We start from the raw sequence: 115,343 nt of genomic DNA on the forward strand, positions 1-115,343 counted from the left end.
CTCGGAGTCCCAGGAGCGGATGCGCTGGTACGACGATGTGCTGGAGTCCACGGCCCGCCACCACCTCATGGTGAACTTCCACGGCTCGACGATCCCCAAGGGCATCCAGCGCACCTGGCCGCAGGTCATGACGATGGAGGGGGTCGGCGGCGAGGAGAAGCGCAACAACACGGCGGAGCAGCTGGCCTCGCTCCCCTTCACCCGCAATGCCATCGGCTCCATGGACTTCACTCCGGGCGCCTTCCACCGCCCGTACCGCCCGAACGTCGCCTCGGACGCGGGTGAGCTCGGCCTGAGCGTCCTGTACGAGTCCGGGATCCAGAACCTCTCCGGCACCCCGGAGTCGTACGACGCGCGGCCCGAGGCCCGCCGCTATCTGGAGCAGCTTCCCGCGCGCTGGGAGGAGACCCGGCTGCTGACCGGCGATCCGGGCCGCTCGGCGGTCCTGGCCCGGCGCGCCGCCGACGGCAGGTGGTTCATCGGCGGCACGTTCACGGGCGCGGCCCGCACGGTCGACGTACCGATGCGGCTGGGCGCGGGCCGCTGGCTGGTGGAGACCCTGACGGACGGACCGTCGGGCCTGGCGCGCGAGACGCACGTCGTCCGGGGCGGCGGCACGCTGGCCGTACCGGTCGTGGCGGACGGCGGCTTCGCGGCGCTCGCCTGCCGCGCGCGCGAAGGCCGTACGACCTGCGAGAACTGACCCATCGAAGCGACACACCCCTCCCCTGACCCCGAGCGGGGTCAGGGGAGCCGCTCACGCACGACGACCGCCGACGGCTCAGAAGCGGATCGCCCACACGACTGATCCTCCGCGCGGCATGGGACATCGGGCTCCGGCAGGGGGAACGGTGACGTCATGAGCGACACGACCAAAGCACTGCTCGAGGGCGGCCCGGACGATCTGCCCGAGCGGATCGTCCCGATCCCGCCCCCTGGAACGGACGTGAAGATCGAGTTGCGCGGTGGATACGAACACTTCAGGGCGACCCCACGGCACACGGACACGCCGGAGGGCAGGCTGCCCGTGTACGAGTGGTGGGAGCGGACGGAGTTCGCCGGGTGACGCCATGTCCGCCGCGGCGAGGGACGGCGGATCACCGCAACGCCGCCGTCACCGCCTCCCGGAATCCCCTCGGGTCCTCGACCCACGGCAGGTGCCCGGCCTCCGGCAGGATCACCCGGCGTACCCGGGGCAGCGCCCTCTCCAGTGAGTCGACCGCCGAGCGCGGCCGGATGTCGAGCGCCCCGTCGACGACGACCACGGGCAGGTCGAGCTTCTCGCAGGCGGCGTACAGCTCCGGGGTGCCCCAGGTCCTTCTCCGCTCGGCGTTGAAGGCCTTGTTGCACTCGGTGCTGATGTCGAACCAGGGCTCGGTCATCCGCCGGGCATGCTCCAGGTCCCGCTCGCGGTCCACGAACTCGGCGGACCACTGCAGCACCGCACACTCCCGTTCCTCCGCCTCGGAGCGAACCGGACGGTCCGTCAACTCCCTCCAGAGGGCCAGGCGTTCGGGGCGCTCGCCCAGCCGGGCGAGGAGGTTCGCCTTGAAGCCGTCGAACCAGTCGGAGTCGGGTCCGATCCCCGTACCGCTCACATAGACCAGCGCGTTCACCCGCTCGGGATGGGCCAGCGCATGGCTCAGCACCAGCTGCGCGCCCCACGAGTGGCCGAGCAGCGTCATCCGCTCCAGCCCGAAGTGCCGGCGTACGGCCTCCAGGTCGGCGACGAACCGCTCGCTCGTCCAGGGCCCGGCGCTCCGCTCCGAGCGCCCGCAGCCTCGCTGGTCCCAGCGGACGACCGGGGTCACGTCGGCCAGTAGTTCCGTCACGTCGGTGAACATGTCCCACAGGCCGGGTCCGCCGTGGCACAGCACGAGCGGGGGGCCTTCGCCCGACCGCTCCGCCCACAGACGCACTCCGTCGTCGGTCTCGACCGTCTCACTTCGCGTCCGGGCCATGGGGAGATTCTGCCCGGAGACGTCCGAAGACACCCCGCCATGGAGACGGGCCGGGAAGCCTGCTCGGGGGTCAGGCTTCCCGGCCCGGGTTCGAAAGGGCTGATCAGCCCATGTGCGGGTACGCGTAGTCGGTCGGCGGGACCAGCGTCTCCTTGATGGCGCGGGTCAGCGTCCAGCGCATCAGGTTCTGCGGGGCGCCCGCCTTGTCGTTGGTGCCGGAGGCACGGCCGCCGCCGAAGGGCTGCTGGCCGACGACGGCGCCGGTCGACTTGTCGTTGATGTAGAAGTTGCCCGCGGCGTAGCGGAGCTTGTCCATCGTGTACGCCGCCGCCGCACGGTCGCCCGAGACGACCGAGCCGGTCAGCGCGTAGTCGGACGCCGACTCCATCTGCGTCAACATCTCGTCGTAGCTCTCGGCCGAGCTGTCGTCGTACACGTGCACGGCGAGGAACGGGCCGAAGTACTCCGTCTTGAAGACCTCGTTCTCCGGGTCCGAGCACTCCACGACGGTCGGGCGCACGAAGTAGCCGACCGAGTCGTCGTACGAGCCGCCCGCGACGATCGTGCAGGTCGGGTCGGCCTTCGCCCGGTCGATCGCCGCCTTGTTCTTGGCGAACGCGCGCTCGTCGATGACCGCGCCGACGAAGTTCGCGAGGTCGGTGACGTCACCCATGGTCAGGTAGTCGACCTCGGCCGCGAACTCCTCCTTGAAGCCGGAGTTCCAGATGGACGCCGGGATGTACGCGCGGGAGGTGGCGGAGCACTTCTGGCCCTGGTACTCGAAGGCACCACGGGTCAGTGCGGTCTTCAGGACCGCGCGGTCGGCGCTGGGGTGCGCGACCAGGAAGTCCTTGCCGCCGGTCTCGCCGACCAGGCGCGGGTACGAGCGGTACTTCTCGATGTTGTTGCCGACCGTCTTCCACAGGTACTGGAAGGTCTTGGTCGATCCGGTGAAGTGGATGCCCGCGAGATCGCGGTGCTCCAGGGCGACCTTGGAGACCTCGATGCCGTCGCCGGTGACGAGGTTGATGACGCCCTTGGGAAGTCCGGCCTCCTCAAGGAGCCGCATCAGGAGGACGGCCGCGTGGGTCTGCGTCGGGGACGGCTTCCAGACCACGACATTGCCCATCAGCGCGGGCGCGGTCGGCAGGTTGCCCGCGATCGCCGAGAAGTTGAACGGCGTGATCGCGTAGACGAAGCCCTCGAGCGGGCGGTGGTCGAGGCGGTTCCAGACGCCCGGCGAGTTGGCCGGGGGCTGCTCGGCGAGGATCTGGCGGGCGTAGGCGACGTTGAAGCGCCAGAAGTCGACCAGCTCGCAGGGGCAGTCGATCTCCGCCTGCTGGGCGGTCTTCGACTGGCCGAGCATGGTGGAGGCGGCCAGCGTCTCACGCCAGGGACCGGCCAGCAGCTCGGCGGCGCGCAGGATGATCGCGGCGCGGTCGTCGAAGGACATCGCACGCCAGGCGGGCGCGGCGGCGAGAGCCGCGTCGATCGCGTCCTGCGTGTCCTGCTGGGTGGCGTGCGCGCCGGTGCCGATGACGGCCTTGTGGTTGTGCGGCTGCACGACCTCGAAGCGCTCACCGCCGCCGAGCCGCTTCTCGCCGCCGATGGTCATCGGCAGCTCGATCGGGTTCTCCGCCAGTTCCTTGAGCTTGGCCTCCAGGCGGGCGCGCTCGGGCGAACCGGGAGCGTAGCCGTGCACCGGCTCGTTGACGGGGGTGGGGACCTGGGTCACAGCGTCCATGGTGTCCGTAACTCCTTTATGAGCGGGTGGTTCGGGCTCGGCCCGTGGTTCAGCCCTTGGTCAGAATGCTGCGGGCGAAAAAGAGGAGGTTGGCCGGCTTCTCGGCCAGGCGGCGCATGAAATAGCCGTACCAGTCGGTGCCGTACGCGGTGTACACCCGCATGCGGTGGCCCTCGGCGGCGAGCCGCAGGTGCTCCTCGCCGCGGATGCCGTACAGCATCTGGAACTCGTACTCGTCCAGCTTGCGCCCGGCCTTGCGCGCCAGCTCCTGCGCGATGGAGATGAGGCGCGGGTCGTGGGACCCGATCATCGGGTACCCCTCGCCCTCCATCAGGACGCGCAGGACACGGACGTACGCCTTGTCGGTCTCGGCCTTGTCCTGGTACGCGACCTCGGCGGGCTCCTTGTAGGCGCCCTTCACCAGGCGGACGCGGCTGCCGCTCGCGGCGAGGCGGCGGGCGTCGGCCTCCGTGCGGTACAGGTAGGCCTGGATGACGCAGCCGGTCTGGGGGAAGTCCTTCCGCAGCTCCTCGTGGATGGCGAACATCGAGTCGAGGGTGGTGTGGTCCTCGGCGTCCAGGGTGACGGTGGTGCCGATGGCGGCGGCGGCCTCGACGACGGGGCGCACGTTGGCGAGGGCCAGCTCGTGGCCGCCCTCCAGCGCCTGCCCGAACATCGACAGCTTGATCGACATCTCGGCCTTGGTGCCGAGGTCCAGCTCCTTCAGGTGCTCGATGAGCTCCAGGTACGCGTCCCGGGCGGCGAAGGCCTGCTCGCGGGTGGTGATGTCCTCGCCGACGACGTCGAGGGTGACTTCCAGACCCTTGGCGACGGCGTCCTGGACGACCGGAACGACCTGGTCGACGCTCTCACCGGCGATGAAGCGGGCGACCACCTGCTTGGTGCCGGGGGCCGCCGACACGAAGCGGCGCATCCGGTCGCTGCGCGACGCGGCGAGAATCACGGGACCCAGCACGGGGCACCTCCACAACAAGGCGAGCAGAAGGCCGTATCCCGACCATTCGGGTACGGCACGGAGAACCACCGTGAAACCTAAGGATCCCTCCGATCCTGAGCCATCGACAGCTGTCACGCATCCGTGCCCTGGATCTCAGACAGATGTATGAAGGGCTGCGGAATTGCGGGAGAATGCCCGGGTGAGCGACGAACACAGGGATCGCAGAGAGCCCCGGGATCACCGGGAGCACCGAGATCACCGTGGCGACCACGGCGGCTATCAGGAGCTGGTCGACGAGATCTCGGCGCTCCTCGGCGTGCCCGCGACGCTGGAGAACCGGGACTTCGAGCTGATCGCCTTCGGCGCGTACGACAGCGAGGGCGAGCTCGACCCGTCGGCCCTGGACCCCGTACGGACTCGCTCGATCCTCACGCGCCGCTCCACGACGGCGGTCCGTACCTGGTTCGAGGGCTTCGGCATCACGCGCGCGACGGCCCCCGTGCACATCCCGCCCACCCCGGAGGCGGGCGTGTACCGGGGCCGGATCTGCCTACCGGTACGCCATCGGGGTGTCGTCCTCGGCTACGTCTGGCTGCTGGAGGACGACCCCGGACCGTCCGAGGCGCAGCTCTCCGCGGCGATGGAGGTCGCCGCCCGCATCGGCGACCTGCTCGCGGACGAGGCGCAGGCGGGCGCGGACCTCACCCGCGAGCTGCGCGCGGTCCTCACCGCCGAGCGCGGCTGGCAGCGGGACATGGCGGTGGCCGAGCTGCGCACCGCCCTCGGCCCGCGCGGCGACGGCCTGCACGCGGTGGTGTGCGTCGCCCCCTGGCCCTCCGCCGACCCGGACGACGCCCCTTCGGTCCGTACGGTGCCGGGCGCGACCGCGCTGTGCACGGTGCCGTGGGGGGCCACCGGCCAGAGCCTGGCCCTCCTCGTACGGCTGCGCTCGGCGGACGTACTGACTCCGGCACTCACGGCGGCGACACGCTTCGTACGGGAGGCGGACGGGGAGCGCGGGGGCGGCGGGCAGGGGGCGGGGGCCGGAACAGCCAAGGCTGCCGGGACCGCCGGGACGACCGTGGCCGCCGGAATCGCCGGGGCCCGGGTGGGCCTCGCCGAGCTGGGGGCCGCCTGGCAGGAGGCGTCCGCCGCCGCCCGCGCCGCCCGCGCGGAGCCCCGCCTCGGCCCGGTCGCCGAGTGGGCCTCCATCGGCCCGTACCGCCTCCTCACGGCACTCCCCCCGGAGGCGGCCCACGACCCCGCCGTCCGCACCCTCCTCTCCCCCGCGCACCGTGAACTCGCCCGCACCGCCGAGGTGTTCCTCGACTGCGCGGGCCAGGCGGGGCGCACGGCGGCGGAGTTGGGCATCCACCGGCAGACCCTCTACTACCGCCTGTCCCGCGTCGAGCAGCTGACCGGCCTCGACCTGGACGACGGCGAGGACCGTCTGCTGCTGCACATGGCGTTGAAGGGGGCGCGACTGTAATCCCCGCGCGGCGATCGGCCGTAGGGTGTGCCGTCGAACCGCTCGCCGCGGGCACGGGCGACGGTGCGCTGCGCAGGGAGTAGGGGGACCCGGTATGCCCACATCTCAGCAGAAGTTGAGCATCAGTCAGGTGGAGGCGCGTCGGCTCGCGCTGTCGCGGCAGTGGCTCGGCGGGGTGCGTCCGTCGGGTGACGGGGAGGGGCTGCGGGCCGTTCTGCGGTCGTTGCGCTATCTGCAGTTGGACCCCATCAGTGTCGTGGCGCCGAGTCATGAGCTCGTGGTGTGGAGCCGGCTCGGGGCGGGCGCCGGTTCGCATCTCGGCGCGTTGTGGTGGGAGGAGCGGTGGCTGTTCGAGTACTGGGCGCACGCCGCGGCCCTGGTGCTCACCGAGGACTATCCGATCCACCGGGTGTCGATGAACGGCTATCCCCCGAAGAACCTGTCGTTGACCAAGGTCTGGATGGAGGCCAACGAAGGGCTCCTGGAGCACATCCTCACCCGGCTCGCCGAAGGCATCCCGTTGCCCACCGACGCCTTCGAGGACCGCTCGGTCATGGAGTGGCCCTCCAGCGGCTGGACCGCGGGCCGCAACGTCGAGCGGATGCTGACCTTCCTGTGGCTTCAGGGCCGGATCATGGTCGCGGGGCGCGAGGCGGGCCGGCGGTTGTGGGGCCTCCCCGACGCCTGTCTGCCGCCCGGCGCCGACCGGGTCGCGGTGTCGGCGCGGGAGATGGTGACCACGGCCGCGGAGCACACCCTGCGCGCCCTCGGCGTCGCCCGTCCCCTGGACATCAGGCAGTACTTCCTGCGAGGCAAGTACGACGGCCTGGCCGAGGTGCTGCGCACCCTCACGCAGGAGGGTCGCGTCATACCCGTACGGGTGGAGGGGGCCACCTCGGCCACCGAGACGTGGTACGTGCACGTCGACGCCATGGCCGAGCTGGAGGCGATCCGCGCCGGTGACTGGCACGGGCGCACCGCGCTGCTCTCCCCCTTCGACAACCTCGTGGGCGACCGGCGCCTGACCGAACGCCTGTGGGGCTTCGCCTTCCGCAACGAGATGTACGTGCCCAAGGCCAAACGGGAGTACGGCTACTACCTGCTGCCGATCCTGCACGAGGACCGCCTGGTCGGCCGTGTCTCGCCCCGTCGTGACCGTAACCGGGGCACCCTGCTGGTCGAGGGCCTCTACCTGGAGCCCGCCGTCAGACCGACGGTGGCCCTGCGCAAGGCCGTCACCGGACAACTCGCCGATCTGGCAACCCTCGTGGGAGCCACCGACGTCGAGTACGGCGAGACGGTACCCGAACCCTGGCGCGCGGCCCTGCGCCGGTCCTAGCCCGCCACGACCCGTCAGGGCCGTCAGGGCCGTCAGGGCCGTCAGGGCCGGACGAGCAGGTCGCCGATCGTCGCGATGCCCTCCGTGATCGCGCGTTCCCCCACGTCACCGAAGCCCAGGACGAGTCGGGGCGGCGCCGTCGCCCGGTTCGAGCGGCAGGCGCTCATCCCGTACAGGCCGACGGACCGTGCGCGCGCCCCGTCGATGACGGCCCGTTCGGCGGCCGCGTCCGTTCCGGGCAGGTGCACGACGGCGTGGAACCCGGCCGCGAGACCCGTCAGCCGGACCTCCGGGGCGTGTGCGGCGAGGGCCGTGACCAGGGCCGCACGCCGGGCCGCGTACGTCGTGCGCATGCGCCGCAGATGGCGGTCGTAGCGGCCGGACTCGACGAGGCGGGCGAGGGCGAGCTGGTCGAGGGTCGGCGAACCGCGGTCGGTGCGCAGCTTGGCCGCCGCGATCGGGGCGGCGAGCACGGGCGGGCAGAGCAACCAGCCGATGCGCAGCGCCGGAGCGAGGGACTTGCTGACGGTGCCGATGGAGACGACCCGGTCGGCGGCCAGACCATGCAGGGCCCCGACGGGCTCACGGTCATAGCGGAACTCCGCGTCGTAGTCGTCCTCGACGACGTACGCGTCCTGCCGCGTCGCCCACTCGATCAGCGCGAGCCGGCGTTCGGGCGCGAGGACGACGCCGGTGGGCCACTGGTGCGCGGGGGTGACGACGACGGCCCGTGCCCCGGTCGCCTCCAGCGCCCGTACGTCGATGCCCTGCTCGTCGACCGGGACGGGCACCGCCGTCAGACCCGCCGCGGCCGCGGCCGCCGTCACCGTGGCGGGGGCGCCCGGGTCCTCGTACGCCACGACGCGCACCCCCGCCCCGGCCAGGCTCTCCAGCGTGAGGCCGAGGCCCTGCGCGTAACCGGAGCAGACGACGATCCGCTCGGGGTCGGCCGCGGCGGCACGCACCCGGCGCAGATATCCGGCGACGACCTCGCGCAGCACGCGGCTCCCGCGCGGATCCCCGTAGTCGAGGTCCGCGGTCGGCAGGGCGCGGCCCGCCTCGCGCAGCGCCCAGAGCCAGTCGGAGAGCGGGAAGCCGGTGAGGTCCGGCACGCCGTGCCGGAAGTCGGCGATCAGCCGCTCCGGCGCGCTCCGGTTCGGCGCGGGCGCGGGCGGTACGTGGGCGCACGCCGCGACCCGGGTGGCCGAGCCGACGCGGGTCACGAGGTAGCCCTCGGACTGGAGTTGGGCGTAGCAGTCCTGGACGAGGCCCCTCGACAACCCCATTTCGCGGGCGAGTTCACGCGAGGAGGGCAGACGCTCGCCGACGCCGAGGCGTCCCGTGCGGATCGCGTCCCGCAGCTGCCGTTCGAGCTGGGCGCGCAACTGCTCACCGCTCTCCCGGTCGACGGACAGGAGCAGTTCGGGTGACAGACCGGCCCACTGCGGCGGCATGGAATTGGAGCTTACCGGGGGTCCGCCCGCTGCCTAGCGTCGTTCCCATGAAAACGACCACGCCCCGCGTCCCCGCGACGGCTTCGAGGCCCCCTCTGCTCACCCGCCCCCTGCTGCTCCGTTTCGTGAGCATGGTCGGCGCCTCGGTGAGCTTCTTCCTGCTCCTGTCGGTGGTGCCCCGTTACGCGACGGCGTCGGGTGCGGGCCTCGCCACGGGCGCCCTGATGCTCTCCACGGTCCTGGGTGAACTAGCCGCTCCCCGCCTCGTCGCCCGCTACGGCTACCGGGTCGCGCTGATCGCCGGGCTCACCCTGCTCGGCGCTCCCGCGCTGGTCCTGACCGCCTCCGACGGCATGGCGTGGATCGTGACGGTCTGTCTCGTCCGCGGTCTCGGCTTCGCGCTCACGCTCGTCGCGGGCGGCGCGCTCACCGCGTCGCTCATTCCGGCCGAGCGGCGCGGGGAGGGTCTCGCGCTGGTGGGCCTGGTCTCCGGAGTGCCGTCGCTGATCGCGCTGCCCCTCGGCGTGTGGCTCGCCGGGCACGCGGGGTACGGGCCGGTCGCCGTGGCCGCGGGCGTGGCGGCGCTGGCCGCGATCGTCGCCGTACCGGGCCTGCCGGACCGGGAGCCGACGTCCGGGAAACCGGTGGGGGTGCTGGCCGGGCTGCGCACCGGTGGTCTGATGCGGCCCGGGGCCGTCTTCGCGACCACCGCCCTCGCCGCCGGGATCGTCGTCACGTTCCTGCCGCTGGCGGTCCCGGCCGCGTACGGCACGGTCGTCGCCGTGGCCCTCTTCGTGCAGCCGGCCGCGTCGACCGCGGCCCGCCTGGCGGCGGGCCGGTACGGCGACCGGCACGGGCCCGCGCGGCTCGTCGTGCCCGGCCTTGTCCTCTCGGCCGGGGGCCTGTTGATCACGGCGGTGACCGGCAGTCCCGTCGCGGTCCTCACCGGGGTCGCGGTCTTCGGCACCGGTTTCGGCATCGCCCAGAACGCCACGCTGGCCCTGATGTACGCGCGGGTCCCGGCCTCCGGATACGGTACCGTCACCGCGCTGTGGAACATCGCGTACGACGGTGGCATGGGCGTCGGCGCGGCGGGTTTCGGCGTGCTGGCCGGGGTGACGGGGTATCCGTCGGCCTTCGCCGTCACCGCCGCACTGATGCTGGTGGCGCTGATCCCGGCGTACCGCGATGCCCGAGCCGATCGCGGGTCCGGCACCACGCCGACCGGAGTCGTGGCCGGGTGACGCCTCAGTCCCGCGAGCCGGCCGCCCCCTCGATCACCCGTCTCAGCCCCTCCGTGAGGTCGTCCGCCGTGGAGGCGCTCGACGGGTCGAAGAGCCACTGCACCATCAGACCGTTGAGCAGCGCCTGGTAGAAGCCGCCGACGGCCTTGACGGTCCGCTCGTCGAGCGTCTCCTCGTCCAGGCCCGTGAACATCGAGACGAGCCCGGACCGGCCCTCGATCTGCGCCTTCGCCATGAGGTCCCGCAGCTGCGGCACCCGCTCCCCCTGCGTCACGATCTCCATGCTGGCCGCCCACACGGGCTTGAAGTCCTCGAAGGACTCCAGCATCCGCGCCCACACGTCGTGGAACCGCTCCACGGAACCCCCGGGCGCCTCCTCGTGCTCCCGGTGGAGGGCGAACTTCTCGCCCCACTCCTGCACCAGCTCCACGAAGGCCTGCGTCAGCAGCGCGTCCTTCGACCCGTAGTGGTAGCCGATGGACGCCAGGTTCGTCCCGGACTCCTTCACGATGTCGCGCGCCGTGGTGCGCACGAACCCCTTCTCCAGCAGGCAGCGCTTGGCGCCTTCGAGCAGATCCTCACGGTGTCCCATGCCGATCAGCGTACCTCCGATACAGACAACCGTCCCAGACGCTCGTTTTAAACAAGCGTACTAGACAAGCGTTTAAGACGTCCGTACAGTCCCTGTCATGACGAACTCGAAGCACTCGACGAGCACCACCCCCGCACCCGGCGGAGGCCTCGCCGGCCGCCGCGAATGGACTGCCCTCGGCGTCCTGATGCTTCCGCTGCTCCTGGTCTCGATGGACGTCTCGGTCCTCTACTTCGCGATCCCCGCGATCAGCGCGGACCTGGAGCCGAGCGGCACCCAGCAGCTGTGGATCTTCGACATCTACGCGTTCGTGCTCGCCGGACTGCTGATGACGATGGGCTCGCTCGGCGATCGCATAGGCCGCCGCAAGCTCCTCCTCTTCGGCGCCGCCGCCTTCGGCACGGCCTCGGTCATGGCCGCCTACGCCGACAGCGCCGAGATGCTGATCGTGGCCCGCGCGGTCCTCGGCATCGGTGGCGCCACCCTCATGCCGTCGACGATGGCGATCATCCGCACGATGTTCACCGACCCCGGGCAGCGCGCGAAGGCGATCGGTCTGTGGTCCGGTGTCATGACCGGCGGCATCGCGCTCGGTTCGGTGATGAGCGGTGTCCTCGTCGAGTACTTCTGGTGGGGCTCGGTCTTCCTCGTCAACCTGCCCGCGATGGTGCTGCTGCTCGTCCTCGGCCCGGTCCTGCTCCCCGAGTCCAGGAACCCGGAACCGGGCCGTTTCGACCTGCTCAGCGTGCCGCTGTCGATGGCCGCCGTGCTGCCCGTCATCTACGGCGTGAAGGAAATCCCGTCCGAGGGCTGGAAGTTCGAGTACGGCGCCTCGATCGTCGTCGGTCTCACCTTCGCCGCGCTCTTCGTCCAGCGGCAGCGCACCGCCAAGTCTCCGCTGATCTCCCCCGAGTTGTTCCGGGGCCGGGGCTTCGCGCCCGCCGTCGTGCTCAACCTGGTCTCCGCGTTCGGGATGATGGGTTCGGCGTACTTCACCACCCAGTACCTGCAGTCGGTCCTCGGCAAGAGCTCCATGGAGGCCGCCCTGTGGTCGCTGCTGCCGACGGTCCTGGTCGGGGTCGCCGCGCCGCTCGCCGCGCAGCTGGTGCAGAAGGGCGTCCACCGCGCCCACGTCGTCTCCGGCGGCTTCGTCCTCGCCGCGTGCGGCTACGGTCTGCTGGCCCTCACCGGGACCGACTCTCTGTGGCTGGTCCTCGCCGGTGCCGGTGTCCTCGCCTCGGGGATCGTCACCGTGATGTCGCAGATGATGGATCTCGCGCTGGGCACCGTCCCCGTCGCCAACGCGGGCGCCGCGTCCTCGCTGCTGGAGACGGGTGCCGAGTTCGGCGGGGCGCTCGGTATGGCGGTCCTCGGCTCCATCGGTACGGCCGTCTACCGCCACGAGATTCCGTCCGGCGCCCCGGCGCCGGCCCAGGAGACCCTCGGCGGCGCGCTGGCGGTCGCCCACCAGTTGCCGGGTGACGCGGGGGACGCGCTGGCGCGGGTCGCGCGGGAGGCGTTCACCAGTGGGATGCAGGCGGCGGCGATCGCGGGGGCGGTGCTGTTGTTGGGAGCGGCGGTGTTGGCGTCTGCGACGTTGCGGCGAGTGCCGGTGCGGGAGGTCGGGACCGAGGCCCCCCACCCCGAACAGGCCGCCGCCTGACACCCCTTCACCAGGGCTACGCCCTTGGAACCCCGGCTGTGCGCTCCGACTACGGGGGGGCAGGGTCCGATCGCGCAGTTCCCCGCGCCCCTCGGGCCGGGCTGCGCCCCGGACCCCCGCCCTCCCGAAGTGCTTCACCTGCGGGCTGGTGGGGGCTGATCGCGCAGTTCCCCGCGCCCCTCGGACGGGGCTACGCCCCGCATTCCCGACCTCCCGAAGTGCTTCGTCTGCGGGCGGTGGGGGTCAGTCGCGCAGTTCCTCGCGCCCCTCGGGCGGGGCTACGCCCCGAGACCCCACCCACCCGAAGTGCTTCACCTGCAGGCCGGTGGGGGCCGATCGCGCAGTTCCCCGCGCCCCTAAAAGCCCCGGCCCACGCCATCCAGCAGGTCCGGCGCCAGAGGGCCAGGCCGAAGGCCGATGCCCCACCCACCCCACGTCCACTCACCCACCCCACGTCCACCCACCCAGCCCCGGCCCGCACCATCCAGCCCGTCCGGCGTTTGAGGACGAGGCCGTTCAGGCCGATGCGGGGGTCCGGGGGTGCCCCGGTGGGGTCGAAGGGGCGGAGCCCCTGGGGACGGGACGGGTAGGGGCGGCGGGGGCGAGGAAAAGGGGCGGGGCCGTGTCGGTGCGGCGTGTCAGGATGGGCGGCGTGGCACAGACATTCGGTACGCCGTTCATCGGCCGGGACGACGAACTCGCCCGGCTCACCGGCGTGCTGGACCGCGCCCACGCCGGCACCCCCCGAGCCGTCGTCCTCTCCGGAGACGCCGGCGTCGGCAAGACCCGCGTCCTGACGGAGGCCGCCGCACACGCCACGCGCACCGGAATGACGGTACTCACCGGCCACTGCGTGGACCTCGGCGACGTGGGCCTGCCCTATCTGCCGTTCACGGAGATCCTCGGCATGCTCGGCGGGGACGAGCGGTTCGCCGCCGCCCTCGCGGCGCACCCGGCGGTCGACCGCCTGCTCGGCGCCGGCAGCGGGACGGACACGGACACCGGCAGCCGGCTGCGGCTCTTCGAGGGCGTGGCCGGCCTGCTGGCGGACGCCGCCGACATCACCCCCCTCCTCCTGGTCCTCGAAGACCTCCACTGGGCGGACCAGTCATCGAGGGACCTCCTGCGCTTCCTCCTCAGCCGGGGCGTCCTGCAGAACCCGACCCCCGGGTCCCCCACCCACCGCCTCGCCCTCTTCGCCTCGTACCGCGCGGACGACCTGCACCGCCGCCACCCCCTGCGCCCCCTGCTCGCCGAGCTGGCCCGTCTGCCCTCCGTGGACCGACTCGAACTGCGCCCGATGGCCGACGCCGAAGTGGCCCGCCTGGTGCGCGCCCTGCGGACGGACGCCCTCTCCGACACCACCGTCCGCCGCATCGTCGACCGCGCCGAGGGCAACGCCTTCTACGCGGAGGAGCTGCTCGCCGCGCTGCCGGGCGACCTCGACCCGGCGGCGCCCGCCATGCCGAGCGGCCTCGCCGACCTCCTCCTCATCCGGATCGAGCAACTCTCCGACACCGCCCAGCAGGTGCTGCGCACGGCCGCGGTCGCCGGGCGGCGCGTCGAGCACGACCTGCTGCGTGACGCCGTACAACTGCCCGAGGACGAGCTGGAGTCGGCGCTGCGGGAGGCCGTAGGACGGCAGCTGCTGGTCCCCGGCGACGACGCCACGTACTCCTTCCGGCACGCCCTCGCCCGTGAGGCCGTCTACGCCGATCTGCTGCCCGGCGAGCGGGTCCGGCTGCACGGCTCGTTCGCCAAACTCCTCGCCGGGCGCGGTCACACGGCACAGAGCGCGGCCGAGCGCGCCCACCACTCGCGGGAGAGCCACGATCTCGCGGACGCGCTGACCGCCTCACTGGAAGCCGCCGACCACGCCCAGCGCGTCGGCGCGCCCGCCGAGGAGCTGCGGCACGTGGAGGCCGCGCTCGAACTGTGGCCCGCGGTGGACCCCGGCGCCCGCCCCCGGGACGGCGACCCGGTCACGCTCACCCTGCGTGCCTCCGCTGCCGCCGCGCACGCCGGGGAGACCCACCGGGCGGTCTCCCTCACCCGCGCCGCACTCGCCAGAGCGGGGTCGGACGCGGACTCGGAGCTCGCCGCCCGCGTCCGCTACACCCTCGCGGGCAATCTGATGCGCGTCGACAGTCTGCAGGCCGCCTTCACCTACAGCAGCGAGGCACTGGCCATGATCCCGGCCGAGCCCCCGTCGCACACCTGGGTGTGGGCGGCGGCCACCCATGTCATGGCCGCGCGGTACATGGGTCACGACGAGGACGCCGAGCGCGTCGCCCGGCAGGCACTGCGCACCGCCGAGGAGCTCCGGCTCACCGACGCCCAGGCCGACTTGATCATCTCCCTGGTCGGTCTTGAAGACCACAACCGGCGTACGGCCGAGGGCCGGGAGCGGCTTCGGCAGGCCCGTGACCTGGCCCGGCGCGCCGGCAATGTCTCCGTCGAGATGCGCGCCCTCTTCAACCTCGCCATCGGGGCCTACGAGTCCGGGGCCCTGGACGAGTGCCTGGCCTGGCTCGCCGAGGGACTCGAGCGGGCGAACCGCTCCGGGCTCGTCTCCTCCCCGTACGCGCTGGAGCTGCGCTACCTCCAGTCCCTGATCCTCTACACCCTGGGCCGCTGGGACGAGTGCGCGCGGGCGGCCGCCGTCGACGCCGAACGGCTGCCACCGGCGGGCGGCTTCGCCGTCGGGCCCGCGTTGTACGTCGCCCTGGCGCGCGGCCAGGAGGGGCCCGCCGAGCGGGCCCGCGCGCTGCTCGACGGGCCGTTCGACTGGATGGCCACGCTCGTCGCGGGCATCGTGCTGACCGACGCCGCGGCCCTGCGCGGCGACCCCGAGGGCGCCGTCGCCTCCGTGCGTTCGACGCTCGGGGCACTCAGCGACGGCTCCGGCAGCGAGCGGCCCGACATCGGTGTGCGGCTCGCGGCGCTGGCTCTGGCGTCGGTCGCGGACGCCGCCGTCGAACTGCGTCTGACCGGCGACGAAGCGGGCGCCCGACGCTGGACGGACATCGCGACCGAGCTGGTGGAGGTGGCCCGGAGTACGGCCGCCAAAGGGGAGGACGGGTCGCGCCAGGGACCGGAGGGGCTTGCCTGGCTCGCCCGCGCCGAGGCGGAGTGGCTGCGCGCGCACTCGGGTCCCGATGTGGCCGCCTGGGCGAAGGCGGTCGCCGCGTTCGACTACGGCGATCCCTATGAACTGGCTCGCTGCGAACGGCGGCTGGCCGAGGCGCTGCTCGTGGCGGACCGTCGGGAGGAGGCAGCCGAGCGGGCCCGCGCGGCACGCGACACCGCCGTCCGGCTCGGCGCGGTACCGCTGCGCGAGGAGCTGGACACCCTGATCCGGCGCGGTCGTCTCGCCGACTCACCGTCCGCCGCGGACCGTGTCCCGGCGCTGACCGCCCGCGAGAGCGACGTCCTGAGGCTGCTGGCGCGTGGCCGCACCAACCGTCAGATCGGCGAGGAGCTGTTCATCACGGGGAAGACGGCGAGCGTGCACGTCTCCAACATCCTCGCCAAGCTGGGCGCCGCGGGCCGCACCGAGGCCGTGGCCATCGCCTACCGGGAGGGCCTGGTCGAGCCACCCCGGAACCCTCGCGCATGACCGACCCCCGCGCATGACCGGGGCCCGGTCACCCCAGGTGACCGGGCCCCGGCCCGCGTACTGCGAAGGTCAGACGAGGTTCACCGAGCGCGCCGAGGTGGCGCCGATCTCCTCGGCCACCTCGCTCAGCACGTTCTGCGGGACCGTGTCGTCGACGGTGAGGACCGCGAGGGCCTCGCCGCCCGCGGCGGCACGCGCGACCTGCATGCCCGCGATGTTGATGCCCGCCTCGCCGAAGATGCGGCCGACGGTGCCGACGACGCCGGGACGGTCCTCGTAGCTCAGCACGACCATGTGCTCGGCGAGCGCGAGGTCCACGTCGTAGTCGCCGACGGCGACGATCTTCTGCAGGTGCTTGGGGCCGGCCAGCGTGCCGGAGACCGCGACCTCCTGGCCGTCGCCGAGCGTGCCGCGCACGGTGACCACGTTGCGGTGGTCGGGGGACTCCGAGCTCGTGGTCAGACGGACCTCGACGCCGCGCTCCTGCGCGAACAGCGGGGCGTTGACGTACGACACCGTCTCGTCGACGACGTCCTCGAACACGCCCTTGAGCGCGGAGAGTTCGAGCACCTTGACGTCGTGCTGGGTGATCTCGCCGTACACCTCGACGTCGAGGCGGACCGCGACCTCGCCCGCGAGGGCGGTGAAGATGCGGCCGAGCTTCTCGGCGAGCGGCAGACCGGGCTTGACGTCCTCGGCGATGACACCGCCCTGCACGTTCACCGCGTCCGGGACGAGCTCACCGGCGAGGGCGAGGCGCACCGAGCGGGCGACGGAGACACCGGCCTTCTCCTGCGCCTCGTCCGTGGAGGCGCCGAGGTGCGGGGTGCAGACGACCTGGTCGAGCTCGAAGAGCGGGGAGTCCGTGCAGGGCTCCTTCGCGTACACGTCGAGGCCGGCGCCGGCGACGCGGCCCTCCTTGAGCGCCGAGAACAGCGCCTCCTCGTCGACGATCCCGCCGCGCGCGGCGTTGACGATCCGCACCGACGGCTTGACCTTGTGCAGCGCCTCGTCGCCGATGAGACCGACCGTCTCGGGGGTCTTGGGCAGGTGCACGGTGATGAAGTCCGAGACCTCGAGCAGCTCGTCGAGGGAGAGGACCTTGACGCCCATCTGCGCGGCCCGGGCAGGCTGGACGTAGGGGTCGTAGGCGACGACCTTCATGCCGAACGCGGACATGCGCTGGGCGACCAGCGCGCCGATGCGGCCGAGGCCGACGACACCGAGGGTCTTCTCGGCGAGCTCGACGCCGGTGTACTTCGAGCGCTTCCACTCGCCGTTCTTCAGCGCGGAGTTGGCCTGCGGAATGTGACGCGCGGTGGCGAGCAGGAGGCCACAGGCCAGCTCGGCCGCGGTCACGATGTTCGAGGTGGGGGCGTTGACGACCATCACGCCGGCCTTGGTGGCGGCGGAGACGTCGACGTTGTCCAGGCCGACGCCGGCTCGTGCGACGACCTTGAGCTTCTTCGCGGCGGCAACGGCCTCCGCGTCGACTTTGGTGGCCGAACGGATCAGGATCGCGTCGACGTCGGCGATCGCGGGCAGCAGCTCGGCGCGGTCCGCGCCGTTCGCGTGCCGGATCTCGAAGTCCGGGCCCAGGGCGTCGACGGTCGCGGGCGACAGCTCTTCAGCGATGAGTACGACAGGTTTCGAGCTCACGTGAGTCCTCACAAGTCCAATGCGGACGGCCGTCCCGACGGCCGCATGCGGTGGAGGGTTGTAGCGGCCCCGGGGAAGTCTAGGTGCGTTCCCGCGTCGTTCGGTGCGTGCTGTCGGCGTGCCGGACGAAGGTCCTCGTAGCGGAGCTACTTGGGCCTTTGGCCGGTGCGGCGAGAGTGCGTGCCGGGCGGCGTGGGGGCGTGCCTTCACTTCTTCGGGGTCGCTTGAGCCGCGTGGAAGACGCACGACGCTGTGGGCCTGACGCGTATGTTGTGCAGCAGTGTAGTGCCGCTACGGGGGCCTTCTTGCGCCTCCGTGGAAGGATCACCCGTCCGTGGCTGGACGAGGTGGACAACGTCGCGCTCACGGGCGTTACCCAGGGTTGGCCGAAGGGACCGGAGCGGATGCTCCGGCCCCTTCGGCCGTACGGCTTACGCCTCGTCGTTGACCCACGACATGAGCTTGCGGAGCTCCTTGCCGGTGGTCTCCAGGAGGCTGTTCTCGTCCTGCGTCTTGTACTCGTTGTACTTCTTCAGGCCGGAGTGGTACTCCTCCATCCAGTTCCTGGCGAAGGTGCCGTCCTGGATCTCCGCGAGGACCTTCTTCATCTCGGCCTTGGTGGCGTCCGTGATGATCCGCGGGCCGGTGACGTAGTCACCCCACTCGGCGGTCTCGGAGACCGACCAGCGCATCTTCTCCAGGCCGCCCTCGTACATGAGGTCGACGATGAGCTTCAGCTCGTGGAGGCACTCGAAGTACGCGATCTCCGGCTGGTAGCCGGCCTCGGTCAGCGTCTCGAAGCCCGCCTTGACCAGCGCCGCGGTGCCACCGCAGAGAACGGCCTGCTCACCGAACAGGTCGGTCTCGGTCTCCTCCGTGAAGGTCGTCTTGATGACGCCCGCGCGGGTGCCGCCGATGCCCTTGGCGTAGGAGAGGGCGAGCGGGAAGGCGCTGCCCGTGGAGTCCTGCTCGACGGCCGCGATGCAGGGAACGCCGCGACCCTCCTCGTACTGGCGGCGCACCAGGTGGCCCGGGCCCTTGGGCGCGACCATGCACACGTCGATGCCGGCCGGGGGCTTGATGAAGCCGAAGCGGATGTTCAGACCGTGGCCGAAGAACAGCGCGTCGCCGTCCTTCAGGTTGTCCTTGATGGACTCCTCGTAGACCTGGGCCTGGATCGGGTCCGGCACCAGGATCATGATGACGTCGGCCTCGGCCGCGGCCTCCGACGGCGTCACCACGCGCAGGCCCTGCTCCTCGGCCTTGGCCTTGGACTTGGAGCCCTCGTGCAGACCGACGCGGACGTCCACACCCGAGTCGCGCAGCGACAGCGCGTGGGCGTGGCCCTGGCTGCCGTAGCCGATGACCGCGACCTTGCGGCCCTGGATGATGGACAGGTCGGCGTCGTCGTCGTAGAACAGCTCGGCCACTGGGGTTCTCCTTGGTGTGCGGTGTTGCGTCCCACCGTACGGCGGGCGGGGGAAGGGAAGTTTTCGGGTCTCGGTATACGGGCGGTCGGTGATCACCGACCGCCCCTACCAAGGATCAGGCTGATCGGTCGAGCGCGCGCAGCGAGCGGTCCGTGATCGAACGCGCCCCGCGTCCGATCGCGATCGTGCCGGACTGGACGAGCTCCTTGATGCCGAACGGCTCCAGCATCTTGAGCATGGCCTCCAGCTTGTCGCTGCCGCCGGTGGCCTCGATGGTGACGGCCTCCGGAGAGACGTCCACGGTCTTGGCGCGGAACAGCTGGACGATCTCGACGATCTGGGAGCGCGTCTCGTTGTCCGCACGCACCTTCACCAGAACGAGTTCGCGCTGCACCGCCGAGCCGGGTTCCAGCTCGACGATCTTCAGCACGTTGACGAGCTTGTTGAGCTGCTTGGTGACCTGTTCGAGCGGCAGCGCCTCGATCACGTTCACCACGATGGTGATGCGCGAGATGTCGGGGTGCTCGGTGACGCCCACGGCGAGTGAGTCGATGTTGAAGCCGCGGCGGGAGAACAGGGCGGTGATCCGGGCGAGGACACCCGGCTTGTTCTCGACGAGGACGGAGAGGGTGTGCTTGGTGCTCATGGTGGTGGACTCGGCTCTCTCTCGGTCTCAGTCGTCTTCGTTGTCGCCGAAGTCGGGGCGGACGTCCCGGGCGGCCATGATCTCGTCGTTCGAGGTGCCGGCGGCGACCATCGGCCACACCATGGCGTCCTCGTGCACGATGAAGTCGACCACGACGGGGCGGTCGTTGATCGAGTTCGCCTCCGCGATGACCTTGTCGAGGTCATCGGGGGACTCGCAGCGGATCGCGTAGCAGCCCATGGCCTCCGACAGCTTGACGAAGTCGGGGATGCGGGTGCCGGCGCTCGGCTGCTTGCCGTCCGCGTCCGGGCCGGAGTGCAGCACGGTGTTGGAGTAGCGCTGGTTGTAGAAGAGGGTCTGCCACTGGCGGACCATCCCGAGGGCGCCGTTGTTGATGATGGCGACCTTGATCGGGATGTTGTTCAGGGCGCAGGTGGCGAGCTCCTGATTGGTCATCTGGAAGCAGCCGTCACCGTCGATCGCCCAGACCGTCCTGCCCGGCTGACCGGCCTTGGCGCCCATCGCGGCCGGAACCGCGTAGCCCATCGTTCCGGCGCCGCCGGAGTTCAGCCAGGTCGCGGGCTGCTCGTACTGGACGTAGTGCGCGGCCCACATCTGGTGCTGGCCGACACCCGCCGCGAAGATGGTGCCCTCGGGTGCGAGCTGTCCGATGCGCTCGATGACCTGCTGCGGCGACAGGGAGCCGTTGTCCGGCTGCTCGTAGCCCAGCGGGTACGTCTCGCGCCAGCGGTTGAGGTCCTTCCACCAGGCGGTGTAGTCGCCTGCGTGGCCCTCGCTGTGCTCCTTCTGCACGGCCTGGACCAGGTCGGCGATGACCTCGCGGGCGTCACCGACGATCGGCACGTCCGCGGCGCGGTTCTTGCCGATCTCGGCCGGGTCGATGTCGGCGTGGACGATCTTGGCGTACGGGGCGAAGCTGTCCAGCTTGCCGGTGACACGGTCGTCGAAGCGGGCTCCGAGGGCGACGATCAGGTCGGCCTTCTGCAGCGCGGTGACGGCGGTGACCGCACCGTGCATGCCCGGCATTCCCACGTGCAGCGGGTGGCTGTCGGGGAATGCGCCGAGCGCCATCAGGGTGGTGGTGACGGGCGCTCCGGTGAGTTCTGCGAGGACCTTCAGCTCGGCGGTGGCCTTGGCCTTGAGGACGCCGCCGCCGACGTAGAGGACGGGCCGCTTGGCCTGGGTGATCAGCTTGGCGGCCTCGCGGATCTGCTTGGCGTGCGGCTTGGTCACCGGGCGGTAGCCGGGCAGGTCCTGGGTGGGCGGCCACTGGAAGGTGGTCTGCGCCTGGAGGGCGTCCTTGGCGATGTCGACGAGGACGGGGCCCGGGCGGCCGGTGGAGGCGATGTGGAAGGCCTCCGCGATCGTCCTCGGGATGTCCTCGGCCTTGGTCACCAGGAAGTTGTGCTTGGTGATCGGCATGGTGATGCCGACGATGTCCGCCTCCTGGAAGGCGTCCGTGCCGATCGCCTTGGACGCGACCTGCCCGGTGATCGCCACGAGCGGCACCGAGTCCATGTGCGCGTCCGCGATCGGCGTCACCAGGTTGGTGGCACCCGGGCCGCTGGTCGCCATGCAGACGCCGACCTTGCCGGTGGCCTGCGCGTAACCGGTGGCCGCGTGTCCCGCGCCCTGCTCGTGCCGCACGAGCACGTGCCGCACACGCCTGGAGTCCATCAGCGGGTCGTACGCCGGAAGGATCGCGCCGCCGGGAATGCCGAATACCGTCTCGGCCCCGACCTCCTCAAGCGAGCGGATGAGGGACTGCGCTCCCGTGACGTGCTCGGGGGCGGACTGCTGTCCTCCGGAACGGGGCCGCGGCTGCGGGTGATGGGCCCCGGTGGCCTGCTCGGTCATCGGCATTCTCTTCTCGATGCTGAGGGTTTTTGCGAGTTTTGTGCGGTGTACGACTGGCGCCTGTGCAACAAAAAACCCCTCGTGCCGTGAGGCAAGCGAGGGGAGCGCGCCGGGTGCGGTCGCTGGGTGTTCCGGGTCCGTCCGGTGGTCACCAGCTTCAGCCGACGCGCTTTCCAAGTACGAGAATTCGGGTGCGCATGGCATTGACCCTCCCCCCGGCACGCACCGACTGTCAAGTGGGTGGGACGGGAGTCTCATTATGTGAGCGGAGGGCCGTACCACCCCCGAGAACCGCGGGCACACCACTCGTATACACCCCCGTGCCACCGCCCGCGAACGCGGGCTCGGCCGGGCCGTACGGCACCGGGTAGTGGCCACAGGACAGCGCTCTGCGCAGCCGGTACTCGTCGAGCGGCCCGGAGAAGGCCATGCCCTGTCCGTGCGTGCAGCCCATCGCGCGCAGGGCGACGACCTGCTCGGGCAGGTCCACACCGTCGGCCACGGACTGCAGCCCCAGGTCGGTGGCGATCCTCAGCAGCCCGCTGGTGATCTTGTGCAGCCGGGCGGACTCGACGACACCCTCGACGAGACCCCGGTCGAGCTTCAGCACGTCGACGGGCAGCCTCCTGAGCGTCGTGATGGCCGCGTAGCCACTGCCGAATCCGTCCAGGGCGACCCGGACGCCGAGCCGCCGCAGCGCGTTCAGCCGCCGCTCCAGCTCGTCCAGGGAGACCCGGGGGTCGGTGTCGGCCAGCTCGACGATCAGGGAGCCGGAGGCGAGCCCGTGCCGGGTCAGCAGAGCCTCCACGGAGCCGAGAGGCATCGAGCGGTCCAGCAGACGCCGGGCGCTCATCCGCACGGCGACGGGCACCGTGACACCCGCGGCGGCCCGCTCGGCGGCCTGCTCGACCGCCTCCTCAAGCATCCAGCGGCCCAGCTCGGCGGTCTTGTCGCTGTCCTCGGCGACGCGCAGGAACTCCGCCGGCGTGAAAAGCACCCCTTGGGAGGAGCGCCAGCGGGCCTGGGCGGTGACCGTCGCGATCCGGCCGTTCCCGAGGCAGACCACTGGCTGGTGGAGCAGCGCGAACTCGCCGTCCTGGAGGGCGGAGCGCAGCCGGGTGGCCAGCTCCGCCTTCCGTACGACGTCCTGCTGCATCTGGGGCGCGTACAGCTCGACGCGTCCCTTTCCGGCCGCCTTGGCCCGGTACATGGCGAGGTCGGCGTTGCGCAGCAACTCGCCCGCCCCCAGTCCGGGCTCTGCGAAGCCGACGCCGATGGAGGCGGCGACCCGGACATCGTTGCCGTCGATGGCGTACGGCTGGGAGAGCTTGATCCGCAGCCGGTCGGCGAGCTCCAGGATCTGCTGCTCGCGCGCGCTCCGGTCGCGGCTGCCGTCGCCGACGATGAGCGCCGCGAACTCGTCGCCGCCGAGGCGGGCGGCGGTGTCGCCCTGCCGCACCGAGTCCTGGAGTCTGCGGGCGGCCTGGACGAGGAGCTCGTCGCCGGCCTGGTGCCCGATCGTGTCGTTGACGGCCTTGAAGCCGTCGAGGTCGATGAAGAGGACGGCCGTGCCGCGCAGTGCGGCGCCGCGGTCGGTGGAGCGGCGGCCGGACAGCGCCTGCTGGACGCGCCGGGTGAACAGCGCGCGGTTGGGCAGGTCGGTGAGCGGATCGTGTTCGGCGTTGTGCTGGAGCTGCGCCTGGAGCCGGACCCGCTCGGTCACGTCACGGCTGTTGAAGATGAGGCCGCCGTGGTGTCGGTTGACGGTGGACTCCACATTGAGCCAGCCGCCGTCGCCGGACTTGAAGCGGCACTCGATGCGGGTGGTGGGCTCCTCCAGGTGGCTGGCGGCCAGGAAGCGGCGCACCTCGTGCACCACACAGCCGAGGTCCTCGGGGTGGATGAGGGAGGCGAGCTCGGAGCCGACGAGCTCCTCCGCGTTGCGGCCGTAGACCCCGGCGGCGGCGGGGCTGACGTACCGCAGGATGCCGTTCGGTGCGGCGATCATGATGACGTCGCTGGAGCCCTGCACCAGGGAGCGGAAGTGGTTCTCCTGCTGGGCCAGCTCCTGGGTGAGGGTGATGTTGTCGAGCAGCATGATGCCCTGCCGCACCACGAGGGCGAGTACGACGAGCCCGGCGGTGATGAGCACGACACGGTCGACGCTGCGGCCGTTCAGGACGTTGTAGAGAATGCCCAGCGTGCACACGGCGGCGGCCAGGTAGGGCGTGAGCGCGGCCAGTGATCCGGCGATCGGGCGGGTGGTCGGGTACCGGTTGTGGCCTGCGTCCTGAGACCCCTGAGGCTCTTGAGACCCCTGAGACTCTTGAGATCCCTCAGGCCCCTGAGATCCCTGAGGCTCCTGAGATCGCTGAGTTCCCCGGGTGATCCCGGGTCCGCCCTGGCGGGGCCCGGGGGTGTGCTCGTGCACCACGCGTGCGTGCCCGTCCCTACGGGGCTCGTCCGCGCTGTGACTTTCGGCGGTCGGCTGCCCGAGCCGGGGACCGACCCACGGGGCGTACGCGAGGAGCAGTGACCCGGCGAACCAGCCCGCGTCGAGGAGCTGCCCGGAGTGGTAGCTGTTGTGCAGGAGGGGCGAGGTGAACAGGGCGTCGCACATCACGGTCAGGGCGAGCGCGCCGATCGCGGTGTTCACCGCCGAGCGGTTCACCGACGAGCGCCTGAAGTGCAGCGCGAGCACCATGCTGACCAGGGCGATGTCCAGCAGCGGGTACGCCAGCGAGAGCGCGGTGTGCGCGACGCTCGGCCCGTCGAACTTCGCCGCCTGGGCGAGCGCGAGGCTCCAGGACAGCGTGAGCAGGGAACCGCCGATCAGCCAGGAGTCGAGCGCCAGGCAGACCCAACCCGCCTTGGTCACAGGCCTCTTGGCTAGCACGAGCAGTCCTACGATGGCGGGCGGAGCGAAACAGAGGAAGAAGAGATCGGCGTAGCTGGGACTCGGGACCTGGCGGTCGAGGACGACCTCGTACCAACCCCAGACTCCGTTGCCCAGCGCGGCCATGGTGGAGGAGAGCGAGAACAGCAGCCACGCGGGTCGAAAGCGGCTGCGGCGGCTGCGGGCGTAGAGGAAGCAGGAGACCGCGGCGGTACCCGCGGCAGCGCTCAGCCCGAAGTCGCCCATGAACAGCGCGAGGGTCGCGGAGCCCCAGCCGAGCGCGGAACCGAAGGCGTATCCCGCGCACACCAGAGCCAGCACGAGTTGCGGAATCAGGCCCGTCCCACCGCCGCACAACGGCCGCCGGGACTGCAGCGCCCCGGGGGAGCTCACCGGGCCCACCCGGTCCGCGCGGGGTCCCGTCGGCCCGTGTGCGCTGGGTGCGCATGCCTTCTGCGGCCGCTGTGCCCGCCGTGGTGATGGCCACCGTGACCACCATGGCCGCCGTGGCCGCGTCTGCGCGTGGCCGCGCGCCAGGGTCGTCGGCGGCCCCGCCGCGTCGGATCGTTGGTCCATAGGCCGTGCATCGCCCGTCGCCCCCCTCGCAGTCCGAATGTCCATCCCCGGCGCCGAACGGTGCGCGGCGCAGCCCCTGTCGGGACGATACACCAGTCTCGTCACTCAGGGACATAGTTCCTCTACGCTCCGTGACGATCAGGGGTCGCACGGACACCGCCCGCATTCGCAGGACTGCGGAGGGTGCCCGAAGTCGGCTACGCGCCCGTCGTAAGGACCACGTTGCCCAGGGGTTCCTGGTTCACGAAACGATTCAACTGCGCGGTCAGAAGCCGCTTGGCGCGCGGCAGGAACGCGGAGGTGGGGCCGCCGACATGGGGGCTGATGAGCACGCCGGGCGTCTGCCACAAGGGATGTCCCTGGGGCAGCGGCTCCGGATCGGTGACGTCGAGGGCCGCGGTGAGGCGTCCGCTGTCCAGCTCGGCGAGCAGCGCCTTGGTGTCGACGACCGGCCCGCGGGCGACGTTCACCAGCAGCGCGCCGTCCTTCATCCGGGCCAGGAACTCGGCGTTCACCAGGCCCCGTGTGCTGTCGGTGAGGGGCGTGGAGAGCACCACGACGTCGGCCTCGGGGAGCAGTACGGGCAGTTCCGTGAGTGGGTGCACCGGACCGCGCGCCGTGGTGCGCTCGGAGCGCGCGACGCGCGCCACCCGCGCCACTTCGAAGGGCGTGAGCCGGTCCTCGATCGCGGACCCGATCGAGCCGTAGCCCACGATCAGTACGGACTTGTCGGCCAGCGCCGGATGGAATCCGGAGTGCCACTCCCCCTTGTCCTGCGCCCGTACGAAGTCGGGGACGCCCCGCAGCGAGGCGAGGATCAGCGTGAGCGCGAGCTCGGCGGTGCTCGCCTCGTGCACTCCACGGGCGTTGCACAACTGCACGCCCGGGGGCAGGGACCGCACTGCCTGCAGGACGTGGTCGACCCCGGCGGAGAGCGTCTGCACGACCCGCAGGGAGGTCATTTCGGCCAGCGGCCGCTGCCCTACGCCGGGCGCCTTCATATAGGGGACGACGTAGAACTCACAGTCGGCGGGATCCGCGGGAAACTCCTGGTCGCCGTCCCAGAAGCGGTAGCTCAGGCCCTCGGGGAGGCCCTCGATCGCGTCGGCGTGAAAGGGAAGCCACACATCGGAAGTCATGGTCAGGAGGCTATGCCAGGTGCCTGGTCGCGCAGAGGCTAGGTTGGGGTGCCGGAAGAAGGAGGGGCAGGGCCAGGTGGAGCGCAGGACGATCGGCGCGGCGACGCTCGATGTGGGGGCGATCGGGCTCGGGTGCATGCCGATGAGCTGGGCGTACACCTGTTCGCGACAGCGCGGTGAGGAGTCGCTGCGCGCGGTGCACGCGGCGCTCGACCGGGGGTCGACACTGCTCGACACGGCCGACATGTACGGGCCCTTCACCAACGAGCTGCTGGTGGGGCGGGTGCTGAAGGAGCGGCGCTCCGAGGCCTTCGTGTCGACGAAGGTGGGACTGCTGGTGGGCGAGCAGCACATCGTGGCCAATGGGCGCCCCGGCTATGTGCGGCGGGCGTGCGACGCGTCGCTGCGCCGCCTCCAGACCGATGTGATCGACCTGTACCAGTTGCACCGCGCGGACCCGGAGATTCCGGTCGAGGAGACGTGGGGCGCGATGGCCGACCTGGTGTCGGCCGGAAAGGTGCGCTCGCTCGGGCTGTGCGCGGTGGGCGCCCGGTCCGCCCGTCGCTCCGGGGCGCGGCTGCACGACGGAACGATCCGGCAACTGGAGCGGGTGCAGCAGGTCTTCCCGGTGAGCGCGGTGGAGGCGGAGCTGTCGGTGTGGTCGACGGAGGCGCTGGACGCGCTGCTGCCGTGGTGTGCGGCGCGCGGGGTGGGCTTCCTGGCGGCGATGCCCCTCGGCAACGGCTTCCTGACCGGCACGCTCACCCCCGGCGAGGGGTTCGAGCCCGATGACCTGCGCGCCCGCCACCCCCGCTTCACGGCCGAGATGATGGCCGCGAACCAGCCCATCGTCGTCGGGCTGCGGCGCATCGCCCGGCGCCACGGCCACCTCGGGAACGCGGTCACGCCGGCCCAGGTGGCGCTGGCCTGGGTGCTGGCCCAGGGGCGGCACGTGGTCCCGGTGCCGGGCGCCAAGCGGGAGCGGTGGGTCACGGAGAACGCGGGCGCGGCCGGACTGCGGCTGACGGCGGAGGACCTGGCGGAGGTGGCGGCGCTGCCGGGGGCGCGGGGGTCCTGGGACTGAGGCCCCGCTCCGGAGGGACCGGGTGTCCGGGTTCGGGAACCCCTGGGACCCACGCGGTGTATGAACAGTAGGACCGCCGCGTCGAAGGGACCTCTGATCGTGCAACGTCGAGTGATGAAGGCCGTGTTGGCCGCGGCAGCGCTGGTGGTGACGGCCGGCTGTTCCTCCGGTGGCGGAGGAGGGGCGCCGATCGGCGGCCTGAGCCCGTCGTCGAGCGGTACGGGAACGGGGACGTCGTCCGCCCCGCGGGCCACCGAGACGGCCGCGCCCGCCAAGGGCTCGGTGAAGGTGGTGCGCACCGTCACCGAGGACCTCAAGTCGCCCTGGGGCCTGGCGCCGCTGCCGGAGGGCGGCCTGCTGGTGTCCTCGCGGGACAAGGGGACGATCACGCGGGTCGACGAGGAGACGGGCAGGAAGACCGAACTGGGCCAGGTGCCCGGCGTGGCCCCCGCCGGCGAGGGCGGCCTCCTCGGCATCGCGCTCTCCCCCGCGTACGCCTCCGACCACATGATCTACGCGTACTTCACGACGGCCTCGGACAACCGCATCGTCCGCATGCTGTACGACGAGAAGAAGCCGTCCGGTGAGCAGCTCGGGGCGCCGGACACGATCTTCAAGGGCATCCCCAAGGGGATGATCCACAACGGTGGGCGGATCGCCTTCGGACCGGACCGGATGCTGTACGCGGGGGCGGGCGAGACGGGCGACCGGGGGCAGGCCCAGGATACGAAAGCGCTGGGCGGCAAGATCCTGCGGATGACACCGGACGGCGATCCCGCGCCCGGCAACCCCTTCGACAACTCGGTGGTCTACTCGTACGGCCATCGCAATGTGCAGGGCCTCGCCTGGGACGACAAGCAGCGGCTGTGGGCCTCCGAGTTCGGCCAGGACACCTGGGACGAGCTGAACCAGATCAAGCCGGGCGACAACTATGGCTGGCCGGTGGTCGAGGGCAGGAGCGACGACCCCAAGTACCACAATCCGGTCGCCCAGTGGCACACGGACCAGGCCTCCCCGAGCGGTATCGCCTATGCCGAGGGCTCCATCTGGATGGCGGGGCTGCGCGGCCAACGGCTGTGGCGCATCCCGTTGAAGGGCACGGAGGCCGCCGCCGCCCCGCAGGCCTTCCTGAAGGGCGAGTACGGCCGGCTGCGCACGGTGGTCCCGGCGGGCGGCGACAAGCTCTGGCTCGTGACGAGCGAGACGGACGGCCGCGGCAGCCCAGGGAAGGGCGACGACAGGATTCTGGAGCTGGAGGTGAAGTAGGCGTCCGGCCTCAGGACTCGTCCGGTTCCGACACGGCTTCCTCCCCCGTGTCGCCCTGCCCGTCCTCCTGCTCCTGGTCTCGCTCCTGCTTGGGCAGTCGTACGACCACCTTGCCGGAGGTCAGGTCTATGGGGCCGCGGCCCGGGTCCCCGTCGTTCAGGTCCACGCGGCTCAGTTCGAGTCGCTTGCGTTCGTCGTTGGTGTGCTTGCGGCCTGGAGCGAAGAGCTCCTCGAACATGTTGAACACGGCGCCTCCCTCGGCCCGGGTCCGTATCAGCGTATGCCTCAGCCCGCCGTCCGGACGGTGGGGGCCTCCTGGGGGAACAGACGCAGTCGGTGCGCCAGTGCCGCCGCCTCCCCCCGGCCCGAGACGTCCAGCTTGGCCAGGATGTTCGAGACATGGACGCTGGCGGTCTTCGGGGAGATGAAGAGTTCCTCGGCGATCTGGCGGTTGCTGCGGCCGGCGGCGACGAGGCGCAGGACGTCGCGCTCACGGCTGGTGAGGCCGAGGGCCTCGGCCGGGTCGGCGGGAGCCGGGGCCGAAGGCTCGGGGGCCCGGCCCAGGGCGAGGCGGGCCCGCTGGGCGAGGAGCGCGACGGCCTCGGCGAGCGGGCGGGCGCCGAGGTGGCCCGCTGCCGCGCCGGCCAGCCGCAGAAGCTCCGTGGCGCGGGCCCGGTCGTCCTCGTCGGCTCCCGCGATCAGCAGGGACTCGGCAAGTCGGTGACGGACACGGGCGAGGTCGTAGGGGCGCTCCAGCGGTTCGAAGGCGGTGACCGCCTCGGACCATTCGTGCGGGTCGGCCGTGCCCTCGGCGCGGCGGAGCTCGGCGCGTACCCACCGTTCATGGGCGAGCCAGACGGGTGCTCCGGTGGCCAGGGACTTGGCGGCCCTGCGCAGCCGCTCCAGGGTCCCGGCGCGGCCCGCTTCGGCGACGGGCAGTCCGCGGGCGTCGGCCTCCGCGGTGGCGGCGGCGAGCAGCAGCGGCCAGCCGTCGCGCTGGGTGCCGGGCGGGAAGCCCGCGTCGAGGGTGTCCTCCAGAGCGGCGCGGGCGTCGAGGAGGCGTCCCTCTCCGGCGGCGATGCCGATCGCGGTACGGACCAGGGGCAGCGAGTACTGCGGCATGGACTCGTGGGTGCCGAAGTGGGCGCGGGCGGCGGTGAGTTGACGTGCCGCTTCGGCGAGGTCGCCGCGGGCGAGCGCGAGATCCGCGAGGCGCATGGCACCGCTGCCGGACGGTTTGCCGCTGAGCCCGACACCCAGCGCGTTGCGCGCGGCTTCGACGGCCTCGTCCCACTGGCCGAGCGCGTGGAGCGACTCCGAGAGGTTGCCCCACACCCAGGCCTCGGTGTCCAACAGCCCGGATTTACGGGCGAGTTCGATGCCCTCGCGCAGGATCGTGATCGCTTCCCGGGAGCGGCCGACCGACTCCAGGTGGGACGGCAGGTTGACGTAGACACGCCCCGTGACGTGGGAGGCGCCGTGCCGGGGTACCCGTTCCTTGACCTCGTACATCTCCGCGATGCCCGTCTCCACGTCGCCCGCGTCGACCATGAGGCCGCCGAGCGTGAGCCGGGCGTTCAGCTCGATGTCCCGGGCGCCCACCATGCGCGCGTACTCCACGGCGCGCTCGGCGGCCGAGAGGGCGCCGGGGCCCGGTTCGTGCAGCATGCACCAGGCGGCGACCATGGAGAGCACCTCGGCGTGCACCTCCGACGGCGGCAGGCCGCGCACCAGGTCCTGGGCGGTGGCGAGCTCCGTCCAGCCGTCCCCGCGGGCCTGTGCCTGCACCAGGCGGGAGCGCTGGGTCCAGAACCAGGCGGCGCGCAGGGGGTCGTCCTCGTCCTCCAGGACGCGCAGCGCCCGCTTGGTGATCTTCAGGGCGCGCTCGCGCTCCCCGCACAGCCGGCCCGCGACGGCGGCCTCGGCCATCAGGTCGAGGTAGCGCAGGGGGGTTTTGGCCGGGTCGCAGCCACAGGGTGGGAAGACCTCCACGTAGTCGATGGGGCGCAGCTCGTCCCGTACGGCTTCGGGGGTGGCCTCCCACAGCTCCATCGCGCGCTCCAGGAGCCTGAGTTGCTCGGAGTGGGCGTGGCGGCGGCGGGCCGCGACGGACGCGTCGAGGACGGCGGGGAGGGCCTTGGCCGCGTCGTGCGCGTGGTACCAGTAACTGGCCAGGCGGGTGGCGCGCTCGTCGGCCGGGACGAGTGTGGGGTCGGCCTCCAGGGCTTCGGCGTAGCGGCGGTTGAAACGGGAGCGCTCACCGGGGAGCAGGTCGTCGCTGACTGCCTCGCGGACCAGGGAGTGGCGGAAGCGGTAGCCGTCGCCGCCGGGTGAGGCGTGCAGGATGTTGGCGCCGACGGCGGCGCGCAGCGCCTCGATGAGGTCGTCCTCGGCGAGCCGGGCGACGGCGGCCAGCAGCGGGTACTCGACGGTGGAGCCGCCCTCGGCGACGATCCGGGCGATGCGCTGGGCGCTCTCGGGGAGACCCTCGACGCGGACGAGGAGCAGGTCGCGCAGGGAGTCGGTGAGCCCGGTGCGGCAGCCCTGGTGGGCGGCGACGGCGAGTTCCTCGACGAAGAACGCGTTGCCGTCGGAGCGTTCGAAGATGTCGTCGACCTGGGCGGGGTCGGGTTCGTGGGCGAGGATGCCGGCGATCTGACGGCCGACCTCGGCGCGGCTGAAGCGGCCGAGTTCGATGCGGCGGACCGTACGGAGGCGGTCGAGTTCGGCCAGCAGGGGGCGCAGGGGGTGGCGGCGGTGGATGTCGTCGGCGCGGTAGGTGGCGATGACGACGAGGCGGCCGCTGCGCAGGGTGCGGAAGAGGTAGGCCAGCAGGTGGCGGGTGGAGGCGTCGGCCCAGTGCAGGTCTTCCAGGGCGACGACGACGGTGCGGTCGGCGGCGACGCGCTCCAGGAGGCGGGCGGTGAGCTCGAAGAGGCGGGCCATGCCCTCCTCGTCGGGCCGTCCGCCGCGGCCGGTCTCGCCCAGCTCGGGCAGCAGCCGGGCCAGCTCGTCCTCCTGTCCGGCGGCCGCGGCGGCGAGCTCGTCGGGAAGCAGCCGGCGCAGGGCGCGCAGGGCGGTGGAGAACGGTGCGAAGGGCAGTCCGTCGGCGCCGATCTCCACACAGCCGCCGCACACGAAGACGGCGCCCTCGCGGACGGCCACGGTGGCGAACTCCTCTAGCAGGCGGGTCTTCCCGACTCCGGCCTCACCGCCGAGAAGCAACGCCTGCGGCTCTCCCCCAGTGCTGGACGCCTGGGAGGTACCCCCGGTGACCGTACGGGCGAGCGCGTCTTGCAGGACGCCGAGTTCGTCGGTGCGACCGACGAACACCGGGCTGACGGACCTGGTTTCCACGGGCCCGAGCATCGCACAGGGGTCTGACAGTGCGGCACTGGTTATCGAGCGGGCGACCGCCACCCCGCTCGCTGGGAGGCGGCCGACCCCCGTACGGCCGCCCCCCGCCCCCGCGCTCATGCGGCGCGGGCGAACCGGTGCCGGCGGGGACGCGGGCTATGCGCCTGCCCCTCCGAGTCGTTCTGCCCGGACTCGCGCGCGGCGGCGCGGCGGGCGGCGCGACGGCCACGGAGGGCTTCCTGCGCCTGGCGGTGGTTCTGTGCCTCGCGGATCAGCTCGTTGGATCGCATCTGCTGGAGCTCGTACTCGAACATGTCGTGTCCCTCGTGAGGAGTGGGTTTCGTCATCGCTTTCCGCGATGCCTCAACCTTCGTCTCCCAGGGGGGTGCGTCACATCGGGAGAGTTCCGCATCTTGCGCACGCGAAGGGCCTTAGAGCGGCCGTAAGTGGCTTACGGCGGCCCTAAGGCCCCTCAGAGGTACGGAGATCCAGCCGGAGATCCGGCCGGGAATTCAGCCGGAGATCCAGCCGGGAATTCAGCCGGGGATTCAGCTGGTGGACGGCAGTCCGAGAATGATGTCGGAGTACTTGGCGACGGCGAGGACCAGGCCGATGACGCCGAGCGAGACACCCGCCCAGGCGACCGACTTGATCCAGGCGGCCTGCGGCTTGCCGGGGGCCCCGAAGGCGGGCCGGACCAGGACCACGACGCCGACGATCAGCGCGGCCAGCGCGAAGAGGCCGCCGACCAGCGCGGTGGTCGCCCACGCGTCGCCGTAGACCTCCTTGACCTGCTTGGCGACGCTCGCGGTCGAGGAGGTCCCCAGCTGGCCGACGAGGGTCTCGCGGGCGGCTGCCACGGTGGCGACCCAGCTGCCGGTGAGGGACACGACGCCAAGGCCGGCGGAGACGACGGCGGCGGCACCCTGGCCGACGCCGGGGGTGCCCTTCTCGGCCTCGGGGGCGTCCTCGCCCTCCAGGGCCTCGGCGTCGAGGTCGGCCTGGTCCTCGGCGTCCTCGGCTTCGGTGTCGCCGGTCTCCTCGACCTCGGCGTCCGGCGCCTCGTCGGTCTTGGTGACGTTCACGGTCTCCTCGTCGCTCTTTGCCTCGGTGCCGTTCGCGTCCACGGCTTCGTCAACTGTCTTGGTTCCCATGACCCGCACCGTACGGACGGAGTCTGAGAAGTCTCTTAATGATCGTTGTGAGCGACGACCAAGATCATCGTTGCTCACGCGCGCGTGCCGCCCGCCACTCGGGCGCGAGCACCGACCAGACCTCCATGTCGAGACGTACGCCCCGGTGGGGGTGGCTCTCCCGCAGCACCGCGTCCCGGGTCATCCCGAGCCGCCGGGCGCCGTTCACGCTCGGCACGTTCACCGAGGCGGCGATCCACTCCACACGGTGGATCCCGCGCTCCTCGACCGCCCAGTCGATGAGGATCCGCATCGCCCGGGTGACCAGACCGCGTCCGGTGCCGGCGGGTTCCAGCCAGCAGCCGACCTCGCAGTTGCCGTGCTCGGCGTCGAAATTCAGGAAGAGCACCCCGCCGACGAGCTTCCCCTCCAGCCACAGGCCGTGCAGGGACCCGGTGTCGGCGGCGCGCATGTCGGCGTATCGCTGGAGTGTCTCCCGCGCGGAGGGCACGTCCGTGGCCTTGGACCCGAAGGGGATGTACTGCCCGATGAACTCCCTCCCCCGGTCCAGGTGCGCGAGAAACTCCTCCGCCTGCCAGGGCTCCAGGGGCCGCAGTTCCGCGCCGTCGTCACCCAGGGATATCGCGTACATCCTGCTGCCGCTCCTTCTCCAGCTCGTCCTCCAGTACGTCCGCCACCTCGGCGTCCGTCGCAGCGGCCAGCCTCTCATGGGCGGCGCGGCACTCGGGCGGTTCGACGCTGATGCGCGGCAGCCGCCGGTCGAGCCAGCGGGGCAGCCACCAGTTGGCGCCGCCGAGCAGGTGCATGAGGGCGGGAACCAGGAGAGTGCGCAGGACGAAGGCGTCGAGAGCGACGGCGGAGGCGAGGGCGATGCCGAACATCGCGATGACGCGGTCGCCGCTGAGCACGAAGGCGAGGAAGACCGAGATCATGATGACGGCGGCGGAGTTGATCACCCGGCTGGTCTCGGCGAGCCCGACCCGGACGGCACGCCGGTTGTCGCCGGTCTCCAGCCACTCCTCGTACATCCGGCTGACCAGGAAGACCTGGTAGTCCATGGAGAGCCCGAAGAGGACCGACACCATGATCACGGGGAGGAAGGGCTCGATCGGACCCGCGCGGCCGAGACCCAGCAGCTCGCTCCCCCAGCCCCACTGGAAGATCGCGACGACCACCCCGAACGCGGCGGCCACGGCGGCGATGTTCATCACGGCGGCCTTCAGCGGAATGCCGAGCGAGCGGAAGGCGAGCAGGAGCAGCACACACCCGAGGCCGATCACGACGCCCACGAAGAGGGGCAGTTTGCCGACGATGACGGCGGCGAAGTCGTCGTAGCTCGCCGTCACGCCGCCGACGCGCGCGTCGAGCCCGGTGCCCGCCTCGACGCGCGGCAGCACCTCGGTGCGCAGCCGGTCCACGAGGTCGCTGGTCTGCTGGGACTGCGGCGCGGAGTGCGGGACGACGGTGAGGTACGCGGTGTCGCCCCCGGTGTCGTACGTCACCGGGGTCACCGAAGCGACCCCGGCGGTCGCCCGGAGCGTGCTGTCCAGGCTGTCGAGGGCGAGCCTGTCCTCGGCGCCGCCGACGTGGGTGACCAGGGTCAGCGGCCCGTTCACGCCCGGCCCGAAGCCGTCGGCGAGGAGGTCGTACGCCTGCCGGGTCGTCGTCGACCTCGGGTTGTTGCCCTGGTCGGAGGTGCCGAGATGGAGGGAGAGCGTGGGCAGGGCGAGCAGCGCCATGACGGCCACGGCGACCGCGCCGAGCAGCTTGGGGTGGCGCTCCACGAACACCGACCAGCGGGCGGCGAGTCCGGTGGGAAGCTCCGGCTGGGGCCCGTGCTCGTACAGCCTGCGCCGCTCGCGCCGACTGAGGGCGCGCGGGCCGATGAAGGACAGGAGGGCGGGCAGCAGGGTCACGGAGGCCGCGACGGTGAGGACCACGGTCGAGGAGGCCGCGATCGCGACACCGCCCAGGAAGCTGAGCCGCAGGATGAGCATGCCGAGCAGGGCGATGCAGACGGTGGCGCCCGCGAAGACGACCGCGCGGCCGGTGGTGGCGACGGCGTTGCGGGCCGCCTCGGCCACCGGAAGCCCGCGTTTGAGCCCGCGCCGGTGCCGGGTCACGATGAACAGCGCGTAGTCGATGCCGACGCCGAGGCCTATCAGCGTGCCGAGCATGGGCGCGAAGTCGGCGACGGTCATCGCGTGCCCCAGGAGCACGATCGAGGCGTACGCCGTCCCGACGCCGACCAGGGCGGTGGCGATGGGCAGCAGGGAGGCGGCGAGCGAGCCGAAGGCGAGGAAGAGCACCACGGCGGCCACGACCACGCCGACGACCTCGGCGAGGTGCCCGCCGGAGGACTCCGTGAGCCCGATGGCGCTGCCGCCCAACTCCACCTGGAGCCCGTCGGTCTCGGCGGCCTTGGCGGCGTCGACAACGGCCTGCGCCTCGCTCTTGGAGATGTCGTCGGCCTGGCCGTCGAAGGTGACGGTGGCGTACGCCGTACGTCCGTCGCCGCTGATCCGGCCCGTGCCCTGCCCTTCGTAGGGGCTGACGACGGAGGCCACGCCGGGCAGGGCGGCGATCTCGTCGAGGGCGCGGGTCATGGTCTGTTCGACGGCGGCGGAGCGGACGGTGCCGGGGGTGGTCCGCCAGACGACGGTGTCGCTGTCGCCGCCGAGACCGGGGAAGCCCTGCTGCAGGAGCCGGTCGGCGCGGCCCGATTCGGTGCCCGGGGCCTCGTAGTTGTTCGAGTACGCGGAGCCCGTGACGGCCGCGGCGGCGCTCACCCCGCCGAGGGCGAGGAGCCACAGCAGAACGGTGACGAGGCGGTGCCGTACACACCAGCGTGCAAGGGCTGCCAACGGACAAGCTCCCTGAGTGATTTATGGATCTTTACCGGGAGTTGCCCGCAAAGAACGCATGACGAATACGTCATCACTCTTGCAGCCAGAAGCGATCGTTCTTCTCATTCGTGGGTCTGCTCACGAGAGTGCGAGTTAGTTCACACGACAATCCGATGAACTCTGTCGCACCAAGGGGCCCCGGGCACGCCTGGGGGGATGCATCGGAGCCGATGCATCCCCCCAGGTGGGTACTTGACGGGTACTCAGCCCTCGCTGACGCCCAGCTTCTCCAGGATGAGTTCCTTGACGCGGGCCGCGTCGGCCTGGCCACGGGTGGCCTTCATGACCGCGCCCACCAGGGCGCCGACCGCGGCCACCTTGCCGCCGCGGATCTTGTCCGCGACGCCCGGGTTGCCGGCGATGGCCTCGTCGACGGCGGCGGTCAGCGCACCCTCGTCCGAGACGACCTTCAGACCGCGCTTGTCGACGACCTCGTCCGGGGTTCCCTCGCCCGCGAGCACGCCCTCGATGACCTGGCGGGCGAGCTTGTCGTTCAGATCTCCGGAGGCGACGAGCTGCGCCACCCGGGCGACCTGCGCCGGGGTGATGGGCAGGTCCTCCAGGGCCTTGCCCGACTCGTTTGCGCTGCGCGCCAGTTCACCCATCCACCACTTACGGGCGGACGCCGCGTCCGCACCGGCCTCGATCGTGGCGACGATCGGGTCGATGGCACCGGCGTTCAGGATCGACTGCATGTCGTGCGCCGAGACACCCCACTCCTCACGGAGGCGGTTGCGACGCGCGAGCGGCTGCTCGGGCAGGCCCCCGCGCAGCTCCTCGACCCACTCGCGGGACGGGGCGACGGGGACGAGGTCGGGCTCCGGGAAGTACCGGTAGTCCTCGGCCTCCTCCTTCACGCGGCCCGAGGTCGTGGACCCGGTGTCCTCGTGGAAGTGGCGGGTCTCCTGGATGATCGTGCCGCCGCTGTCCAGAACCGCGGCGTGCCGCTGGATCTCGAAGCGGGCTGCACGCTCCACGGAGCGCAGCGAGTTGACGTTCTTCGTCTCGGAGCGCGTGCCGAACTTCTCGCGGCCGTGCGGGCGCAGCGACAGGTTCACGTCGCAGCGCATCTGGCCCTGCTCCATGCGGGCCTCCGAGACGCCGAGCGCCTTGATGAGCTCGCGCAGCTCGGCGACGTACGCCTTGGCGACCTCGGGAGCGCGCTCGCCCGCACCCTCGATCGGCTTGGTGACGATCTCGATGAGGGGGATGCCCGCGCGGTTGTAGTCGAGCAGCGAGTGCGAGGCGCCGTGGATTCGGCCGGTGGCGCCGCCGACGTGCAGCGACTTGCCGGTGTCCTCCTCCATGTGGGCGCGCTCGATCTCCACGCGGAAGACCTCGCCGTCCTCCAGCTGTACGTCGAGGTAGCCGTTGAAGGCGATCGGCTCGTCGTACTGGGAGGTCTGGAAGTTCTTCGGCATGTCCGGATAGAAGTAGTTCTTCCGGGCGAAGCGGCACCACTCGGCGATCTCGCAGTGCAGCGCGAGGCCGATCTTGATGGCGGACTCGACGCCGGTCGCGTTGACGACGGGCAGCGAGCCGGGCATGCCGAGGCAGGTCGGGCAGGTCTGCGAGTTGGGCGCGGCGCCCAGCTCGGTGGAACACCCGCAGAACATCTTGGTCTTGGTGCCGAGCTCGACATGGACTTCGAGGCCCATGACGGGGTCGTACGTCGCGAGAGCGTCCTCGTACGACACCAGCTCGTCGGTCGTGGTGGTCACGGTGAAAACTTCCCTCTCAGCCCAGCAGGACGTCGTCGTCGCCCAGGCGCCTGAGCTCCCGGTAGAGGATGGCGAGGCCGGTGACGATGGCGGCGGCGGACACCGCCGCGTCGATGAGTCGCAGCGTGTCGTGCTCCGTGCGGGCCTTCTTGGCCTGCTTGGCGACGCCGACGGCACCGAACGCGGTGGTCGCGATGGACAGGTACGTGCCGGACTTGGACTTCTTGAAGCCCTTGGCCTTTGTCAGAGCCTTACTCACAGCGACGGAGCCTCCTCGAGCAGCGGGTGCCCCCACTTTTCCACGAAGGCGGCCTCGACTGCGGCGCCGACCTTGTAAAGCCTGTCGTCCTTCATCGCGGGGGCGATGATCTGCAGACCGACCGGGAGGTTGTCCTCCGGGGCCAGACCGCAGGGCAGCGACATGGCGGCGTTGCCCGCCAGGTTGGTCGGGATGGTGCACAGGTCCGCGAGGTACATCGCCATCGGGTCGTCGGCGCGCTCGCCGATCGGGAAGGCGGTGGTCGGCGTCGTCGGCGAGACGATGACGTCGACCTTCTCGAACGACTTCTCGAAGTCGCGCGTGATGAGCGTACGGACCTTCTGGGCGCTGCCGTAGTACGCGTCGTAGTAGCCGGAGCTGAGCGCGTACGTGCCGAGCATGATGCGGCGCTTGACCTCGGGGCCGAAGCCCGCCTCACGGGTGAGGGAGGTGACCTCCTCGGCCGACTTCGTGCCGTCGTCGCCGACCCTGAGGCCGTAGCGCATGGCGTCGAAGCGGGCGAGGTTGCTCGAACACTCGGACGGGGCGATCAGGTAGTACGCCGCCAGCGCCAGGTCGAAGGACGGGCAGTCCAGCTCGACGATCTCGGCGCCGAGCTCCCCCAGCAGGGCGACGGCCTCGTCGAAGCGCTGCACGACACCGGCCTGGTAGCCCTCGCCGCGGAACTGCTTGACGACACCGACGCGCATGCCGGCGACCGAGCCGTTGCGGGCCGCCTCGACGACCGGCGGGACCGGGGCGTCGATGGAGGTGGAGTCGAGCGGGTCGTGGCCCGCGATGACCTCGTGCAGCAGCGCGGCGTCCAGGACCGTACGGGCGCAGGGGCCGCCCTGGTCGAGGGAGGACGAGAACGCGACCATGCCGTAGCGCGACACCCCGCCGTACGTCGGCTTGACGCCGACCGTGCCGGTGACGGCGGCGGGCTGGCGGATGGAGCCGCCCGTGTCCGTGCCGATGGCGAGGGGCGCCTCGAACGAGGCGAGCGCGGCGCTCGACCCGCCGCCGGAGCCGCCGGGGATACGGGTGAGGTCCCAGGGGTTGCCGGTGGGGCCGTACGCGCTGTTCTCGGTGGAGGACCCCATGGCGAACTCGTCCATGTTGGTCTTGCCGAGGATGACTACGTCGGCGGCCTTCAGCCTCGCGGTCACCGTCGCGTCGTACGGCGGGATCCAGCCCTCGAGGATCTTCGAACCGACGGTCGTCGGGATGCCCTCGGTCGTGAAGATGTCCTTGAGCGCGAGCGGCACACCGGCCAGCGGGCCGAGCTTCTCGCCCCGCTCCCGCTTCGCGTCGACGGCGCGGGCCTGCGCGAGAGCGCCCTCGCGGTCGACGTGCAGGAAGGCGTGCACCTTCTCGTCGACGGCCTCGATCCGGGCCAGGTGGGCCTCGGTGACCGCGACGGCCGTGAGTTCGCCCGCGGCGATCTTCGCGGCGATCTCGGCCGCCGTCAGCTTGATGATGTTGACGTTGGTGTCCGTCATGGTGATTAGTCCTCCCCCAGGATCTGCGGCACCTTGAAACGCTGCTGCTCCTGGGCCGGGGCGCCGGAGAGCGCCTGCTCGGGGGTGAGCGACGGACGGACCTCGTCCGCGCGCATGACGTTCGTCAGCGGCAGCGGGTGAGAGGTCGGCGGTACGTCTTGGTCGGCGACCTCGCTGACGCGGGCGACCGCGCCGATGATGTCGTCGAGCTGGCCGGCGAAGTGGTCGAGCTCTTCGGCCTTCAGCTCCAGACGCGCCAGCCGTGCGAGGTGGGCGACCTCCTCGCGCGTGATGCCAGGCATGCAGCGATCCTCTGGGTGAGAGTGTGTGGTTTGGCCCAATCCTATGGGTCCGAGGCCGATGCCTGCGCCCGGGTTTGCCTCAGGCCCCTTTCCCACCCGCACCACCCGTGACGGTTCGTGTACGAGGTGGAAGTCGCCGGTGGGGGTTCCTCGCCGTCGGCGCCGACCCGTCCGGGGACCGACACCACCGTCCAGAACCTGCGGACCACCCGTGGCTGGGCGCGCAGTTCCCCGCGTCCCTGTCGGGGCCCCTGTCGGGGCCGCGTCCCCCGCCGTGATGAAGCTGCGGACCACCCATGGCTGGGCGCGCAGTTCCCCGCGTCCCTGTCGGGGCCCCTGTCGGGGCCGCGCCCCCCGCCGTGATGGAGCTGCGGACCGCCCGTGGCTGGGCGCGCAGTTCCCCGCGTCCCTGTCGGGGCCGCGTCCCCCGCCGTGATGGAGCTGCGGGCCGCCCGTGGCTGATGGCGCGGTTCTCCTTGCCCCTGGCGGGGTGCGGACGCCGACGGCGAACAGGCTGCACGGGGGGAGGTCCCCCAGTCGGGTGGCCGTCACGGGTGGTACGCGGGTGGGAGCACCCGGCGGGAGCCCCACGAACCGGCACCCGACAACGAACCGCCGGAACTACTCCGCCGCCGGCAGCGCGGCACGCGGCCGCTGCCAGCCGCGCGACCCCCGCGCCAGCAGCCACGCCGTCGCCTCCTCCGGAGGCATCGCCGCCGCGACCAGCCACCCCTGCACCGCGTCACACCCGAGATCCCGCAACCGCTCCCACGTCTCGTCGTCCTCGACACCCTCCGCCACGACGAGCAGCCCCAGCGAATGCGCGAGATCGACGGTGCAGCGCACGATCTCCGCGTCCTCGTTGTCCACGGCGAGCCGCGCGACGAAGGACCGGTCGATCTTCAGCTCGCTCACCGGCAGCCGCCGCAGATGCACCAGCGAGGAGTACCCCGTACCGAAGTCGTCCAGCGACATCTTCACGCCGTGCCCGGTCAGCCCGGCCAGCGTGTCCGCGGCCCGCTGCGGGTCCTCCAGGAGCACATGCTCCGTTATCTCCAGCTGCAACGCCCCCGCGGGGACCCCGTGCCGGGCGAGCCGCGCGGCGACCGAGCCCGCGAAACCGGGGGTGTGGACGTCCCGCGGGGACACGTTCACCGCGACCGGTACGTGCAGTCCCTGTGCCCGCCAGCGCGCGACCTGGGCCAGCGCGGTCTCCAGCACGTACTCGGTGAGGTGCGGCATCAGCCCGGACGACTCGGCGATCGCGATGAACTCGTCCGGCGGCACCTTCCCCCGCTCGGGATGCACCCAGCGGACCAGCGCCTCGAGCCCGGCCACCTGTCCGTCGAAGCGGACCTTGGGCTGGTAGTGCAGTTCGACATCACCGGCGTCCAGCGCCCGGCGCAGATCCCCCAGCAGACCGAGCCGGTCCGGCGTGTTCGAGTCCCGCTTGGACTCGTACACCTCCACCCCCGTACGGTCCCGCTTGGCCTGGTACATCGCCACGTCCGCCCGCCGCAGCAGCCCCTCCGCGTCCAGCGCGTGGTCGGGAAAGACGGCCAGCCCGGCGCTGGCCTCCAGGACGAGGGTGAGTCCGTCGAGGTCGAGCGGCGAGCCGAGGGCGGCGACGAGATTGCGGGCGACCCGCGTGGCCGACGTGGTGGAGTCGGCGACGGGCAGTAACACGGCGAACTCGTCCCCGCCGAGCCGCGCGGCCTCCGCCCCGCGCGGCAGCGCCAGCCGCAGCCGGTCGGCTATCTGAAGGAGCAGTCGGTCACCGGCGAGGTGCCCCAACGTGTCATTCACGGAACGGAAGCGGTCGAGGTCGATCAGCATCAGGGCGGAGCGCGCACCGATGCGCTCGGCATCGTCCAGAGCCGTCCAGGTCCGTTCGAGCAGCCACTGACGGTTGGGCAGCCCGGTCAGCGGATCGCGCAGTTGCTCCTCGGCCCGGACGCGGGCGATCCACAGGGTGGAGTCAAGTGCGATGAGGGGGATCGAGAACAGCGGCAGCAGCATCGGCTGGGCGACCGCGACCACGCAGATCAGCGGCGCGATACCGAGCAGCGCGACGGCGACCAGGCCCTGCCTGACCAGCGCCGTGCGGGTGGCGGTCGGCAGTCCGCCGGTGCCCGGCGCGTGCAGGTACCAGAGCAGGACGCGGGTGACCGCGAGATAGGCGGTCGCGACCAGCACCACCTCGGGTGCGGCGTAGAAGTTCCAGCTCTCCGGATTCCAGGGTGCCTCCACGGACGGCACCCGCCCGAACATGGCGAGGACCAGCGCTCCGGCGCCGATGCCGAGGATGTCGACCGCGCCGTGCAACACCCCCTGGCGCCAGCGGCCTCGGCGGACGGCGCCGACCAGCACGACGACGGTCAGGCTGACCATCCCGGCGGCCACCCAGCCGTACAGCAGCAGCACCGCGAGGGTGAGCGCGGCGCCGGAGCCCGTGCCGCCCCACCAGCGGGCGCGGCCGAGGGCGACCAGATGGCCGACGATGATGCCGGTCAGTACGGCCAGCGACCAGCCGACCGCGCCGGACGGGAAGAGGGCGTGGTGGCCGCTGAACGCCCGGTAGAAGCCGCCGCCGAGGACGAACGCGGCCATCCCGACGACCGCGGCGGGCAGCGTGGGCAAGGAGATGTGCCGTTCGGGATCGTGACCGGACAGGCCGCCGCCACGCCCGGCGGTGAGCCTGCCGACACCCGGGGCCGGAGCCGTTACGGTGAGGGGTGGTGCGGAGCCCTGCCCGCCCGTGCCGCGGCGCTCCGACGAACGCCCCGTCCGGAGGCCGGCCATCCACGCGCCGGTCATCCGGCGCAGGCGCAGCCGTGAGTCCGGGGCGGCGCTCTCGGTCGGTTCCATTCCCGTCCCTCTCACAGCCGGCGGTGCCCACGCCACGCGGTCCGTTGCCGGCGACAACTGCCAACGGCACCGCGTCTGAAAACCCTTCCCCAGACTCTTGCGGAGCAGGGGATGCCCCAACCGCAGCTGGGCACGGCAGGCGCACACCTCAACAGTAGGCCGCAGAAGGCTTCTACGGGCAGCGGTCGACGACGGTTGCCCGAATGCGTCCCGGCCACCCGTATGCATCTGATATGCGCCGAACGGGTGGTCTTCAACCGCTACTCCCCGGTCGGGAGGGCGACTTCCGCGGCGGCCTCCGGTCCCTGTTCGAGCAGGACGGCGAAGCCCTCCTCGTTCAGAACCGGCACCTTCAGCTGCATCGCTTTGTCGTACTTAGATCCTGGATTGTCGCCCACGACCACGAAAGACGTCTTCTTCGAGACCGAACCGGTCACCTTCGCTCCCCGGCTCTGAAGGGCCTCCTTCGCGCCGTCCCGCGTGTGGTGTTCGAGCGTGCCGGTGACGACGACGGTGAGTCCTTCGAGCGGCCTCGGGCCCTCGTCCTCGCCGGAACCCTCGTCCTCCAACCGGACGCCGGCGGCCTTCCATTTGCGGATGATCTCGCGGTGCCAGTCCTCCGTGAACCACTGCTTGACCGAGGTCGCGATGATCTCGCCGACCCCGTCGACCGCGGCGAGTTCCTCCTCGGTGGCCTGCTCGACGCGGTCGATGGAACGGAACTCGCGGGCCAGCGCCTCGGCGGCCACCGGGCCGACGTGCCTGATGGAGAGTCCGTTGATGAAGCGGGCGAGCGGGCGGCTCTTCGCCTCGGCGATGTTGTCGAGCAGAGCGAGCGTGTTCTTCTTCGGCTCGCCCTTCTGGTTGGCGAAGACCGTGACGACCTTCTCCTCACCGGTCTTGGGATCCCGCTTGGGCAGGCCGCTGTCCTGGTCGAGGACGTACGCCTTGATCGGGAGCAGCTGCTCGACCGTGAGGTCGAAGAGGTCGCCCTCGTCGACGAGCGGTGGGGCGGCGGGCTCCAGCGGACGGGTCAGCGCCGCCGCGGCCACATTGCCGAAGTGCTCGATGTCGAGGCACTCCCGGCCCGCGAGGTAGGAGACGCGCTCTCTCAACTGGGCCGGGCAAGTACGGCCGTTGGGGCAGCGCAGGTCGATGTCGCCTTCCTTCATGGCGCGCAGCGGCGTCCCGCACTCGGGGCACTCGGCCGGCATCACGAACTCCCGCTCGGTGCCGTCGCGGAGATCCACCACTGGCCCGAGGATCTCCGGGATGACGTCACCGGCCTTACGCAGCACGACCGTGTCCCCGATGAGGACGCCCTTGGCCTTCACGACCTCCTGGTTGTGCAGAGTCGCGAACTCGACCTCCGAGCCCGCGACGGTGACCGGCTCGACCTGCGCGTACGGAGTGACGCGCCCCGTTCGGCCGACGCCGACCTTGATGTCGACCAGCTTGGTGTTGACCTCTTCCGGCGCGTACTTCCAGGCGATGGCCCAGCGTGGAGCGCGGGCCGTGGAACCGAGACGGCCCTGGAGACGGATCTCGTCGAGCTTGACGACGACCCCGTCGATCTCGTGCTCCACGGAGTGCCGGTTCTCGCCGTAGTACGCGATGAACTCCCGTACGCCGTCGAGGTCGTCGACCACCTTCGCGTACCGCGTGGTCGGCAGGCCCCAGGAGTGCAGCAGTGTGTACGCCTCGGAGAGGCGGGTGAGGCCCTCGAAGCCCTCCAGGGCGCCGATTCCGTGGACCACCATGTGCAGGGGGCGGCTCGCGGTGACGCGGGGGTCCTTCTGGCGCAGCGAACCCGCCGCCGCGTTGCGCGGGTTGGCGAAGGGCTTGTCGCCGGCCTCCACCAGGCGGGCGTTGAGCTCCTCGAACTTCTCCATCGGGAAGTAGACCTCGCCGCGGATCTCCACCAGGTCCGGGACGTGGTCGCCCTTGAGGCGGTCCGGAATCTCCGCGATCGTGCGCACATTGGGCGTGATGTCCTCGCCCGAGCGGCCGTCGCCGCGGGTCGCCGCGCGGGTGAGACGGCCGTGCTCGTAGGTCAGGTTGACCGCGAGGCCGTCGACCTTCAGCTCGCACAGGAAGTGGTGGTCCGAGGTGCCCACGTCCTTGGCGACGCGCTCGGCCCAGGCCGCGAGCTCCAGGTCGCTGAAGGCGTTGTCCAGCGAGAGCATGCGCGAGCGGTGCTGGACGGAGGTGAACTCGGTCGCGTACGCGCCCGCGACCTTCTGGGTCGGGGAGTCGGGGGTGCGCAGCTCGGGATACCGCTCCTCCAGGGCCTCCAGCGAGCGCAGCAGCTGGTCGAACTCCGCGTCGCTGACGACCGGCTGGTCCTTCACGTAGTACCGGAAGCGGTGCTCCTCGATCTGCTCAGCGAGCTGCGCGTGCTGCTCCCGTGCCTCGGTGGGCAGGGAATTGGGCTGTGCGTCCTTGTCGCCGGCCACCGTGTTGTCCTCCCGTTACTCTGGGTTGTCCGCGAGGGATCTCGCCGCCCGGGCGCAGTGGGCGAGTGCCCGGCGCGCGTACTCCGGGGAAGCACCCGCGAGTCCGCACGTCGGAGTGACCGTGACCGCCTCCGCGAGAAGACCCGGATGCAGCCCCAGCCTGCGCCACAGCGTCCTGACACCCATGACGCTACCGGCAGGGTCTGACAATGGTCCGTCCGTGCCCGGCACGACACCGGCGAACAGCCGGGTGCCGCCCTCCACCGCTTCGCCGATGACATCGTCGTCACGCTCGGTGAGCAGTGAGAAGTCGAACGAGATGGCCGCGGCCCCCGCCCTGCGCAGGAGCGCGAACGGTACGTCGGGTGCGCACGAGTGCACCACGACCGGGCCGTCGGTGTGCACCCCGACGACGTCCCGCAGTGTCGACTCCACCCGTTGCCGGTCGACGGCGCGGTGGGTGCGGTAGCCGCTGGCGGACTTCACCTGGCCACGCAGCACCGCGATGAGCGAGGGCTCGTCGAGCTGCAGCACGATCTGGGCGCCGGGCACCCGGCGCCGTACCTCGTCGAGGTGCGTGCGCAGCCCCTCGGCGAGCGATCCGGCGAGGTCCCGGCAGGCGCCGAGGTCGGAGAGCGCCGCCTCGCCACCCCGCAGCTCCAGTGCGGCGGCCAGCGTCCAGGGGCCCACGGCCTGCACCTTGAGCGGCCCCTCGTAGCCCTGGGTGAACTCCTCCAGCGCGTCGAGGTCTTCGCCGAGCCAGGACCTGGCCCGCTTGGTGTCGCGCCCCGGCCGGTCCCCGATCCGCCAGCCGCTGGGCTCTACGCGCGCGTAGAGCTCGACCAGCATCCCGGCGGTCCGTCCGATCATGTCCGCGCCGGGTCCCCGGGCGGGCAGCTCGGGCAGGAACGGGAAGTCCTCGAAGGACCCGGTCACGGTCTTGGCGGCCTCGCGGGCGTCGCCGCCGGGCATGGAGCCGACCCCGGTGGCGGGGCCCCAGGTGAAACTCATCGTCCCGGCCGCACGGTCAGGTCGTTGACCTCCGCGTCGCGCGGCAGGTCGACGGCCATCAGGATCGTCGTCGCGACGGACTCCGGGTCGATCCACTTCGAGGCGTCGTACTCCTTGCCCTCCTGCTGGTGGACCTTCGCCTGCATGGGGCTCGCCGTCCGGCCGGGGTAGACCGAGGTCACCCGGACGCCGCCCGCGTGCTCCTCGTGGCGCAGGGAGTCGGCGAGGGCCTTCAGGCCGTGCTTGGAGGCGGCGTACGCGGACCAGTCGGCGTGCGCGGCGAGGCCGGCGCCGGAGTTGACGAACACGACGTGGCCCTGGGCGACGCGGAGTTGCGGCAGGAAGTGGCGGGTCAGCTCGGCGGGGGCGATCAGGTTGACGTTGAGCTGGTGACGCCAGGACTTGGGGGTCAGCTCCCCGACGGGGCCGAGGTCGACCACGCCCGCGATGTGCAGGAGCGAGTCGACGCGCTCGGGCAGGGACTGGTGGGAGAACGCCCAGGAGAGCTTGTCCGGGTCCGCCAGGTCGCCGACCAGGGTCCGGGCCCCGGGGAACTCGGCCGCCAGTTCCTTCGCGCGGCCCGCGTCACGCGCGTGGAGCACGAGATCGTCCCCGCGCGCGTGCAGACGGCGGGCGACGGCCGCGCCGATACCGGAGCCCGCCCCGGTGATCACATGTGTAGCCATGGACGCCATGCTCGCATCACCGGGTGCCCACGCTCTCCTCCAGGTAGGCCAGCGCCCCTACCGGCTCCTCGGCGAAGAACACCAGGTCGGTGAGCGGGCACGGCAGGAAGCCCTCGGCGTCCATGCGGCGGAACTGCTCCTTCAGGCCGTCGTAGAAGCCCGCCGTGTTGAGCAGGACGACCGGCTTCTCGGTCTTCCCGTGCTTTTTCAGCTCCAGGATCTCGGTCGCCTCGTCGAGGGTCCCGGTGCCGCCTACCATGATCACGACGGCGTCGGCCTTGGCCAGGAGCAGCGCCTTGCGCTCGGCGAGGTCCCGGGCGAACACCATCTCGTCGGCACCCGCCCGCGCCGTGGCCGCCAGGAAGTCCACGGAGACCCCCAGCAGCCGTCCGCCCGCCTCCTGCACCCCGTCGGCGACCACCTTCATCAGCCCGACGTCGGAACCGCCCCACACCAGCGAGTGGCCGCCCTTGCCGAGGAGTTCGGCGAACTCCCGTGCGGGTCGGGTGTAGCGGTCGTCGAGGTCGGCGGCGGAGAGGAAGACGCAGATATTCATGTGCCTACGGTACGAGGGAAGAACCCGGGTCCCACGCGCGCTGTACGGGTATGGCCAATGGACACACGATCACGATCGAACAGGGCACGGAGCGGGTACGCGTCGTGCACGGCGACCAGGTGCTGGCGGAGAGCGACCGGCCCCTGGTGCTGCGCGAGACCGGCTGTCCCGTGCGCTACTACCTACCGGCCGAGGACGTCCGCCTGGACCTGCTGACGACCTCCGACACCCACACGCACTGCCCCTTCAAGGGCGACGCGTCCTACTGGTCCCTGCCCGACGCCCCCGACCTCGTCTGGTCCTACCCCGACCCCAAGCCGGACGTCGCCCGGATCAAGGACCACTTCTGTTTCTACGAAGTCGAAGTGGCGTAACGCACCCTTCGAGGTGGCCCGCGAGGTCGAGCCCCGAGTGGCTGGGCGAGGCCGCGCGGACCGTCGCGGACACGGCACCCCAGGGGACGTACCGCGTCCTGGACGGCCTCGCCCCGCTCCTGACGGAGTTCTTCGGCGAGGCCGGTCAGACCCGGAAAGGCCCTAGACGCTCGCCGTCGCGCGGGTGGTCGTCGCGATCGTCGCCGAACCGACCACGCGCGTGCCGTCGTACAGGACGATCGCCTGGCCGGGGGCGACGCCGCGGACCGGCTCGGTGAACGTGACCTCGAGTTCGCCGTCGACCAGTTCGGCAGCGACCTCCGTCTCGCCTCCGTGGGCGCGGAGCTGGGCGGTGTAGGTGCCCGGGCCGGTGGGGGCGGCGCCGCACCAGCGGGGCTTGATGGCGGTCAGCCCACTGACATCGAGGGATGCCGCCGGACCCACCGTCACCGTGTTGTTCACCGGCGAGATGTCCAGGACATAGCGCGGCTTGCCGTCCGCGGCCGGGGTGCCGATGCGCAGCCCCTTGCGCTGCCCGATCGTGAAGCCGAACGCGCCCTCGTGGGAGCCGATGACCGACCCGGACTCGTCGACGATGTCGCCCTCCGCCTTGCCCAGGCGGTTCGCCAGGAAGCCCTGGGTGTCGCCGTCGGCGATGAAACAGATGTCGTGCGAGTCGGGCTTCTTGGCGACGGCCAGGCCCCGCAGCTCCGCCTCCGCGCGGATCTCGTCCTTCGTCGTCACCGTGTCACCCAGCGGGAACAGCGCGTGGGCGAGCTGGCGGTCGTCGAGGACACCGAGGACGTACGACTGGTCCTTGGCCATGTCCGAGGCGCGGTGCAGCTCGCGCGTGCCGTCCTCGTTCACGATCACCTTGGCGTAGTGGCCCGTGCAGACCGCGTCGAAGCCGAGCGCGAGCGCCTTGTCGAGCAGGGCGGCGAACTTGATCTTCTCGTTGCAGCGCAGACACGGGTTGGGGGTGCGCCCGGCCTCGTACTCGGCGATGAAGTCCTCGACCACGTCCTCGCGGAAGCGCTCGGCGAGGTCCCACACGTAGAACGGGATGCCGATGACGTCCGCGGCGCGGCGGGCGTCGCGCGAGTCCTCGATGGTGCAACAGCCTCGCGCGCCCGTGCGGAACGATTGCGGGTTGGCGGAGAGCGCGAGATGCACGCCCGTCACGTCGTGACCGGCTTCCGCCGCGCGGGCGGCGGCGACGGCGGAGTCCACGCCGCCGGACATGGCGGCGAGGACGCGGAGGGGGCGGGGGCGCTGCGAGGTCTCAGTCATAGCCCCTCCAGAGTACGGGGCCGCGGGAACCGAAGCCCGCGGGTATCCGTTGATGATCGCAACGGGGACCGCCGGAGGACGGGCGGGCACGAAGGACGGGGCGGACGCGATGAGTGAGGCCGCGGAGAACACGGAGAACACAGGCAACACGGAGACCACCGAGGCCACAGGGACCGTGGGAACCAGAGGGGCCGCGGTCGGCACAGGGACCACGGGAACCACGAGGGCTGTGGGCACCACGGGGATCACCGGAGCCGGAGAATCCACCGGGAGCAGCGGGAGCGGCGGGGGCGGCGTGGGCACGAACAAGACCAAGGGGCGTGCCGGCCGGGACCGCGACCGGCGGATCGGACGGCGGACGCTGCTGATCGGTGGCGCCGCGGCCGCCGTGGGCACGGCGGTGCTCGCACGCGGTGAGCTCGGCCACCTGTGGTGGCGGCTGCCCGGCGTCGAGAAGCCCCGGGTGGCGGGTGCCGTCGACTTCCGGGGTGCGCAGTGGGTGGCCGCCTCGTCGGCGAACTGGCGGCGGGCGGACCGGCCCGACGACTACGGGATAGACCGGGTCGTCATCCACGTCACCCAGGGCAGCTACCGAAGCGCCGTGAAGGTCTTCCAGGACCCGGCACACGGCGCGGCCGCGCACTACATCGTGCGCGAGGACGGGCACATCACCCAAATGATCCGCGAGCTGGACGTGGCGTTCCACGCGGGCAACCGGGGGTACAACGAGCGGAGCGTCGGCATAGAGCACGAGGGCTTCGTCGAGCGCGCCTCGTCGTTCACGGACGCCATGTACGCGGCCTCGGCGCGGCTGACGGCGGCGGTCTGCGGGCGGTACGGCATCCCCGTCGACCGTACGCACATCATCGGACACGTCGAGGTGCCGGGCACGGACCACACCGACCCCGGGCGGTACTGGGACTGGGACCGGTACATACGACTCGTACGACAGGCCCGCACCGCGGCGCAGCCGACACGCACAGCCGGGGCGTAGCTGCCAGAGAGCGCTTTCGATGCGCGCTCACAGACAGCGGTACGCAGGGCTCAAGTCACCTAATCGTGATGCTGTGAGGCACTCGCGGGACGCGCCTGTCCATTGCGTCCCGTGCTGCCGATGTGACCAGCGACACGTCAACTCTCCTTCTTTCGAGGGGAGTTGATCCTGACTTTTAGTCATCGGATTTCACAGCGAAGACGGCGTTCTCCTAAGTCGACCCAAGTCTTCACACAGCCCTCAGGTCGAGAGTCCACCGCCATGACGCACACCACACAGCCCGCCTCCGGCGCGGGCAAGGACAAGGGCCAGTCCAAGACCAAGGGCAAGGGCATGCACCGCCGCAAATTCCTCGGTGGGATGGCAGGGGCGGGCATCGCGGCGGTGACCGCCGGCGGCACGGCCATCGCCTTACTGACGAACGCGACACAGAACAAGGCGCACGCCGCGGGCACCACGCTGACCATCCCCGACCTCCTGGAGGGGACCACCACGGACGGCACCACGACGTTCACCCTGGAGGCGAAGACCGGCACCAGCGAGGTGCTCAGCGGAGTGACCAGCACGACCGCGGGCTACAACCAGTCGTTCCTCGGCCCCACCATGAAGTGGACCTCCGGCGACACCGTCCTGCTGAACATCACCAACAGCCTCACCGAGGACACCACCGTCCACTTCCACGGCGCACACGTCCCGCCCAGCATGGACGGCGGCCCGCAGAACGCCTTCGCCGCGGGGAAGACCTGGTCGCCCACCTTCACGGTCAAGGACGAGGCGAAGACGCTCTGGTACCACCCGCACGCCCTGGGCACCACGGCGGAGCAGGCCACCCACGGCCTCGCGGGCATGATCATCGTCGAGGACGACTCGGACGCGTCCGCGGCCCTGCCCAGCACCTACGGCACCGACGACATCCCGATCATCCTGCAGTGTCTGGCCACCGACAGCGCCGGAGACATCAAGTACAACCTGACCGGCTACCTCAGCAACGGTCTCAGCTTCCCGCTGCTGTGCAACGGCACGAACGTCGACGACACCACGCTCTCCTTCACCGCCACCAAGAAGCGCACCCGCTTCCGGCTGCTCAACGCCTCGCCGTCCGACATCATCACCGTCCAGCGCAGCGACGGCGCGACGCTCACCCAGATCGCCACCGACCAGGGCTATCTGACGGAGGCCACCGAGGTGGCGTCGATCCGGCTGGTGGCGGGCGCGCGGGCCGAGTTCGTCATGGAGCTCAGCGACGCGGTCACCCTGGAGGCCGTCGTGACGACGGGCTGGGTGCGCGGCGGCAGTGGGACGTACGAGTTCCTGACCGTCACCCCGGACACCTCGGACACCCCGGAGACCCTGCCGACCCTCAACACCATCACCCGTTACGACACCAGCGACTTCACCGCCCGGACGATCACGCTCGGCCAGAGCGGCACAACGATGACGATCAACGGCTCCGCCGGGACGAGCATGTCCTCGATGGCGATGATCAGCACCACCCTGGGCGCCGAGGAGGTGTGGACGGTCAAGAACAGCACGCAGCTTGAACACTCGTTCCATCTGCATGATGTGCCGTTCCAGCTGATCTCCATCAACGGGGAGGATCCGACGGGCGTCCAACTGGGCTGGTACGACACGTTCGAGGTGGTCGGCGGGGGCACGATCAAGATCGCGATGAAGTTCACCGACTTCTCGGACGACACCTACATGTACATGCTCCACTGCCATCTGCTGCAGCACGAGGACGAGGGCATGATGGCCTCCCTCATGGTGACGGACAGCTAGCGCCTGTCCGGCCCTGCGGGCGGGCGCCGGCGTGTCAGGTCAGACCTGCCGTCCGTGCCCGCTCCACCGCCGGGCCGATCGCCTTGGCCACCGCCTCGACGTCCGCCTCCGTGGAGGTGTGGCCGAGGGAGAAGCGCAGAGTGCCGCGGGCCAGGTCGGGGTCGGTGCCGGTGGCCAGCAGGACATGGCTGGGCTGGGCGACCCCCGCCGTGCACGCGGAGCCCGTGGAGCACTCGATGCCCTGGGCGTCCAGCAGGAGCAGCAGGGAGTCGCCCTCGCAGCCCGGGAACGTGAAGTGCGCGTTGGCGGGCAGCCGGCCCCCGGCCGCGGGGTCGCCGCCGAGGATCGCGTCGGGCACGGCGGCGCGTACCACGTCGACCAGGTCGTCGCGCAGGGCGCCGATCTCGCGGGCGAACCACTCGCGCTGCTCGGCGGCGAGCCGCCCGGCGACCGCGAACGAGGCGATGGCGGGTACGTCGAGGGTGCCGGAGCGCACATGCCGCTCCTGGCCACCGCCGTGCAGCACGGGTACGGGGGTGTACTCGCGGCCCAGCAGCAGAGCGCCGATGCCGTACGGGCCGCCGATCTTGTGGCCGGAGACGGTCATCGCGGCGAGACCGGACGCGGTGAAGTCGACGGGCACCTGGCCGAAGGCCTGGACCGCGTCGGCGTGCAGCGGGATCCCGAACTCGGCCGTGACGTCGGCCAGTTCGCGGACCGCCATCACCGTGCCGATCTCGTTGTTGGCCCACATGACGGTGACGAGGGCGACGTCGTCGGGGTTTCGGGCGATGGCCTCGCGCAGGGCGTCCGGGTGGACGCGGCCGTAGGAGTCGACGGGCAGGTACTCGACGGTGGCGCCCTCGTGTTCGCCGAGCCAGTGGACGGCGTCGAGGACGGCGTGGTGTTCGACCGGGCTCGCGAGGACCCGGGTGCGGGCCGGGTCGGCGTCGCGGCGGGCCCAGTACAGGCCCTTCACGGCGAGGTTGTCGGCCTCGGTGCCGCCGGAGGTGAAGACGACCTCGCTGGGGCGGGCGCCGAGGGCCTCCGCCAGGGTTTCGCGGGCTTCCTCGACCGTCCGCCGGGCGCGGCGGCCGGCGGCGTGCAGGGAGGAGGCGTTGCCCGTGACGCTCAGCTGGGCGGTCAGCGCCTCTACCGCCTCGGGGAGCATCGGTGTGGTCGCGGCGTGGTCGAGGTAAGCCATGATGGGCCCGATTCTACGGGCCGTCCGTCCACGGCCTCGGCCCCCGTCGGGGTAGCCGCCTGTCCGCCCCTCGTTCCGCGCTGGATCGAACGCCTCGTTCGGCGGCGGCTCAGAAGTTCCAGGACACCGTGCTGTCGAACTGCATGAAGGCCACCAGCACCAGCAGATCGGCGATGCCGAGGCCCAGGCCGAGGAAGGCGCGGCCACGGCGGGCGGTGCCGCGCCAGAGGGCGACGGAGGCCAGGGCGATGGCGATCGGGCCCAGGAAGACGTTCAGGACCAGCAGGCCGAGGAGGCCGAGGATGAAGGAGGCGACGGCCATGCCGTCGGCGTCCTTGGTGCCGGTCCCGCGGGTGGGCGCGTTGGCCGCGGGCGCGGTGGGCGCGGGCGCGGTGGTGAGGTGGGTTCGCTCGGTGAGTTCCATGACGTGAGTCAGCTCCCAACAATCAGTTGGTGGAGGGGTGGCGCCGGCGGGCGTTGCGCTCGCGGACCGCGAAGACGGCCAGCCAGACGCCGATGACGGCCGCGGCGACGAGGGTGACGGGCAGCGGGGCGTGGGCTACGGAGCCCATCACGACACCCAGCAGCAGCAGGACGGCGACGAGGAACAGCATGAGGTGCCTCTCGACAGTGAACCCCGATTGTTTCGGGGACTTGACGACTCAGTGAACGGTTGTAGTAACACTTGTTCACTGACTCCAGAGTCTATCGCGTCGCCCGGCTTTTCAATTACAGAGAACAGTTGTTAACTGCATGGTATGAGTCACACTCTCGGCATCCGGCAGGCCCAGAAGCAGAAGACCCGTCAGGCGCTCCTGGACGCGGCGTTGGAACTGCTGGAGGAGCAGAGCCTGAGCAGCCTGGGTCTGCGCGAGGTCACGCGCGCCGTCGGAGTCGCGCCGACCGCCTTCTACCGGCACTTCCGCTCGACGGAGGACCTCGGCGTGGCGCTGGTCGAGGAGGCGCTCGGCAGTCTGCACCCGATGATCGGGGACACGGTCTCCGCGGCCGGCGACAGCGCCGGACGCATCGAGCGCGCGGTCGACCTGATCGCCCACCATGTCGACTCCCATCCCGCGCACGTCCGTTTCATCGCGCGCGAGCGGCACGGCGGCGTCCAGCGGGTGCGGCAGGCGATCAGGGAGCAACTGGAGCGGTTCGCCGAGGAGGTGATGGTCGAGCTGGCCAAGCACCCCGAGTCGGAGGGGTGGAGCGACGACGATCTGCTGATGCTCGCGGGACTGTACGTCGACCAGATGCTGATGACGGCCTCGCTCTATCTGGAGGCGCTGGAGGCGTCCGAGGAGGAGCGGGAGCGGGTGGCCCGTGTCGCGACCCGCCAGATGCGGCTGATCGCCATCGGCCGCCGCAACTGGCTGGGGTGACGCACCCGTCCCCAAAGGGCGGGGTGACGACACCCGTTCACCAAAGGGCGAGGTGACGCACCCGAGTATCGAGTACGTCACCCCTGAGAGAACCGGGACGGGCTCAGCCCTGTGCCGCCTGCCCGCCGGGCTGCCCGCTCGGCTGCCCGCCACCGCCCGGGCCGCCGCCGCAGCCCTGACCGCCGCCCTGGCCACCGCCCGGACCGCCGGACGGCATGCCCGAGGGACCGCCGGAGGGCATCTTGCCGGTGGGCATGTTCGACGGCGTCCCGGAGGGCGAGCCCGTGGGCATCCCGGAGCGCCCGCCGCTCGGCATGCCCGACGGGCCTCCGCTCGGCATGCCGGAGGGCCGCTGACAGTTCTGGCTCGAGTTGCCGCTGTTCGAGGACGACGAGTCGCCCGAGCCGCAGGCCGCCAGCAACGGCGAGAGCGCCAGCAGGGCGACGGCGGGGACGAGTCGGGCACGACGGTTCATGAGGTAACTCCCAGTCAAGTCACGTGGACCGGTTTATGAAGGCCGGATGAGCGCGGGATGAGCGGTGGACAGAGGACCAGATCCACGTAGGGCCGCGCTGTGCCGAACCTGTGGTTACCTGTGGGTCAACTTCCCTCGTGCGGGGCCCGATCCCCGCTGTACACCGCACCGATCGCAGCCGCCGCCCCGGCCAGTTCCGCCCGCGCCTGCGGCGGCGAGAGCACCTCCACCGCGTCCACGAAGGCCAGCAGCGTGCGGGCCTCGCGGACGACGCCGTACGACAGGTGCGCGAGGACCCACTCGCTCTCGCCGTCGTCCTCCGGGAGCGCCGTGAGGGAGGCCGCGTTGAGCCTGAGGAACATGTCGAGGCGGGCACGCCGTACCCGAACTGTGACATCGAGACCCCCCGGCCGCTCATCGACCTGGCGCCGCAACACCTCCCAGACGTCACCCAGTTCGACGCCCGGGCGCCGCTTCACGGGATCACCCATGAGCGTCGCCGAGCGCACCCGGTCGGCCCGGAACAGCCGCGGCTGCCCCCGCCGGTCGGCCACGAGGTACCAGACGCCCGCCTTGGACACGAGCCCGTACGGGTCGACGGTGTAGGTGCTGGGCTCGGTGTGCCCGCCGTGCCGGTAGCTGAGCCGCAGCCTGCGGTCGGCGAAGACCGCGTCCTGGAGCACCTCCAGGTCCACGGCCCGCTGGGGGCCGCCCTTCCAGCGCGTCGCGTCGACGAGGATCCGGCGGCTGGCCACCTCGGCGGCCGGACGGTGCGGCGCCGGCAGCGCAGCCATCACCTTGCGCAGCGCGGACCCGAGTGCCGCGTCCAGGCCGAGCGCGGCGTGCGCGCCCTGCGCGGCCAGGATGAACAGCGCGCGGGACTCGTCGGCGGTCAGTCCCGTGACGTCCGTACGGAATCCGGCGAGCAGTTCGATGCCGCCGTGCCGCCCGCGCTCGGCGTACACCGGGACGCCGGAGGCCGAAAGGGCCTCGATGTCGCGGTAGATGGTGCGCACCGACACCTCTAGCCGGTCGGCGAGTTCGTGTGCGGGGACGCGGCCGCGGGTCTGCAGCAGCAGAAGGATCGAGAGCAGGCGGTCGGACTTCACACGCACCAGGATCGCGCACCGCGGATCACGGCCGCCGATGCCCGCCGGAGCTCGCCCGAAGCCCGCCCGAAGCCCGCCGTAAATGCTGACGGAAACTGTCAGGTTATCCAGCGAACCTGAGGCGCAACGGCACGACGGCACGACAGCGCAACGCCGACACCCGACACCGACACCGACACCGACACCGACACCGACACACCTACGCCGATAGAGGTCCGCCATGAACATCGACCCCCGCCCCCTCTACTCCCGCGCCACCGAGCAGATCGCCGCTCTGGTCAAGACGGTTCGCCCGGAGCAGCTCGCCGGTCCCACCCCGTGCGCCGAGTTCGACGTACGGACCCTGCTGTCGCACATCGCGGGCGGTACCCGCCGGATCGCGGTGGTCGGCGCGGGCGGCGACGGAATGGCCGTACGACCGTTCCTCGACGGCGTCGAGGACGACCGCTGGAGCGCGGCGTACGACGAGGTCAGGACGGAGGTCCAGAAGTCCTGGGCGGACGACGCGCGCCTGGACGCCCTCGTCACCGTGCCGTGGGGCGAGGCCCCCGGACGTATCGCCCTGTCGGGCTATGTGATGGAGGCCGTCACCCACACGTGGGACCTCTCCGAGTCCCTCGGACGGCCGCTGGCACTCGATCCGGAGCTGGCAGAGTTCGCGCTCGGGATCGCCCGGCGTGTGCTGCCGGACGAGCGGCGCGACGACGACGAGGAGCTGCCGTTCGACTCGGCGGTGCCGGCCCCCGAAGGGGCCGACGCCTACGGACTGCTCGCGGCCTACCTGGGCCGGCGACCGCTCAGCTGAGCCGGACCCGGGCGAGCTGCCGGGACTGCGCGACCAGCCGGTCCGCGCTGTCCCACACCTCGGCGTCCTCCTCCAGGAAGCCGCCGGCGAGGTTGCGGGTGGTGATCGACACCCGCAGCGGGCCCGGCGCCGGACGGCAGCGCACATGGACCGTCAGTTCGACCGTCGGTACCCAGCCGGAGATGCCGAGCTCGAAGGCGGTGGGCGGCAGCGCGTCCACCGCGAGGAGCAGCGAGAGGGGGTCGGGGTCACGGCCGTCGGCGAGCCCGAACCAGGAGCGCATCTCGCCCTTCCCGGACGGCGCCCCCAAGGCCCAGCCGAGGGTCGCGGGGTCGAGCTTGAGCATCAGCCGCTCGGTGATGGCGGAGCTGCCGTCGACGGGCGCCGGTCCGTCCTCCGGCCCGAAGCAGTGCTCCATGGGCGGGATCGCGGGCGGTGTCGCCGTGGTGCGGACGTCGTCGGGCAGGGCGTCGAGATCGCCGTACGAGGCGAGCACGCGGATCCGTTCGACCTCGCGGCCCTCGCCGTCGAACTGGAAGAGCGAGGCCTGCCCGGTCGAAAGGGTCCGTCCCGTCCGGACGACGTCCGTTCGGACCACTGCCGGACCGGGCTGCGACGCGGTCAGATAGTGGGCGGAGACGGTGAACGGGTCGCTGTGCGGCAGGGCGTCGGCGAGGGCGCGGCCCAGGACGGCGAGCAGATAGCCGCCGTTGACGGCGCTGATGATGGTCCATCCGGCGGACAGGTCGATGTCGTAGACGCCGGGTTCGCGCAGGGTGACCGCGGTGTCGCGGTCGAACTCGCTGTCACCGATCGCGGCGCGCGCGGCCTGTGCGGTAGCTGCTTCTGACATGCCTGAACGGTACAACAGGTAATTACTAAGCGGTAGCTTTTCCTGTTTCGGGCGTGTGAACCCCGTCACCCGGGAGTGAGGTTTCGGCAATTTCTTGGTAAGTGTCCGAACTCTTCCGTGAACCAACGGCATCGGATCCCCCTCTCCAAGGACATAGAACCCGATGCAGCTGCAGACCGTTGATCCAGCCCGTCACAGGAAGAGCCGCACACACCGTGAGCCTCACCGGAACGCCGTTCCTCCTCACCGCCATCATCCTGGTCGCGGTCGCCCTGATCCTTCCCCTCGTACTGTGGTCGCGCATTCCGGGCCCCAGGGTGGTGCGCAGCGTGGCCCGGATGGTGATGCTGCTGTTCGCCCAGGGCACCGCGGTCACCCTCGTCTTCGTGCTCGTGAACAACTCCAACAGCCTGTACGACAACTGGGCCGACCTGCTCGGCACGGGCAACCACGTGCGGGCGGCCGCCAACCTCGGCCGTGACGGCACCGGCGGTATCTCGCTGCGCCAGCTCCCCAAGGTCCGCCAGACGTTCTCGCAGGCCGACGGCCCCGGTATGTCCCAGGCGGGCGGGGTGAAGGTCACGCAGCTGCACGGCCAGGTGTCGGGTGTGGACGCGGAGGTCTACGTCTGGCTGCCGCCGCAGTACAACGAGCCCGCCTACCGCAACCGGAAGTTCCCCGTCGTGGAGCTGCTGCCCGGCTATCCGGGCTCGGCGAAGGCGTGGTTCGGTTCGCTGAAGGTGCATGAGCAGTTGCTGCCGCTGATGCGCGACGGGCAGGTCGCGCCGTTCATCCTGGTGGCGCCGCGCACGAATCTGCTGGCCAAGACCGACACCGGCTGCGCGAACGTGCCCGGCAAGGTGAACGCCGACACCTGGCTCAGCATCGACGTGCCGAAGATGGTGGTGGACAACTTCCGGGCGAAGTCCGCGCCGGACGGCTGGGGCGTGGCCGGCTACTCGGCGGGGGCGCACTGCGCGGCCAAGCTCGCGGTCGCCCACCCCGACCGCTACCGGGCCGCGGTGAGCATGTCCGGGTACAACGACCCGATCGGCGAACGCAACTCGCTCGCGGCGCGGAGCCTGACGCTGCGCCGGGAGAACAATCCCTACCTGCTGCTCAAGGCCTACCGCACGCCGCCCCGCATCTCCCTCTACATCTCCGGCGAGGCTCATGACGGCTACGAGGCCGGCGCGGCGCTCCAGTCGATCGCGAAGGCTCCGACGAGCGTGCAGGTGGTGCTGCTGCCGCGGAGTGCGGGCGGCCACAACATGGCCCTGTGGCGGCCGCAGATCCCGGAGACCTTCCGTTGGCTGACCCTGCAGATCGGGCCGGGGGCCCACGCTAAGGAGTCTCCGACTCCATCGCCGTCGACCGGCGGTGCCAAGCACGCGGCGCTCGCCAGTGGTACCGCATCGCGAGCAACCGCAGGACGAAAGCGGTGACAGCGGCGAGCCCGCTGGTGACCGGGGACAGCGCGTCGTAGCGGATGCACAGGACCACCATCGTGGCGCCGACGATCGCTGGGACCGCGTACAGATCGCGGTCCCAGCGCAGCAGTGAGGGCACCTCGTTGGCGAGGACGTCGCGCAGCACACCGCCGCCGACCGCGGTGGCGAGGCCCAGGGCCGCGGACGGGGTCAGGCCGAGGCCGTACTCGTACGCCTTCGTGGTGCCCGCGACGCAGAACAGGCCGAGTCCGGCCGCGTCGAAGACGTTCACCGCGACCTGGATGCGCTCCACCTCGGGGTGGAGGAAGAACACCAGCAGGGCGGCGAGCAGCGGGGTGCTGAAGTAGCCGAGGTCGGTGAACGCGGCCGGGGGTACGGCCCCGATGACCATGTCGCGGAACAGCCCCCCGCCCAGTGCGGTGACCTCGGCGAGGACGGCGATGCCGAAGACGTCGAAGTTCTTGCGGACGGCCAGCAGGGCGCCGGAGATCGCGAAGACGAAGATCCCCACGAGGTCGAGCACATGCTGGACGGAGGGGGTGAACAGTTCCTGGAGCACCCGGACATTCTCACCTGTCGCGGGGCTTGCACCTTACAAAGAAAGGCCTACAGGGCTGGTTTCCCTGTGGTGAACAGCCAGGTCTGGAAAAGGTCGTCGAGCTGTCGTCCCGAGATCCTCTCGGCGAGGTGGATGAAGTCGGCGGTGTCGGCGTTGCCGTACTTGTGGAGCTTCGTCCAGGCGGGCAGCAGTTTGAAGAACGCGGTGTCGCCGATGCGCTCACGCAGCATCTGGAGGGTCATCGCGCCGCGCTGGTAGACCGCCGAGGCGAACATGGTGTCGCGCTGCGGGTCGGCGACGACGGTCCCCCAGAAGGCGGAGTCCGCGGGCCGCGCGTTGTACCCGGCGAGGAAGGAGTCGTGCGCCGAGCGGATCCCCTTGTGCTCGGACCACAGCCACTGGGCGTAGGTCGCGAAGCCCTCGTTCAGCCAGATGTCCTTCCAGCGCTCCACCGACACGGAGTCGCCGAACCACTGGTGGGCCAGCTCGTGCACGATGGTCGACTCCGAGCGCACGGCGGAGTACGCGGGCTTCGACTGCACCTCCAGCGAGAACCCCGCCTCCGGCATGTCGTCGACGATCGCGCCGGTCTCCTCGAAGGGGTAGGGCCCGAAGACCTGCGACCAGTAGTCGGTGGCCTCGGCCGTCACGGCATACACGTCGACGCTGTTGCTGCCCGCGAGCACCGGGTCGATGGCCACGTAGATCGGCGTCCCGGCCGGGGTCGTCCCCGTCTTCACGTCGAACTTCCCGATGGTCGCGGTCGCGAGGTAGGTCGCCATCGGCCTGCTCTCGCGCCAGTGCGCGACCGTGCTGTCGCCCTCGTCGTACGTCGATATCAGCCGCCCGTTGGAGACGCCCGTCAGCCCCTTGGGTGCCTTGATCCGGATGTCGTAGGTGGCCTTGTCGGAGGGGTGGTCGCTGGAGGGGAACCAGGTGGAGGCGGCGTTGGGCTCACAGGCGACGAAGACTCCGTCGGCGGTCTTCATCCACCCGTAGTCGGAGCCGAAGACGATGGGCCCGTTGAGGGCTTCGGGGACGCCGCCGTAGGTGACGGTGACGGTGAAGGTCCTGCCCTTGCGGATCGCCCCGTGCGGGGTGATGTGGATCTCGTCGCCGTCGCGGGTGAAGTCGGCGCGTCTGCCGTTCACTTCGATGCGCGTGACCTCCAGTCTCTGGAGGTCGAGGTCGAAGGAGGAGAGGGACTGGGTGGCGCGGGCCGTGAGCGTCGTACGGCCGTCCAGGCGGTCGGTGTCCGGGTTGTACGCCACGTTCAGGTCGTAGTGGCGGGCGTCGAAGCCGCCGTTGCCGAGCTGGGGGAAGTAGGAGTCGCCGATGCCGTCGGCGCCCGGGGTCGGGGCGGAGGAGGCGGCGATGACGAGGAAGGAGGCCGCCGCGGTCGCGAGGGCCCCTAAACGTGCCGAACGGGAGAGTGCCATGAGCGTCCCTTTCGTACGTGTTCCGATCGTTCCCGATCAGTTGGACACGCGAGACTCTGCACTCTTCCGTTCGGGCATGTTCATGACTTTGCCCAATCGTCATGGCCTACCCGCCAGTTGACTCCTGACGATCGACTTCCGCTCCCGCCGGACGAGCGGAAACAGTCCGCCATTTGACCACACGAAGACCCTGGCATTCCCGAGTCTTTACCGCCCGGAGCGGCAGGCTCAATTGTTGCTCAACTCCACAGAATGTGATTGACCGGTCTCGGTCAACTTCATACGCTCATTCCAGCTTGACGGGCTCCGCCGAAACGGAGGCCGGACCACTTGCATGGGGGAAATTCATGCGTAAGAGAACCAAGCTGGCCACACTCGTCGTCGCCGGAGTAATGCCGCTCGTCGCGGGTGCGGCGCCGGCCTCGGCGGTCGTCACTCCGAAAAGGTCGTGCCCGGTCGATTACGGGGTCCTGATCACCTCGCACTCGTCCTATCGGATTCCCGCCTCGGGGGCGTACTTCAAGGACGGTCCGGGCGGCACCATCACCGCCTCCGTCACCAGGGCATCCACCATCACGTACAGCCTCTCCGCCTCCCTGGAGGTGAGCGCGAGCTACCTCTTCGCCTCGGCGAAGGCCTCGGTGAGCGGCAGCATCACCAAGTCCGTGGCGGTCACGACCGGCCACACGTACTCGCACAACATCCACTCCAACAAGTACGGGAATCTGCAGTACGGTTCCAACGGCTTCAAGGTCGGATGGGAATCGAACCGCACGAACCCGAACTGTTCGGTGACGACGCTCGCGAGGGGTACGGCCAAACTTCCGGCGACTTCGGTCGGCTGGCACTACTGGGAAACCAGTTCCTGATAATTCTTCAAAACAAATGCCCCGGTAACCATTTCTCTGGTTACCGGGGCATAAGTTTCGGTGAATTCACACCGCCCTGATCACTTCTGGCTGTCGGTTCCCGACTCCTCCGACGAGTCCGACTCGTCGACGGCGACCGTTTCGGAGGGCTCCTCGGCGGCGGCTTCCTCGGTGGCAGCCTCCTCGGTGGTGGCGGCCTCCTCGGCAGGTTCGGTGGTCGTCTCCGCGGCGGGCTCCGGAGTCTCCTCCGTGGATTCCAGTTCCGCGGCCACCGCAGCCGACGTCTCCGCCGACTCCGCCAGCACCTCGTCGGCCACGAGCGCCGCGGCCTCCTTGGCGGCGGACAGCAGCACCGTGTCCTGCGGGGCCTGGTCCTCGAAGTTCTCCGGGTGGTGGCAGGCGACCTGCTGGCCGGGCTTCAGCTCCAGGAGCGGCGGCTCGGTCGTCTTGCAGATCTCCGTGGCCTTCCAGCACCGCGTGTGGAAGCGGCAGCCGCTCGGCGGATCGATCGGCGAGGGCACGTCGCCCGTGAGCAGGATGCGGTCGCTCTTCGCGTTCCGGCGCTTGGGGTCCGGGATCGGCACCGCTGACATCAGCGCCTTGGTGTACGGGTGCATCGGCGCCTTGTAGAGCAAGTCGCGGTCGGCGAGCTCCACGATCTTGCCGAGGTACATCACCGCGATCCGGTCCGAAACGTGCCGGACCACCGACAGGTCGTGCGCGATGATCACGTACGTCAGGCCGAGCTCCTGCTGCAGATCGTCGAGAAGGTTGACGACCTGCGCCTGGATCGACACGTCGAGCGCCGAGACCGGCTCGTCCGCCACGACCAGCTTCGGGTTGAGCGCGAGCGCGCGGGCGATGCCGATGCGCTGGCGCTGACCGCCGGAGAACTCGTGCGGATAGCGGTTGTAGTGCTCGGGGTTGAGGCCGACGACCGACAGCAGTCGCTGGACCTCCTTCTTGATGCCGCCCTCGGGAGTGACGCCCTGCAGCTTGAACGGGGCACTGATGATCGTGCCGATCGTGTGCCGGGGGTTCAGCGACGAGTACGGGTCCTGGAAGATCATCTGGACGTCACGGCGCATCGGGCGCATACCGCTCACACCGAGGTGCGTGATGTCCTTGCCCTCGAACTCGACCTTGCCCGCGGTCGGTTCGAGCAGCCGTGTGATCAGCCGGCCCATCGTGGACTTGCCACAGCCGGACTCGCCCACGACACCCAGGGTCTCCCCCGAGCGCACCTCGAAGTCGAGGCCGTCGACGGCGCGCACGGCACCGACCTGACGCTGCAGCAGGCCCTTGCGGATGGGGAAGTGCTTCTGCAGTCCGGTCACCTTCAGCAGGACGTCACCGGGAGCGGCGTCCTTGGTGAGGGTGGCGCCGCCTTCGTCCTGTGCCTGTGCGGGAATGGTCACTTCCGCGTCCTTGGCTTTCTCGCTCACAGCTTCGGCGCAATCTCTTCGGTCCAGATGCGTTCCCGCTGCTCCTGGGTCATGTGGCAGGCGGCCCAGTGCCGTCCGCCGACCTCGGTCAGCTCGGGGCGGACCGTGCGGGTCACGTTGTCCTTGGGAACGTCCGCGTACGGGCAGCGCGGGTTGAAGGCGCAGCCGGACGGGATGTTGATCAGCGAGGGCGGGGAGCCCTTGACGGGGATGAGGCGCTCGGTCTGCTCACGGTCCAGGCGCGGCATCGAGCCGAGCAGCCCCCAGGTGTAGGGGTGCCGGGGCTCGTAGAACACCTTCTCGGCCGGACCGCGCTCGATGCAACGGCCGCCGTACATCACCAGGATGTCGTCGGAGAGCTCCGCGACGACGCCCAGGTCGTGGGTGATGATGATGACCGCGGAGCCGAACTCCTTCTGCAGGTCCCGGATCAGGTCGAGGATCTGCGCCTGGACGGTCACGTCCAGGGCGGTCGTCGGCTCGTCCGCGATGAGCAGTTCGGGGTTGTTGACCAGCGACATCGCGATCATCGCGCGCTGGCGCATACCGCCGGAGAACTCGTGCGGGTAGCTGTCGACGCGCTTGTCCGGCTGCGGGATGCCCACCCGGTCGAGCATCTCGACCGCGCGGCGCTTCGCCGTCTTCTTGTCCACGTTGTTGTGGATGCGGTACGCCTCCACGATCTGCTGACCGATCGTGTAGTACGGGTGCAGCGCGGACAGCGGGTCCTGGAAGATCATCGCCATCTCACGGCCACGCAGCTTGCGTACGTAGTCCGGGTCGGCGGACAGCAGTTCGGTGCCGTTCAGCCAGATCTCGCCGGAGATCTGCGCCTTGCGCTTGCCGTACTGGCCGGCCGTGTGCAGGCCCATGATGCCGAGCGAGGTCACCGACTTGCCGGAGCCGGACTCGCCCACGATCCCGAGGGTCTTGCCCTTCTCCAGCTGGAAGCTGAGCCCGTCGACGGACTTGACCAGACCGTCGTCGGTCGGGAAGTGCACCTTCAGGTCGCGTACTTCGAGGAAGGCGGAGGGCGCGGGCGAGTCCTTGACGGGCTCGGCCACCGCTCCGCTCTTGCTGAGTTCGGTCATGACAGCCTCACTCGGGGGTCGATCACGGCGTACAGGACGTCCACCACGAGGTTGGCAATCAGCACCGCGAGAGAAGTGATCAGGGTGACGCCGAGGATGATGGGCAGGTCCTGGTTCCGGATGGCGTCGAGCACCGCGCGGCCGAGGCCGGGCAGGTTGAACGTCGACTCCGTCAGGATGGCGCCGCCGATGAGGGCGCCGAGGTCCATGCCCAGCATGGTGAGGATGGGGGTCATCGTGGAGCGCATGGCGTGCTTGCCGATGACGACCTGCTCCTTGAGCCCCTTGGCGCGTGCCGTGCGGATGTAGTCCTCGCCGAGGATCTCCAGCATGGTGGCGCGGGTGATCCGGGCATACATCGCCGCGTAGAGGAACGCGAGGGTGATCCAGGGCAGGATCATGCCGCCGAACCAGCCGCTGATGCTCTGGTCGAAGGGCACGTACTGCGCGTTGATCCATTTCAGGCCGAAGGCGAAGATCGCCAGGCTGAGCAGACCGGTGAAGTAGATGGGGAGGGAGACACCCGCCAGGGCGACGACCATCGCGCCACGGTCCCAGATGCTGCCCCGCTTGAGCGCGGAGAGCACACCGGCCGCGACACCGAAGACCAGCCACAGCACGGCGGCACCGAGAGCGAGCCCCAGGGTTACCGGGAAGCGGTCGGTGAGCACCGGCCAGACGGCCTGCTCGCTGCGGAAGGAGTAGCCGAAGCACGGCGCCGCGCAGTGCGTGACGTCGCCACCGCCCGAGTAGGTGCGACCGGCGAAGATGCCCTTGAAGAACTCCCAGACCTGGGAGTAGATCGGGTCGCTCAGGCCCAGCTTCTGCCGTACGGCCTCGACGGCTGCCGGGTCGGCCTGCTTGCCCACGAAGCTCGAGGCGATGTCGACGCCCGCCCACTTGGGGACGAGGAAGAAGATGCCGAAGACCACCATGACGATGACCACGAGCATCACTGCGGCGGCGAACAGCCGCCTGATGAGGTAAGCGAGCACAGCTTACGGCCCGCCGCGGGGCCGCGGGCCACCGGAGGTCATCCGATGGCCCACGGCCACGCCGCGCCGGCCTTCACCTGCCTTTCGTGCCGTACGGCGGGTGTGCCGGGATTACTTTGCGGACTTCAGACCGAGGTTCACGAAGTCGTACGTACCGCTGTAGTTGTCCGTCGTGTAGACGTTCGCGAGGTTGTCGCCGCGCCAGTTGATGAACTTCTCGAAGGTGAAGGGCAGGTAGTACGCGCCCTCCATGACCTTGTGGTTGATCTCGGTCGAGAGCTTGGTCTTGCCCGCGTCGTCCAGCGTGGTGACGTACTGGTCGAACAGACCGTCGATGGTCTTGTCGTTGATCAGGGCGAAGTTGTTGTTACCGCTCGGTGCGATGTACTTGCTGTCCCACAGCGGCAGACCGAAGCCCTGGACGGTCGGGAAGTCCGGACCCCAGCCCATGATGATGATGCCGTAGCCCTTCTTCTTCACGTTCGAGGGGCTGCCGATGATGCCGGTGGTCTGCGAACCGTCGTACTGGTCGATCTGCGCGGTGATGCCGATCTTCTTCAGCGACGCCTGCAGCGACTGGGCCGTGGCGACCTCGACCGGCTTGTTGTTGCGCACCGCGATGGTGGTGGAGAAGCCGTTCGGCTTGCCGCACGCCTTCAGCGCCGCCTTGGCCTTCTCGACGTTGCCGTTCTTGTCGGCACCGGAGATGGCGTACGGGTCGTACTTCTGGCCCTCGGCGCCCGGGACGGACGGCGGGAGCATGTTGGTGCCGATGTCACCACCGGCGATCGGGCCACCGCGCGCGGTCTGCAGCGAGACGTGGTCCGCGCCGAGGATCACGGCCTTGCGGCACTCGACGTTGTCGAACGGCTTCACGCTCTGCGGGAAGGCCGCGTACCGGATGTAACCCGAAGTCGGGTTGTCCAGGTTGGCCTTGTGCTCCTTCAGGGCGGTGGTGCGGCCCTGCGGGGACATGCCGGTCTGGTTGATGTCCAGGTCCAGGTCACCGTTGAGCAGGCGCTGGTCCAGCTGGTTGGCGTCCGAGTAGAACTGGACGGTGATCTTGTCCGGGTACGCCTTGCGGATCGGGTCCGAGGACTGCTTCCAGTTCGTGTTGCGCGCCAGCGTCAGGCTCTTGCCCGGGCTGTACGAGTCGAACTTGTACGGGCCGGAGGAGAACGGCTTCAGGCCGTACTTGGACTTGGTGTCCATGTCCTGGCGGACCGGGGAGGCCGAGACCAGACCCAGCACCTCCTGGAAGTCCGAGTTGGCCTTGGGGAGGTGGAAGACGATCGTCTTGTCGTCCGGCGTGGTGATGGCCTTCAGGCCGAGCTTGTCCTTGGACGTGTCCTTGTAGGGACCCTTGTACTCGCCCTTGGGGTCCAGGAAGTCCTTGAGGTACGTCGGACCGCCGGACAGCACGTCCTGCGCCCACACGCGCTCGATGCCGTACTTCACGTCCTTGGACGTGATCGCCTTGCCGTCCTCCCACGTGACGCCGTCACGCAGGGTGTACGTGTACGTCTTGCCGTCGTCCGTGACCTTCGCGAGACCCGTGGCGAGGTCCGGGGTGAGCTCGGCGCCGGCCTTGCCCGGCTCCGTCTTGCCCGTGACCAGCTGGCGGCTGTAGTAGCGCGCGAAGTCCCACATGAAGCCGTAGTAGCCACGCGTGGTGTCCCACGAGTCGGCGTCCTGGGCACCACCGAACCGCAGCGTGCCGCCCTTCTTGACCAGGGAGGCCTGGGCGACCTTGTTGTTGGCGGCGTCGAAGCCGGCGGCGCCGGTCTTCGAACCGTTGTTGTCGTCGCTGCCTCCGCCGCCGCACGCCGCCGTGGTCAGCAGTGCGGCGACCGCAGCAGCGGCGGCAAGCGCCTGCTTACGCCGCCCTGAGGTGCGTTGGGTAGTCACGATCTCGGATCCTCCGGATTTGATGAGAGACCCCGTGTTGGTGCCACGGGACGCTTGGGGTGTGGCAGTTCAGCGGGAGGCCTTCGGGTCCAGCGCGTCCCGCACGCCGTCGCCGAAGAGGTTGAAGGCAAGGACGGTGATGAAGATCGCCACACCAGGGACCACCATGTACATGGGGTCGGACTCGTAGTAGTCGATCGCGCTCGACAGCATCTGTCCCCAGGACGACGTGGGCGGCTTGACGCCCACACCCAGGAAGCTGAGTGCCGCCTCGGTGAGGATGTTCGTGGGGATCATCATCGTCGTGTAGACGATGATCGGTGCGACCAGGTTGGGCAGCAGTTCCTTGAACAGGATGTAGAAGCGCCCGGCGCCCAGCGATCGCGCGGCCTCGACGTACTCGCGCTCACGCATCGAGAGCGTCTGGCCGCGCACCACGCGTCCGATGTAGGGCCAGCCGAAGAAGCCGATGACCAGGATCATCACGAACACGCGCACGTTGGAGCCGGACAGGCCCAGCATGTCGTTCGGCATCACCGAGACCAGGGCGATCGTGAACAGGAGTTGCGGGAAGGCCAGCAGGCCGTCCATCACGCGGCTGATGAGCGAGTCCACCCAGCCTCCGAAGAAGCCCGCCAGGATGCCGAGCACGGTGCCGAGGACGACCGCGACGACGGCGGAGAGGAAGCCCACCAGGAGCGAGACGCGGGCACCGTAGAGGATGCGGGCGAGGATGTCGCGGCCGTTGACGGGCTCGACGCCCAGCAGGTGGTCGCCGCTGATGCCGCCCAACGACCCCGTGGGAGTGCCGAACAGAGGATCGATCAGCTTCTCGTTGAAGGTGTCCGGGTCCTGACCGAGCAGGTGGGTGATCACTGGCGCGAGCAGGGCGACCACGATGAGGACGAGCACGACGATGCCGCCGGTCAGGGCGAGCTTGTCCCTCTTCAGCCGCTCCCAGGCGATCCGGCCCAGGGAACGTCCCTGCACGACCTTCTCGCCGGCGGCGGCAGCCGCCGCTTCTTCGGCCGCACTCGGGGCCGCTTCCGCGGTCGGCTCGTGCAATGGTGCCGTCATCTGGCAGGGACCCCTCTCAACCGGCGGTAGCCGGCCCACACGTGCCGCTTGTAGCGGCGTGATCAGTCCGTCGTACACAGGGGCTAAACCCCCTGGAGCGGGAGTCTTCAACGCCTCGGCGATCTGTAGCCAGACTTGAAGGTGAATGGATGCGTAAACGTGATGCTGTCAGGGGGGTTCCGTTATCCGGACGTCGGGTAACGGGGGTCGGACACGGGGCAGTTGGGACGCCGGGGGTGAATACGGGCATTACCCGGACGATCCCTTGTCATCTACGCGCGAAGAAATGCACAGCCGCGGTGAAGGACCCGTGCCGATCCTTCACGGTTCGCCGGTCGGCGGATCAGTATCCGCCGGGTGCCGGTGGATAGCCGTACCCACCCGCCATCGGAGCCTGGGCGGGGGCCGCGTGGGCCTCGCGGTCGTAGAACGGCCGCGCGTTGGCGCGCAGCCACATCGCCACCGGGTCGTACTCGTCCGACATCGCGACGGTCGACACGGGCAGCCCGTCCGGAACCGCGCCGATGGACTGCTGCATCATCGCCCGCACCGAGTCGACGGCGGGCGGCGAGGTGTCGTAGACGTCGAGCCCGATGGCCAGATACGGCGCCCCGAGCGCCGGCTGCACCCAGGCGCGGCGCAGCGAGCGCACGGCGGTGGTGCGATGTGCGTTCTGGGTGAGCAGGGCGTAGAACTGCGGGATCTCGATGCCGGGTTCGGACAGGCTCAGCGGACCGGCGGGCTGGCGCTCCAGACCCGCCGCGATTCTGCGCAGATCCAGCCATGGGATGCCGACCCCGCCGCCCGGGGCGTGCGGATTGAGCCAGAGCCCGAAGTGGTCGGGGTAGAGGGTGCGGGCCACGTCGAGGCCGTCGACGACCTCGTACGACCGGTTCCAGCCGCTGGCCGAGAGTTCCTGGGCGGAGGTGACGCACGGCGCGTAGCCGAAGCCGTCCACCTCCATGTTCCCGTACTGGGCGTCCGGGGAGCCGCCCTGGCCGTGCCAGAGCAGCATCCACACCTGGCCGGACGACGGGGTCGCGAGCGCGCGAAGGAGCGCCTCGTAGGCGTCGTAACGCCCGGGCGTCACCTGGCGCAGCATGTGCTCGACCTGACCGGCCGCGGCCGTGCCCGACGCGCTCACCTTCAACCGCCCCTTCGCGAAGAAATCATGACGTCGACCAACACCTCGGCCGAACCCCGGCCGAGCCATGAAACCAGCTTAAGCGGCGAATGCGCTCCGCTGGGGGAGCCGTTGGGAGCTCGGGGCCCGTTGTGGTCTGGAGGCTGCGGGTTGATCGTGGCTGGGCGCGCCCACGCGGCGGAGCCGCACAATGGTCACAGCCTCGCACCCCTTTCGGGGCGCTTCTACTGGCCTTGCTGATAAAAGGGCCGTACCTGGGCTCGCATCCAGTCGCCCACCGGGTCCTGGGCGACGTCGAGGAGGACCAGGTTCACCGGCCACTTGACCGCGACGCGGGAGAGGGCCCGGGAGAGGGCGTCCATGGGGAGGGCACGGAGGTCTCCCTCCCACACGGAGAGTTCGACCCCGACGAACATGACCGGGTCGTCGCCCTCGATGCTGGCCAGACAGCGGCGGGCGGTCCGTACGACTCCCGTCGCCGCGAACTCGGCCGAGGCGGCGGCGAAGAAGTCCACCGGATCGTCCTGCCAGTCGGGCTCGTAGAGTTTCACCCGGCCACCGCTCGTGGGCCCGTCCAGCGGGGTGCGCCCGGCCCGGCACAGCTCGGCGACCGCGAGGGGCGGCAGCGGCACACCGACCACCCCGTCCGGGTTGATCGCGATGCCGACCTGCGGAGGCAGCCCGCGGGCGAACTCGACCGCGGGCGCGATCGTGTACGACAGATGGCTGCCGGCGACCTGGCGGAACTGCTCCTCGGAGCTGAAGACCGGCACGTACGCCTGGCCGTCGATCTCCAGGGTGGGCAGGTCGAGGGATCCCGCGTGCGGTCCGCCGCCGTTGGGCAGCGGCACCCAGACGAAGCTGCGGCCGAGGACCTCGACGATGCGGCCGCCGGCCGAGGGCACTCCGAGGGACGCGGAGAGCACCTCCTCCAGTTCGTTGCCCGGCCAGCCGCCGTGCGAGTGGGGGTGTGAGCCGGGTTGCGGGTACGCCGGTGCCGAGAAGTCCGGGAAGTCGGGGATGTCCATCTGTCTACCTGTCTACCGCCTGCGGTGAACCACTGTTCTGGTGTTCTGGCTGGAAAGATTAGTGGGCCTGTACGACTTCCCGACCGCTCTCGGTCACTCTCGGCTGCTCGCGGCCACTCCCGTCTGTTTCTCAGTCACCGAAGCCGATCCTCCGCAGTACGTCCGCCGCGTCCCGGTCGAGGAGCACCGCCGAGCCGCAGCCCTCCGGCAGGTCGCCCCGCTCGACGGAGCGCAGCAGCCGGGCGACCGCGCCCCGGTGCCGGGCGAACGCGTACCGCGAGACGCCCCGGCCACGCTCGCGCTGGCCCTCCAGCGCCGTGCCGGGCGTGACGTCGAGCAGCAGCAGATGGAGGGTGCCGCCGCGCCGCTGGCCCTCGCGGGCGAGCCAGCGGCGCACCCAGGCCTGCGTACCGCAGTCGTGCACGACGACCCCGGCGCCGGAGCGCAGGGCGCGGCGCAGGCCCGCGTAGTGCGCGAGGCGGACCAGGGGCCGGTAGACGGCGTACGGCAGCCGGCCGGCCGCCCGCTCGTCCCAGCGGTCCCTGGTGTCCTGGGAGTCGATGCGCGCACCCTCGACGGCGCGGCGCATCAGGGTCGACTTGCCGCTGCCCGGCAACCCGGTGACCACGACGACGTCGGCCGCTCCGAAGTACAGACCGTGCGGAGAGTGTCCCGCGCGCGCTCTGAGGTCGCGGACGACGGCCGACGGCAGCGCGCCGCACGCCTCCCGGGTCCTGGCCGGGGCGCCGGGCTGCTCGGGCAGCGCGAGGCCCGAGGTCGTGGCGTACGCCGTGGTCCTGTTCACCGTGATCGTCCTCCCCTTGGGTGTGGAGTCCCATCCCCGTCGAGTGTAAAGAGAAGGTAATGCGCGGTGTCTCTCGTTTCCGTACGCGGACTGCCACAGGCCGGTTACAGATGCGGACTGCCGTGATCGGACGGCGCGTGCGATGATGTGCCCGCCAACTGCATACCGGCCGTTTGAATCCGCGCGGGAGAGTTCCGGGAACCTTCGGGTACCCGGGCGCCGAAGGAGCAAGTCCCTCCCTTGAATCTCTCAGGCCCCGTTACCGCGCGGGCGAGGCACATCTGAAAAGCGGGCCGCTCTCCAGTGGCTCCACCCAAGGTGCAAGTCAGGACCTCCGTTCGCGGGGTCGTGATGAACCTCTCAGGTTCCGATGACAGATGGGGAGGAACGACCTCGCCGTCATGCCTTGGGAGCCCCACCGATGAGCAGTAACGCACCCCGTCTCACCGCGCTCGATGCCCTGCATCGCTCGCTCGGCGCGACGATGACCGACTTCGCGGGCTGGGACATGCCCCTGCGCTACGGCTCCGAACGCGACGAGCACCTCGCCGTACGCACCCGGGCCGGCCTCTTCGACCTGTCGCACATGGGCGAGATCACGGTCACCGGGCCGGGGGCCGCCACCCTGCTGAACCACGCGCTGGTCGGCAACATCGCCTCCGTCGGCGTCGGCCGCGCCCGCTACACGATGATCTGCCGGGAGGACGGCGGCATCCTGGACGACCTGATCGTCTACCGGCTGGCCGAGAACGAGTACATGGTCGTCGCGAACGCCTCCAACGCCCAGGTGGTGCTGGACGCGCTGACCGAGCGTGCCGCCGGCTTCGACGCCCTCGTGCGCGACGACCGGGACGCGTACGCGCTGATCGCCGTGCAGGGCCCGGAGTCCCCCGGCATCCTCAAGTCGCTGACCGACGCCGACCTGGACGGGCTGAAGTACTACGCGGGCCTGCCGGGCACCGTCGCGGGCGTCCCGGCGCTGATCGCCCGCACGGGCTACACGGGCGAGGACGGCTTCGAGCTGTTCGTGGCCCCGTCCGACGCCGAGAAGCTGTGGCAGGCGCTGACGGACGCGGGCGCGCCCGTCGGGCTCGTCCCCTGCGGCCTGTCCTGCCGCGACACGCTGCGCCTGGAGGCGGGCATGCCGCTGTACGGGCATGAGCTGACCACCTCGCTCACCCCCTTCGACGCGGGGCTCGGGCGGGTCGTGAAGTTCGAGAAGGAGGGGGACTTCGTGGGGCGTGCCGCGCTCCAGGAGGCCGCCTCCCGCGCCGAGGAGAACCCCCCGCGGGTGCTCGTCGGGCTTGTCGCCGAGGGCCGTCGCGTACCCCGCGCCGGGTTCTCGGTCGTCGCCGACGGCAAGGTGATCGGCGAGGTCACCTCCGGCGCGCCTTCCCCGACGCTGGGCAAGCCGATCGCGATGGCGTACGTCGACGCCGCGCACGCCGCGCCGGGCACGGCCGGGGTCGGCGTGGACATCAGGGGCAGCCATGAGCCGTACGAGGTCGTGGCGCTGCCGTTCTACAAGCGCCAGAAGTAGCTTCGGGGCCGAAAGGGCCCCGTTCAGCGCGCCCACATGACGCACGCCGCTGTGTCACGTCTCGTATCCCAGGACCACTCGGTCATCCCGTTCATCCGCACTCCCCCGCGTACAGGAGAATTCAGGCCATGAGCAACCCCCAGCAGCTGCGCTACAGCAAGGAGCACGAGTGGCTGTCGGTCGCCGAGGACGGCGTATCGACGGTCGGCATCACCGAGTTCGCGGCCAACGCGCTCGGCGATGTCGTCTACGCCCAGCTTCCGGAGGTCGGTGACACGGTGACCGCGGGCGAGACCTGCGGCGAACTGGAGTCGACCAAGTCCGTCAGCGACCTGTACGCGCCGGTCACCGGCGAGGTCGTGGAGGCCAACCAGGACGTGGTGGACGACCCGTCGCTGGTGAACTCCGCCCCCTTCGAGGGTGGCTGGCTGTTCAAGGTACGCATCGCGGAGGAGCCGGGCGACCTGCTCTCCGCGGACGAGTACACCGAGTTCTCCGGCTCTTAAGGACTTCTGACTGATGTCGCTTCTGAACACGCCCCTGCACGAGCTGGACCCGGACGTCGCCGCCGCCGTCGACGCCGAGCTGCACCGCCAGCAGTCCACCCTGGAGATGATCTCCTCGGAGAACTTCGCTCCGGTCGCGGTCATGGAGGCCCAGGGCTCGGTCCTGACCAACAAGTACGCCGAGGGCTACCCGGGCCGCCGCTACTACGGCGGCTGCGAGCACGTCGACGTGGTCGAGCAGATCGCCATCGACCGCGTCAAGGCGCTCTTCGGCGCCGAGCACGCGAACGTACAGCCCCACTCGGGCGCCCAGGCCAACGCGGCGGCGATGTTCGCGCTGCTGAAGCCGGGCGACACGATCATGGGTCTGAACCTCGCGCACGGCGGGCACCTGACCCACGGCATGAAGATCAACTTCTCCGGCAAGCTGTACAACGTGGTCGCGTACCACGTGAACGACGAGACCGGTCAGGTCGACATGGACGAGGTCGAGCGCCTCGCCAAGGAGTCCAGGCCGCAGCTGATCGTGGCGGGCTGGTCGGCGTACCCGCGTCAGCTGGACTTCGCCGCGTTCCGTCGGATCGCGGACGAGGTCGGCGCGTACCTGATGGTCGACATGGCGCACTTCGCGGGCCTCGTGGCCGCGGGCCTGCACCCCAACCCGGTGCCGCACGCCCACGTGGTCACCACCACGACCCACAAGACGCTGGGCGGCCCGCGCGGTGGCGTGATCCTGTCCACCGCCGAGCTGGCCAAGAAGATCAACTCCGCGGTCTTCCCCGGCCAGCAGGGCGGTCCGCTGGAGCATGTGATCGCTGCGAAGGCCGTCTCCTTCAAGGTCGCCGCCTCCGACGACTTCAAGGAGCGCCAGCAGCGCACGCTGGACGGCGCGCGGATCCTGGCCGAGCGCCTGGTCCAGGACGACGTCAAGGCCGTGGGCGTGGACGTCCTGTCCGGCGGCACGGACGTGCACCTGGTCCTGGTCGACCTGCGCAACTCCGAGCTGGACGGCCAGCAGGCCGAGGACCGTCTCCACGAGGTCGGCATCACGGTCAACCGGAACGCGATCCCGAATGACCCGCGGCCCCCGATGGTGACCTCGGGCCTGCGCATCGGTACGCCCGCCCTCGCCACCCGCGGCTTCCAGGCCGAGGACTTCACCGAGGTCGCGGACATCATCGCCGAGGCGCTGAAGCCCTCCTACGACACGCAGTCCCTGAAGACCCGCGTGTCCGCCCTGGCCGACAAGCACCCGCTGTACCCCGGCCTGAAGTAGTCCCGAAGCAGTACAGAACCAGTTCCTGCGAAAGTTCACTTTCGTACAGAAATTCGCATGGAACGTACGATTCACCAGGACGCCGCGCACACTGGAACCGGAGCTGTGCGCGGCGCCCGCCCCCATGCACCACCCCTGTTGTGAGGAGTCCCCGTGGCCATCTCGGTCTTCGACCTGTTCTCGATCGGCATAGGCCCGTCGAGCTCCCACACGGTGGGCCCGATGCGTGCGGCGCGCATGTTCGCCCGCCGGCTGCGCAACGACGAGCTGCTGGCCACGGTGGCCACGGTCCGGGCGGAGCTGTACGGCTCCCTGGGCGCGACCGGCCATGGCCACGGCACCCCCAAGGCGGTGCTGCTGGGCCTGGAGGGCGCGTCGCCGCGAACGGTGGACGTGGAGGGCGCCGACGACCGCGTGGAGCAGATCAAGTCGTCGGGTCGTCTCGCCCTGCTCGGCACGCACGAGATCGCCTTCTCCTTCGACGACGACCTGGTCCTGCACCGCCGCAAGGCCCTGCCGTACCACGCGAACGGCATGACGATCTTCGCGTACGACGCCTCCGGCGCGCTCGTCCTGGAGAAGACGTACTACTCGGTCGGCGGCGGCTTCGTGGTCGACGAGGACGCGGTGGGCGAGGACCGCATCAAGCTCGACGACACGGTGCTCAAGTACCCCTTCCGCACGGGCGACGAGCTGCTGCGCCTGACGAAGGAGACCGGCCTGTCGATCTCCGCCCTGATGCTGGAGAACGAGCGGGCCTGGCGCACCGAGGAGGAGATCCGCGAGGGCCTGCTCGCGATCTGGCGCGTGATGCAGGCGTGCGTCTCCCGGGGCATGGCCCGCGAGGGCATCCTGCCGGGCGGCCTCAAGGTCCGTCGCCGCGCCGCCGTCTCGGCCCGCCAGCTGCGGGCGGAGGGCGACCCGCTGGCCCACGCGATGGAGTGGATCACGCTCTACGCGATGGCGGTGAACGAGGAGAACGCGGCGGGCGGCCGAGTGGTCACGGCCCCCACCAACGGCGCCGCGGGCATCATCCCGGCGGTCCTCCACTACTACATCAACTTCATCCCGGGCGCGGACGAGGACGGCGTCGTGCGCTTCCTGCTCGCCGCCGGCGCCATCGGGATGCTCTTCAAGGAGAACGCCTCCATCTCCGGCGCCGAGGTCGGCTGCCAGGGCGAGGTCGGCTCGGCCTGCTCGATGGCCGCGGGCGCCCTCGCCGAGGTCCTCGGCGGCAGCCCCGAACAGGTCGAGAACGCCGCCGAGATCGGCATGGAACACAACCTCGGCCTCACCTGCGACCCGGTCGGCGGCCTCGTCCAGATCCCCTGCATCGAACGCAACGGCATGGCAGCGGTCAAGGCGGTCACCGCCGCCCGCATGGCCATGCGCGGCGACGGCTCCCACAAGGTCTCCCTCGACAAGGTCATCAAGACCATGAAGGAGACGGGCGCGGACATGAGCGTCAAGTACAAGGAGACGGCCCGTGGCGGGCTGGCGGTGAACATCATCGAGTGCTGAGGGGACAGGCCCTGACCTGCGCGCTCGCGTCTTTCAGCGCTGCCAGGGCCTTCCCCTGCCCACTCGGCGCAAAGTCCCCAGAATGCCCCTGGGACAGGCGTGAAAGTCCCCGGGAAATCCCACGGGACGGGCGTCTGGCCTGGGGGTTCGTGGCATCCTGTCCGCGCTCGGCCGCTCCCTGCGCCTGAGCGGACGCGACGGGGTCGGCGAACTCCGGTGCATCGCACGCGAGTTGGGCGCTCTCTCCATCTACGCCTGGCCTCATCACCCCTGGCCGGGAACACTTCGTCCGCAAGGACGGCCTGCTGCTCGCAAGGGAGCCGCGCTGCCGCATGTCCGGGTGAGGCCGTACCTGCCGAACGGCCTACCTGAGTGGCCTTCAGCAGGCGTGAGCCCCTCTTGCTGCATACCGTCACCAGAGGAACAACTCCCGGTCTTGATCGTTCTGGGTCGGAGGGGTGAACCGAACCAGACGTTCGAAGACGAGCGGCACCGCCATCGGAGAAGGGTTCCGGGTGCCAGGGAGGTCGGCCATGGTGACGCGAGCGCCGCGGGTCCGCCGGACACGGAGAAGGACCCGTCGCACCGTCGGAGCCTGCGTGCTCGCTACGGGGTGTGTCTTCGCACACTGCGTGCCGTCGGCCACGGCGAGTCCCCAAGGGGGCGCGTCCCGCCTGTGCGCGACGAAACCCTTCCCTCCATCGGAAAGCACTCCACCCCCGATCCTGTCGGGCAGCGATGTGTGGAGTTTCGTCTCCGAACCGGGCCTTCACCCCATGCGGGTGACCGTGACCGCGAACAGACCCGGAACGGCTCACGGAGACATCTTTGTCGCCCCGTTCAGCGCGGACCAGATGGTCGGCCAGACGGGGGCACTGGTCAACGACGACTCGGGTGATCCGGTCTGGTTCCGCCCGCTGCCTTCCACGAACCTCCAGAACGCCGACTTCAAGGTCCAGACCTATTACGGCGGCCGCGGGGGCCGGGGACAACCGGTGCTGACCTGGTGGCAGGGGACTCTCGCCCTTCCCCCGGCGTATACGAACCTGCCGGCCGGTGCGCCGGAACCGGGCGGGTGCTACTACATCTACGACTCCCACTACCGCCTGCTCAAAACGGTCTTCGCGCATCACGGCTACTACCCGGACGAGCACGAATTCACCCTGACCCGCAGGGGCACCGCGCTGTTCATCGCCTCCAAACCGGTGCCCATGGATCTCACTCCCTATGGGGGTCCGAAGAACGGAGCCATCGAGAACAGCGAGGTCCAGGAGGTCGACCTCGCCACCGGGAGACTCCTCTACTCATGGAACGCGCTGGACCATATCGACCCGGCCGATTCCGAGGAGGCAGCCTCCAGCGCATCGTCGTCCGGCGGAGTGTGGGACGCCTTTCACATCAACTCCGTCGACGAGGGCCCAGACGGCCAACTGCTGATCTCGGCCCGGAACATGTGGGCGATCTACAACGTCACCAAGAAATCCGGGAAGGTCCGCTATCAGATCGGGGGAAAGAAAAGCGACTTCACCTTCGGTCCGAACGCGGACTTCTACTGGCAGCACGATGCCCGATTCCGGCCAGGAAACCGGATCAGCATGTTCGACGACGGCTGCTGCGACCTGCCCGACGGCGCCCCCGAACAGCGTTCGCACGGCCTGATCCTCAGCCTTGATTTCCGCAGCCACAAGGCGACGGCGGTCAAGACCTACTACCACCGGCCGCCGCTGGAGTCACCGACCCAGGGAAACACCCAGGCCCTCTCCAACGGCAATGAATTCATCGGGTGGGGCCAGAGCCCGTACTACTCGGAGTACGCGGGTGCAGGGAACACCGAGGGCAACGGCTCGAAGAACCTGCTCTACGACGCGAAGCTGCCGGGCTCCGACATCTCTTACCGAGCCTTCCGCAACAAATGGATCGGCACGCCCTACTACCCACCGAGTGCGGCGGCACGGTCCCACGGCGGGCACAGCGTCGTCCACGCCTCCTGGAACGGCTCGACGCAGACCGCCGCATGGCAGGTACTCGCCGGATCCGACCCCCGTTCCCTGTCGGTCGTCGTCAGACACGCCCCACGGTCCGGATTCGAGACCGCCGTCACCACGCCCAATCCAGGACCGTACTTCAAGGTCAGGGCGCTGGATGCGAAAGGCAGGGTCATCGGGGACTCCCGCGTGGTGAAACTCTCCGGCTGACCGTCGGCAAGGGGGACCATGGGGGAGTCGCGCTATGACCGAGGTGAGACAACTGCGCCCAGACCCCGCTCGCCGACCCCATCTGGGAATGCACGTCGGCGAACTCGACGGCAAGTGGTACGCCAAGTACTGGAACCCGGTGATGGCACCCATGCCGGAGCACATCAAGGAGGCGATCGGTCTTGGCCCCCAGCCGCCCCCTTTGTGCCTGAGTCCGGACAGCGCGGCAACGCTGAGCGGCACCGGCTATGGGGAGTTCGAGAACGGATACAGCCTCTTCAGCGACGGATCCATGCACATCGCCACACTGACCCACATGCCGAGAGTGTCTCCGGCCATGGTGGACTGGTGGTTCTGGTGGCACGCCACGGAGACCCAACGGTACAAGCTGTGGCATCCGCGTGCACACCTGTACGCGGAATGGCCCGGAGGCGCGGTGGACCAGAGTGCTCCCTACCGCGACAGGTATATCGGGGGTACATCGTTCGTCGACGAGTACGTGGGCAGTTCGCTCGGCGAGCTCGCCATCCGGTTCGTCCATCCCGACACGCTGGGATTCAGCGACGACAGCGTCGATCCGGACGTAGCCACCGCGATCTGCGCCACGGTCGGGTTGTCCCGAGTTCCGCTCGATTGGGGCCACCTGGTCCACTACGTACGACGGGTGAAGGGCGGCGCCGAGATGCGTTCGCGCTTTTGGATGGGCGGGAAATACGTCGCCCCCCGCGCAGGAGCCTCCCTGACCGACGAACTCGCAACAGTCGCAGAAGGTCTGCGGCGTCTCGGAGACGGGCACGCCCGCGCCATGGTCGTGCATTGCTCGCAGGAGATGAACCATCTCGCAGCGTTTCTCCCGGATATCTTCGACGAGTTCCAACGGTCTGAATAGGCTCGCTGGACGGCAGGGCCTGTTCTGCCGCTCATTGGCGTTCGGCCGGGCGGTTCAAACTGTCGGCGCCCGCTTCTCGTCCGAATTCAGTCCGTCACGGTTGCGCCGGTGCACGAAGATTCCTGAAAGGAGAGGGCATGTCGACCCGGATCGAGGGCAGGGTGTTGCGGCGCGGTGACTACCGCTACGAGAGTCGGCGCCGTGAGGCGTGCTGGCACGCGGGGGTGCCGGACCGCTACCCAGAAGTGATCGTGCTGGCGAACAACGAGGACGATGTCGTCGCAGCGGTGCGGCTCGCCAGGGAGGAGGGCCTGCAGATCGCGGTGCGGTCCGGTGGCCACAGCTGGTCCGGGTCGCACCTGCGTGACGGCACGGTGCTCATCGACCTGTCGAACTTGCGGCACGTGGCGATCGACAGGGAGGCGATGGCCGGCACCGCCCAGCCCGGAATCAAGGGGTCGGAACTCAATGCGATGTTGGCCGAGCAGAACCTGTTCTTTCCTACCGGCCACTGCACGGGTGTCTCCATCGGCGGGTACCTGCTGCAAGGCGGGTTCGGCTGGGCCGGCCGGGACTACGGACCGGCGTGCATGTCGGTGACCGGTATCGACGTGGTCACGGCGAGCGGCGATCGGATCCACGCCGACGAGAGGCGGAACGCCGACCTGTTCTGGGCGGCCCGCGGCGCCGGTCCCGGCTTCTTCGCCGTTGTGACCAGGTTCTACGTCAAGCTGTATCCGCGCATGCGGGTCACGATGAACAGCGGCTACTTCTGGCCGGCCTCGGCCGCACAGGACGTCTACCGGTTCGTCCACGAGATCGGCCGTCAGACCCCGACCGAGATCAATCTCCTGTGCTGCCGCGACCCGATGACGGACGGCGAGCCTCTCATCTCGCTCAATGCGACGGCCTTCACCGATACGGAGGAGGAGGCCAGGGAGCAACTGTCGGTCTTCGAGTCCTGTCCCGCACGCCCGCAGGTGCTCACGACTCGGCTCAACGAGGTGACGGACACCGGAACCCTCAGCCGATACGGCACTGATCCACACTACGACGAGACCAAGCGCTATCTGGCCGACAGCATGTGGACCCATGCCTCCTTCGACGACCTGTGGCCCAACTTCGAGGCCATGCTGAAGACCTGGCCGCCGGCGCCGTCGCACCTGGTGGTGTTCAACTGGGGAGGCTACGAGAGACAGCCCGAACGTCCGTCGATGGCGTACTCGGTGGAAGACGAGCTGTACTACGGGCTGTATGCGGCCTGGACCGATCCAGTCGACAGCCGGACGTACACGAACTGGGTGACCAACCACATGCGAGCGTGGGAGCCGTATGCCAGCGGCATCCAGCTGGCTGACGAGAACCTGGTCAACCGCCCGTATCGCTTCGTGACCGACGAGAACCTCCTGCGGCTCGACACCCTCCGCGCCAGTTGGGACCCCGACGGGCTGTTCGTGTCCTGGCTGGGTCGGCCTGAACCGCATGCCGATGCCGCGGATACCGAGGAATGCCCGGTAGCCGGCCCGAGCGAATGATCAAAGCGGAGGCCAACGGTCTCGGGGCGGGCGAGTTGGAGGAGCCGCTCGGCGAGCGCGCGGCATCTCCCGCCGGCCGACGCGAGGTGCCGCCCGGGGTAAGCGTCCGCAAGAAGTCCCCCAAAAAAAGACCCGGTGCCACGCAAGCCGCGTTTGTCCTGCCAAAACGCACACCGTCAGACGTTGCCCAAGACAACTAATCCCCCGTAGTGCCGAATGCTCACCCGGACCGGGCCCGGTGATTCACCCTTTCCTCAGTGAGCCGCTATGCTTGCCAATTCAACTTCTGCAGCCATTTCTTTCCCGAAGCTCCGCGCCGTCAGCCCGAACAGCACTCCGCCGAGAATGAACCAGGGGTTCCACAGGGCGAGTGTCCAGAATTTCTGCGCGGAGCTGACTCCGTCGACTTCCGCCGCACCCGTGATGAGCAGCGCCTCCACGAGGATCCCCCGGACGAGCAAGAGCCCGCCGATCCCCCAGCCGAGCACCTTGAGAAATCCCCACGGGCGCCCGTTGACACCACGTCGACGCAGGCCCAGCGCCACCGAGGCGCCGATCAGACAGAGGCAGCCGACTCCCCACAGGCCGCCGGCCACGAACCAGCCCGGCCGCTCGTCCGCAAGCCGCTGCCCCGCGGAGATGTCCAGCCCGACTTTCCCCCCGAGCGCCCAGAAGAAATGCGCACTCGCGAAAATCGTCGCCCAGCCGGCGGCGAGATACCCATACCACCGCGAAGTCTTCAATCGCAATCCGTCACCATCCCCCGATTTGTGACTGTTCTGCGTACGGCCTGAAATGCACGATGCCGCACACCCGGCAACGGTGCAATATCCCGACAACGCTCCGTCAGTGACATGTGCCACGTTGACAGACCTTCGGCGCCATTGCCATACGATCACCCGGAAATCCTTGCAATGGCATTCTTTGCACGCCCGGCCGACGGACCGGAAGGATTGGCGGAGCAAGCCCGACAGGCCCTACGTCCCGCACGGGTCAGCTCGGTCGGCACAGGATGTCGGCCAGGCGGCTCCGGCACGTCCGCTGGTCCGCCCGGTCCGCGGCGAACTACGTGGGTGACTCCTCCTGCGGACCGTGCCCACGTCCGGACGGGGATTGCCCTCCGACGCCGGACGGGGGTTGCCGTTGAACATCAGGCCGAACTCGTCGAACGCGGAACCTGTCAGGGGCGTCTCGCGGGCCCCCGCCGGGAGCGCAGGACGCTGCGCCCCTTGAAGCCCCGCATCGCCAACCGGATCGCCGGACACACCGCCGGTGAAGGTGACGAAGTAGCCGCGAACGTGCTGCGACCACGGGCGCGGACTGAGGAGATTCGCTGATCCCGCTCTCGCACGCACAGCAGCGACTGTGGTTCCTCAACCGGTTGGAAGGTCCCAGCGCCACCTACAACATGCCGGCGGTGCTGCGGCTGACAGGTGCGCTCGACCGGACCGCGCTCGCCGTGGCGCTCCAGGACCTGGTCGACCGGCACGAGCCGTTGCGCACGGTCTTCGCCGACCAGGAGGGCGTGCACTACCAGCGCTTCATCGAGCCGGGCGACGCCCGGCTCGATGGGCCCGTCACCGAGGTCGGGTCCGCGGACTTCACCGACCGGATTGCCGAGCTGGCCGCTCGCCCGTTCGATCTGGCGGCCGAGATCCCCATCCGGGCCGAGCTGTTCGCGGTCTCCGACCGTGAACACGATTTGGCTCTGGTGATCCATCACATCGCCGCGGACGGCTGGTCGATGGCCCCACTGGCCCGTGATCTCACCGCGGCGTACGAGGCCCGCCGGGCCGGGCGGGCGCCGGACTGGCCGGACCTGCCGATCCAGTACGCGGACTACACCCTGTGGCAGCAGGATCTGCTCGGCGGAGAGGACGACCCGGAGAGCCTGATCAGCGAGCAGATCGAGTACTGGCGCAAGGCGCTGGCCGATCTGCCGGACGAGCTGCGGCTTCCGGTGGACCGGCAGCGGCCGGCCACGTCGAGCAACGAGGGCGGCAACGTCCCGTTCCACGTCGACGCGACGCTGCACCGGAAACTGTCCGAGCCGGCCGCCCGGTCGGACGCGAGCCTGTTCATGGTGGTGCAGGCGGGGCTGGCCGCCCTGCTCAACCGGTTGGGCGCCGGCACGGACATCCCGATCGGCGCTCGGCGTCCTCGACAGCCGGCTGTTCACCGCCATGGTCGTGATGGCGGTCGTGACCACGATCACGACCGGGCCGCTGCTGCACCGCTTCCACCCGGCGGCAGGGCCGCTGTCGGTGCAAAGCGTGGAGGCCGCTCGTACCTGCACGGCCAAGACCGACCGCGGTCTCGCAACGTCGCAGGACGACACCAACTGAGCGCCGAAAGCTGGTGCCGGGCGGGCGCTGACGGAACGACGGCGGTGGCAAAGGTTCCGTGTCCGGCCCGGTGTTCGAGGGTGTGGTGGGGGAAGCGGGGGCATTTGAAAAGAAGTAGGCCCCTGCACGTATCAGGCAGAACGGTACGTGCACTTCCCCCCACGCACGGAGGAGTCGCCCATGCTGCGCGGCATCGACGTAAGCGCCTATCAGTCGTCCTCTTTCTCCACCGACGGTCTCTCCTTCGTCTTCGTCAAGGCGACGGAGGGCCATACGTACGTCAATCCGAAACTCACCGCCCAGGTGAAGACGGCCCGGGACGCCGGGTGCGTGGTCGGGTTCTACCACTTCCTGTGGCCCGGCAACATCACCGCGCAGGCCGAGTACTTCGTCGGCAAGGCCCCCGAGAAGGCCGGAGACCTGCTCGCCGTCGACTGGGAGGCCACCGGTGACGGCACGCACGCGAGCAACGCCGAGAAGGACCGTTTCATCCGGATGGTGAAGGAGCTTCGGCCGAACCACCAAGTCCTCCTCTACACCAACCGCAACTACTGGCTCACCGTCGACACCACCTCGTACGCCGGAGACGGCCTGTGGATCGCCGACTACGTGACCGCGGGCAAGCCCCGCATCAAGGCCTCGTGGCGATTCCACCAGTACACCGACGAGCCCCTGGACAGGGACGTCGCGAACTTCGGCAGCAAGGCCGCGCTGGAGGAGTGGGCGACAGAGGGCTGACGGGCCGCCGGATCCGGCCCGGAAGCCGGGGTGGGAGAAATCCGGCTGACCCATGATTCTCCTGACGCGTAGGCTCTGACCTGCGGCTCGGCGGAAGTCGCAGGAGACAGGGGAGCTCTCGCACATGGGTGGGACGGTCACCGCGGTCAGCAGTAACGGGACGTATTCCTTCACCAAGCCGAACCGGGAGAGCATCACGCTGCTCGCCGGGCTCGGGGTGGAGGGTGATGTGCACGCGGGTACCACCGTGAAGCACCGGTTCCGGATGGCGAAGGACCCGTCGCAGGTGAATCTGCGTCAGGTGCACCTCATGCACGAGGAGCTGTTCGACGAGCTGCGCGAGAGCGGCTTCACCGTCGCTCCCGGGGAGCTCGGGGAGAACGTCACCACCCGGGGTGTCGATCTGCTGGGGCTGCCGGTGGGCACGCTGCTGCGTCTCGGGGACGCGGCCGTCGTGGAGATCACCGGCCTGCGCAATCCCTGCGCGCAGATCGACGACTTCCGGAAGGGGCTGCTCAAGCAGGTCGTCGGGAGGGACGAGGACGGCGGCGTCGTCGTCTACAAGTCGGGGGTCATGAGCGTCGTACGGGAAGGCGGTGTGGTGCGGCCCGGGGACCCCGTCGAGGTCGAGTTGCCGGTCGGGCCGCACCTTCCGCTGCGGATCGTGTGACGTCAGGCGCGGAAGTCCGCGGAGCGCTCCCGGGGCGCCTGGGCCAGCGCCTTGGTGACCTCGTCCACGCCCTCCTGAAGGCCGTAGACCGGGGTACCGGGCTGCTGGCGCCAGGAGTCGTCGAGGCCGCCCGTGTCGACCGTGTCGAAGCCGAGTTCGTCGATGAGCTCACGTACGACCCGCTTGGCGGCCTCGTCGTCACCGGCCACCGGCAGCGCCAGTCGGTCGGGGGCGCCGGCCGGGCGGTGCCGGTCCAGGATGTCCTGGGCGTACGTGCCGTTGAACGCCTTGACGACGGTGTGGCCGATCTCCCGGGCCGTCCAGCCGCTCTCGGTCAGACCCTCGTCCTCGATCGCTGCGATCCTGCCGTCGCGCTGCTGGGGGTAGTAGTTGCCGGTGTCGATGACGGCGACACCCTTCGCGGCTTGGTCGAAGAGCCCGTCCGGCAGGTTCGCAACCGCCTTCAGGGGAACCGTGACGACGACGACCTCGGCGCCGCGCGCCGCGTCCTCGACCTTGACGGGGGTCGCACCGGTCTCCTCGGCGAGCGCGGTGAGGGTCCCCGGACCGCGGGAGTTCGCGACGGAGACGTCGTGTCCGAGGGCGGTGAGCCGCCGGGTGAGGTTGCCGCCGATGTTGCCCGCGCCGATGATGCCGATCTTCATGATGGACAGGCCCTTCCGGGATTGACGCCACTGGACTGACGGAGATCGCCAACCCCGGTACGCGCCCGCCTATTCCGGGACGTACGGCGTTCGGGTGCCCGCCGCCCGCGCCGAGGCCCGGGGCGCCGCCAGGCCAGTACCGCAAGCAGGCCCCTCAGGGCCGCCGCAACAGGGCGAGCGTCTCCTCCAGTTCCCCTCGGAGCACCGTCCCCGCCGTCTCCGCGTCCCCGTCCGCGACGGCCCGTACCAGCGCCGCGTGGGCGTCGTCGCCCGTGTTGGGGTCGTGCTCCCGCATCCCCACCAGGTCCAGCATCTCGATCAGGCCCTCCCGCAGCGCGGGCACGAACTCCCTGAAGAGGTCGGCGAGTACGGGGTTGTGGGCGGCGGCGACCACGGCCGCGTGCAGCGCGATGTCGGCGTCGACGAAGGCCGCGTCGTCCCCGGCGGACGCGGCGCGGCGGCCGGCCAGCGCGGTGTCCAGCGCGGTGACGTCCTCCGGTGTGCGGCGGGCGGCGGCGAGTCGGGCCGCCTGCACCTCCACCAGGATCCGCACCTCGTAGACGTCCGTCACCGCGGCGCGGCGCAGCCGGGTGGGCCAGGAAGCCCCGGACGAGACGGTGCCGCCGCATGTCCTGGCCGCGGCGAAGGCCTTCTCGGAGGCACTGGAGGCCAGGCGCCGCTGATGGAACTCACCGCCGACCTACGCTGGGCCCTCGTCATCGCGGACCACTCTGCGACCCACCCGAGGTCGAGGACATCCTCGCCCCGGAGGCCGCGATCACCCGGCACGCGAGCAGGAACCGCGCCGACGCCGACAACGCCTTGCGAGCGGCCACGCTTGCAGCGACCGTGGTGCAGTTACGGCCGTTCGCCTGCCGTAACGAGGAAGTGGCGGCCCTCTACGCGTACGCCTTCCTGCGCACCGCGCGCACGGCATGACGAAGGGGCGCCCGCCGGATGGTCGGCGGGCGCCCCTGTGCCCGGGTCACCTGTTCAGGGCCCGGGTCACTTGTTCAGGTGGGTCCAGAACTCGTCGAACGAGAGGACCTTGTCCCCGTTGAGGTCGCGGGTGGCGATGATGGCCTCCGCCACCGAGTCGGTGACGTTCCAGTCGCCGCCCTGGGCGAGGGCGCTCTTGAACTCGGCCGCGGTGATGAAACCGTCACCGTCCGTATCGATCCGCTCGAACTGCTTGCGTGCTTCCTCGATGTCCGCCACCGATCCGCCCCTTCGTAGTGCATTACAGCTGTGTTGACGGAGGTCAGATTAACGGTCCGCGCCGGCCCTCAGTGCGGCGACCACCCAGCCGAACTCCGCACGGTGCGCGGACGGGGTCCCCGCGCCCTTCACCGTGGACAGCAACTCCCGGTACCGGGCGAGCCGCTCGTTGGACGCCGACTCCATGCGTTCGAGCACGGCGGCCGGGTCACCGTCCCCCAGCACCTCCCGCAGGAGCGCCGCCGCCTCCGGCGACTCGGGGGCGATTCCCCGGGCGCGGGCCTCGGTCCCCATCTGGAGGAGGCGCATGGGGAACCACACGGACCGCCCGGCGGCCGCGGCGTGGTCCTGGTCGGCCGCGTTGAACTCGACCACCTGGCGCATCTGCGCCCGGAACTCCGGATCCTGGACCATCTCCGCCAGCTCCACCCACGCGTCCACCTGCTCGGGGGTCGGCTCCTGAGGCAGGTCCACCGCGATGGAGCGCATCCGCTCCTGGATGGCCGGATCCACCGAGTCGAGCCCGTGGAACAGCTCCTCAACGAACTCCTCCATGATCCGTTTCCGTTCGGCGGCCGACAGCCGTGCCAGTTTGTTCATAAGCGTCATCTCCTCCGCGGTCGAACCGCGTCGCGCCACGGACGACAGCACCGCCCTCGTCACCTTCAGTGACCTGATCTGCGCGTCCAGCGCCGTCACATGGGCGGCGGCCACCTTCGCGACCGTCGTCTCGCCGGCCAGCACCTTGCGTACGGCGTCCAGACCGAGGCCCAGTTCGCGCAGGGTGCGGATCAGTTCGAGGCGGGCCACGGACGCGGCGTCGTACAGCCGGTAGCCGCCCGAGGAGCGGGCCACCGGGGGCAGGGCGCCCTCGTCCGACCAGTAGCGGATGGTGCGCACGGTCAGTCCGGTGGCCCGGGCCAGCTCGCCGATGGTGAGAAGTCCGGTGCCGTCGTCGATCATGTCTGCGAGTCTGGGCCTTCCAGTGGGTGGAGACTCAAGGAGCGCGGTGATGGAGACTCTTCAGGACATTCTCGACGCGGCCGCGCGGGGTGTCTTCCCACCGGCGGACGGTCGTACGACCGTCGTGGCGCAGGCGTCCCACCGGGACGCGGGTGTGCTCGCCTTCACCGCGCACGCGGTGGTCTTCACGGACGAGGATCCGCGGTGGGTGTACGACACGCTGGCCGCCGTGCCGTGCGACGCCCTCGCCGCGCCGATGAACCCACGGTTCCTGGCGGCCTTCCTCGATCGGACGGGGCGTACGTCCGAGACGATCGACGCGATGCTCGTGGGCTCTCCCCTGCCGGGCGAGCCGGCGCTCCCGCTGAAGGAGATATCGGACGGCGAACATCCGCGGATCGTGTACGCCCGTGGGCGCCGTGCCGACGTGCGCGCGTGGACGACGGAGGGCGGTGTGCTGGTGCTGGGGCGCGGGATCGCGGGGCGGCTGGAGGTCTCCGTCGAGGTGGACGAAGGAGTACGGCACCGAGGGCTGGGCCGGGCCCTGGTGACGGCGGCCCGGCAGCTCGCCACGGAGCCGCTGTGGGCCCAGGTCGCGCCGGGGAACGCCCGCAGCATGCGGGCGTTCCAGGCATCCGGTTACCGTCCCGTGGGCTCGGAGGCGCTGCTCATCGCCGGGTAGGCGTCAGTGCCAGGGCTCGTAGTACGGGTTGCTCTCGCAGTCGCTCATGATCTCGGTCTTGGTCTTCTTGTCGACCGGGCAGACGCCGATGATGTACTGACGCGCGATACCGCCGGGGAAGGCCACCTCGACCTGGTCGGCCCACTTGTGGGTGTCACCGATGGTCTTGTTGACGTCGACGCCGCCGGGCGCGTCGATGTAGTAGTTGAAGCCCGACTTGTACCAGGTCTTGTACAGGTCGTGGTCGTACGTCGTCGACACGTACGGCGAGGGCTGGTTGACCAGGACGTACTGCTCGATGTCGTACTGCCCGTCGATGACGTCCTTGGGATGGAAGCCCTGCTCGAAGACGGTGGCGGGGCCCCGGCTGTCGCTGCGGTACAGCGTGCCGCAGGTCTTGCGCCAGACCGGCTCGGGGGTGATGCGCTCGATCTGCACACGGTGGTCGGCGGCGGCCTTGGCCGGGTCGTCGAACTGGGGACAGGTGGGCGCGGCGGCCTTGGCGAGCGGGGCGGCCGGGGTCGCGGGGAGCGTCGCGGCGCAGGTCGCGAAGACGGCCGAGAGGGAGACGACGACGGCGGCGGCCCGACGCCGCAGGCGAGTTGTGATCATGGGGAGCACGATCTCGGTTCTGCGGCGGCGGGCCGGGGATCTTCACCCGTACGGCGGCGTGTCACCGCCTTCGGGGCAACCAGGCCTGGATCAGCGGAAGATACCGGTGTGGCCGAGCGAGTAGCGGCCCGGCTGGGGGTAGACGGCCAGGCCGTGGGGGCCGCTGCCGACCGGGATGCGGGCCAGCTGGGCGCCGGTGCGGGTGTCGATGGCGTACACCTCGGAGTTGTAGCGACCCGACAGCCACAGGACCTTGCCGTCGGCCGAGACGCCGCCCATGTCGGGGCTGCCGCCCTGCGGCAGGCGCCACTTCCTGGTCAGCGTGTTCTGGGTGAAGTCGAAGACGGAGATGGTGCCCTCGCCCCGGTTGGAGATGTACATCTCGCGCGAGTCGCGGCTGACGTACAGCCCGTGGCAGCCCTTGCCGGTCGGGAGGAAGGTCGGCTTCGTGAACTTGTCCCCGTCGAGGATCCACACGCCGTTGGCCACCATGTCGGCGATGTAGTACCGCTTGCCGTCGGGGGAGATCTTGACGTCCTGCGGCATGGCGCCGCGGAAGGGCAGCTTCTGCTGGGCGACCACCTTCATCCGCGCGGTGTCGACCTTCAGCAGTTCACCGCTGAACTCGCAGGAGACGATGAAGTAGCGGCCGTCGAGGGAGAAGTCGGCGTGGTTGACGCCGTAGCAGCTGACCGGCTCGGTCTTCACGCGATCCATGGTGTGCGCGTCCCGGAAGACCAGCTGGCGGTCGAGGGAGGCCATGACGATCGCGTACTTGCCGTCGGGCGTGAAGTACAGGTTGTACGGGTCGTGCACGTCGACGGTCTTGCCCGCCTTGCCGGTCCTCGGGTCGATGGGGGTGAGGGTGTTGCCCCGGTCGTTGTTGACCCAGAGCGTCTTCATGTCCCAGGAGGGGACGACGTGCTGGGGCTGCGCGCCGACCTTGATCGTCTCGATGACCTCGTACGTCTTCGGGTCGATCACGGAGACCGTGTTGGAGTTGGTGTTGGGGACGTACACGCGGGACGGGAAGTCCTTGACGACCGGCGAGAGCTTGTTCGGCCGGTCGGCGGCGTAGACGTCCCTCGGGTCGAGCACGGGCGGCATGCCGGGCAGGCCGTCGGGCTGGTTCGGCTGGGCCGGTTTGACGGCGGCCTGGGTGCCGACGGCCTCGTGCGCGGTGTCCTTGGACTCGCTGTCGCAGCCCGGAAGTACGGCGAGTGCGGCGAGTACCGCGCCCGCGAGCAGGGCGCGCTTCGTGAGGTTCCGGTTGCGGTGCATCAGTTCAGCAGCTCCGTGGTGGTGACCGCGCGCAGACCGCGGCGGCCGAGTTCTTCCAGGACGGCAGGGAGCGCGGCGACCGTGTCCGCGTACCCGAAGTGCAGGCTCACCACGGATCCGTCGCGGACCCCGCCGATGACCTGGCGGGTGACGGCGGGGGCGCCCGGCGAGGTGTAGTCGAGCGAGTCGACGTCGTAGGAGAGGACGTGCGGGTAGCCCACACGGCGGGCCACGCCCGCCACGACGGCGGAGGCGCTCGGGGTGCGGGAGGGCCTGAACCAGGTGCCGATGGACCCGGTCAGCCGTCGCAGCCGGTCCGCGCAGCCCCGGATCTCGGCCTCCGCGTCCGCCTCGGACATCGCGTTGATGTCGAGGTGGCGCAGGGTGTGGTTGCCGAGGTCGTGGCCGCCGTCGAGGATGCGGCGGGCGATGTCGGGGTGCTCGTCGAGCCAACTGCCCACCGCGAGCACGGTGACCCGGGCGCCGGCCTTCTCCGCCTCGCCGAGCAGTGCCTTGGCGACGGCCGGGTCGCCCTGGCCGTGGAAGGTGAGGGCGACCCGGGGACGGTCGCGGGGGCCGTGGGTGATCTCGGCGGGCTGCTGCGGGAAGCGGCGGGGCGCGGGCGCCGCGGCGGGCTTGGCGGACGGGTTCGCGGAGGGAAAGACGGACGTGCGGGACGCGGCGACCGGGTGTGCGACGACGCCGGTCGCGGAACACCCCGCGGCGAGTGTCCCGGCGGCGAGCACGACACCCGACCGCAGCGCCGCACGCCGATCCGGAACCGTACGCCGATCCGGAACCGTACGAGGCTCCGGCGCCGCACGCGCGACGCTTCCGTCGGGACTTCCGTCGGGGGACGGCTGAGGGGGACGAGCGGGCGTGATCACCCGCACCATTTAAGGGTGTAATGGTAAGAAAACGTGTGATTCGTCCGATTGGTGGGGGTGCGGGTCGCGATGCGGGCCCCGGGGACGAGCGGTCAGCGGTCGGCGACGCGCATCTCGAACCAGGTGGTCTTGCCGCGGGGCAGGAGGTCGACTCCCCAGCGGTCGGAGAGCTTGTCGACGAGAAAGAGACCGCGGCCGCTCAGGTCCATCTCCTGGACCGGCATCAGACAGGGAAGACCGCGGGAAGGGTCACGGACCTCGACGCGGATCCAGCCCCGGCGGCGCCGCATCCGGAGTCCGAAGACGCGGGCGCCCGTGTGCCGTACGGCATTGCCGACAAGTTCGGACACCAGTAACACGGCGTCCTCGGTCATCTTCGGGGAGAGCCCCCAGTGACGCAGGACGATGACCTGGGTGAGCCGCCGCGCGGTGGCGGCGGACTCGGGGCGGGACGGCAGCGGGACCTCGCCCTCCGTCGGATTGCCGAACAACTCGAGCGCCTTGAGCGCCCGCTCGTCCTCGACCGCAGGCGACCAGCGCGCCGCGGTCGCACTCCCGTGCCGCCGCGGCTGTTCGATACCTTCCAGCCCCGCCATGCCCCCCATCATGGCCGCCCGGAGCCCGCTTCGGGGCCGTTCCGGAGGAATACGCCCCCCGGAACTACCCATTCCACACCATCCGATCGGCATATGCCTCCGGCAGTTCAGGGTCTATCAAGGCCCATCTGACCTGCCGGAATGCCCTGGTTGGCGGCAATCGCCATTCACTCCCGACAAGGCAAGCTTAAGGTTCCCTTAAGGCTGGCATAAACCAGCCCTTCGAGGGACACCGGATAAGACGTCGCGTCAACTGCAAGTGGATCAGCGGAACTTGGAGAGTGAGTTTCGCGGCACCATGGGGGCTCCGGCGGTTCTTTTTGAGAACCGGTCATCCGGAGAATCGACGCCCCGGAAGAGCGGCGGAAACGGCGGATCAGAGGAACTTCGCCTTCCCCGGCCCCTCCTCCACGAAGCTGCGCATGCCGCGCTCGCGGTCCTCGGTCGCGAACAGCCCCGCGAACCAGTTCCGTTCGATCGCGAGCCCCGTCTCGAGATCGGTCTCCAGACCCATGTCGATGGACTCCTTGGCGGCGCGCAGCGCGAGCGCGGGACCCTGCGCCAGCTTCGCGGCCCACGCGTGTGCCTGGGCGTACACCTCGTCGGCCGGTGCGACCCGGTCCACAAGACCGAGCGACAGCGCCTCGTCGGCCTTCACCATCCGCCCCGTGAAGATGAGGTCCTTCGCCTTGGAGGGACCGATCAGGCGGGACAGGCGCTGGGTGCCGCCCGCGCCGGGGATCAGGCCCAGCAGGATCTCCGGCTGGCCGAGCTTGGCGTTGTCCGCGGCGATACGGAAGTCCGCGCAGAGCGCCAACTCGCAGCCACCGCCCAGCGCGTACCCGGTGACGGCGGCGACGACCGGCTTGGGGATGCGGGCCACGGCGCTGAAAGAGTCCTGCAGACCACGGGACCGCACGACCATCGCCGCGTGGTCCATGGCCTGCATCTCCTTGATGTCCGCGCCCGCCGCGAACACCTTCTCGCCGCCGTAGATGACCACGGCGCGCACGTCCTCGCGGCGTGTGGCCTCCTCGGCGAGCTCCTTGAGCCGGTCCTGTGTGGCGACGTCCAGCGCGTTCATGGGCGGGCGGTCCAGGCGGAGGGTGCCGACGCCTTCGGCCACTTCGAGATGCACAGTCATGAGGGCAGGTTAACGGGGACTAACGACAACGGGCCCGGTGTGCTCGGTCACAAAGGTGACCTGGCACAGCGGGCCCGTCGAGGCGGAACGATCAGGCGGTCCAGGCCGACCAGGACATGTTCCAGCCGTTGAGGCCGTTGTCCGGGGCGACCGTCTTGTCGTGGGAGTTCTTCACGATCACCACGTCACCGGTGATGGAGTGGTCGAAGAACCAGGCGGCGGGCGCGCTGCGGTCGCCGCCGCCGCGCACGTCGCGCAGGCCCACGCAGCCGTGGCTGGCGTTGTAGTTGCCGAAGGCGTCGCCGCCCCAGTAGTTGCCGTGGATGAAGGTGCCGGAGTCGGTCAGGCGCTGGGCGTCGGGCACGTCCTTGATGTCGTACTCGCCGCCGTAGCCGACCGTCTCACCGTTCATACGGGTCACCCGGAGCTGCTCGCTGATGACCATCTGGCCGTTCCACGTGTCGTAGCCCGGCTTGCCCGTGGTGATCGGGATGGTCTTGATGACCTTGCCGTCGCGCTTGATGACCATCTTGTGGGTCTTGGCGTCGACCGTGGAGACCTGGCTGCGGCCGATAGTGAAGGACACGGTCTTGGCCTGCTTGCCGTAGACCCCGGGCCGGCCCTCGACGCCGTCGAGATTGAGGGTGACGGTGACCTTCGTACCGGACTTCCAGTACTGCTCGGGACGGAAGTCGAGGCGGTCGTTGCCGAACCAGTGGCCCTGGACGTCGACGGCCGGCTCGGTCTTGATCTTGATGGCCTTCTCGACGGCGTCCGGGTGTGTGATGCCCCGGGTGAAGCGGACCGAGAAGGGCATGCCGACGCCGACCTTGGAACCGTCCTCGGGAGTGAACATACCGACGAAGGTGTTCTTCGGGGTCAGCGTGGTGAAGGCGGACTCCTCGGCGGCCTCACGGCCGTCGGTGTCCTTGGCCACCGCGTGGACCTTGTACTTGGTGGCGGAGGCGAGGTGGGTCGAGGGCGTCCAGGTGGCACCCCCGCCGGTTATCGCGCCGTCGACCGCGTTGCCCTTGCCGTCCTTGACCGTGACCTCGGTCAGCTTGCCCTTGGCCGCGGTGACCTTGAGGGCCCCGCTGGTGGCCACGCCGTTCGTGCCGTTCTTCGGGGCTATGGTCACCACGGCCTGCGAGACCTTGGTGTCGGCCTTGGCGGAGCTGCCCGTGCTCTTGCCCTTGCCGTTCCCGGACCCGGAGTCCGAGCCCCCTCCCCCACCGCACGCGGTCACGGCGAGCAGCAGCACGCCCAGCAGCAGCGCCAGGATTCCCTTGCTCCCCCGGCTTCCCCGTGCCCGCGTTCCAACCGACGCCCCCGATATCGGTCGCCCGTTCAAGTCTGTTCTCCCCTCGCACGGCCTGATCAGGCCCGCACCCCAGCGCGTCACCGCGCGTATCGCGCTAATTAATCACACGGCTCTGAGAGATGGCTCCCCGGGATTGTCACCGTTCAGTCCCAAGTTCGGCCGTGTGGGGGCGCGCTGGAGTCCCCTGCCCTACGGCGCGTGCGTGCGCCTCTTCGGGCTACTTCGCCGCGCCGCCCGCCTTCCACTCCTTCCAGCCCATGTTCCAGCCTCCGAGGCCGTTGTCGGGAGCGACTTCCTTGTCGGCGCTGTTGACGATCTCGATGACGTCGCCGATGAGACTGCGGTCGAAGAACCAGCCCGCGGGGCTGTCGGAGCTGCCGCCCTTCACGTCCTGGAGACCGACGCAGCCGTGGCTGACGTTGCTGTTGCCGAAGACGCCCGAGGCCCAGTAGTTGCCGTGCACGAAGGTCCCGGAGTCGGTGAGTCGCATCGCGTGCGGGACGTCCGGGATGTCGTACTCGCCGCCGAAGCCGACCGTGCGGCTGTTCATCCGGGTCACCTCCAGCATCTCCATGACGACCATCTTCCCGTTGTACGTCGTCCTGTTGGGGGCGCCCGCCGTGATCGGCACCGTGGCGAGGAGATCGCCGTCGCGGCGTACCTCCATGGTGTGCGCGGCGGCGTCGACCAGCGAGACCTGGCTGCGTCCGATGGTGAACGAGAAGGTCCTGTACTGGAGTCCGTAGACGCCCTTCGCCCCCTCGACGTCGCGCAGCCGCAGCCCGACGGTGACCTTCGTGCCCGGCTTCCAGTACTTCTCGGGCCGGAAGTCGAGGCGGCTCTTGCCGAACCAGTGCGGGCGGACCTCCACCGCGGGGCTGGTCTCGATGTGGATCGCGCGCTCGACGGCGGACCGGTTCTCGATCTCCCGGTTGAACGCGAGGGAGACGATCATGCCGGTGCCGACGGTGGAGCGGTTCTCCGGCGTCACGTATCCGATGAAGCGCTCATCGGGGACGTACGTCGTGAATGTCGTGTGCCGCGCCGAGCGCCGCCCCTGCCCGTCGAGGGCCACCACGTCCACGGCGTACTTGGCGGCCAGCGCGAGCCGCGGGTCGTCGGGCGCCCAGGTCAGGCCGTCGGCGGAGATGTGCCCGGGCACCGCGGACTCCTGCGCGTCCTGGTCCTTGACGACCTGCACGGACTCCAGACGCCCGTCGGGCACCCGGACCCGCAGCGCCTGCCGCGGGCGTACGCCCTTGCTGTTGTCGTCGGGAGAGATCCGGATGACGTCCTCGACGGCGGGGGGTTTGCCAAGCACCTCCTCCATCCCGTGCGAGGTGCAGCCGGCGGCTCCGGCGAGCAGGCCGGCCCAGGTCAGTACGGCGGCCAGTGCGGCCCCTGCGTGCCGCGCGCGTGTCTGTTCGTGCTTCACAGCGGGCCCAACGAGTGTGCACCTCTGGGGAAACGTGAGTGCGAGCCAAGCGCTGGGCAGAACAGTGGGGAGGACGACGCGAGGGGGAGCCGCAGCGGGGACACTGCGCGCTTCCCTACGGGCCGTCCACCGAGCCGCAGGAGGCTGAACGGTGTCGAGCGCAGCCGAGCAGGAGGCAGTGCCGGAGGGGCGGGCCACGGGCGAGAAGCTGCCCGCGCAGTCATCCCCCGTGCTGAACGGCGCCCAGCGGGCGCCGTCGCCCGCCGTGTCCGTGTGGCCGGGCGCCCCGACCCCGCTCGGGGCGCGCTTCCGCGTCGGCCCCGACGGCGCGGCGGGCACCAACTTCGCCCTGTGGGCGGGCGGGGCGGAGGCCGTCGACCTCTGTCTCTTCGACGAGCGGGACGGCGAGGTCCACGAGACACGCGTACCGCTCACCGAGCTGACCCACGAGATCTGGCACGGCTTCGTCCCCGGCGTGCTGTCCGGCCGCCGCTACGGCTACCGCGTGCACGGCCGCTGGGACCCGTGGACCGGCGCCCGCTGGAACCCGGCGAAGCTGCTCCTCGACCCGTACGCCCGTGCGGTGGACGGCGACTTCAGTCTGCCGCCCGAGGTGTACGGGCATGTCCGGGACTGGCCCCAGCAGCAGGTCGCGGACACCGTGCGCGACGACCGGGACTCGGCGCCGTACGTCCCCAAGGGTGTCGTCGTCCACGATGACGACGACTGGTCGGACGACCACCGCCCGAAGACCCCGTGGGCGGACTCGGTGATCTACGAGCTGCACGTACGCGGCTTCACGCGGCTGCACCCCGGGATACCGGAGGAACTGCGCGGCACCTACGCCGGCCTGGCCCACCCGGCGGCGATCGAGCACCTGGTCGGGCTGGGCGTCACGGCCGTGGAACTCCTGCCCGTCCATCAGTTCGCCCACGAGGACCACCTCCTGCGGCGCGGAATGAAGAACTACTGGGGCTACAACTCGATCGGCTACTTCGCCCCGCACGCGGGCTACGCGTCGTCCGGGACGACGGGACAGCAGGTCGGCGAGTTCAAACGCATGGTGCGGGCGCTGCACGCCGCCGGCATCGAGGTGATCCTCGACGTGGTCTACAACCACACGGCGGAGGCCGGCGAGCTGGGCCCGATGCTCTCCCTTCGCGGCATCGACAACCGGGGCTACTACCGGCTCCAGTCGGACGCCCGCCGGTACGCCGACTACACGGGCTGCGGCAACACCCTGCACGTGGTGCAGCCGCACGTCCTGCGCCTGATCACGGACTCGCTGCGGTACTGGGTGACGGAGATGGGCGTGGACGGCTTCCGCTTCGACCTGGCGGCGGCGCTGGCCCGCTCGATGCACGACGTCGACATGCTCTCCCCCTTCCTCGCGGTCATCGCCCAGGACCCGGTCCTGCGCCGGGTGAAGCTGATCGCCGAACCGTGGGACGTCGGTTCCGGCGGCTACCAGGTGGGCGCCTTCCCACCCCTGTGGACGGAGTGGAACGACCGCTATCGCAACGCGGTCCGGGACTTCTGGAGGGGCGCGCTGCCGGACGTGCGGGACCTGGGGTACCGCCTCTCGGGGTCGAGCGACCTGTACGCGTGGGGCGGGCGGCGCCCCTACGCCTCGGTGAACTTCGTGACCGCCCACGACGGCTTCACGCTGCGCGACCTCGTCTCCTACGAGCGCAAGCACAACGAGGCCAACGGGGAGGGTAACCGGGACGGCACGAACGACAACCGGGCCTGGAACTGCGGGGCGGAGGGGGAGACGGACGAGGAGCGGGTACGGGGGTTGCGGCGACGCCAGTTGCGGAACCTGCTGACGACGTTGCTGCTGTCCACCGGGGTGCCGATGCTCGTCGCGGGGGACGAGTTCGGGCGCACCCAGCGCGGCAACAACAACGCGTACTGCCAGGACAACGAGATCAGCTGGGTCGACTGGAGCCTGCTCGACGAACCGGGCTGGCGTGCCCTGTTCGACCTCACCTCCCGTCTGATCGCGCTGCGGCACCGGCATCCCGTGCTGCGGCGCCGCGCGTTCTTCTCCGGCCGGGCGCACTCCGTCGACGGGCTGCGGGACCTGGCGTGGTTCACCCCCCGCGGGACGGAGATGACGGAACGGGACTGGTACGCGCCGGCCGCGACGCTCGGGATGTACCTCTCCGGCCGGGACATCCCCGGACGCGATGCCCGCGGAGCGCCGGTCGTGGACGACAGCTTCCTCGCGGTGCTGCACGCCGGGGACCGTCCGGTGAGCTTCGTCCTGCCGGGGCCTCCGTGGGCCTCGCGCTACGAACTCGTGGTCGACACCTCGGCGGAGGATCAGGCGCGGACGCCGGGCGTGGTCCATCGGGCGGGCGGCACGGTCACCGTGCCGGCGCGGGCGGTGTTGTTGCTACGGGTGGTGGGCTGAGGCTTTCAGTGGCGCGGGGCTGTGACATGTGCGGCTCCGCCGCGTGGGCGCGGCCGGCCCCCACCGGGCCGCGGGCAACGGACTCGGGAACACGCGGGGATTCGGGGCGAAGCCCCGCCTCAGGTGGCGTCAGCCCAGGATGCCTCGGTCGTAGGCGACCGCCACCGCCGCCGCGCGGTCGTTGACGCCCAGCTTGGCGTACAGGTGGGTGAGGTGGGTCTTGACCGTGGCCTCGCTGATGAACAGGACGCGGGCGATCTCACGGTTCGAGGTGCCCTTGGCCACCAGGGCCAGGACCTCGCGCTCGCGGGCCGAGAGGGAGTCCTGGGTCGAGGCGGGCGCACGGACCGCCGAGATCAGACGGGAGGCGACTGCCGGCGAGAGCACCGTACGGCCCCGCGCCGCCGCGCGCACGGCGGTGAAGAGCTCCTCCCGCGGGGCGTCCTTCAGCAGATAGCCCGTCGCGCCCGCCTCGATCGCGGGGAGGGTGTCGGAGTCGGTGTCGTAGGTGGTGAGGACGAGCACCTTGGCGCGGGCGCCGCGGCGGGTGAGTTCCGCGATGGCCTCGACTCCGTTGCCGCCGGGCATGCGGAGGTCCATCAGGACGACGTCCGGGTCGAGGGAGGTGGCGAGGGCGACGGCCTCGACTCCGTTCGCGGCCTCGCCGAGGACCGTGAATCCCGGCGCGGACTCGAACATGCCGCGCACACCGTCCCGTACGACGGGATGGTCGTCGACGATCAGCAGGGTGATCACAGCGTCATCGGTCACGTCATCGGTCATCGCGGACCAACGGTACGCGAGCCGAGACCGCCGTGCCGTGCCCCGGCTCGGCCTCGATGGTGAGGGTGCCGGCGATGCGTTCGGCGCGGGCGCGCATGCCGTCGAGGCCGAAGCCGCCGGCGCGAGTGCGCTCGGGAAGCGCGAGCGGGTCGAAGCCCTGTCCGTCGTCGCGGATGTCGAGGATGACCTCGTCGCCCAGGAAGGAGAGGGTGACGCCGAGCCGGGTGGCGTGCGCGTGCCGGGCGGCGTTGGACAGGGCCTCCTGGACGATCCGCAGGAGGGTCGCCGCGACCTCCTCATGGAGTTGCTCGGCCGTGCCCGTCACGGTGAACTCGGCGCGTATGCCGGTGCGTTCGGCCCATTCGGCCACCGTCTTCTTCAGCGCCTCCGGCAGACCGTCGTCCGCCAGCGCCACCGGAGCCAGGTTGTGCACGGAGCGGCGGGCCTCGCCGAGGCTGTGTCTGGCGAGCCCGGAGGCGCGTTCGAGGTGGGTGCGGGCCGTGGTCAGGTCGGCCGCACTGGCTACGACCTGGAGCTGGGCGATGATGCCCGTCAGGCCCTGGGCGATCGTGTCGTGGATCTCGGCGGCCAGCCGACGGCGCTCGTCGGCGACCCCGGCTTCCCTTGCCTGGACGACGAGTTGGGCGTGCAGGGCGGCGTTCTCGTCGAGGGCCTGTTGCAGGGCGGTGTTGGTGCGTTCGAGTTCGGTGATGGTCTCGGTGCGCTCGCGGGAGCGCATGGCCTCCTGCTGGGTGAGATGGGCGACCACCATCTGCAGGCCGGAGTTGACGACCAGGAGCGCGGCGAAGAGGATCCACTGGACGCCGCTCCCGAACGGCAGCCCGCCGGCCTGCGCACCGGCCACGATGACCGCGCTCGCGAACAGTCCGAGCCGCTGCCGCCAGATGCCCGTGATCAGCTCGTCGGCGTCCATGTAGCCGGCGGCGGCGTAGAACGCGAAGAACGGGTTGAGCCAGCTGAGAACGAAGGCAAGGGCCCAGCGGACGGCGTAGTACGCCGTCCCCGCCCGGGACGGGATCCGGCCACGGCCGGGCCGCCGGGAACGGGTGCCGTGCCACCACAGCTGGAGGGCGACCGCGGCGGCGACCAGGGTCCAGCCCGCGTACCACTTGGCGGAACGGTCCATCAGGCCGGTGGAGGCGACCGCGAGGACGACACTGATGCCGAGCAGCCCGTACGGCCCCCAGATGTGCAGTTGCTCCCAGCGCCGGTCGATCCGCCGGTCCGTGGTGGTCATCTCCCCAGTCTGCACGGGCCGTCCCCTACTCCCAGCGGAACCAGCGCGAGGCACCGGCCGTCAGCAGCACGGTCCAGGCCACCAGCACCCCCAGGTGCGTCCAGCCCGGCCAGTCCCCCGCCGCGGCCCTGTTCAGAGCCTGCGCGGCGGCGCCGAACGGCGTGTATCCGACGATCCGGGCGAGCGTGTCCGGCATGGCCTGCACCGGGATCCACACGCCCGCGCAGAACATCATCGGGAAGAACACCGCCGACCCGATCGCACCCGCGATCTTCGTCGTCCGGGACAGCGCGGAGACCACCGCGCCCAGCGCGAGCGCGGCCAGGATCGCGAGGAGCAGGGCGAGGAGATAGCCGTACGGCTGCTCGGGAAGTCGTACGTCGAAGGCCAGCCGGCCGACGATCAGTGCGCACAGGGCGGAGGCCAGGGCCGCCGCGCCGTAGACCAGCATCTGCGCGGACAGCAGGGCGGACGGCCGTACCGGAGTGGAGGACATGCGGCGCAGGATGCCGCGCTCGCGGTAACCGGTGATGTTCTGCGGCATCGCCTGCAGCGCGCCGACGATCATGCCGAGCAGCACGGCCACCGGGACGTACACATCCACCGTACGCAGGCCGCCCAGGTCGGCGTGGTGTTGGCGGAAGGACGGGATGGAGCCCAGGATCACCAGCAGCAGGGTGGGGAACAAGAGGATCCAGAAGAGGGCTCCCGGTTCGCGGCGGAAGAGGCGCAACTCGGTGCGCAGGACCGCGGTGTTCATGCGGTGACCCCCGTCAGGTCCAGGAACGCGTCGTCCAACGTGGCGTCGGACACGCGTAGTTGGTGGGCGGTGATGTGGTTGCGGGCGAGCATGGTGATGACGGCGTTGACGGTCTCGTCGGTGCCGGACAGCGTGATCCGGCCGTCCTTGTGCTCGACCGACGCGAGCGCGGGCAGCGCGTTCAGGTCACCCTCGTCCAGTGGCGCGGACGGCGTGAAGCTGATGACGGTGGAGCCCGCCGAACGCCGGATCAGGCCCGACGGGGTGTCCAGGGCGGCGACCCGGCCCTTGTCGATCACGGCGATCCGGTCGCACAGGCGCTGCGCCTCCTCCATGAAGTGCGTGACGAGCAGGACGGTGACCCCGCTCGCCCGGACGTCCTCGATGAGCTGCCAGGTGTCGCGACGGGCGCGCGGGTCGAGCCCGGTGGTCAGTTCGTCGAGGACGACGACCCGGGGGTTGCCGATGAGGGCGAGCGCGATGAACAGGCGCTGCTTCTGGCCGCCGGAGAGCTTCGCGAAGCGGGTGGTGAGCTTGGCGGTCAGGCCGAGGCGCTCGGCGAGTGGCTTCCAGTCGGCGGGGTGCGGATAGAAGGACGCGTACAGCTCCAGGGCCTCGCGGACGGTGAGTTTGGCCTGGAGCTCGCTCTCCTGGAGCTGGGCGCCGAGGACGCGGGCGACCTGTTCGTGGTCGGCGACGGGGTCGAGCCCGGTGACCCGGACGCGGCCCCCGTCGGGGATCCGCAGGCCCTCGACGCACTCGACGGTGGTGGTCTTGCCGGCGCCGTTCGGGCCGAGGATCCCGAAGATCTCGCCCTCCTCGACGGCGAAGGAGACACCGTCGACTACGGGCCTGCCGCCGTAGGACTTGCGCAGTGCGGTGACTTCGATGACTGACATGTCCCGAGGATCCCGGCGGGACGGGAGCGGGCACATCGTCCATCGCGCTCGAAGCGGCATCAGCCGATCGGTTGATGCGGCGATACGACCGAGCCCCGGGCCCAGGAGCACCGAGCTCCGGGCTCAGGAGCACCGGTCCCAGGCCCGTGGAACGATTCAGGTCCGGCCAAAACTCGGTGGGCTCTGTCAGTGCCGAACCGTAGGCTCGCTCCTGATGTCCACTCCAGATGCGGTGCCCCCGGGGCGAGCCGACCATTCGACCGTACGCAGCCTGCTGCGCCTGTGGCCGTACGTGCGGCCGGTGCGCACGCGGCTGTTCAGCGCCGCCTTCGTCGCGGTCCTCGCCTCCTGTACGGGGCTGGTGTTCCCGCTCGTCCTGAAGTGGATGGTGGACGGTCCGGTGGCCGCCCACGACCCGGCGGGCATCTGGCTCGGCGCGCTGTATCTACTGCTGCTCGGTGTCGCGGAGGCGGTGCTGTTCGGGCTGCGGCGGTGGCTGGTGGCGCGGCCGCTGTCGGGGGTCGAGGCGGACATGCGGGCGGATCTGTACCGGCATCTGCAACGGCTCCCGGTCGCCTTCCACGACCGCTGGGCCTCCGGTCAGCTGCTGTCCCGGGGCACCACGGACCTGATGCTGGTGCGCCAGTTCCTCGCTTTCCCACTGACATTCCTGCTGGTCAACTCCGTGACGATCCTGGTCGGCGTCATGATCATGCTGGCCCAGGAGTGGACCCTCGGCCTGGTGCTGCTCGCTCCCGCGGCGCCCCTCATGGTCGTCTGCTGGCTCTTCGAGCGGCACTACTCGCTGGTGGCGCGGCGGGCCCAGGACCAGGTGGGCGATCTGACGACGGTCGTCGAGGAGAGCGTGCTCGGCATCCGCATCATCAAGGGCTTCGGGCGCCACCGCAGCCAGGCCCTCGCCTTCCGCGAGCTGTCCCGCACCCTGCGCGGCACGGAGTTGGCCAAGGCCCGCCTCCTCGCCGCCATCCTGACGGTCATCGTCACCCTCCCCGAACTCGCCATCGGCGCCGCCCTCGTGCTCGGCACGGTCCAGGTCGCCGACGGCCGCCTGTCCGCCGGCACGCTGGTGGCGTTCCTTTCCACGGCGCTCGCGCTGCGCTGGCCCGTCGAGTCCATCGGCTTCCTCCTCGCGATGAGCCAGGAGGCGGCGACGGCGACGGAGCGGTACTTCGAGGTGATGGACGAGAAGCCGGAGTCCGCCGATACGACCGCGGTCGCCACCGGTACGTCCCCGGTCGCCGCCGGGAAGGGCGAGGGCGGACTCCGCTTCCACGGTGTCCGGTTCCGCTATCCCGACGCCCCGGCGGACGCGCCCCCCGTCCTCGACCGCATCGATCTGCACATCCGTCCGGGTGAGTCGATGGCCCTGGTCGGCGCGACCGGCACCGGGAAGACCACCCTCACCGCCCTCGTCCCACGGCTGCACGAGGTGACGGCCGGGCGGATCACGCTGGACGGCGAGGACATCACGGCGATGCCCCGCGAGGAGCTTCGCGCGCGCGTGGCCGTGGCCTTCGAGGAGCCCACCCTCTTCTCGGCGACCGTCGGGGAGAACGTGCTCATGGGCGCCCCGGACACCGCGGGACAAGCGGACCTGGACCGTGCCCTGGCCGTGGCCCAGGCCGACTTCGCGCACGCGCTCCCGCAGGGGACGCGGACCCAGGTCGGCGAGCAGGGCCTGAGCCTGTCCGGCGGTCAGCGCCAGCGCCTCGCCCTCGGGCGGGCCGTCGTCGGCCGCCCCGGCTTCCTCGTCCTCGACGACCCTCTGTCGGCGCTGGACGTCCACACGGAGGCCGCGGTCGAGGCCGCGCTGCGCCGCGTACTGGCGGAGACGACCGCGCTGATCGTGGCGCACCGCCCGTCCACGGTCCTGCTCGCCGACCGCGTGGCCCTGCTCTCCGGCGGCCGTATCACCGCGGTCGGCACCCACCACGAACTGCTGCGCAGCAACGCCGAGTACGCCCATCTGATGTCAGGTGACGAGGAGGTTGGCCGATGACGGCGCCCACGACGACCGCGCCGAACCAGGAGCCGGACCGGGAACCGGGCACGGAACCCGACGGCGGGGAGCCCGGCACGGACCGTCCGGACGCGCGGGAGTCCCACAAGCACCAGGACCCCTTCGACCGCGACACCCTGCCCACTCCCCCGGGCGCCACCGCCGCGCTGCTGCGTTCCCTCCTCGCCCCGCTCAAGGCACGTGTGGTGGTGACGATGGTGCTGCTCCTGCTCCAGCAGGCCGCGATCCAGGCGGGCCCGCTGCTCGTCGCGTACGCCATCGACCGCGCCGTACCGGCTTTCCGCGCGCACGACCACGGCCCGCTGATCGCGGTGGGAGTCGGCTATCTGCTGTGCGCGCTGGCCGCCGGCGGGCTCCAGTACGCCTTCACCCGGGCGTCGGCCCGGGTCAACCAGAACGTGCTGCTCGATCTGCGCGGCCGGATCTTCCGCCATGCGCAGGCGCTCAGCATCGACTTCCACGAGCGCTACACCTCGGGCCGCCTGATCTCCCGCTCCACGACGGACGTCGAGTCGCTGCGCGAACTGCTCAGCGAGGGCCTGCAGGAACTCATCACGGTGATCCTGTCCTTCGTCTACATCTCGGCGATGCTGCTCTGGCTGGATCTGAGCCTGGGCGCGGTGGCGGTGGCGTCCTTCGTGCCGCTCTACCTCCTCGTACGGCAGTACCGGCGCCGCGCGGGCCGTATCTACCGACTCCGCTCGACCGCGATCGCCGCCGTGATCGTGAAGTTCGCGGAAACGATGAACGGGATCCGGCCGGTGCGCGCGTTCCGCCGTGAGGAGGCCAACGACGCGGAGTTCGGGGTGCTCAACAAGCGCCACGAGCGCACCAACGGCGACGCCCTGCTGGAGATGGCCCGCTATGTCGTCGGCTCCCGGCTGGTCGCCAACACGGCCGTCGCGGGGATCGTGCTGTGGGGCGCGTACCGGGTGGCCGGTGGTTCGCTGGCGCTGGGCGTGCTGGCCGCCTCCGTGCTGTATCTGCGCCGCCTGTACGACCCGATAGACCGGCTGGGCATGTTCCTCAACGCGTACCAGTCCGCGGCGGCCTCACTGGAGAAGATCGCGGGCCTGCTGGCCCAGACGCCGTCCGTGCCGGAGCCGGCCGAGCCGAGGCGGCTGCCCGCGCTCGCCTCCGCGCAGCCGGGCCGCGAGGTCGCCTTCGAGGACGTCCGCTTCGCGTACCGCACCGGCGGCGAGGTGCTGCCCGCCTTCTCGCTCACGCTCCCCGCGGGGCAGACGGTGGCCGTCGTCGGCTCGACGGGCGCGGGCAAGTCGACCCTCGCCAAGCTGCTGGCCCGTTTCTACGACCCCACGGACGGCCGCGTCCTGCTCGACGGCGTCGACCTGCGCGAGCTGTCCGTGCCCGAACTGCGGCGCGGGGTGGTGATGGTGACCCAGGAGGCCTTCCTGTTCTCCGGCACGGTCGCCGAGAACATCGCCATCGGCCGCTCCGACGCGAGCCGCGAGGAGATCGAGCGGGCCGCCAAGGCGATCGGCGCCCACGACTTCATCAGCGCGCTGCCCGAGGGCTACGACACGGACGTACGCAAGCGGGGTGGCCGTATCTCCGCCGGGCAGCGCCAACTCGTCGCCTTCGCACGGGCGTTGCTCGCCGACCCGGCCGTCCTCATCCTCGACGAGGCGACCAGTTCCCTCGACATCCCGGGGGAACGGGCGGTGCAGCGCGCCATGTCGACGGTCCTGCGCGGCCGGACGGCGGTGGTCATCGCCCACCGCCTGTCCACGGTGGAGATCGCCGACCGGGTGCTGGTGATGGAGCACGGGCGGGTGGTCGAGGACGGCAGCCCGGCCGAACTCGTCGCGTCCACCGGCAGATTCGCGGACCTGCACCAGGCGTGGCGCGAAAGCCTCGTCTAGCGGACGACGAGTGACTCGTACAGCGGACGGCGAGTGAAAGGCATGAGGGCTGGATGATCGACGCTCACGAGGACCCGGGGACGCCCGACCGCCGGGGCGGGTGGCGGTATCTGTGGTGGCTGGTCACCCGCCAGTCGGGGCGCAGCGCGGCCGGCGCGCTGCTCGCCACGGTGTGGATGACGCTCCTGGCGCTGCCGCCGTATCTGCTGTCCCGTGCGATCGACGACGGCCTGGAGCCGGGCGACGAGGGCGCGCTGTTGGGCTGGACCGCCGCCGTGCTGGGCATCGGGGTGTTCAACGCCTGGCTGGGCATCATGCGGCATCGCACCATGACCAAGGTCCGGATGGACGCCAACTTCCGCACGGTCAAGGTCGTGGTGGGGCAGTCGGCGCGGCTGGGTGCCGCGCTGGGCCGCCAGGTCGGCGCCGGGGAGGTCGTCACGATCGGCGTCGGTGACGTCCAGACGATCAGCCAGTCGCTGACCGTCGTCGGTCCCGGCATCGCCGCGATCGTCACCTACGGCGTGGTGGCCGCGCTGCTGATGTCGGTCTCGCTCCAGCTCTCGGTGGTGATACTCCTCGGGGTGCCGATGATCGCCGGGCTCGTCGGCCCGCTGATGGGTCGGCTCCAGGGTGCGGAGACCGAGTACCGCGAGCGGCAGGGCGTGCTGACCGCGCGGATCGGCGACCTCGCGGGCGGTCTGCGCGTCCTCAACGGCCTGGGTGGCAAGGGGCTGTTCGCGGACACCTTCCGCCGCGACTCGCAGCAGCTGCGGGCGCAGGGGTACCGGGTCGGGGCGGCGACCAGCTGGATCCAGGCACTGGGCACAGGACTGCCGACCCTCTTCCTCGCCGTCGTGACCTGGCTCGCGGCCCGGCTCGCCGCCCAGGGGGAGATCACCATCGGCCAGTTGGTGTCCGTGTACGGCTATGTCGCGGTCCTCGTGATGCCGGTGTACTTCTTCATCGAGAGCGGCTACCAGCTCAGCCGGGCCGTCGTCGCCGCCCGGCGCGTCGTACGGTTCCTGTCCCTGGAGCCCGTCGCCGACCACCCCGACGCCCGGGACGCGCCCGCCTCCCCGGCGGTGCTGCACGATCCGGACTCCGGGGTACGGGTGTTGCCGGGGCGGCTCACCGCGCTGGTCGGAGCACTTCCCGCGGAGTCCGAGGCCGTCGTCGACCGCCTCGGCCGGTACGCGGAGTCGGCGGTCACGTGGGGTGGCGTACGGCTCGACGAGATCGCCGTGGCGCAGGTGCGCGAGCGGATCCTGGTCGCGGACAACGAGGCCGACCTGTTCGCCGGCACCCTGCGCGAGCTGATCTCCGGTCGCCGGGAGCACGACGAGGAGGCGATCGCCCGGGCGGTGCGCGCGGCGGCGGCGGACGACATCGTGCTCGGTCTCCCCGACGGTCTCGACTCGGACGTCGCCGCCCAGGGCCGTAGCCTCTCCGGCGGCCAGCGACAGCGTGTACGCCTGGTGCGGGCGCTGCTCGCCGACCCCGAGGTACTGCTCGCCGTCGAACCCACCTCGGCGCTCGACGCGCACACCGAGGCGGCCGTGGCGGCCCGGCTGCGGGCCGCCCGCTCCGGCCGTACGACCGTCGTCACCAGCACCTCTCCGCTGATGCTGGACCAAGTGGACACCGTGCACTTCCTGGTCGACGGCAAGGTCGCGGCGAGCGGCGGCCATCACGAACTCCTCGGCGCGGAGCCGGGATACCGGGCGCTGGTGGCCCGCGACACGGAAGAGGCGCTGCGATGAGCGCGCACCTGCCGGTCGCCGAGCCCGCCGAGGTGCGCCGGGCGTCACTGCGGCTGATCCGCGCGGACAGGCGGGCCTTCGCCGCCGTGCTCGGCCTCAACGCGCTGGCCGCCGCGGCCGGTCTGGTCGGGCCCTGGCTGCTCGGACGGATCATCGACGACGTACGGGCCGGGGACGGTGTGGACGTGGTGGACCGGCTGGCGTCGGTCATCCTGGTGTGCTCGCTGGCGCAGCTGCTGCTGGCGCGGTGGGCCCGGTACGTGGGGCACCGCTTCGGGGAGCGGACGCTGGCCCGGGTGCGGGAGCAGTTCGTGGAGCGGGCGCTGAGTCTGCCCGCGTCGGTCGTGGAGCGGGCCGGCACCGGTGACCTGACCGCGCGCGGCACCGCCGATGTCACCGTGGTGGGCAACACCCTGCGCGACGCCGGACCCGAACTGCTCATCTCCTGCGCCCAGGCACTGTTCATCCTCGGCGCGGTCTTCGTCATCGCCCCGCTGCTCGGCGTCTGCGGGGTGCTCGGGCTCGTCGGCATCTGGTTCGCCCTGCGCTGGTATCTGCGCCGTGCGCGCACCGCGTATCTCGCCGAGGGCACCGCCACCTCGGACGTCGCCGAGATCCTCGCGGCCACCGCGTCCGGTGCCCGTACGGTGGAGGCGTTCGGGCTTCAGCGCGGCCGGATCACCGCGAGCCGTCGGACGCTGGAGACGTCCCGCCTCAGGCGGATGCGGACCCTGTTCCTGCGCAGCGTGTTCTTCCCGGCCGTGGAGGTGTCGTACGTCGTTCCCGTGGTCGCCGCCCTGCTGGTGGGCGGTGCCCTGCACGCGCGGGGGTCGATGAGCCTGGGGGCGGTGGTCGCCGCGACCCTGTATCTGCGCCAGCTCGCGGAGCCGCTCGACCAGATCCTGATGCAGGTCGAGCAACTCCAGAGCAGCGGTGCCTCGTTCGCCCGCGTCGAGGGGCTGGCCCGGGCCCCACGGGCCGTGCCGTCGGGCTCGCCCACCCCGGCCGACGACCGGATCGACGTGACGGATGTCCGCTACTCCTACGACCGCGGGGGCGAGGTGCTGCGCGGAGTCGACCTGACCGTCCGGCCCGGGGAACGGCTGGCCGTCGTCGGACCCTCCGGCGCCGGGAAGACCACTCTGAGCCGACTGCTCGCGGGCATCGACGCGCCGCGGTCCGGGTCGGTGACGGTGGGGGGCGTACCGATCGCCGACCTCGACCCCGAGCAGCTGCGCCGGCAGGTCGTCCTCGTCACCCAGGAGCACCACGTGTTCCTGGGCACCGTTCGCGACAACCTGCTGATCGCCGAACCCGCCGCCGATGACGCGGCGTTGTGGGCGGCGCTGGCCGCCGTCGGTGCCGACGGCTGGGTCCGGGAGCTGCCGGACGGGCTGGACACCGAGCTCGGCACCGGCGGCCGCCGGACGGACGGGTCGCGGGCCCAGCAGCTCGCCCTGGCCCGGGTGGTGCTGGCCGACCCGCACACTCTCATCCTCGACGAGGCGACCGCGCTGCTCGATCCGACGACCGCGCGCCACACCGAGCGTGCGCTCGCCGCCGTACTGGAGGGGCGCACCGTGATCGCCATCGCGCACCGGCTGCACACCGCGCACGACGCGGACCGGGTCGCCGTGATGGAGGACGGACTCCTCACCGAACTCGGCACGCATGACGAGCTGGCGGCGGCCGAGGGCGCGTACGCGGCACTTTGGCGGACGTGGCACGGGGACTAGGTCGGGGGCTTGAGCGGGGGCCAGGGCGGGGGCCAGGGCGGGGGCCAGGGCGGGGGCCAGGGCGGGGGCCAGGGCGGGGGCCAGGGCGCGGCGCGTCGGGGCTCGTCCGGCCGCTCTGAGTGCGGGGCGGCAGGGCCGCCGCGCCTTGCCGCGCCACAGACCAGACGCACTCCGGCAAACAGTCCGCATGTCGAACATGAACACCCGGACAACGGACGAATTCCGGCCAAGTTCCTGACGCGGTCCTGACAGAAAGCGAAATCTCCTGCCACTCTTCCCACGGCAACTTCACAGCAATCCCACAGCACCATCGCCGTGTCGTGGCCGTAGACCCCATGCAACTGGTTTCGCGTTCCACCCTGTTCTGCCCTGTTCTGCCCTGTTCTGCCCGGACGGGTACCCACCCCGACCGGATCCCCACTGGCCGCGCGAGCCGTGGCCACGCAGAAGGAGTCAGTGTGTTGAGCAGCAGTTCCTCCCACAGACGCACCTCCCACACCACTCAGCGCCGTGTCGCGGCCGTCGCCCTCGTCGGCGTCTCCGCCCTGCTGGCCGCGGCCGTCCAGTCGGGCGCCGCGAGCGCGGCCCCCCAGAAATCCTCCCTCGGCAAGATCAACCGTGGTTCTCTCGCCGTCCAGCTCACGCCTTCGCAGCGCGCGGAGCTGATACGCGACGCGAACGCCGCCAAGGCGGCCACCGCCAAGGACCTCGGCCTCGGGGCCGACGAGAAGCTCGTCGCCCGCGATGTCATCAAGGACGCGGACGGCACGGTCCACACCCGCTACGAACGCACGTACGCGGGACTCCCGGTCCTCGGCGGCGACCTGGTGGTCGACACCACCAAGGCCGGGAAGACCGAGCGGGTCATCAAGGCGACGCGGGCCACCCTCAAGGTCGCCTCGCTCACACCCGCCATCGCCGCCTCGAAGGCGGAGAAGCAGGCCCTCTCCGTCGCCAAGGCCGACGGTTCGAAGAAGACCGACGCCGACCGGGCACCCCGCAAGGTGATCTGGGCGGCGGACGGCAAACCGACCCTCGCGTACGAGACGGTCGTCGGCGGCTTCCAGGACGACGGCACCCCGAACCAGCTGCACGTCATCACCGACGCGGCCACCGGCAAGAAGCTCTACGAGTACCAGGGCATCGAGACCGGTATCGGCAACACCCAGTACAGCGGCCAGGTGACGCTGACGACCACGCAGTCGGGCTCCAACTACACGCTCACCGACGGCGCGCGCGGCGGCCACAAGACGTACAACCTCAACCGCGGTACGTCCGGCACCGGCACCCTGTTCTCGCAGACCAGCGACACCTGGGGCAACGGCACCACGTCGAACGCCGCGACCGCGGGCGCCGACGCGCACTACGGCGCCGCCGAGACCTGGGACTTCTACAAGAACACCTTCGGCCGCAGCGGCATCAAGAACAACGGCGTGGGTGCGTACTCCCGGGTCCACTACGGCAACGCCTACGTCAACGCGTTCTGGGACGACAGCTGCTTCTGCATGACGTACGGCGACGGGGCCGGCAACGCGGACCCGCTGACCGCGCTGGACGTGGCCGGACACGAGATGAGCCACGGCGTCACCTCCAACACCGCGGGTCTCAACTACACCGGTGAGTCCGGCGGTCTGAACGAGGCGACCTCGGACATCTTCGGCACCGGCGTCGAGTTCTACGCCAACAACGCCTCCGACCCCGGCGACTACCTCATCGGCGAGAAGATCGACATCAACGGCGACGGCACCCCGCTGCGCTACATGGACAAGCCCAGCAAGGACGGCGGCTCGGCGGACAACTGGTCCTCCAGCGTGGGCGGTCTCGACGTCCACTACTCGTCCGGCGTCGCCAACCACTTCTTCTACCTGCTGAGCGAGGGCAGCGGCGCCAAGGTCATCAACGGCGTCAGCTACAACTCGCCGACCGCCGACGGCCTTCCGGTCACCGGCATCGGCCGGGACAAGGCCCTGCAGATCTGGTACCGGGCGCTCACCACCAAGTTCACCTCGACCACCAACTACGCGGCGGCCCGCACCGGCACGCTCGCCGCGACGGGTGAGCTGTACGGCACGACGAGCGCCGAGTACACGGCGGTGCAGAACGCCTGGGCGGCCGTGAAGGTCGGCTCGCGTCCGGGCGGTGGCGGCGGCACCGGTACGTCGTTCGAGAACACCAGCGACGTATCGATTCCGGACAACGGACCGGCTGTGACGTCGTCGATCGCGGTCACCGGCCGTACCGGCAACGCCCCGTCGAACCTTCTGGTCGACGTGGACATCGTGCACACCTGGCGCGGCGACCTGGTCGTGGACCTGCTGGCCCCGGACGGCACGGTGTACCCCCTGAAGGCGTTCAGTTCCTCCGACTCGGCGGACAACGTCCAGGAGACCTACACGGTCAACGCGTCCTCCGAAGTCGCCAACGGTACTTGGAAGTTGAGGGTCCAGGACAAGGCCGCGCAGGACACCGGCTACATCAACAGCTGGAAGCTGACGTTCCCGTAGACCGCACCTGAACACACGGCATCGAGAGGGCGCCGCCCCGGGGTTCGACTCCCCGGGACGGTGCCCTCTTTGCCGTGCCATGACCCTGCTTTTGTTGCCCCTTGACCAAGATCGAGATCCGCGTAACGAACAGTGATCTTCACCCAACGGACGCTTTCAGGCCAAGATTGCATCGCCCTCCTGACATGTACGCGCCCTTGATGTCACTCTTCCACCGCACGGCTCACCCGCACCGCAACTTCGCACCTTCCGTACGGCCACCCCACGCCGTCCGGTCGCCCCCACAAGAGGAGATTGCGTGACCCCCCTCTACGCGCGTCACAAGCGCACCACTCTGGCCATCGCGACCGCTGTCGCTGCCGGAGCCCTGCTCACCACCGGTCTGACCACCGGTGCCTCCGCCCAGACCGAGTCGGCCGCCGCCAAGGCGAAGCTCCCCGGCGCCACGGTCCTGCTCTCCGCCACCGCGCGTACGAGCCTGATCCAGAAGGCCGACGCGGCCGCGCCCGAGACCGCCCAGCAGATAGGCCTCGGCGCCAAGGAGAAGCTCGTCGTCAGAGACGTCCTCAAGGACGCGGACGGCACGGTGCACACCCGCTACGAGCGCACGTACAACGGCCTTCCGGTCCTCGGCGGCGACCTGGTCGTCCACGAGTCCAAGGCCGGCAAGACCGAGGGCGTCACCAAGGCCGTGAAGACGGCCATCAAGGTCGCTTCGCTGAAGCCGCAGGTCACCACCGCGAAGGCCGAGAAGCAGGCCCTCACCGCCGCGAAGGCCGCCGGCTCGGAGAAGACCACGGCCGACCGCGCCCCCCGCAAGGTGATCTGGGCCGCCACCGGCAAGCCCACCCTCGCCTACGAGACGGTCATCGGCGGTCTCCAGGACGACGGCACCCCGAACGAGCTGCACGTCATCACCGACGCGGCCACCGGCAAGAAGCTCTACGAGTACCAGGGCATCGAGACGGGCACCGGCAAGACCCTCTACTCGGGCACGGTCAGCCTCAACACCACCCTGTCGGGCTCGACGTACCAGCTGACCGACGGCACCCGCGGCGGCCACAAGACGTACAACAAGTCGCACACCACCAGCTCCTCCGCGGGCACCCTGTTCACCGACGCGGACGACACCTGGGGCACCGGCGCGGCCTCCAGCTCCACCACCGACCAGACCGCGGCCGCCGACGCCGCGTACGGCGCGCAGGAGACGTGGGACTTCTACAAGAACACCTTCGGCCGCAGCGGCATCAAGAACAACGGCGTCGGCGCGTACTCCCGCGTCCACTACGGCAACGCGTACGTCAACGCGTTCTGGGACGACAGCTGCTTCTGCATGACGTACGGCGACGGCTCCGGGAACACCCACCCGCTGACCTCGCTGGACGTGGCCGGCCACGAGATGAGCCACGGCGTCACCGCCAACACGGCCGGTCTCAACTACTCGGGCGAGTCCGGCGGTCTGAACGAGGCGACCTCCGACATCTTCGGCACGGGCGTCGAGTTCTACGCGGGGAACTCCTCCGACGTGGGTGACTACCTCATCGGCGAGAAGATCAACATCAACGGCGACGGCACCCCGCTGCGCTACATGGACAAGCCCAGCAAGGACGGCGGCTCCGCCGACTACTGGTCCTCCAGCGTCGGCAACCTGGACGTCCACTACTCGTCCGGTGTCGCCAACCACTTCTTCTACCTGCTGAGCGAGGGCAGCGGCGCCAAGACCATCAACGGCGTCAGCTACAACTCGCCCACGTACAACGGCACGGCCGTCACCGGCATCGGCCGGGACAAGGCCCTGCAGATCTGGTACAAGGCGCTGACGACGTACTTCACGTCGACGACGAACTACAAGTCGGCCCGCACGGGGACGCTCTCCGCGGCGTCGGCCCTGTACGGCTCGACCAGCACCGAGTACAAGGCGGTGGCCGCGGCCTGGACCGCGGTCAACGTGAGCTAGTGCCCACGGGGTCCTCGAGACCCGCTTAGGCGCCTTGGGCGGTACCCGGAGAGAAGGCAACTCCGGGTACCGCCCTACGCTGTCCCCATGGTCTCCCCGGACAACCCCTTCACATACGAGGACGTGGGCGCGACGCGCGACGGCCGCTGCCCGCCGGGGTTCCACCCCCTGCACCTGCGCACCCGCGTCGGCGAGGGCGAGGCCGCGTTCCGCGCCGCGTCCCAAGCGGTGATGACCTGGGAGATGCACCGCGCGATGGGCGTGGGCATAACCGCCACCGCCGAGAAGGCAGCCCCCGGAGTCGACGTCACCGTCGGACTCGGCCCCCTCAAGGCCCCCTGCCGTGTGGTCTGGACGGTCGAGGAGTACCGCCGGGCCGGCTGGGCCTACGGCACCCTGCCCGGCCACCCCGAGCGCGGCGAGGAGGCCTTCGTGGTCGACCGCACGGGCGACGGCACGGTCTGGCTGACCGTGACCGCCTTCAGCCGTGCGGCCAAGTGGTACACCCGTGCGGGCGGACCGGCGACCCGGGGGCTCCAGCACGCCTACGCGCGGCGCTGTGGGGCGGTACTGCGCCGACTGTGCGCGGGGTTCGAGCCGTAGGTCGGCTGCCTGCCGTTCCGCTTGCGGCTCGCTCAGCGCATCAAGACCCCGGCCTCCTCCTCCGCCTCTTCCGAAGGCATCGTCACCAGGCCCAGCTCGGCGCCGGACGCGAGCAGCCGGTGCGTGGGGAGAATGCGGACCGTGTAGCCGAACGGGCCGGTGCGGTCGAGGGAGAGCGGTCCCTCGTACACCCAGCGCCCTTCCAGGTCCGGACCGCCCGCAGGTTTCAGCGGGACGCAGCTCGCGTCCGCGATGCGGTCCTGCGAGTCGACGCGGCCCGAGACCGCCTGGACCTCGACGTCGTCCGGGGCGAGGTCGGCCAGCGCCACCCGCACGCGCAGGGAAAGGGTGGTGCCCAGTTCGGCGGTCGTGGTGGCGGCGGAAGCCTCGAGATGGTCCACCGTGACCCGGGGCCAGGCCGCCCGGACGCGGGACTTCCAGGCGGCCAGTTCGCGGGCCGCCTCCGGGGCCAGGGCGCGGTGGGCTCGGGCCGCGGGGGCGTACAGGCGCTCCACGTACTCGCGCACCATCCGGCCCGCCAGCACCTTCGGGCCGAGATGGGTCAGAGTCTGGCGCACCATCTCGATCCACCGGTCGGGCAGACCGTGCTGACCCCGCTCGTAGAAGCGGGGCGCCACGCGCTGTTCCAGCAGCTCGTAGAGGGCCGCCGCCTCCAACTCGTCGCGGCGGTCGTCGTCCTCCCCCACTGCTGAACGCGTGGGGGGACCCCCGTCCGTACCGTCCGCCGTCGGAATCGCCCAGCCGAAGTCCGGCTGGAACCACTCGTCCCACCAGCCGTCCAGGACGGAGAGGTTCAGACAGCCGTTGAGCGCCGCCTTCATCCCGGACGTGCCGCAGGCCTCCAGCGGGCGGAGCGGGTTGTTCAGCCAGATGTCGCAGCCCGGGTACAGCTTCTGCGCCATCGCCATCCCGTAGTCCGGGAGGAAGACGATCCGGTGGCGTACGCGCGGGTCGTCGGCGAACCGGACAAGTTCCTGCACGAGTCGCTTGCCGCCGTCGTCGGCGGGGTGCGCCTTGCCCGCGACCACGATCTGGATCGGGCGCTCGGCGTGCAGGAGGAGGTCCATCAGACGGTCGCGGTCGCGCAGCATCAGGGTCAGACGCTTGTAGGAAGGGACGCGGCGCGCGAAGCCGATCGTGAGCACGTCCGGGTCCAGCACTCCGTCGATCCAGCCGAGTTCGGCCGTTCCGGCGCCGCGCTGG

At 70.4% G+C, this 115,343-nt stretch carries 93 protein-coding genes, 3 pseudogenes and 1 riboswitch (2 of these 97 running past the window's edge); of the genes and pseudogenes, 36 read left to right on the plus strand and 60 right to left on the minus strand.

Annotated features, from left to right (window positions below):
* Positions 1-703 carry the final stretch of a glycoside hydrolase family 97 catalytic domain-containing protein gene (locus tag ACFVWD_RS06865; protein WP_389594295.1) on the plus strand. The gene continues 1,232 nt to the left of window position 1, outside the view, so the window shows 703 of its 1,935 coding nt (coding positions 1,233-1,935); the start codon falls outside the window, past its left edge; its stop codon occupies positions 701-703.
* A gap of 156 nt (positions 704-859) precedes the next feature.
* Positions 860-1,066: a DUF5988 family protein gene (locus ACFVWD_RS06870; RefSeq protein WP_389594296.1), complete on the plus strand. Its 207-nt coding sequence runs from the start codon at positions 860-862 to the stop codon at positions 1,064-1,066.
* A gap of 31 nt (positions 1,067-1,097) precedes the next feature.
* Here ACFVWD_RS06870 and ACFVWD_RS06875 read toward each other — a convergent pair whose 3' ends face one another.
* The 3 genes from ACFVWD_RS06875 to ACFVWD_RS06885 all read right to left on the minus strand — a co-directional run bounded on the left by ACFVWD_RS06875 (position 1,098) and on the right by ACFVWD_RS06885 (position 4,681).
* Entirely contained in the window at positions 1,098-1,961 is an 864-nt protein-coding gene (locus ACFVWD_RS06875; protein ID WP_389594297.1) for an alpha/beta fold hydrolase, read from the minus strand.
* 103 nt (positions 1,962-2,064) lie between these two features.
* Positions 2,065-3,705, minus strand: a complete 1,641-nt coding sequence (pruA, locus tag ACFVWD_RS06880) for an L-glutamate gamma-semialdehyde dehydrogenase (RefSeq protein WP_389594298.1) — start codon at positions 3,703-3,705, stop codon at positions 2,065-2,067.
* Positions 3,706-3,754: 49 nt separating this feature from the next.
* Positions 3,755-4,681: a proline dehydrogenase family protein gene (locus tag ACFVWD_RS06885; RefSeq protein WP_389594299.1), complete on the minus strand. Its 927-nt coding sequence runs from the start codon at positions 4,679-4,681 to the stop codon at positions 3,755-3,757.
* Between the two features lie 163 nt (positions 4,682-4,844).
* Between ACFVWD_RS06885 and ACFVWD_RS06890 the strand changes: the two genes are divergently transcribed.
* Together ACFVWD_RS06890 and ACFVWD_RS06895 are read left to right on the plus strand one after the other, a co-directional pair.
* Positions 4,845-6,152 carry a PucR family transcriptional regulator gene (locus ACFVWD_RS06890; protein WP_389594300.1) on the plus strand — a complete coding sequence of 436 codons (1,308 nt, stop codon included), beginning with the start codon at positions 4,845-4,847 and terminating at the stop codon, positions 6,150-6,152.
* Positions 6,153-6,246: 94 nt separating this feature from the next.
* On the plus strand, positions 6,247-7,491 hold the full coding sequence (locus tag ACFVWD_RS06895; protein WP_389594301.1) for a winged helix-turn-helix domain-containing protein: 1,245 nt from the start codon (positions 6,247-6,249) through the stop codon (positions 7,489-7,491).
* A 41-nt stretch (positions 7,492-7,532) separates the two neighbouring features.
* On the opposite strand, the gene ACFVWD_RS06900 is transcribed toward ACFVWD_RS06895, so the two are convergent.
* Positions 7,533-8,945 carry a PLP-dependent aminotransferase family protein gene (locus ACFVWD_RS06900; protein WP_389594302.1) on the minus strand — a complete coding sequence of 471 codons (1,413 nt, stop codon included), beginning with the start codon at positions 8,943-8,945 and terminating at the stop codon, positions 7,533-7,535.
* A gap of 47 nt (positions 8,946-8,992) precedes the next feature.
* Here ACFVWD_RS06900 and ACFVWD_RS06905 point away from each other — a divergent pair, with 47 nt between their 5' ends.
* Positions 8,993-10,189: an MFS transporter gene (locus ACFVWD_RS06905; RefSeq protein ID WP_389594303.1), complete on the plus strand. Its 1,197-nt coding sequence runs from the start codon at positions 8,993-8,995 to the stop codon at positions 10,187-10,189.
* A 4-nt stretch (positions 10,190-10,193) separates the two neighbouring features.
* On the opposite strand, the gene ACFVWD_RS06910 is transcribed toward ACFVWD_RS06905, so the two are convergent.
* A complete protein-coding gene (locus tag ACFVWD_RS06910; protein WP_389594304.1) occupies positions 10,194-10,781 on the minus strand; it encodes a TetR/AcrR family transcriptional regulator in 588 nt (195 codons plus the stop codon).
* Positions 10,782-10,878: 97 nt separating this feature from the next.
* On the opposite strand from ACFVWD_RS06910, the gene ACFVWD_RS06915 reads away from it, so the two are divergent.
* Positions 10,879-12,444, plus strand: a complete 1,566-nt coding sequence (locus ACFVWD_RS06915) for an MFS transporter (RefSeq protein ID WP_389594305.1) — start codon at positions 10,879-10,881, stop codon at positions 12,442-12,444.
* A 652-nt stretch (positions 12,445-13,096) separates the two neighbouring features.
* Positions 13,097-16,063 carry an AAA family ATPase gene (locus ACFVWD_RS06920; RefSeq protein ID WP_389594306.1) on the plus strand — a complete coding sequence of 989 codons (2,967 nt, stop codon included), beginning with the start codon at positions 13,097-13,099 and terminating at the stop codon, positions 16,061-16,063.
* Positions 16,064-16,132: 69 nt separating this feature from the next.
* Here the strand turns inward: ACFVWD_RS06920 and serA are convergent, their stop codons facing one another.
* The 6 genes from serA to ACFVWD_RS06950 all read right to left on the minus strand — a co-directional run bounded on the left by serA (position 16,133) and on the right by ACFVWD_RS06950 (position 26,287).
* A complete protein-coding gene (gene serA, locus ACFVWD_RS06925) occupies positions 16,133-17,722 on the minus strand; it encodes a phosphoglycerate dehydrogenase (RefSeq protein ID WP_389594307.1) in 1,590 nt (529 codons plus the stop codon).
* A 431-nt stretch (positions 17,723-18,153) separates the two neighbouring features.
* Positions 18,154-19,152 carry a ketol-acid reductoisomerase gene (ilvC, locus tag ACFVWD_RS06930; RefSeq protein WP_101400837.1) on the minus strand — a complete coding sequence of 333 codons (999 nt, stop codon included), beginning with the start codon at positions 19,150-19,152 and terminating at the stop codon, positions 18,154-18,156.
* A gap of 115 nt (positions 19,153-19,267) precedes the next feature.
* The gene (ilvN, locus tag ACFVWD_RS06935) at positions 19,268-19,798 is read right to left on the minus strand and encodes an acetolactate synthase small subunit (RefSeq protein WP_054234575.1); all 531 of its coding nucleotides are present in this window, start codon (positions 19,796-19,798) and stop codon (positions 19,268-19,270) included.
* A gap of 27 nt (positions 19,799-19,825) precedes the next feature.
* Positions 19,826-21,682 carry an acetolactate synthase large subunit gene (locus ACFVWD_RS06940; protein WP_389594308.1) on the minus strand — a complete coding sequence of 619 codons (1,857 nt, stop codon included), beginning with the start codon at positions 21,680-21,682 and terminating at the stop codon, positions 19,826-19,828.
* A 226-nt stretch (positions 21,683-21,908) separates the two neighbouring features.
* Positions 21,909-24,965 (minus strand): putative bifunctional diguanylate cyclase/phosphodiesterase, encoded by a 3,057-nt coding sequence (locus ACFVWD_RS06945; RefSeq protein WP_389594309.1) that lies wholly within the window; start codon positions 24,963-24,965, stop codon positions 21,909-21,911.
* 380 nt (positions 24,966-25,345) lie between these two features.
* Positions 25,346-26,287: a 2-hydroxyacid dehydrogenase gene (locus ACFVWD_RS06950; RefSeq protein WP_389594310.1), complete on the minus strand. Its 942-nt coding sequence runs from the start codon at positions 26,285-26,287 to the stop codon at positions 25,346-25,348.
* A gap of 76 nt (positions 26,288-26,363) precedes the next feature.
* On the opposite strand from ACFVWD_RS06950, the gene ACFVWD_RS06955 reads away from it, so the two are divergent.
* Positions 26,364-27,371 carry an aldo/keto reductase gene (locus ACFVWD_RS06955; RefSeq protein ID WP_389594311.1) on the plus strand — a complete coding sequence of 336 codons (1,008 nt, stop codon included), beginning with the start codon at positions 26,364-26,366 and terminating at the stop codon, positions 27,369-27,371.
* A 114-nt stretch (positions 27,372-27,485) separates the two neighbouring features.
* Positions 27,486-28,637: a PQQ-dependent sugar dehydrogenase gene (locus ACFVWD_RS06960; RefSeq protein ID WP_389594312.1), complete on the plus strand. Its 1,152-nt coding sequence runs from the start codon at positions 27,486-27,488 to the stop codon at positions 28,635-28,637.
* A 10-nt stretch (positions 28,638-28,647) separates the two neighbouring features.
* On the opposite strand, the gene ACFVWD_RS06965 is transcribed toward ACFVWD_RS06960, so the two are convergent.
* The 15 genes from ACFVWD_RS06965 to ACFVWD_RS07035 all read right to left on the minus strand — a co-directional run bounded on the left by ACFVWD_RS06965 (position 28,648) and on the right by ACFVWD_RS07035 (position 47,415).
* Positions 28,648-28,884, minus strand: a complete 237-nt coding sequence (locus ACFVWD_RS06965; RefSeq protein WP_389594313.1) for a DUF6191 domain-containing protein — start codon at positions 28,882-28,884, stop codon at positions 28,648-28,650.
* A gap of 38 nt (positions 28,885-28,922) precedes the next feature.
* Complete coding sequence (locus ACFVWD_RS06970; protein ID WP_389594314.1) at positions 28,923-32,006, minus strand: AAA family ATPase; 3,084 nt, start codon at positions 32,004-32,006, stop codon at positions 28,923-28,925.
* A 104-nt stretch (positions 32,007-32,110) separates the two neighbouring features.
* Positions 32,111-32,308: a hypothetical protein gene (locus tag ACFVWD_RS06975; RefSeq protein WP_382184036.1), complete on the minus strand. Its 198-nt coding sequence runs from the start codon at positions 32,306-32,308 to the stop codon at positions 32,111-32,113.
* Between the two features lie 234 nt (positions 32,309-32,542).
* Entirely contained in the window at positions 32,543-33,148 is a 606-nt protein-coding gene (locus ACFVWD_RS06980) for a hypothetical protein (RefSeq protein ID WP_389594315.1), read from the minus strand.
* Positions 33,149-33,212: 64 nt separating this feature from the next.
* Positions 33,213-33,779, minus strand: a complete 567-nt coding sequence (locus ACFVWD_RS06985; RefSeq protein WP_389594316.1) for a GNAT family N-acetyltransferase — start codon at positions 33,777-33,779, stop codon at positions 33,213-33,215.
* Positions 33,757-36,012: an MMPL family transporter gene (locus tag ACFVWD_RS06990; protein WP_389594317.1), complete on the minus strand. Its 2,256-nt coding sequence runs from the start codon at positions 36,010-36,012 to the stop codon at positions 33,757-33,759. The genes ACFVWD_RS06985 and ACFVWD_RS06990 overlap by 23 nt, the downstream gene beginning before the upstream one ends.
* A 245-nt stretch (positions 36,013-36,257) precedes the next feature.
* Positions 36,258-37,775, minus strand: coding sequence for an Asp-tRNA(Asn)/Glu-tRNA(Gln) amidotransferase subunit GatB (gene gatB, locus ACFVWD_RS06995; RefSeq protein ID WP_389594318.1), 1,518 nt, complete (start codon positions 37,773-37,775; stop codon positions 36,258-36,260).
* 16 nt (positions 37,776-37,791) lie between these two features.
* Complete coding sequence (locus ACFVWD_RS07000) at positions 37,792-38,034, minus strand: hypothetical protein (protein WP_101400827.1); 243 nt, start codon at positions 38,032-38,034, stop codon at positions 37,792-37,794.
* Positions 38,031-39,536, minus strand: a complete 1,506-nt coding sequence (gene gatA / locus ACFVWD_RS07005; RefSeq protein WP_389594319.1) for an Asp-tRNA(Asn)/Glu-tRNA(Gln) amidotransferase subunit GatA — start codon at positions 39,534-39,536, stop codon at positions 38,031-38,033. The genes ACFVWD_RS07000 and gatA overlap by 4 nt, the downstream gene beginning before the upstream one ends.
* 5 nt (positions 39,537-39,541) lie before the next feature.
* The gene (gene gatC, locus ACFVWD_RS07010) at positions 39,542-39,838 is read right to left on the minus strand and encodes an Asp-tRNA(Asn)/Glu-tRNA(Gln) amidotransferase subunit GatC (protein WP_010984178.1); all 297 of its coding nucleotides are present in this window, start codon (positions 39,836-39,838) and stop codon (positions 39,542-39,544) included.
* Positions 39,839-40,459: 621 nt separating this feature from the next.
* Entirely contained in the window at positions 40,460-42,706 is a 2,247-nt protein-coding gene (locus ACFVWD_RS07015) for a putative bifunctional diguanylate cyclase/phosphodiesterase (protein ID WP_389594320.1), read from the minus strand.
* Between the two features lie 260 nt (positions 42,707-42,966).
* Entirely contained in the window at positions 42,967-45,162 is a 2,196-nt protein-coding gene (gene ligA / locus ACFVWD_RS07020) for an NAD-dependent DNA ligase LigA (protein ID WP_389594321.1), read from the minus strand.
* Positions 45,163-45,177: 15 nt separating this feature from the next.
* A complete protein-coding gene (locus ACFVWD_RS07025) occupies positions 45,178-46,173 on the minus strand; it encodes a methionine synthase (RefSeq protein ID WP_389594322.1) in 996 nt (331 codons plus the stop codon).
* Complete coding sequence (locus ACFVWD_RS07030) at positions 46,170-46,868, minus strand: SDR family oxidoreductase (RefSeq protein WP_101400822.1); 699 nt, start codon at positions 46,866-46,868, stop codon at positions 46,170-46,172. Before ACFVWD_RS07030 ends, ACFVWD_RS07025 begins: the two co-directional genes overlap by 4 nt.
* Positions 46,869-46,875: 7 nt before the next feature.
* A complete protein-coding gene (locus tag ACFVWD_RS07035; RefSeq protein ID WP_389594323.1) occupies positions 46,876-47,415 on the minus strand; it encodes a TIGR00730 family Rossman fold protein in 540 nt (179 codons plus the stop codon).
* Between the two features lie 50 nt (positions 47,416-47,465).
* Between ACFVWD_RS07035 and ACFVWD_RS07040 the strand changes: the two genes are divergently transcribed.
* Positions 47,466-47,789: a DUF427 domain-containing protein gene (locus ACFVWD_RS07040; protein WP_060901251.1), complete on the plus strand. Its 324-nt coding sequence runs from the start codon at positions 47,466-47,468 to the stop codon at positions 47,787-47,789.
* A 162-nt stretch (positions 47,790-47,951) separates the two neighbouring features.
* Here the strand turns inward: ACFVWD_RS07040 and mnmA are convergent, their stop codons facing one another.
* Complete coding sequence (gene mnmA, locus ACFVWD_RS07045; RefSeq protein WP_351703264.1) at positions 47,952-49,079, minus strand: tRNA 2-thiouridine(34) synthase MnmA; 1,128 nt, start codon at positions 49,077-49,079, stop codon at positions 47,952-47,954.
* Positions 49,080-49,374: 295 nt separating this feature from the next.
* Here mnmA and ACFVWD_RS07050 point away from each other — a divergent pair, with 295 nt between their 5' ends.
* A complete protein-coding gene (locus tag ACFVWD_RS07050) occupies positions 49,375-50,073 on the plus strand; it encodes an N-acetylmuramoyl-L-alanine amidase (protein WP_389594372.1) in 699 nt (232 codons plus the stop codon).
* Between the two features lie 261 nt (positions 50,074-50,334).
* Positions 50,335-51,852 carry a multicopper oxidase family protein gene (locus tag ACFVWD_RS07055; protein WP_389594324.1) on the plus strand — a complete coding sequence of 506 codons (1,518 nt, stop codon included), beginning with the start codon at positions 50,335-50,337 and terminating at the stop codon, positions 51,850-51,852.
* Between the two features lie 34 nt (positions 51,853-51,886).
* Here the strand turns inward: ACFVWD_RS07055 and ACFVWD_RS07060 are convergent, their stop codons facing one another.
* The 3 genes from ACFVWD_RS07060 to ACFVWD_RS07070 form a co-directional block, all read right to left on the minus strand.
* Complete coding sequence (locus ACFVWD_RS07060) at positions 51,887-53,056, minus strand: cysteine desulfurase family protein (RefSeq protein ID WP_384919256.1); 1,170 nt, start codon at positions 53,054-53,056, stop codon at positions 51,887-51,889.
* A gap of 109 nt (positions 53,057-53,165) precedes the next feature.
* A complete protein-coding gene (locus tag ACFVWD_RS07065) occupies positions 53,166-53,480 on the minus strand; it encodes a DUF4190 domain-containing protein (protein ID WP_389594325.1) in 315 nt (104 codons plus the stop codon).
* Positions 53,481-53,502: 22 nt separating this feature from the next.
* Positions 53,503-53,670, minus strand: coding sequence for a hypothetical protein (locus ACFVWD_RS07070; RefSeq protein WP_389594326.1), 168 nt, complete (start codon positions 53,668-53,670; stop codon positions 53,503-53,505).
* 144 nt (positions 53,671-53,814) lie between these two features.
* On the opposite strand from ACFVWD_RS07070, the gene ACFVWD_RS07075 reads away from it, so the two are divergent.
* Entirely contained in the window at positions 53,815-54,441 is a 627-nt protein-coding gene (locus tag ACFVWD_RS07075; RefSeq protein WP_389594327.1) for a TetR family transcriptional regulator, read from the plus strand.
* Between the two features lie 103 nt (positions 54,442-54,544).
* On the opposite strand, the gene ACFVWD_RS07080 is transcribed toward ACFVWD_RS07075, so the two are convergent.
* Both ACFVWD_RS07080 and ACFVWD_RS07085 read right to left on the minus strand, forming a co-directional pair.
* Positions 54,545-54,916: a hypothetical protein gene (locus tag ACFVWD_RS07080; RefSeq protein WP_389594328.1), complete on the minus strand. Its 372-nt coding sequence runs from the start codon at positions 54,914-54,916 to the stop codon at positions 54,545-54,547.
* 125 nt (positions 54,917-55,041) lie between these two features.
* On the minus strand, positions 55,042-56,025 hold the full coding sequence (locus ACFVWD_RS07085; protein ID WP_389594329.1) for a helix-turn-helix transcriptional regulator: 984 nt from the start codon (positions 56,023-56,025) through the stop codon (positions 55,042-55,044).
* 220 nt (positions 56,026-56,245) lie between these two features.
* Here ACFVWD_RS07085 and ACFVWD_RS07090 point away from each other — a divergent pair, with 220 nt between their 5' ends.
* Positions 56,246-56,830 carry a TIGR03086 family metal-binding protein gene (locus ACFVWD_RS07090; RefSeq protein ID WP_389594330.1) on the plus strand — a complete coding sequence of 195 codons (585 nt, stop codon included), beginning with the start codon at positions 56,246-56,248 and terminating at the stop codon, positions 56,828-56,830.
* Here the strand turns inward: ACFVWD_RS07090 and ACFVWD_RS07095 are convergent.
* On the minus strand, positions 56,823-57,683 hold the full coding sequence (locus ACFVWD_RS07095; RefSeq protein ID WP_389594331.1) for a thioesterase family protein: 861 nt from the start codon (positions 57,681-57,683) through the stop codon (positions 56,823-56,825). The genes ACFVWD_RS07090 and ACFVWD_RS07095 overlap by 8 nt on opposite strands.
* Positions 57,684-57,898: 215 nt before the next feature.
* On the opposite strand from ACFVWD_RS07095, the gene ACFVWD_RS07100 reads away from it, so the two are divergent.
* On the plus strand, positions 57,899-59,128 hold the full coding sequence (locus tag ACFVWD_RS07100) for an alpha/beta hydrolase (RefSeq protein ID WP_389594332.1): 1,230 nt from the start codon (positions 57,899-57,901) through the stop codon (positions 59,126-59,128).
* Here ACFVWD_RS07100 and ACFVWD_RS07105 read toward each other — a convergent pair.
* The gene (locus ACFVWD_RS07105) at positions 59,028-59,693 is read right to left on the minus strand and encodes a trimeric intracellular cation channel family protein (RefSeq protein ID WP_389594333.1); all 666 of its coding nucleotides are present in this window, start codon (positions 59,691-59,693) and stop codon (positions 59,028-59,030) included. The two genes, ACFVWD_RS07100 and ACFVWD_RS07105, sit on opposite strands and share 101 nt — an antisense overlap.
* Positions 59,694-59,740: 47 nt before the next feature.
* A complete protein-coding gene (locus tag ACFVWD_RS07110; protein WP_389594334.1) occupies positions 59,741-61,132 on the minus strand; it encodes a M1 family metallopeptidase in 1,392 nt (463 codons plus the stop codon).
* A gap of 347 nt (positions 61,133-61,479) precedes the next feature.
* Here ACFVWD_RS07110 and ACFVWD_RS07115 point away from each other — a divergent pair, with 347 nt between their 5' ends.
* A complete protein-coding gene (locus ACFVWD_RS07115; protein WP_385379461.1) occupies positions 61,480-62,001 on the plus strand; it encodes a hypothetical protein in 522 nt (173 codons plus the stop codon).
* An 80-nt stretch (positions 62,002-62,081) separates the two neighbouring features.
* Here ACFVWD_RS07115 and ACFVWD_RS07120 read toward each other — a convergent pair whose 3' ends face one another.
* The 8 genes from ACFVWD_RS07120 to ACFVWD_RS07155 all read right to left on the minus strand — a co-directional run bounded on the left by ACFVWD_RS07120 (position 62,082) and on the right by ACFVWD_RS07155 (position 71,500).
* On the minus strand, positions 62,082-63,419 hold the full coding sequence (locus tag ACFVWD_RS07120) for an ABC transporter ATP-binding protein (RefSeq protein WP_389594335.1): 1,338 nt from the start codon (positions 63,417-63,419) through the stop codon (positions 62,082-62,084).
* 23 nt (positions 63,420-63,442) lie between these two features.
* Positions 63,443-64,537 (minus strand): ABC transporter ATP-binding protein, encoded by a 1,095-nt coding sequence (locus ACFVWD_RS07125; RefSeq protein ID WP_382190356.1) that lies wholly within the window; start codon positions 64,535-64,537, stop codon positions 63,443-63,445.
* Positions 64,534-65,532, minus strand: coding sequence for an ABC transporter permease (locus ACFVWD_RS07130; RefSeq protein ID WP_075031574.1), 999 nt, complete (start codon positions 65,530-65,532; stop codon positions 64,534-64,536). Before ACFVWD_RS07130 ends, ACFVWD_RS07125 begins: the two co-directional genes overlap by 4 nt.
* A gap of 111 nt (positions 65,533-65,643) precedes the next feature.
* A complete protein-coding gene (locus ACFVWD_RS07135) occupies positions 65,644-67,440 on the minus strand; it encodes an ABC transporter substrate-binding protein (RefSeq protein WP_389594336.1) in 1,797 nt (598 codons plus the stop codon).
* 69 nt (positions 67,441-67,509) lie between these two features.
* Positions 67,510-68,517: an ABC transporter permease gene (locus ACFVWD_RS07140; RefSeq protein ID WP_217568368.1), complete on the minus strand. Its 1,008-nt coding sequence runs from the start codon at positions 68,515-68,517 to the stop codon at positions 67,510-67,512.
* A 343-nt stretch (positions 68,518-68,860) separates the two neighbouring features.
* Positions 68,861-69,661 carry an enhanced serine sensitivity protein SseB C-terminal domain-containing protein gene (locus ACFVWD_RS07145; RefSeq protein WP_168511382.1) on the minus strand — a complete coding sequence of 267 codons (801 nt, stop codon included), beginning with the start codon at positions 69,659-69,661 and terminating at the stop codon, positions 68,861-68,863.
* Positions 69,662-69,885: 224 nt separating this feature from the next.
* Positions 69,886-70,689: an enhanced serine sensitivity protein SseB gene (locus ACFVWD_RS07150; RefSeq protein WP_389594337.1), complete on the minus strand. Its 804-nt coding sequence runs from the start codon at positions 70,687-70,689 to the stop codon at positions 69,886-69,888.
* Between the two features lie 130 nt (positions 70,690-70,819).
* Positions 70,820-71,500, minus strand: a complete 681-nt coding sequence (locus ACFVWD_RS07155) for an AAA family ATPase (protein WP_389594373.1) — start codon at positions 71,498-71,500, stop codon at positions 70,820-70,822.
* 168 nt (positions 71,501-71,668) lie between these two features.
* A riboswitch (glycine riboswitch) is annotated at positions 71,669-71,769 on the plus strand.
* A 146-nt stretch (positions 71,770-71,915) separates the two neighbouring features.
* On the opposite strand from ACFVWD_RS07155, the gene gcvT reads away from it, so the two are divergent.
* The 7 genes from gcvT to ACFVWD_RS07190 all read left to right on the plus strand — a co-directional run bounded on the left by gcvT (position 71,916) and on the right by ACFVWD_RS07190 (position 80,956).
* Positions 71,916-73,034 carry a glycine cleavage system aminomethyltransferase GcvT gene (gene gcvT / locus ACFVWD_RS07160; RefSeq protein WP_389594338.1) on the plus strand — a complete coding sequence of 373 codons (1,119 nt, stop codon included), beginning with the start codon at positions 71,916-71,918 and terminating at the stop codon, positions 73,032-73,034.
* Positions 73,035-73,162: 128 nt separating this feature from the next.
* A complete protein-coding gene (gene gcvH, locus ACFVWD_RS07165) occupies positions 73,163-73,540 on the plus strand; it encodes a glycine cleavage system protein GcvH (protein ID WP_168495743.1) in 378 nt (125 codons plus the stop codon).
* 13 nt (positions 73,541-73,553) lie between these two features.
* Complete coding sequence (gene glyA, locus ACFVWD_RS07170; protein WP_389594339.1) at positions 73,554-74,816, plus strand: serine hydroxymethyltransferase; 1,263 nt, start codon at positions 73,554-73,556, stop codon at positions 74,814-74,816.
* 153 nt (positions 74,817-74,969) lie between these two features.
* Positions 74,970-76,337, plus strand: coding sequence for an L-serine ammonia-lyase (locus tag ACFVWD_RS07175; RefSeq protein WP_389594340.1), 1,368 nt, complete (start codon positions 74,970-74,972; stop codon positions 76,335-76,337).
* Positions 76,338-77,125: 788 nt separating this feature from the next.
* Positions 77,126-78,532, plus strand: a complete 1,407-nt coding sequence (locus ACFVWD_RS07180) for an arylsulfotransferase family protein (RefSeq protein ID WP_389594341.1) — start codon at positions 77,126-77,128, stop codon at positions 78,530-78,532.
* A 34-nt stretch (positions 78,533-78,566) separates the two neighbouring features.
* The gene (locus ACFVWD_RS07185; RefSeq protein WP_389594342.1) at positions 78,567-79,421 is read left to right on the plus strand and encodes a DAPG hydrolase family protein; all 855 of its coding nucleotides are present in this window, start codon (positions 78,567-78,569) and stop codon (positions 79,419-79,421) included.
* A 224-nt stretch (positions 79,422-79,645) separates the two neighbouring features.
* On the plus strand, positions 79,646-80,956 hold the full coding sequence (locus tag ACFVWD_RS07190; protein ID WP_389594343.1) for an FAD-binding oxidoreductase: 1,311 nt from the start codon (positions 79,646-79,648) through the stop codon (positions 80,954-80,956).
* Positions 80,957-81,210: 254 nt separating this feature from the next.
* Here ACFVWD_RS07190 and ACFVWD_RS07195 read toward each other — a convergent pair whose 3' ends face one another.
* Entirely contained in the window at positions 81,211-81,705 is a 495-nt protein-coding gene (locus ACFVWD_RS07195) for a DUF3995 domain-containing protein (protein ID WP_389594344.1), read from the minus strand.
* Positions 81,706-82,337: 632 nt separating this feature from the next.
* On the opposite strand from ACFVWD_RS07195, the pseudogene ACFVWD_RS07200 reads away from it, so the two are divergent.
* The 4 genes and pseudogenes from ACFVWD_RS07200 to ACFVWD_RS07215 form a co-directional block, all read left to right on the plus strand.
* A pseudogene (locus tag ACFVWD_RS07200) lies at positions 82,338-83,045 on the plus strand (condensation domain-containing protein); the annotation flags it as partial.
* Positions 83,046-83,157: 112 nt separating this feature from the next.
* The gene (locus ACFVWD_RS07205) at positions 83,158-83,301 is read left to right on the plus strand and encodes a hypothetical protein (protein WP_389594345.1); all 144 of its coding nucleotides are present in this window, start codon (positions 83,158-83,160) and stop codon (positions 83,299-83,301) included.
* 180 nt (positions 83,302-83,481) lie between these two features.
* Positions 83,482-84,039 (plus strand): glycoside hydrolase family 25 protein, encoded by a 558-nt coding sequence (locus ACFVWD_RS07210; protein ID WP_389594346.1) that lies wholly within the window; start codon positions 83,482-83,484, stop codon positions 84,037-84,039.
* 124 nt (positions 84,040-84,163) lie between these two features.
* A complete protein-coding gene (locus tag ACFVWD_RS07215) occupies positions 84,164-84,709 on the plus strand; it encodes an MOSC domain-containing protein (protein WP_389594347.1) in 546 nt (181 codons plus the stop codon).
* A 2-nt stretch (positions 84,710-84,711) separates the two neighbouring features.
* Here ACFVWD_RS07215 and ACFVWD_RS07220 read toward each other — a convergent pair.
* The 4 genes and pseudogenes from ACFVWD_RS07220 to ACFVWD_RS07235 all read right to left on the minus strand — a co-directional run.
* Positions 84,712-85,389 (minus strand): annotated as a pseudogene (locus ACFVWD_RS07220) (NADPH-dependent F420 reductase); the annotation flags it as partial.
* Between the two features lie 139 nt (positions 85,390-85,528).
* Positions 85,529-85,972: pseudogene (locus ACFVWD_RS07225) on the minus strand (FadR/GntR family transcriptional regulator); the annotation flags it as partial.
* Between the two features lie 407 nt (positions 85,973-86,379).
* Positions 86,380-86,592 carry an EF-hand domain-containing protein gene (locus ACFVWD_RS07230; protein ID WP_095852504.1) on the minus strand — a complete coding sequence of 71 codons (213 nt, stop codon included), beginning with the start codon at positions 86,590-86,592 and terminating at the stop codon, positions 86,380-86,382.
* 48 nt (positions 86,593-86,640) lie between these two features.
* Complete coding sequence (locus tag ACFVWD_RS07235) at positions 86,641-87,555, minus strand: MerR family transcriptional regulator (RefSeq protein WP_389594348.1); 915 nt, start codon at positions 87,553-87,555, stop codon at positions 86,641-86,643.
* Positions 87,556-87,604: 49 nt separating this feature from the next.
* Here ACFVWD_RS07235 and ACFVWD_RS07240 point away from each other — a divergent pair, with 49 nt between their 5' ends.
* Positions 87,605-88,237: a GNAT family N-acetyltransferase gene (locus ACFVWD_RS07240; RefSeq protein WP_389594349.1), complete on the plus strand. Its 633-nt coding sequence runs from the start codon at positions 87,605-87,607 to the stop codon at positions 88,235-88,237.
* 3 nt (positions 88,238-88,240) lie between these two features.
* Here the strand turns inward: ACFVWD_RS07240 and ACFVWD_RS07245 are convergent, their stop codons facing one another.
* The 7 genes from ACFVWD_RS07245 to ACFVWD_RS07275 all read right to left on the minus strand — a co-directional run bounded on the left by ACFVWD_RS07245 (position 88,241) and on the right by ACFVWD_RS07275 (position 95,513).
* Positions 88,241-88,849, minus strand: a complete 609-nt coding sequence (locus ACFVWD_RS07245) for an ADP-ribosyltransferase (RefSeq protein ID WP_389594350.1) — start codon at positions 88,847-88,849, stop codon at positions 88,241-88,243.
* A 90-nt stretch (positions 88,850-88,939) separates the two neighbouring features.
* Complete coding sequence (locus tag ACFVWD_RS07250) at positions 88,940-90,130, minus strand: YncE family protein (protein ID WP_389594351.1); 1,191 nt, start codon at positions 90,128-90,130, stop codon at positions 88,940-88,942.
* Positions 90,130-90,876: a polysaccharide deacetylase family protein gene (locus ACFVWD_RS07255; protein ID WP_389594352.1), complete on the minus strand. Its 747-nt coding sequence runs from the start codon at positions 90,874-90,876 to the stop codon at positions 90,130-90,132. Before ACFVWD_RS07255 ends, ACFVWD_RS07250 begins: the two co-directional genes overlap by 1 nt.
* Positions 90,877-91,109: 233 nt before the next feature.
* Entirely contained in the window at positions 91,110-91,613 is a 504-nt protein-coding gene (locus ACFVWD_RS07260) for an ATP-binding protein (RefSeq protein ID WP_054234655.1), read from the minus strand.
* Between the two features lie 376 nt (positions 91,614-91,989).
* Complete coding sequence (locus ACFVWD_RS07265) at positions 91,990-92,757, minus strand: enoyl-CoA hydratase/isomerase family protein (RefSeq protein WP_389594353.1); 768 nt, start codon at positions 92,755-92,757, stop codon at positions 91,990-91,992.
* A gap of 91 nt (positions 92,758-92,848) precedes the next feature.
* A complete protein-coding gene (locus tag ACFVWD_RS07270) occupies positions 92,849-94,108 on the minus strand; it encodes an Ig-like domain-containing protein (RefSeq protein WP_389594354.1) in 1,260 nt (419 codons plus the stop codon).
* A 187-nt stretch (positions 94,109-94,295) separates the two neighbouring features.
* On the minus strand, positions 94,296-95,513 hold the full coding sequence (locus ACFVWD_RS07275; protein ID WP_389594355.1) for an Ig-like domain-containing protein: 1,218 nt from the start codon (positions 95,511-95,513) through the stop codon (positions 94,296-94,298).
* A 151-nt stretch (positions 95,514-95,664) separates the two neighbouring features.
* Here ACFVWD_RS07275 and glgX point away from each other — a divergent pair, with 151 nt between their 5' ends.
* Positions 95,665-97,932 carry a glycogen debranching protein GlgX gene (gene glgX, locus ACFVWD_RS07280; RefSeq protein WP_389594356.1) on the plus strand — a complete coding sequence of 756 codons (2,268 nt, stop codon included), beginning with the start codon at positions 95,665-95,667 and terminating at the stop codon, positions 97,930-97,932.
* Between the two features lie 129 nt (positions 97,933-98,061).
* On the opposite strand, the gene ACFVWD_RS07285 is transcribed toward glgX, so the two are convergent.
* Genes ACFVWD_RS07285 through ACFVWD_RS07300 form a run of 4 tightly spaced genes read right to left on the minus strand, consistent with a single transcriptional unit; the run spans position 98,062 to position 101,632 of the window.
* The gene (locus ACFVWD_RS07285; protein ID WP_389594357.1) at positions 98,062-98,715 is read right to left on the minus strand and encodes a response regulator; all 654 of its coding nucleotides are present in this window, start codon (positions 98,713-98,715) and stop codon (positions 98,062-98,064) included.
* Positions 98,705-99,973 (minus strand): sensor histidine kinase, encoded by a 1,269-nt coding sequence (locus tag ACFVWD_RS07290; protein ID WP_389594358.1) that lies wholly within the window; start codon positions 99,971-99,973, stop codon positions 98,705-98,707. Before ACFVWD_RS07290 ends, ACFVWD_RS07285 begins: the two co-directional genes overlap by 11 nt.
* 25 nt (positions 99,974-99,998) lie before the next feature.
* On the minus strand, positions 99,999-100,733 hold the full coding sequence (locus tag ACFVWD_RS07295) for an ABC transporter permease (protein WP_389594359.1): 735 nt from the start codon (positions 100,731-100,733) through the stop codon (positions 99,999-100,001).
* Positions 100,730-101,632, minus strand: a complete 903-nt coding sequence (locus ACFVWD_RS07300) for an ABC transporter ATP-binding protein (RefSeq protein ID WP_389594360.1) — start codon at positions 101,630-101,632, stop codon at positions 100,730-100,732. The genes ACFVWD_RS07295 and ACFVWD_RS07300 overlap by 4 nt, the downstream gene beginning before the upstream one ends.
* Before the next feature lie 214 nt (positions 101,633-101,846).
* Between ACFVWD_RS07300 and ACFVWD_RS07305 the strand changes: the two genes are divergently transcribed.
* The 7 genes from ACFVWD_RS07305 (at position 101,847) to ACFVWD_RS07335 (ending at position 114,119) form a co-directional block, all read left to right on the plus strand.
* Entirely contained in the window at positions 101,847-103,652 is a 1,806-nt protein-coding gene (locus ACFVWD_RS07305; RefSeq protein ID WP_389594361.1) for an ABC transporter ATP-binding protein, read from the plus strand.
* Positions 103,649-105,556: an ABC transporter ATP-binding protein gene (locus tag ACFVWD_RS07310; protein ID WP_389594362.1), complete on the plus strand. Its 1,908-nt coding sequence runs from the start codon at positions 103,649-103,651 to the stop codon at positions 105,554-105,556. Before ACFVWD_RS07305 ends, ACFVWD_RS07310 begins: the two co-directional genes overlap by 4 nt.
* A 53-nt stretch (positions 105,557-105,609) precedes the next feature.
* Complete coding sequence (locus tag ACFVWD_RS07315) at positions 105,610-107,319, plus strand: ABC transporter transmembrane domain-containing protein (protein WP_389594363.1); 1,710 nt, start codon at positions 105,610-105,612, stop codon at positions 107,317-107,319.
* Positions 107,316-109,055: an ABC transporter ATP-binding protein gene (locus tag ACFVWD_RS07320; protein WP_389594364.1), complete on the plus strand. Its 1,740-nt coding sequence runs from the start codon at positions 107,316-107,318 to the stop codon at positions 109,053-109,055. Before ACFVWD_RS07315 ends, ACFVWD_RS07320 begins: the two co-directional genes overlap by 4 nt.
* 461 nt (positions 109,056-109,516) lie before the next feature.
* Complete coding sequence (locus tag ACFVWD_RS07325) at positions 109,517-111,559, plus strand: M4 family metallopeptidase (protein WP_389594365.1); 2,043 nt, start codon at positions 109,517-109,519, stop codon at positions 111,557-111,559.
* Between the two features lie 298 nt (positions 111,560-111,857).
* Positions 111,858-113,516 (plus strand): M4 family metallopeptidase, encoded by a 1,659-nt coding sequence (locus tag ACFVWD_RS07330; RefSeq protein WP_389594366.1) that lies wholly within the window; start codon positions 111,858-111,860, stop codon positions 113,514-113,516.
* Between the two features lie 87 nt (positions 113,517-113,603).
* Positions 113,604-114,119: a DUF1990 domain-containing protein gene (locus tag ACFVWD_RS07335; protein ID WP_101400742.1), complete on the plus strand. Its 516-nt coding sequence runs from the start codon at positions 113,604-113,606 to the stop codon at positions 114,117-114,119.
* A gap of 32 nt (positions 114,120-114,151) precedes the next feature.
* Here the strand turns inward: ACFVWD_RS07335 and ACFVWD_RS07340 are convergent, their stop codons facing one another.
* Positions 114,152-115,343 carry the end of a glycosyltransferase family 1 protein gene (locus tag ACFVWD_RS07340; protein ID WP_389594367.1) on the minus strand. 1,469 nt of this gene lie beyond the right edge of the window, so the window shows 1,192 of its 2,661 coding nt (coding positions 1,470-2,661); its start codon lies beyond the right edge, outside the window; its stop codon occupies positions 114,152-114,154.

It is taken from the genome of Streptomyces sp. NPDC058086 (assembly GCF_042885015.1).
In the GTDB taxonomy this organism is placed as follows: Bacteria; Actinomycetota; Actinomycetes; order Streptomycetales; family Streptomycetaceae; genus Streptomyces.

Coding starts and splice junctions, on each gene's coding strand:
- ACFVWD_RS06870 (WP_389594296.1), top strand. CDS start 860: ATGAGCGACACGACCAAAGCACTGCTCGAGGGCGGCCCGGACGATCTG.
- ACFVWD_RS06875 (WP_389594297.1), bottom strand. CDS start 1,961: ATGGCCCGGACGCGAAGTGAGACGGTCGAGACCGACGACGGAGTGCGT.
- pruA (WP_389594298.1), bottom strand. CDS start 3,705: ATGGACGCTGTGACCCAGGTCCCCACCCCCGTCAACGAGCCGGTGCAC.
- ACFVWD_RS06895 (WP_389594301.1), top strand. CDS start 6,247: ATGCCCACATCTCAGCAGAAGTTGAGCATCAGTCAGGTGGAGGCGCGT.
- ACFVWD_RS06900 (WP_389594302.1), bottom strand. CDS start 8,945: ATGCCGCCGCAGTGGGCCGGTCTGTCACCCGAACTGCTCCTGTCCGTC.
- ACFVWD_RS06905 (WP_389594303.1), top strand. CDS start 8,993: ATGAAAACGACCACGCCCCGCGTCCCCGCGACGGCTTCGAGGCCCCCT.
- ACFVWD_RS06910 (WP_389594304.1), bottom strand. CDS start 10,781: ATGGGACACCGTGAGGATCTGCTCGAAGGCGCCAAGCGCTGCCTGCTG.
- ACFVWD_RS06915 (WP_389594305.1), top strand. CDS start 10,879: ATGACGAACTCGAAGCACTCGACGAGCACCACCCCCGCACCCGGCGGA.
- ilvN (WP_054234575.1), bottom strand. CDS start 19,798: ATGAGCACCAAGCACACCCTCTCCGTCCTCGTCGAGAACAAGCCGGGT.
- ACFVWD_RS06940 (WP_389594308.1), bottom strand. CDS start 21,682: ATGCCGATGACCGAGCAGGCCACCGGGGCCCATCACCCGCAGCCGCGG.
- ACFVWD_RS06950 (WP_389594310.1), bottom strand. CDS start 26,287: ATGACTTCCGATGTGTGGCTTCCCTTTCACGCCGACGCGATCGAGGGC.
- ACFVWD_RS06960 (WP_389594312.1), top strand. CDS start 27,486: ATGAAGGCCGTGTTGGCCGCGGCAGCGCTGGTGGTGACGGCCGGCTGT.
- ACFVWD_RS06970 (WP_389594314.1), bottom strand. CDS start 32,006: ATGCTCGGGCCCGTGGAAACCAGGTCCGTCAGCCCGGTGTTCGTCGGT.
- ACFVWD_RS06975 (WP_382184036.1), bottom strand. CDS start 32,308: ATGTTCGAGTACGAGCTCCAGCAGATGCGATCCAACGAGCTGATCCGC.
- ACFVWD_RS06980 (WP_389594315.1), bottom strand. CDS start 33,148: ATGGGAACCAAGACAGTTGACGAAGCCGTGGACGCGAACGGCACCGAG.
- ACFVWD_RS06985 (WP_389594316.1), bottom strand. CDS start 33,779: ATGTACGCGATATCCCTGGGTGACGACGGCGCGGAACTGCGGCCCCTG.
- gatA (WP_389594319.1), bottom strand. CDS start 39,536: ATGACGGACACCAACGTCAACATCATCAAGCTGACGGCGGCCGAGATC.
- gatC (WP_010984178.1), bottom strand. CDS start 39,838: ATGCCTGGCATCACGCGCGAGGAGGTCGCCCACCTCGCACGGCTGGCG.
- ACFVWD_RS07015 (WP_389594320.1), bottom strand. CDS start 42,706: ATGGAACCGACCGAGAGCGCCGCCCCGGACTCACGGCTGCGCCTGCGC.
- ACFVWD_RS07025 (WP_389594322.1), bottom strand. CDS start 46,173: ATGAGTTTCACCTGGGGCCCCGCCACCGGGGTCGGCTCCATGCCCGGC.
- ACFVWD_RS07030 (WP_101400822.1), bottom strand. CDS start 46,868: ATGGCGTCCATGGCTACACATGTGATCACCGGGGCGGGCTCCGGTATC.
- ACFVWD_RS07035 (WP_389594323.1), bottom strand. CDS start 47,415: ATGAATATCTGCGTCTTCCTCTCCGCCGCCGACCTCGACGACCGCTAC.
- ACFVWD_RS07040 (WP_060901251.1), top strand. CDS start 47,466: ATGGCCAATGGACACACGATCACGATCGAACAGGGCACGGAGCGGGTA.
- mnmA (WP_351703264.1), bottom strand. CDS start 49,079: ATGACTGAGACCTCGCAGCGCCCCCGCCCCCTCCGCGTCCTCGCCGCC.
- ACFVWD_RS07055 (WP_389594324.1), top strand. CDS start 50,335: ATGACGCACACCACACAGCCCGCCTCCGGCGCGGGCAAGGACAAGGGC.
- ACFVWD_RS07060 (WP_384919256.1), bottom strand. CDS start 53,056: ATGGCTTACCTCGACCACGCCGCGACCACACCGATGCTCCCCGAGGCG.
- ACFVWD_RS07065 (WP_389594325.1), bottom strand. CDS start 53,480: ATGGAACTCACCGAGCGAACCCACCTCACCACCGCGCCCGCGCCCACC.
- ACFVWD_RS07070 (WP_389594326.1), bottom strand. CDS start 53,670: ATGCTGTTCCTCGTCGCCGTCCTGCTGCTGCTGGGTGTCGTGATGGGC.
- ACFVWD_RS07075 (WP_389594327.1), top strand. CDS start 53,815: ATGAGTCACACTCTCGGCATCCGGCAGGCCCAGAAGCAGAAGACCCGT.
- ACFVWD_RS07080 (WP_389594328.1), bottom strand. CDS start 54,916: ATGAACCGTCGTGCCCGACTCGTCCCCGCCGTCGCCCTGCTGGCGCTC.
- ACFVWD_RS07090 (WP_389594330.1), top strand. CDS start 56,246: ATGAACATCGACCCCCGCCCCCTCTACTCCCGCGCCACCGAGCAGATC.
- ACFVWD_RS07095 (WP_389594331.1), bottom strand. CDS start 57,683: ATGTCAGAAGCAGCTACCGCACAGGCCGCGCGCGCCGCGATCGGTGAC.
- ACFVWD_RS07110 (WP_389594334.1), bottom strand. CDS start 61,132: ATGGCACTCTCCCGTTCGGCACGTTTAGGGGCCCTCGCGACCGCGGCG.
- ACFVWD_RS07115 (WP_385379461.1), top strand. CDS start 61,480: ATGCGTAAGAGAACCAAGCTGGCCACACTCGTCGTCGCCGGAGTAATG.
- ACFVWD_RS07125 (WP_382190356.1), bottom strand. CDS start 64,537: ATGACCGAACTCAGCAAGAGCGGAGCGGTGGCCGAGCCCGTCAAGGAC.
- ACFVWD_RS07140 (WP_217568368.1), bottom strand. CDS start 68,517: ATGACGGCACCATTGCACGAGCCGACCGCGGAAGCGGCCCCGAGTGCG.
- ACFVWD_RS07150 (WP_389594337.1), bottom strand. CDS start 70,689: ATGGACATCCCCGACTTCCCGGACTTCTCGGCACCGGCGTACCCGCAA.
- gcvT (WP_389594338.1), top strand. CDS start 71,916: ATGAGCAGTAACGCACCCCGTCTCACCGCGCTCGATGCCCTGCATCGC.
- gcvH (WP_168495743.1), top strand. CDS start 73,163: ATGAGCAACCCCCAGCAGCTGCGCTACAGCAAGGAGCACGAGTGGCTG.
- glyA (WP_389594339.1), top strand. CDS start 73,554: ATGTCGCTTCTGAACACGCCCCTGCACGAGCTGGACCCGGACGTCGCC.
- ACFVWD_RS07185 (WP_389594342.1), top strand. CDS start 78,567: ATGACCGAGGTGAGACAACTGCGCCCAGACCCCGCTCGCCGACCCCAT.
- ACFVWD_RS07210 (WP_389594346.1), top strand. CDS start 83,482: ATGCTGCGCGGCATCGACGTAAGCGCCTATCAGTCGTCCTCTTTCTCC.
- ACFVWD_RS07215 (WP_389594347.1), top strand. CDS start 84,164: ATGGGTGGGACGGTCACCGCGGTCAGCAGTAACGGGACGTATTCCTTC.
- ACFVWD_RS07235 (WP_389594348.1), bottom strand. CDS start 87,555: ATGATCGACGACGGCACCGGACTTCTCACCATCGGCGAGCTGGCCCGG.
- ACFVWD_RS07240 (WP_389594349.1), top strand. CDS start 87,605: ATGGAGACTCTTCAGGACATTCTCGACGCGGCCGCGCGGGGTGTCTTC.
- ACFVWD_RS07245 (WP_389594350.1), bottom strand. CDS start 88,849: ATGATCACAACTCGCCTGCGGCGTCGGGCCGCCGCCGTCGTCGTCTCC.
- ACFVWD_RS07250 (WP_389594351.1), bottom strand. CDS start 90,130: ATGCACCGCAACCGGAACCTCACGAAGCGCGCCCTGCTCGCGGGCGCG.
- ACFVWD_RS07260 (WP_054234655.1), bottom strand. CDS start 91,613: ATGGCGGGGCTGGAAGGTATCGAACAGCCGCGGCGGCACGGGAGTGCG.
- ACFVWD_RS07265 (WP_389594353.1), bottom strand. CDS start 92,757: ATGACTGTGCATCTCGAAGTGGCCGAAGGCGTCGGCACCCTCCGCCTG.
- ACFVWD_RS07285 (WP_389594357.1), bottom strand. CDS start 98,715: ATGACCGATGACGTGACCGATGACGCTGTGATCACCCTGCTGATCGTC.
- ACFVWD_RS07290 (WP_389594358.1), bottom strand. CDS start 99,973: ATGACCACCACGGACCGGCGGATCGACCGGCGCTGGGAGCAACTGCAC.
- ACFVWD_RS07295 (WP_389594359.1), bottom strand. CDS start 100,733: ATGAACACCGCGGTCCTGCGCACCGAGTTGCGCCTCTTCCGCCGCGAA.
- ACFVWD_RS07300 (WP_389594360.1), bottom strand. CDS start 101,632: ATGTCAGTCATCGAAGTCACCGCACTGCGCAAGTCCTACGGCGGCAGG.
- ACFVWD_RS07305 (WP_389594361.1), top strand. CDS start 101,847: ATGTCCACTCCAGATGCGGTGCCCCCGGGGCGAGCCGACCATTCGACC.
- ACFVWD_RS07310 (WP_389594362.1), top strand. CDS start 103,649: ATGACGGCGCCCACGACGACCGCGCCGAACCAGGAGCCGGACCGGGAA.
- ACFVWD_RS07315 (WP_389594363.1), top strand. CDS start 105,610: ATGATCGACGCTCACGAGGACCCGGGGACGCCCGACCGCCGGGGCGGG.
- ACFVWD_RS07320 (WP_389594364.1), top strand. CDS start 107,316: ATGAGCGCGCACCTGCCGGTCGCCGAGCCCGCCGAGGTGCGCCGGGCG.
- ACFVWD_RS07335 (WP_101400742.1), top strand. CDS start 113,604: ATGGTCTCCCCGGACAACCCCTTCACATACGAGGACGTGGGCGCGACG.